Annotated in this window: 97 protein-coding genes, 1 pseudogene and 1 riboswitch (2 of these 99 running past the window's edge); of the genes and pseudogenes, 47 read left to right on the top strand and 51 right to left on the bottom strand. The window is 67.3% G+C overall.

Going from position 1 to position 113,276, the window contains the following annotated elements; translation table 11 throughout:
• The 10 genes from BO996_RS11285 to BO996_RS11240 form a co-directional block, all read right to left on the bottom strand.
• Positions 1-215, bottom strand: the 5' end (the start) of a protein-coding gene (locus BO996_RS11285; RefSeq protein ID WP_071954777.1) for an amino acid ABC transporter ATP-binding/permease protein. It extends 1,471 nt beyond the left edge of the window; 215 of the gene's 1,686 nt are visible here — the first part of the coding sequence; it begins with the start codon at positions 213-215; its stop codon lies off the left edge, out of view.
• The gene (gene cydD / locus BO996_RS11280) at positions 212-1,852 is read right to left on the bottom strand and encodes a thiol reductant ABC exporter subunit CydD (protein ID WP_071954776.1); all 1,641 of its coding nucleotides are present in this window, start codon (positions 1,850-1,852) and stop codon (positions 212-214) included. The genes BO996_RS11285 and cydD overlap by 4 nt, the downstream gene beginning before the upstream one ends.
• 291 nt (positions 1,853-2,143) lie before the next feature.
• Entirely contained in the window at positions 2,144-3,103 is a 960-nt protein-coding gene (locus BO996_RS11275; RefSeq protein WP_012204314.1) for an NAD(P)H-dependent flavin oxidoreductase, read from the bottom strand.
• Positions 3,104-3,163: 60 nt separating this feature from the next.
• The gene (locus tag BO996_RS11270) at positions 3,164-4,954 is read right to left on the bottom strand and encodes an acyl-CoA dehydrogenase (RefSeq protein WP_013803457.1); all 1,791 of its coding nucleotides are present in this window, start codon (positions 4,952-4,954) and stop codon (positions 3,164-3,166) included.
• Positions 4,955-5,051: 97 nt separating this feature from the next.
• Positions 5,052-6,194 carry an ABC transporter substrate-binding protein gene (locus tag BO996_RS11265; RefSeq protein ID WP_071954775.1) on the bottom strand — a complete coding sequence of 381 codons (1,143 nt, stop codon included), beginning with the start codon at positions 6,192-6,194 and terminating at the stop codon, positions 5,052-5,054.
• 154 nt (positions 6,195-6,348) lie between these two features.
• Complete coding sequence (locus tag BO996_RS11260) at positions 6,349-7,281, bottom strand: electron transfer flavoprotein subunit alpha/FixB family protein (RefSeq protein WP_034391467.1); 933 nt, start codon at positions 7,279-7,281, stop codon at positions 6,349-6,351.
• Between the two features lie 14 nt (positions 7,282-7,295).
• Positions 7,296-8,045 carry an electron transfer flavoprotein subunit beta/FixA family protein gene (locus tag BO996_RS11255; RefSeq protein ID WP_012204310.1) on the bottom strand — a complete coding sequence of 250 codons (750 nt, stop codon included), beginning with the start codon at positions 8,043-8,045 and terminating at the stop codon, positions 7,296-7,298.
• Positions 8,046-8,254: 209 nt separating this feature from the next.
• Positions 8,255-9,544, bottom strand: coding sequence for a mechanosensitive ion channel family protein (locus BO996_RS11250; protein ID WP_071954774.1), 1,290 nt, complete (start codon positions 9,542-9,544; stop codon positions 8,255-8,257).
• 92 nt (positions 9,545-9,636) lie between these two features.
• Complete coding sequence (locus tag BO996_RS11245) at positions 9,637-10,446, bottom strand: enoyl-CoA hydratase (RefSeq protein WP_071954773.1); 810 nt, start codon at positions 10,444-10,446, stop codon at positions 9,637-9,639.
• A gap of 17 nt (positions 10,447-10,463) precedes the next feature.
• A complete protein-coding gene (locus BO996_RS11240; protein WP_071954772.1) occupies positions 10,464-11,369 on the bottom strand; it encodes a histone deacetylase family protein in 906 nt (301 codons plus the stop codon).
• Positions 11,370-11,459: 90 nt separating this feature from the next.
• Here BO996_RS11240 and BO996_RS11235 point away from each other — a divergent pair, with 90 nt between their 5' ends.
• From BO996_RS11235 to mltB, 4 genes and pseudogenes are all read left to right on the top strand, one after another.
• Positions 11,460-12,380 carry an AAA family ATPase gene (locus BO996_RS11235; RefSeq protein ID WP_013803463.1) on the top strand — a complete coding sequence of 307 codons (921 nt, stop codon included), beginning with the start codon at positions 11,460-11,462 and terminating at the stop codon, positions 12,378-12,380.
• Positions 12,380-13,414, top strand: a complete 1,035-nt coding sequence (locus BO996_RS11230) for a DUF58 domain-containing protein (protein ID WP_071954771.1) — start codon at positions 12,380-12,382, stop codon at positions 13,412-13,414. Before BO996_RS11235 ends, BO996_RS11230 begins: the two co-directional genes overlap by 1 nt.
• Positions 13,411-15,554, top strand: a pseudogene (locus tag BO996_RS11225) (transglutaminase family protein). Before BO996_RS11230 ends, BO996_RS11225 begins: the two are co-directional and overlap by 4 nt.
• On the top strand, positions 15,551-16,729 hold the full coding sequence (gene mltB / locus BO996_RS11220) for a lytic murein transglycosylase B (RefSeq protein WP_071957074.1): 1,179 nt from the start codon (positions 15,551-15,553) through the stop codon (positions 16,727-16,729). The pseudogene BO996_RS11225 and the gene mltB overlap by 4 nt, the downstream one beginning before the upstream one ends.
• A 27-nt stretch (positions 16,730-16,756) precedes the next feature.
• On the opposite strand, the gene BO996_RS11215 is transcribed toward mltB, so the two are convergent.
• Positions 16,757-18,067 carry a branched-chain amino acid ABC transporter substrate-binding protein gene (locus BO996_RS11215; RefSeq protein ID WP_071954770.1) on the bottom strand — a complete coding sequence of 437 codons (1,311 nt, stop codon included), beginning with the start codon at positions 18,065-18,067 and terminating at the stop codon, positions 16,757-16,759.
• A 98-nt stretch (positions 18,068-18,165) separates the two neighbouring features.
• Here BO996_RS11215 and BO996_RS11210 point away from each other — a divergent pair, with 98 nt between their 5' ends.
• On the top strand, positions 18,166-18,546 hold the full coding sequence (locus tag BO996_RS11210; protein WP_012204301.1) for an Hsp20/alpha crystallin family protein: 381 nt from the start codon (positions 18,166-18,168) through the stop codon (positions 18,544-18,546).
• A gap of 182 nt (positions 18,547-18,728) precedes the next feature.
• Here BO996_RS11210 and tsaD read toward each other — a convergent pair whose 3' ends face one another.
• A complete protein-coding gene (tsaD, locus tag BO996_RS11205) occupies positions 18,729-19,769 on the bottom strand; it encodes a tRNA (adenosine(37)-N6)-threonylcarbamoyltransferase complex transferase subunit TsaD (RefSeq protein WP_071954769.1) in 1,041 nt (346 codons plus the stop codon).
• A gap of 90 nt (positions 19,770-19,859) precedes the next feature.
• Positions 19,860-21,557, bottom strand: coding sequence for a putative bifunctional diguanylate cyclase/phosphodiesterase (locus BO996_RS11200; protein ID WP_071954768.1), 1,698 nt, complete (start codon positions 21,555-21,557; stop codon positions 19,860-19,862).
• A 331-nt stretch (positions 21,558-21,888) separates the two neighbouring features.
• Here BO996_RS11200 and BO996_RS11195 point away from each other — a divergent pair, with 331 nt between their 5' ends.
• The 4 genes from BO996_RS11195 (at position 21,889) to BO996_RS11180 (ending at position 26,524) form a co-directional block, all read left to right on the top strand.
• Entirely contained in the window at positions 21,889-23,154 is a 1,266-nt protein-coding gene (locus BO996_RS11195) for a nitrate regulatory protein (protein WP_071954767.1), read from the top strand.
• Between the two features lie 310 nt (positions 23,155-23,464).
• Complete coding sequence (locus BO996_RS11190; protein WP_071954766.1) at positions 23,465-24,745, top strand: CmpA/NrtA family ABC transporter substrate-binding protein; 1,281 nt, start codon at positions 23,465-23,467, stop codon at positions 24,743-24,745.
• Between the two features lie 40 nt (positions 24,746-24,785).
• On the top strand, positions 24,786-25,721 hold the full coding sequence (gene ntrB / locus BO996_RS11185; RefSeq protein WP_071954765.1) for a nitrate ABC transporter permease: 936 nt from the start codon (positions 24,786-24,788) through the stop codon (positions 25,719-25,721).
• Positions 25,718-26,524, top strand: coding sequence for an ABC transporter ATP-binding protein (locus tag BO996_RS11180; RefSeq protein WP_013803472.1), 807 nt, complete (start codon positions 25,718-25,720; stop codon positions 26,522-26,524). The genes ntrB and BO996_RS11180 overlap by 4 nt, the downstream gene beginning before the upstream one ends.
• Before the next feature lie 60 nt (positions 26,525-26,584).
• Here the strand turns inward: BO996_RS11180 and BO996_RS11175 are convergent, their stop codons facing one another.
• The 3 genes from BO996_RS11175 to BO996_RS11165 all read right to left on the bottom strand — a co-directional run bounded on the left by BO996_RS11175 (position 26,585) and on the right by BO996_RS11165 (position 29,847).
• Positions 26,585-27,025 carry a CBS domain-containing protein gene (locus BO996_RS11175; RefSeq protein WP_012204294.1) on the bottom strand — a complete coding sequence of 147 codons (441 nt, stop codon included), beginning with the start codon at positions 27,023-27,025 and terminating at the stop codon, positions 26,585-26,587.
• A 310-nt stretch (positions 27,026-27,335) separates the two neighbouring features.
• Positions 27,336-27,989, bottom strand: coding sequence for a DUF937 domain-containing protein (locus tag BO996_RS11170; protein ID WP_071954764.1), 654 nt, complete (start codon positions 27,987-27,989; stop codon positions 27,336-27,338).
• 130 nt (positions 27,990-28,119) lie between these two features.
• The gene (locus tag BO996_RS11165) at positions 28,120-29,847 is read right to left on the bottom strand and encodes a methyl-accepting chemotaxis protein (RefSeq protein WP_071954763.1); all 1,728 of its coding nucleotides are present in this window, start codon (positions 29,845-29,847) and stop codon (positions 28,120-28,122) included.
• 414 nt (positions 29,848-30,261) lie between these two features.
• Between BO996_RS11165 and BO996_RS11160 the strand changes: the two genes are divergently transcribed.
• From BO996_RS11160 to BO996_RS11140, 5 genes are all read left to right on the top strand, one after another.
• Positions 30,262-31,533, top strand: coding sequence for an NAD(P)/FAD-dependent oxidoreductase (locus BO996_RS11160; protein ID WP_083571140.1), 1,272 nt, complete (start codon positions 30,262-30,264; stop codon positions 31,531-31,533).
• A 44-nt stretch (positions 31,534-31,577) separates the two neighbouring features.
• Positions 31,578-34,415 carry a nitrate reductase gene (locus BO996_RS11155; RefSeq protein ID WP_071954762.1) on the top strand — a complete coding sequence of 946 codons (2,838 nt, stop codon included), beginning with the start codon at positions 31,578-31,580 and terminating at the stop codon, positions 34,413-34,415.
• 98 nt (positions 34,416-34,513) lie between these two features.
• On the top strand, positions 34,514-35,428 hold the full coding sequence (ybiB, locus tag BO996_RS11150) for a DNA-binding protein YbiB (protein ID WP_047218711.1): 915 nt from the start codon (positions 34,514-34,516) through the stop codon (positions 35,426-35,428).
• Positions 35,429-35,455: 27 nt separating this feature from the next.
• On the top strand, positions 35,456-36,268 hold the full coding sequence (gene cobA / locus BO996_RS11145) for a uroporphyrinogen-III C-methyltransferase (RefSeq protein WP_013803477.1): 813 nt from the start codon (positions 35,456-35,458) through the stop codon (positions 36,266-36,268).
• Between the two features lie 251 nt (positions 36,269-36,519).
• Positions 36,520-39,459 carry an ATP-binding protein gene (locus BO996_RS11140; RefSeq protein ID WP_071954761.1) on the top strand — a complete coding sequence of 980 codons (2,940 nt, stop codon included), beginning with the start codon at positions 36,520-36,522 and terminating at the stop codon, positions 39,457-39,459.
• On the opposite strand, the gene BO996_RS11135 is transcribed toward BO996_RS11140, so the two are convergent.
• Positions 39,446-39,949, bottom strand: coding sequence for an acyl-CoA thioesterase (locus tag BO996_RS11135; RefSeq protein WP_013803479.1), 504 nt, complete (start codon positions 39,947-39,949; stop codon positions 39,446-39,448). The genes BO996_RS11140 and BO996_RS11135 overlap by 14 nt on opposite strands.
• A gap of 69 nt (positions 39,950-40,018) precedes the next feature.
• On the opposite strand from BO996_RS11135, the gene BO996_RS11130 reads away from it, so the two are divergent.
• The 3 genes from BO996_RS11130 to BO996_RS11120 all read left to right on the top strand — a co-directional run bounded on the left by BO996_RS11130 (position 40,019) and on the right by BO996_RS11120 (position 42,186).
• Positions 40,019-41,239, top strand: a complete 1,221-nt coding sequence (locus BO996_RS11130; RefSeq protein WP_013803480.1) for an NAD(P)/FAD-dependent oxidoreductase — start codon at positions 40,019-40,021, stop codon at positions 41,237-41,239.
• A gap of 165 nt (positions 41,240-41,404) precedes the next feature.
• Positions 41,405-41,617 (top strand): 30S ribosomal protein S21, encoded by a 213-nt coding sequence (gene rpsU / locus BO996_RS11125; RefSeq protein ID WP_012204283.1) that lies wholly within the window; start codon positions 41,405-41,407, stop codon positions 41,615-41,617.
• A 122-nt stretch (positions 41,618-41,739) separates the two neighbouring features.
• Positions 41,740-42,186 (top strand): GatB/YqeY domain-containing protein, encoded by a 447-nt coding sequence (locus BO996_RS11120; protein WP_012204282.1) that lies wholly within the window; start codon positions 41,740-41,742, stop codon positions 42,184-42,186.
• Between the two features lie 25 nt (positions 42,187-42,211).
• On the opposite strand, the gene BO996_RS11115 is transcribed toward BO996_RS11120, so the two are convergent.
• Positions 42,212-43,126 (bottom strand): LysR substrate-binding domain-containing protein, encoded by a 915-nt coding sequence (locus tag BO996_RS11115; protein WP_170962064.1) that lies wholly within the window; start codon positions 43,124-43,126, stop codon positions 42,212-42,214.
• A 130-nt stretch (positions 43,127-43,256) separates the two neighbouring features.
• On the opposite strand from BO996_RS11115, the gene BO996_RS11110 reads away from it, so the two are divergent.
• A complete protein-coding gene (locus tag BO996_RS11110) occupies positions 43,257-44,345 on the top strand; it encodes a tartrate dehydrogenase (RefSeq protein WP_071954760.1) in 1,089 nt (362 codons plus the stop codon).
• Positions 44,346-44,348: 3 nt separating this feature from the next.
• Here BO996_RS11110 and BO996_RS11105 read toward each other — a convergent pair whose 3' ends face one another.
• A complete protein-coding gene (locus tag BO996_RS11105) occupies positions 44,349-45,005 on the bottom strand; it encodes a Vgb family protein (RefSeq protein WP_071954759.1) in 657 nt (218 codons plus the stop codon).
• Positions 45,006-45,037: 32 nt separating this feature from the next.
• The gene (locus BO996_RS11100) at positions 45,038-46,282 is read right to left on the bottom strand and encodes a helix-turn-helix domain-containing protein (RefSeq protein ID WP_071957073.1); all 1,245 of its coding nucleotides are present in this window, start codon (positions 46,280-46,282) and stop codon (positions 45,038-45,040) included.
• Between the two features lie 167 nt (positions 46,283-46,449).
• Here BO996_RS11100 and BO996_RS11095 point away from each other — a divergent pair, with 167 nt between their 5' ends.
• Entirely contained in the window at positions 46,450-48,036 is a 1,587-nt protein-coding gene (locus BO996_RS11095) for an alkaline phosphatase D family protein (RefSeq protein ID WP_071954758.1), read from the top strand.
• A gap of 112 nt (positions 48,037-48,148) precedes the next feature.
• The gene (gene gorA / locus BO996_RS11090; protein ID WP_071954757.1) at positions 48,149-49,498 is read left to right on the top strand and encodes a glutathione-disulfide reductase; all 1,350 of its coding nucleotides are present in this window, start codon (positions 48,149-48,151) and stop codon (positions 49,496-49,498) included.
• A 19-nt stretch (positions 49,499-49,517) separates the two neighbouring features.
• On the opposite strand, the gene BO996_RS11085 is transcribed toward gorA, so the two are convergent.
• The gene (locus BO996_RS11085; RefSeq protein WP_442856956.1) at positions 49,518-50,852 is read right to left on the bottom strand and encodes an MFS transporter; all 1,335 of its coding nucleotides are present in this window, start codon (positions 50,850-50,852) and stop codon (positions 49,518-49,520) included.
• Positions 50,853-51,194: 342 nt separating this feature from the next.
• Here BO996_RS11085 and BO996_RS11080 point away from each other — a divergent pair, with 342 nt between their 5' ends.
• On the top strand, positions 51,195-52,274 hold the full coding sequence (locus tag BO996_RS11080) for a porin (protein ID WP_071954755.1): 1,080 nt from the start codon (positions 51,195-51,197) through the stop codon (positions 52,272-52,274).
• Here the strand turns inward: BO996_RS11080 and BO996_RS11075 are convergent.
• The gene (locus BO996_RS11075; protein WP_071954754.1) at positions 52,265-53,053 is read right to left on the bottom strand and encodes a TetR/AcrR family transcriptional regulator; all 789 of its coding nucleotides are present in this window, start codon (positions 53,051-53,053) and stop codon (positions 52,265-52,267) included. The two genes, BO996_RS11080 and BO996_RS11075, sit on opposite strands and share 10 nt — an antisense overlap.
• Before the next feature lie 116 nt (positions 53,054-53,169).
• Between BO996_RS11075 and BO996_RS11070 the strand changes: the two genes are divergently transcribed.
• From BO996_RS11070 to BO996_RS11055, 4 genes are read left to right on the top strand one after another with little or no spacing between them, the layout of a single operon-like run.
• On the top strand, positions 53,170-54,198 hold the full coding sequence (locus BO996_RS11070; protein WP_071954753.1) for an aromatic ring-hydroxylating dioxygenase subunit alpha: 1,029 nt from the start codon (positions 53,170-53,172) through the stop codon (positions 54,196-54,198).
• Between the two features lie 10 nt (positions 54,199-54,208).
• A complete protein-coding gene (locus BO996_RS11065) occupies positions 54,209-55,261 on the top strand; it encodes a xylose isomerase (protein ID WP_071954752.1) in 1,053 nt (350 codons plus the stop codon).
• Positions 55,258-56,493, top strand: a complete 1,236-nt coding sequence (locus BO996_RS11060) for an NAD(P)/FAD-dependent oxidoreductase (RefSeq protein WP_071954751.1) — start codon at positions 55,258-55,260, stop codon at positions 56,491-56,493. The genes BO996_RS11065 and BO996_RS11060 overlap by 4 nt, the downstream gene beginning before the upstream one ends.
• Positions 56,490-56,810, top strand: coding sequence for a 2Fe-2S iron-sulfur cluster-binding protein (locus BO996_RS11055; protein WP_071954750.1), 321 nt, complete (start codon positions 56,490-56,492; stop codon positions 56,808-56,810). The genes BO996_RS11060 and BO996_RS11055 overlap by 4 nt, the downstream gene beginning before the upstream one ends.
• Before the next feature lie 176 nt (positions 56,811-56,986).
• Here the strand turns inward: BO996_RS11055 and BO996_RS28960 are convergent, their stop codons facing one another.
• The 5 genes from BO996_RS28960 to BO996_RS11040 are packed head-to-tail and all read right to left on the bottom strand — an operon-like array spanning position 56,987 to position 59,590.
• Complete coding sequence (locus BO996_RS28960; RefSeq protein ID WP_156897935.1) at positions 56,987-57,454, bottom strand: hypothetical protein; 468 nt, start codon at positions 57,452-57,454, stop codon at positions 56,987-56,989.
• A 4-nt stretch (positions 57,455-57,458) separates the two neighbouring features.
• Positions 57,459-57,866 (bottom strand): hypothetical protein, encoded by a 408-nt coding sequence (locus BO996_RS28955; RefSeq protein WP_156897934.1) that lies wholly within the window; start codon positions 57,864-57,866, stop codon positions 57,459-57,461.
• 18 nt (positions 57,867-57,884) lie between these two features.
• A complete protein-coding gene (locus BO996_RS11045) occupies positions 57,885-58,283 on the bottom strand; it encodes a hypothetical protein (RefSeq protein WP_156897933.1) in 399 nt (132 codons plus the stop codon).
• Positions 58,284-58,291: 8 nt separating this feature from the next.
• Positions 58,292-58,606, bottom strand: a complete 315-nt coding sequence (locus BO996_RS28950; RefSeq protein WP_156897932.1) for a hypothetical protein — start codon at positions 58,604-58,606, stop codon at positions 58,292-58,294.
• A 12-nt stretch (positions 58,607-58,618) separates the two neighbouring features.
• Positions 58,619-59,590, bottom strand: coding sequence for a LysR substrate-binding domain-containing protein (locus BO996_RS11040; RefSeq protein WP_071954747.1), 972 nt, complete (start codon positions 59,588-59,590; stop codon positions 58,619-58,621).
• Between the two features lie 137 nt (positions 59,591-59,727).
• On the opposite strand from BO996_RS11040, the gene BO996_RS11035 reads away from it, so the two are divergent.
• From BO996_RS11035 to hpaI, 4 genes are read left to right on the top strand one after another with little or no spacing between them, the layout of a single operon-like run.
• Entirely contained in the window at positions 59,728-60,723 is a 996-nt protein-coding gene (locus BO996_RS11035; protein ID WP_071954746.1) for a Bug family tripartite tricarboxylate transporter substrate binding protein, read from the top strand.
• Between the two features lie 33 nt (positions 60,724-60,756).
• Positions 60,757-62,286 carry a UxaA family hydrolase gene (locus BO996_RS11030; protein WP_034398286.1) on the top strand — a complete coding sequence of 510 codons (1,530 nt, stop codon included), beginning with the start codon at positions 60,757-60,759 and terminating at the stop codon, positions 62,284-62,286.
• A 34-nt stretch (positions 62,287-62,320) separates the two neighbouring features.
• Entirely contained in the window at positions 62,321-63,808 is a 1,488-nt protein-coding gene (locus tag BO996_RS11025) for an NAD-dependent succinate-semialdehyde dehydrogenase (protein ID WP_071954745.1), read from the top strand.
• Positions 63,809-63,838: 30 nt separating this feature from the next.
• The gene (hpaI, locus tag BO996_RS11020) at positions 63,839-64,645 is read left to right on the top strand and encodes a 4-hydroxy-2-oxoheptanedioate aldolase (protein ID WP_071954744.1); all 807 of its coding nucleotides are present in this window, start codon (positions 63,839-63,841) and stop codon (positions 64,643-64,645) included.
• Position 64,646: 1 nt separating this feature from the next.
• On the opposite strand, the gene BO996_RS11015 is transcribed toward hpaI, so the two are convergent.
• From BO996_RS11015 to BO996_RS10985, 7 genes are all read right to left on the bottom strand, one after another.
• Complete coding sequence (locus BO996_RS11015) at positions 64,647-64,979, bottom strand: DUF3325 domain-containing protein (protein ID WP_071954743.1); 333 nt, start codon at positions 64,977-64,979, stop codon at positions 64,647-64,649.
• Positions 64,976-66,628, bottom strand: coding sequence for a PepSY-associated TM helix domain-containing protein (locus tag BO996_RS11010; RefSeq protein WP_071954742.1), 1,653 nt, complete (start codon positions 66,626-66,628; stop codon positions 64,976-64,978). Before BO996_RS11010 ends, BO996_RS11015 begins: the two co-directional genes overlap by 4 nt.
• Complete coding sequence (locus BO996_RS11005) at positions 66,625-66,951, bottom strand: DUF3649 domain-containing protein (protein WP_012204261.1); 327 nt, start codon at positions 66,949-66,951, stop codon at positions 66,625-66,627. Before BO996_RS11005 ends, BO996_RS11010 begins: the two co-directional genes overlap by 4 nt.
• A 244-nt stretch (positions 66,952-67,195) precedes the next feature.
• Positions 67,196-68,107, bottom strand: coding sequence for an O-acetylserine/cysteine exporter (locus BO996_RS11000; RefSeq protein ID WP_012204260.1), 912 nt, complete (start codon positions 68,105-68,107; stop codon positions 67,196-67,198).
• A gap of 184 nt (positions 68,108-68,291) precedes the next feature.
• Positions 68,292-68,720, bottom strand: coding sequence for a DUF1641 domain-containing protein (locus BO996_RS10995; protein WP_071954741.1), 429 nt, complete (start codon positions 68,718-68,720; stop codon positions 68,292-68,294).
• A 51-nt stretch (positions 68,721-68,771) separates the two neighbouring features.
• Complete coding sequence (locus BO996_RS10990; protein ID WP_071954740.1) at positions 68,772-69,962, bottom strand: NAD(P)/FAD-dependent oxidoreductase; 1,191 nt, start codon at positions 69,960-69,962, stop codon at positions 68,772-68,774.
• 78 nt (positions 69,963-70,040) lie between these two features.
• Positions 70,041-70,640 carry a TetR/AcrR family transcriptional regulator gene (locus BO996_RS10985; RefSeq protein WP_012204257.1) on the bottom strand — a complete coding sequence of 200 codons (600 nt, stop codon included), beginning with the start codon at positions 70,638-70,640 and terminating at the stop codon, positions 70,041-70,043.
• Positions 70,641-70,858: 218 nt separating this feature from the next.
• On the opposite strand from BO996_RS10985, the gene BO996_RS10980 reads away from it, so the two are divergent.
• Positions 70,859-71,662, top strand: a complete 804-nt coding sequence (locus BO996_RS10980) for a PhzF family phenazine biosynthesis protein (RefSeq protein ID WP_071954739.1) — start codon at positions 70,859-70,861, stop codon at positions 71,660-71,662.
• Between the two features lie 39 nt (positions 71,663-71,701).
• On the opposite strand, the gene BO996_RS10975 is transcribed toward BO996_RS10980, so the two are convergent.
• Positions 71,702-72,037, bottom strand: a complete 336-nt coding sequence (locus BO996_RS10975) for a hypothetical protein (RefSeq protein ID WP_232240513.1) — start codon at positions 72,035-72,037, stop codon at positions 71,702-71,704.
• A gap of 204 nt (positions 72,038-72,241) precedes the next feature.
• Between BO996_RS10975 and BO996_RS10970 the strand changes: the two genes are divergently transcribed.
• A complete protein-coding gene (locus BO996_RS10970) occupies positions 72,242-72,982 on the top strand; it encodes an SOS response-associated peptidase (RefSeq protein ID WP_013803506.1) in 741 nt (246 codons plus the stop codon).
• A 54-nt stretch (positions 72,983-73,036) separates the two neighbouring features.
• Here the strand turns inward: BO996_RS10970 and blaOXA are convergent, their stop codons facing one another.
• Positions 73,037-73,837, bottom strand: a complete 801-nt coding sequence (gene blaOXA, locus BO996_RS10965) for a class D beta-lactamase (protein ID WP_071954737.1) — start codon at positions 73,835-73,837, stop codon at positions 73,037-73,039.
• A gap of 229 nt (positions 73,838-74,066) precedes the next feature.
• On the opposite strand from blaOXA, the gene BO996_RS10960 reads away from it, so the two are divergent.
• Positions 74,067-75,398: an ammonium transporter gene (locus tag BO996_RS10960; protein WP_071954736.1), complete on the top strand. Its 1,332-nt coding sequence runs from the start codon at positions 74,067-74,069 to the stop codon at positions 75,396-75,398.
• A 61-nt stretch (positions 75,399-75,459) separates the two neighbouring features.
• Positions 75,460-75,768, top strand: coding sequence for a hypothetical protein (locus BO996_RS10955; RefSeq protein ID WP_012204250.1), 309 nt, complete (start codon positions 75,460-75,462; stop codon positions 75,766-75,768).
• 12 nt (positions 75,769-75,780) lie between these two features.
• Here BO996_RS10955 and BO996_RS10950 read toward each other — a convergent pair whose 3' ends face one another.
• The 3 genes from BO996_RS10950 to BO996_RS10940 are packed head-to-tail and all read right to left on the bottom strand — an operon-like array spanning position 75,781 to position 80,643.
• Complete coding sequence (locus BO996_RS10950; protein ID WP_013803510.1) at positions 75,781-77,409, bottom strand: SpoVR family protein; 1,629 nt, start codon at positions 77,407-77,409, stop codon at positions 75,781-75,783.
• A complete protein-coding gene (locus BO996_RS10945; RefSeq protein WP_012204248.1) occupies positions 77,406-78,674 on the bottom strand; it encodes a YeaH/YhbH family protein in 1,269 nt (422 codons plus the stop codon). Before BO996_RS10945 ends, BO996_RS10950 begins: the two co-directional genes overlap by 4 nt.
• A gap of 46 nt (positions 78,675-78,720) precedes the next feature.
• On the bottom strand, positions 78,721-80,643 hold the full coding sequence (locus tag BO996_RS10940) for a PrkA family serine protein kinase (protein WP_012204247.1): 1,923 nt from the start codon (positions 80,641-80,643) through the stop codon (positions 78,721-78,723).
• 372 nt (positions 80,644-81,015) lie between these two features.
• On the opposite strand from BO996_RS10940, the gene BO996_RS10935 reads away from it, so the two are divergent.
• On the top strand, positions 81,016-84,399 hold the full coding sequence (locus BO996_RS10935) for a mechanosensitive ion channel domain-containing protein (protein ID WP_071954735.1): 3,384 nt from the start codon (positions 81,016-81,018) through the stop codon (positions 84,397-84,399).
• 54 nt (positions 84,400-84,453) lie between these two features.
• Here BO996_RS10935 and BO996_RS10930 read toward each other — a convergent pair whose 3' ends face one another.
• Both BO996_RS10930 and BO996_RS10925 read right to left on the bottom strand, forming a co-directional pair.
• Positions 84,454-86,199, bottom strand: a complete 1,746-nt coding sequence (locus BO996_RS10930; protein ID WP_071954734.1) for a methyl-accepting chemotaxis protein — start codon at positions 86,197-86,199, stop codon at positions 84,454-84,456.
• 191 nt (positions 86,200-86,390) lie between these two features.
• Positions 86,391-87,308 (bottom strand): LysR substrate-binding domain-containing protein, encoded by a 918-nt coding sequence (locus tag BO996_RS10925; RefSeq protein WP_052155357.1) that lies wholly within the window; start codon positions 87,306-87,308, stop codon positions 86,391-86,393.
• 164 nt (positions 87,309-87,472) lie between these two features.
• On the opposite strand from BO996_RS10925, the gene BO996_RS10920 reads away from it, so the two are divergent.
• The 4 genes from BO996_RS10920 to BO996_RS10905 are packed head-to-tail and all read left to right on the top strand — an operon-like array spanning position 87,473 to position 91,345.
• Positions 87,473-88,267 carry an HpcH/HpaI aldolase/citrate lyase family protein gene (locus BO996_RS10920; protein ID WP_197942808.1) on the top strand — a complete coding sequence of 265 codons (795 nt, stop codon included), beginning with the start codon at positions 87,473-87,475 and terminating at the stop codon, positions 88,265-88,267.
• A complete protein-coding gene (locus BO996_RS10915) occupies positions 88,264-89,445 on the top strand; it encodes a CaiB/BaiF CoA transferase family protein (protein ID WP_052155355.1) in 1,182 nt (393 codons plus the stop codon). Before BO996_RS10920 ends, BO996_RS10915 begins: the two co-directional genes overlap by 4 nt.
• A 32-nt stretch (positions 89,446-89,477) precedes the next feature.
• Positions 89,478-90,458, top strand: coding sequence for a Bug family tripartite tricarboxylate transporter substrate binding protein (locus BO996_RS10910; RefSeq protein ID WP_071954731.1), 981 nt, complete (start codon positions 89,478-89,480; stop codon positions 90,456-90,458).
• 47 nt (positions 90,459-90,505) lie between these two features.
• Positions 90,506-91,345, top strand: a complete 840-nt coding sequence (locus BO996_RS10905; RefSeq protein WP_071954730.1) for a fumarylacetoacetate hydrolase family protein — start codon at positions 90,506-90,508, stop codon at positions 91,343-91,345.
• Positions 91,346-91,399: 54 nt separating this feature from the next.
• Here BO996_RS10905 and pmbA read toward each other — a convergent pair whose 3' ends face one another.
• Positions 91,400-92,809 carry a metalloprotease PmbA gene (gene pmbA, locus BO996_RS10900; protein ID WP_012204243.1) on the bottom strand — a complete coding sequence of 470 codons (1,410 nt, stop codon included), beginning with the start codon at positions 92,807-92,809 and terminating at the stop codon, positions 91,400-91,402.
• Positions 92,810-92,875: 66 nt separating this feature from the next.
• On the opposite strand from pmbA, the gene yjgA reads away from it, so the two are divergent.
• A complete protein-coding gene (gene yjgA / locus BO996_RS10895) occupies positions 92,876-93,553 on the top strand; it encodes a ribosome biogenesis factor YjgA (RefSeq protein ID WP_034391380.1) in 678 nt (225 codons plus the stop codon).
• Positions 93,546-94,151: a molybdopterin adenylyltransferase gene (gene mog / locus BO996_RS10890; protein WP_071954729.1), complete on the top strand. Its 606-nt coding sequence runs from the start codon at positions 93,546-93,548 to the stop codon at positions 94,149-94,151. Before yjgA ends, mog begins: the two co-directional genes overlap by 8 nt.
• Positions 94,152-94,194: 43 nt before the next feature.
• Here the strand turns inward: mog and BO996_RS10885 are convergent, their stop codons facing one another.
• A complete protein-coding gene (locus BO996_RS10885) occupies positions 94,195-94,731 on the bottom strand; it encodes a DUF6036 family nucleotidyltransferase (protein ID WP_071954728.1) in 537 nt (178 codons plus the stop codon).
• Positions 94,712-95,398 carry a helix-turn-helix transcriptional regulator gene (locus tag BO996_RS10880; RefSeq protein WP_071954727.1) on the bottom strand — a complete coding sequence of 229 codons (687 nt, stop codon included), beginning with the start codon at positions 95,396-95,398 and terminating at the stop codon, positions 94,712-94,714. Before BO996_RS10880 ends, BO996_RS10885 begins: the two co-directional genes overlap by 20 nt.
• Positions 95,399-95,720: 322 nt before the next feature.
• On the opposite strand from BO996_RS10880, the gene BO996_RS10875 reads away from it, so the two are divergent.
• From BO996_RS10875 to BO996_RS10860, 4 genes are all read left to right on the top strand, one after another.
• Positions 95,721-96,932, top strand: a complete 1,212-nt coding sequence (locus BO996_RS10875) for an ABC transporter substrate-binding protein (RefSeq protein WP_012204238.1) — start codon at positions 95,721-95,723, stop codon at positions 96,930-96,932.
• A gap of 191 nt (positions 96,933-97,123) precedes the next feature.
• Positions 97,124-98,305, top strand: a complete 1,182-nt coding sequence (locus BO996_RS10870) for an efflux RND transporter periplasmic adaptor subunit (protein ID WP_071954726.1) — start codon at positions 97,124-97,126, stop codon at positions 98,303-98,305.
• 2 nt (positions 98,306-98,307) lie between these two features.
• Positions 98,308-100,254, top strand: a complete 1,947-nt coding sequence (locus tag BO996_RS10865) for a MacB family efflux pump subunit (protein WP_043822875.1) — start codon at positions 98,308-98,310, stop codon at positions 100,252-100,254.
• Between the two features lies 1 nt (position 100,255).
• Entirely contained in the window at positions 100,256-101,641 is a 1,386-nt protein-coding gene (locus BO996_RS10860; RefSeq protein ID WP_071954725.1) for an efflux transporter outer membrane subunit, read from the top strand.
• Between the two features lie 25 nt (positions 101,642-101,666).
• On the opposite strand, the gene BO996_RS10855 is transcribed toward BO996_RS10860, so the two are convergent.
• The 5 genes from BO996_RS10855 to BO996_RS10835 form a co-directional block, all read right to left on the bottom strand.
• Positions 101,667-102,719 carry a porin gene (locus BO996_RS10855; protein WP_071954724.1) on the bottom strand — a complete coding sequence of 351 codons (1,053 nt, stop codon included), beginning with the start codon at positions 102,717-102,719 and terminating at the stop codon, positions 101,667-101,669.
• Positions 102,720-103,053: 334 nt separating this feature from the next.
• A complete protein-coding gene (thiC, locus tag BO996_RS10850; protein ID WP_034368871.1) occupies positions 103,054-104,997 on the bottom strand; it encodes a phosphomethylpyrimidine synthase ThiC in 1,944 nt (647 codons plus the stop codon).
• Between the two features lie 265 nt (positions 104,998-105,262).
• Positions 105,263-105,388: riboswitch (TPP riboswitch) on the bottom strand.
• Positions 105,389-105,451: 63 nt separating this feature from the next.
• On the bottom strand, positions 105,452-106,114 hold the full coding sequence (locus BO996_RS10845) for a nitroreductase (protein WP_071954723.1): 663 nt from the start codon (positions 106,112-106,114) through the stop codon (positions 105,452-105,454).
• Between the two features lie 62 nt (positions 106,115-106,176).
• Positions 106,177-107,001 (bottom strand): serine O-acetyltransferase, encoded by an 825-nt coding sequence (cysE, locus tag BO996_RS10840; RefSeq protein ID WP_013803521.1) that lies wholly within the window; start codon positions 106,999-107,001, stop codon positions 106,177-106,179.
• A 35-nt stretch (positions 107,002-107,036) separates the two neighbouring features.
• A complete protein-coding gene (locus BO996_RS10835) occupies positions 107,037-107,864 on the bottom strand; it encodes an RNA methyltransferase (protein ID WP_071954722.1) in 828 nt (275 codons plus the stop codon).
• A 216-nt stretch (positions 107,865-108,080) separates the two neighbouring features.
• On the opposite strand from BO996_RS10835, the gene BO996_RS10830 reads away from it, so the two are divergent.
• The gene (locus BO996_RS10830) at positions 108,081-108,995 is read left to right on the top strand and encodes an inositol monophosphatase family protein (RefSeq protein WP_016449664.1); all 915 of its coding nucleotides are present in this window, start codon (positions 108,081-108,083) and stop codon (positions 108,993-108,995) included.
• A 439-nt stretch (positions 108,996-109,434) separates the two neighbouring features.
• Here BO996_RS10830 and fusA read toward each other — a convergent pair whose 3' ends face one another.
• Positions 109,435-111,537 carry an elongation factor G gene (fusA, locus tag BO996_RS10825; protein ID WP_013803524.1) on the bottom strand — a complete coding sequence of 701 codons (2,103 nt, stop codon included), beginning with the start codon at positions 111,535-111,537 and terminating at the stop codon, positions 109,435-109,437.
• 263 nt (positions 111,538-111,800) lie between these two features.
• Between fusA and BO996_RS10820 the strand changes: the two genes are divergently transcribed.
• The gene (locus tag BO996_RS10820) at positions 111,801-112,151 is read left to right on the top strand and encodes an ArsR/SmtB family transcription factor (protein ID WP_012204227.1); all 351 of its coding nucleotides are present in this window, start codon (positions 111,801-111,803) and stop codon (positions 112,149-112,151) included.
• Between the two features lie 37 nt (positions 112,152-112,188).
• Here the strand turns inward: BO996_RS10820 and BO996_RS10815 are convergent, their stop codons facing one another.
• The gene (locus BO996_RS10815) at positions 112,189-112,557 is read right to left on the bottom strand and encodes a hypothetical protein (protein WP_071954721.1); all 369 of its coding nucleotides are present in this window, start codon (positions 112,555-112,557) and stop codon (positions 112,189-112,191) included.
• A gap of 587 nt (positions 112,558-113,144) precedes the next feature.
• Between BO996_RS10815 and BO996_RS10810 the strand changes: the two genes are divergently transcribed.
• Positions 113,145-113,276 carry the 5' portion of a hypothetical protein gene (locus tag BO996_RS10810; RefSeq protein WP_071954720.1) on the top strand. Its footprint extends 183 nt past the window's final position, so the window shows 132 of its 315 coding nt (coding positions 1-132); it begins with the start codon at positions 113,145-113,147; its stop codon lies beyond the right edge, outside the window.

Below are 113,276 nucleotides of genomic sequence, written 5' to 3'. Positions count from 1 at the left end.
CCGGCCGAGGGCATGAAGACGTCGAAAACGATGGCCGTGGCCGGCAGCAGCCCGGCCAGCGCCGTGGCCGTGATGAACCAGCCCGACAGGCCCAGCAGTGCCATGCCCATGAGCACCGTGAGCAGGGCCAGCAGCGCGCCGCCCAGCCACAGGCGCCGGGGCGCCATGCGCGCCAGGGCGGCAAGCACGGGCCGGAGGGTGGAGCGGGGCTTCATGCGGCCAGCTCCTGTGGGGCGGCATGGCCCGCCAGTTCCACCACGCGGTGCATGGCGGCGGCCAGTTCGGCATCGTGGGTGGCGACGATCAGCGTGCGCCCGCGTGCCAGCTGCAGCAGGGTATCGGTGACCTGGGCGGCCGTGGCCGGGTCCAGGTGGGCCGTGGGTTCATCGACCAGCAGCAGGCCTGCATCGCGCGACAAGGCCAGGCGCGCCAGTGCCAGGCGCACGATTTCGCCGCCCGACAGGCCGGCTCCGCCCTCGCCCAGCGTGGCGCCGGGCCGGGTCTCGGCCAGCTTGCCCAGCCCGGCCAGCCGCAGGGCCTGGCGCAGTTCGCCGAAGGTGAATCCCGGGCGGCTCAGCCGGAGGTTTTCGGCCACCGAGCCGGCGAACACATGGGGGCTCTGCCCCATCCAGGCCATGCGCGCGCGCAGCCGACCGGCCGATTCGCCGTCGAGCAGCTGGCCGTCGATATGGATGCGCCCAGGCTCGGCCACCGGCAGCAGGCCTGCAATCTGCGCCAGCAGCAGCGACTTTCCGCTGCCGCTGGGGCTCCACAGCGCCACATGCTCGCCAGGCCGCACGTCCACCGTGAGCGCCGGCAGCGTGACCGCGCCGCCTGGCGCCTGGGGCCGCACCTGCTCCAGGTGCAGGGCGCAGGCCTGGCCGGCCGCCCTGCCGGGCGCAGCCAGCGCGCCGGGCAGCGGCTGCGCATCGCGGCCCAGCTCGCCCAGGGCCTGCAGGGCGGCCTCGCCGCTGGCGCGGTCGTGCCAGACGGCAGACAGCTCACGCAGGGGATCGAAAAAGCTGGGCGCCAGCAGCAGCACGAACAGCGCCTGGCCCAGGCTCAGTGTCTGGCCCCAGCTGCCAAACGGCAGATGGCCCAGCAGGTGAAAGCCCACGTAGACGGCCACCATGGCCACGCCCAGGGCCGAGAACAGTTCCAGCACCGCAGAGGACAGAAAGGCGATGCGCAGCACGCGCATGCTGCGTTCGCGCAGGGATTCGGCATTGGCGCGCAGCCGCTGCGCCGTGGCATCCACCGCGCCCAGGGCGCGCAGGGTGGACAGGCCGCGCAGCCGGTCGAGCAGGAAGGCGTTCATGCCGCCCAGCTCCACCATCTGCGCCTGGCTGGCCGCCTTGGCGCGCCAGCCGACGATGGCCATGAACAGCGGGATCAGCGGTGCGGCCACCACCAGGATCAGCGCCACCACCCAGCTCTGGCTGGCCACGGCCAGCGCAATCACCAGCGGCACGGTGCGCACGCGCCACATGGCGGTCTGGTAGCGCGACAGCCAGGGCACGATGGCCTCGGCCTGCTCGGCCATGGCGCTGGCCGCCTGGCCCGAGGCCGCGCGCTGGCGGTCCAGCGGCGAGGTGCCCGCCAGCGTGCGCAGCACCTGCGCGCGCAGCGCACTCACCAGGCTGCGCGCCTGCAGATTGGCGCGGCGCGTGCCGCTGGCATCGCACCAGGCGCGCAACCCGCCCAGCAGTGCCACGCCGGCCGCAAGCTGCCACAGTGGCCACAGCGGCTCCACGTCCGCGCCATCGGCCATGGACTGCACGGCCAGCGCCAGCAGCAGCGCCTGGGGCAGCCACAGCAGCGAGGCCAGCACCAGGCGCCCCGTACCCGCCATCGGACGACGCGCCAGCTGGTGGAACTCAGGCAATGACGGGGTACAAGGTTTGTTCATTTATTCTGTAATTTCAGTATTTACTGAAATTACGCAAAGAATTCTAAACAAACTTGCTCCAGGCAAGTCGCTCGTAGGGGGAAGCCGAGTGAAGCAGTCAAGCGTGCGCAAGGGGTTTTGCGCAAACAACTTCGAGAACCGGTCCCGCACAGCGTGGGTAATACCCAAAGAAAACGGCGCCCGAAGGCGCCGTCTGGCAGGGTAGGAGAAGAGCCCGTCCTGGACTCCCCGACCTTACGGGGTGGACAGCAGGCGGTCGCGCGCCTGGTTGTATTCGCGCTTGAGACGCTCCACCAGCTCGCCCGCACCCGTGACTTCGCGGATGGCACCGATGCCCTGGCCGCAGCCCCAGATGTCCTTCCAGGCCTTCTTGGCGTCGCCGCCGAAGTTCATCTTGCTGGGGTCCGACTCGGGCAGGTTGTCGGGGTCCAGGCCTGCCGCACGGATGGACGGCGCCAGGTAGTTGCCGTGCACGCCCGTGAACAGGTTGCTGTAGACGATGTCGTCGGAGGTGCCGTCCACGATGGCCTGCTTGTAGGCGTCGTGCGCACGCGCTTCATGCGTGGCAATGAAGGCCGAGCCGATATAGGCGAAGTCCGCTCCCATGGCCTGGGCCGCGAGGATGGCACCGCCCGAGGCGATGGAGCCCGACAGCGCCACGGGGCCGTCGAACCATTCACGGATTTCCTGGATCAGCGCGAACGGGCTCTTGACACCCGCATGGCCGCCCGCGCCCGCCGCCACGGCGATCAGGCCGTCGGCCCCCTTTTCGATGGCCTTGTGCGCGAACTTGTTGTTGATGATGTCGTGCAGCACCACGCCGCCCCAGCTGTGCACAGCCTGGTTCACGTCCTCGCGCGCGCCCAGGCTGGTGATGACGATGGGCACCTTGTACTTGGCGCACATCTGCATGTCGTGCTCGAGCCGGTCATTGCTCTTGTGCACGATCTGGTTGATGGCGAACGGCGCCGAGGGCCGGTCCGGATGGGCCTTGTCCCAGGCGGCCAGGGTCTCGGTGATCTCGGCCAGCCAGTCTTCGAGCTGCTCGGCCGGGCGCGCGTTGAGCGCGGGCATGGAGCCCACGATGCCGGCCTGGCACTGGGCGATCACGAGCTTGGGGTTGCTGATGATGAACAGCGGCGAGCCGATCACTGGCAGGGCCAGTTTCTTCAGCGCCGGGGGAAGCTTGGACATGCGTTGTCTCCGTTGGTTCTCGGTGTCTCTGTCTGCGTTGTGCCGTGCGCAAGCGCCGGGTCAGAAGGCGTCCATGGGCAGTGCCATCACGCTGTCGCCGCCGTGCACGATGGCATCGCGCAGGCCCGCCGCCTTGACGAGGATGTGCTCGGCATAAAAGCGCGCCGTCGCAATCTTCGCGCGCATGAAGGCCTCGTCCTGTCCCTTGTGCAACAGCTGCTCGGCCACCAGCAGGGCGCGGCCCATCTGCCAGCCTGCCACCAGGTTGCCCGCCAGCATCAGGTAGGGAACGCTGCCGGCGTACACGGCATTGGGCTCGGCCTTGGCCTGGCCCGAGACGAAGTGCACCGCCTCCACGAAGGCCTGGCGCGCAGCGGCCAGCTGGCGGGCCACGGCCAGTGCCTCGGGCGTGCCGCTGGCGGCCAGCTCGGCCTCGGTCTTCTCGATCTGGCCCGCAATGGCCAGCGCGGTCTGGCCGCCATCGCGCGCCGTCTTGCGGCCCACCAGGTCATTGGCCTGGATGGCGGTCGTGCCTTCGTAGATGGTCAGGATCTTGGCGTCGCGGTAGTACTGGGCGGCGCCCGTCTCCTCGATGAAGCCCATGCCGCCGTGCACCTGCACGCCCAGGCTGGTGACTTCCAGGCTCATCTCGGTGCTGTAGCCCTTGACCAGGGGCACCATGAATTCATAGAAGGCCGCATTGGCCTCGCGCACCTGGGCGTCGGCATGGTGATGGGATGCGTCGTAGGCCGCGGCGGCCGTGGCCGCCATGGCGCGGCAGCCCTCGGTGTAGGCACGCATGGTCATGAGCATGCGGCGCACATCGGGGTGGTGGATGATGGTGGCGCTGGCCTTGACGCTGCCGTCCACGGGACGGCTTTGCACGCGCTCGCGGGCATAGGCCACGGCGTGCTGGTAGGCGCGCTCGGCCACGGCAATGCCCTGCACGCCCACGGCGTAGCGGGCCGCGTTCATCATGATGAACATGTATTCGAGGCCGCGGTTCTCCTCGCCCACCAGGTAACCGATGGCCCCGCCGTTGTCGCCGTACTGCAGCACGGCCGTGGGCGAGGCCTTGATCCCCATCTTGTGCTCGATGCTCACGCAGTGCACATCGTTGCGCGCGCCCAGCGAGCCATCCTTGTTGACCAGGAACTTGGGCACCACGAACAGGCTGATGCCCTTGACGCCCTCGGGCGCCCCGGCCACGCGGGCCAGCACCAGATGGACGATGTTCTCGGCCATGTCGTGCTCGCCATAGGTGATGAAGATCTTGGTGCCGAAGACCTTGTAGCTGCCATCGGGCTGCGGATCGGCCTTGGTGCGCACCAGGGCCAGGTCGGAGCCGGCCTGGGGCTCGGTCAGGTTCATGGTGCCGGTCCACTCGCCGGTCACCAGCTTCTCGAGATAGGTGGCCTTGAGCTCATCGCTGCCGGCCGTCAGCAGGGCCTCGATGGCGCCATCGGTCAGCAGCGGGCACAGCGCAAAGCTCAGGTTGGCGCTGTTGAGCATTTCCACACAGGCCGCGCCAATCGTCTTGGGCAGGCCCTGGCCGCCAAAATCCTGCGGATGCTGCAGCCCCTGCCAGCCGCCTTCGGCGTACTGGCGAAAGGCCTGCTTGAAGCCCGCCGTGGTGGTGACCACGCCATCCTTGAGGCTGGAAGGCGCCACGTCGCCCGGCAGGTTCAGAGGTGCCACCACGCCTTCGCACAGCTTGGCGCATTCCTCCAGCACGGCCTGGGCCGTCTCCAGGCCAGCCTCCTCGAAACCGGGCAACTGCGCCACCTGGTCGATCTGCGCCAGATGCTCCATGGCGAACAGCATGTCTTTGAGGGGAGCCGAGTAAGTCATTGTTGAACCTTCCTGAACAGAGCCTGGACCGCCGGCGCGCAGCGCGCGGCGACCTGGGACAGCGGGCACGCCGCCACGGCACTACTGCATTGCAGCGTTATTGCGTGACGCGGCCCGATGCGTTGACGATGGACAAATCCACGAATTTCGAGCCCGCCTGCGAGCCCGGACGATAGGTAACCCAGTAGCCGCCCAGATCGAAGGCGTCCAGGCCGCGCAGCGAAGCGGCCAGCTTGTCGCGCGTCAGCGGCTGGGTGCGGCGCATGGCCTCCACGATGACGCGGGCGTTCACATAGCCTTCCATCATGGCGTAGCTGACCGGCACGGTCAGCGACTTGCCGGCAGCGGTGGCCGCGTCCCTGAACTCCTTGTTCAGGCGCATGGTCACCTTGTAGGGACTGGGCACGACCTGGGCAATGGACAGGCCGCTCATGAACTCCACGGGCAGGCGCTTGGCCAGTTGCTCGATATCGGCTTCGGACGTGGCGTAGATCGGGGCCGTGCCACCCGCCATGCGGTACGCCTCGACAAAGGCCGAGGTCACGGGGCTGGAGGCCACCACCATCACGGCCTGCGCCGAAGGCTGGGCCTTTTGCAACTGGGACACGGCCTTGTCCATGGCACCCTTGCCCGTGCTCAGCGAGGCGCTGACCACCAGCTTGGCCTTGGAAGGCGCAATCGCCTTGTCCACGAGTTCCGCCACGGCCTTGGCATCCGGGCGTTCGTCATGCAGCAGGGCCAGGCGCGTGATGCCCACGGTGGCCAGGTGCGAGGCGATCTTGGCCATTTCCTCGGGCAGGTTGGCGCGCGTGCTGAAGATCTGGGGATTGCTCAGCACCCGCGTGTCCGTGCTCTGGTAACCCACCAGGGAGATCTGCGACTGGTCGAGCAGCTTGCTGTCCAGCAGCGCCGCCATGTTGCGGTTGCCGAAGTAGCCGGCCAGCACCACGGGCTTGGACTCGTCCAGCAGCTTGCGGGTCTTGTCCACGGTTTCCTCGGGGTGGCCCACATCGTCCACGGTGACCAGTTGCACGGGCTGACCCTGCACGCCGCCGGCCTTGTTGATCTGGTCGAAGTACAGGCGCATGCCCTGGGCATAGGCACGGCCCTGCGTCGCACCGGCTCCCGACATGGGTGCCACCTGCCCTACCACCCAGGCATTGGCCTCGGCGGCCAGCGCCATGGCGCCACAGACAAAGGCCACGGCCGTGCGGGCCAGGCGCAAGCGCATCATCTTCATTTCAATCTCCCTCTCGGTTCATGCCATCGCCAGCACCGGCTGGCGGCCAAGTCCGTTGTTGTAGTCGGTGGTGCGCGCCGTGACCAGCGGACCATCCCGGAATCCATGACGGAAAAAGAGGGGCCTATGCCCCTCATTTTTCAGCTTCAGCCGCTTACAGCGCCTGCACCAGTTCCGGCACGGCCTGGAACAGGTCGGCCTCCAGGCCGTAGTCGGCCACCGAGAAGATCGGTGCCTCGGGGTCCTTGTTGATCGCCACGATCACCTTGGAGTCCTTCATGCCGGCCAAATGCTGGATGGCGCCCGAGATGCCCAGGGCGATGTACAGCTGCGGCGCGACGATCTTGCCGGTCTGGCCGACCTGCAGGTCATTGGGCGCATAGCCTGCGTCCACCGCTGCGCGCGAAGCACCGATGGCGGCACCCAGCTTGTCGGCCAGGGGGGTGATGACTTCCTGGAACTTCTCGCTGCTGCCCAGCGCGCGGCCACCGGAGACGATGATCTTGGCGGCCGTCAGTTCCGGGCGGTCGTTCTTGGTGACCTCGCGGCCCACGAAGCTGCTCTTGCCGTTGTCGCCAGCGGCTGCCAGCTGCTCCACCTGGGCGCTGCCGCCCGTGGTGGCCGCTGCGTCAAAGCCCGTGCCGCGCACGGTGATGACCTTGATCTTGTCGCTGCTTTGCACCGTGGCAATGGCGTTGCCGGCGTAGATGGGACGCTCGAAGGTATCGGCGCTGTCCACCTTGGTGATGTCGCTGATCTGGGCCACGTCCAGCTTGGCGGCCACGCGCGGCGCGGCGTTCTTGCCGCTGGCGGTGGCGGGGAACAGGATGTGGCTGTAGTTCGAAGCAATTGCCAGCACTTGCGCTGCGATGTTCTCGGCCAGGCCGTCCTTCAGGCTGGCGCCGTCGGCGTGGATGACCTTGGACACGCCAGCGATCTGGGCAGCGGCCTGCGCGGCGGCGCTGGCATTCTCGCCCGCCACCAGCACATGCACGTCGCCGCCGCAGGCCAGGGCCGCAGTGACGGTGTTGAGCGTGGCGCTCTTGATGGAAGCGTTGTCGTGTTCTGCAATAACGAGGGATGTCATGTCTGCGAATTCCTTTAGATGACCTTGGCTTCGTTCTTGAGCTTGCTGACCAGGGTCGCCACATCGGGCACCTTCACGCCAGCGCCGCGCTTGGCGGGCTCGGCCACCTTGAGCGTCTTCAGGCGCGGGGCCACATCCACGCCCAGCTCTTCAGGCTTGACCGTGTCCAGCTGCTTTTTCTTGGCCTTCATGATGTTGGGCAGCGTGACGTAGCGCGGCTCGTTCAGGCGCAGGTCGGTGGTGATGACGGCGGGCAGGCTCAGGGCCAGGGTTTCCAGGCCGCCGTCCACTTCACGCGTGACATTCACCTTGTCGCCAGCGACTTCAACTTTGGAGGCGAAGGTGGCCTGGGGCAGGTCGGCCAGGGCCGCCAGCATCTGGCCGGTCTGGTTGGCGTCGTCGTCGATGGCCTGCTTGCCCAGGATGATCAGGCCAGGCTGCTCCTTGTCCACCAGCGCCTTGAGCAGCTTGGCGACGGCCAGGGGCTGCAGCTCCTCGGTGGTCTCCACCAGGATGCCGCGGTCGGCACCGATGGCCATGGCCGTGCGCAGGGTTTCCTGGCACTGGGCCACGCCGCAGGAGACGGCGATGACTTCGGTGGCCACGCCCTTTTCCTTGAGGCGAACGGCTTCTTCGACGGCGATTTCGTCAAAGGGGTTCATGCTCATCTTGACGTTGGCGATGTCCACGCCCGTGCCGTCCGACTTCACGCGGACCTTCACGTTGTAGTCCACCACGCGCTTGACCGGGACCAAAACCTTCATTGCAGCGGCTCCTGATTGATTGATAGATTGACGTTTACGTAAACCGAAATCATTGTATGCGGCGCTGCAGCAGCTGCGGCAGGTTTCCCTGACGGCCGAGGGCCGCATGCGCGCTCACAAAAAAGAACGATCGTGCCATTTTAAGCACGACCATTGAGATTTCCTGCGGGGGAACAGCCTGAACTCAGGGTATGCACCTAGGAATAATCCTAGCTGCTTTTCTCTGCTGCCTGAGCCACCACGCCCCCGCGTTCGGTGATCTGTACCACCTGCTTGGGAACTGGCAGGCTCACGCCCGCCGCACGCAGGCCGCGCAGCACGGCGAGGTTCACCTCGGAGCGCACATTGCCCTGGCCATTTTGCGGGTCGTTGATGTAGTAGCTGAGACTGAACTGCAGACCCTGCTCGACGAAGTCGACCAGAGCCACCGAAGGCGCCGGCGTCTTGAGCACGCGCGGCTGCGCGGCTGCTGCTTCGAGTAGGATGCCGCGCACCTGCTCCACATCGCTGTCCATGCCCACGACGATGTTGGTGGACAGGCCGAACTTGACGTCGAATCCGGTGAGGTTCTCCACACGCTGGGTGATCAGCGTCTCGTTGGGCACGATGGATTCGCGGCCGTTGAGCGCGCGGATGATGGTGTAGCGCGTGCGGATGTCGGTGATGCGGCCCTCGAAGCCATCCACGCGCACGTTGTCGCCGATGCGCAGCGCGCGCTCGATCAGCACCAGAAAGCCGCTGACGTAGTTGGAGGCGATCTTCTGCATGCCGAAACCCAGGCCCACGCCGATGGCGCCGCCCATGACGGACAGCGCCGTCAGGTCCACGCCCACCATGGACAGCGACACCAGCAGGCCCACCAGGATCAGCACGCTGCGCGTGATGTTCATGGCCACCTTGCGCATGGACAGGTCGCTGACCCACTGGTTGATGACCTTCTGCTCGAACAGCGTTGCCACCCACAGCACGGCCACCATCATCAGGCCCGCCGACAGCGTGCCCTCGATCAGGTTGAGCAGGCTGACCGGCGTCTTGCCGATGTTGAACTGCAGGGCCTCCAGCTCCTCCATGACCTGCGGCAGCAGGCCGATGCTGTGCAGCACTGCCGCGCCCCAGGCCAGCCAGGAAAAAATGCGCTCGATCAGGCGCACCACGGTGGAATTGGGGAAGGTCCGGCTGAGCACCCGCGCCACGAAGCGGATCACCGACAGGGACACCAGCAGCGACACGGCCACGCGCAACCAGAACACCGTGGAAAACCGCGCCAGGATCTCCTGGCTGGTGAAGACCAGCACCAGCGCCAGCAGCGGGAACAGGGCGCCATCGAGCGCATGGCGGCCTATCCATACGGAGGGCTTTCCATCGTTGAGATGGCCGTAGCGCGCATGCAGGCCGCGCATGGCGCCGTAGGCCAGCAGCAGGCAGGCGATGAGCACGGAGAACTCCAGCCAGGCGCTGGAGCTTTGGAAGTCGTTGATGAGCTTGTCGAAGATGTCCATGGGTCAGGGCCGTTCCGCCGCAAGGGCGCAGGCCGCCATCATCGCGCAGATCCAGGACAGGCCGACCGGACCGGGACCTACATGCAGGTCGGTCAGCGGCCCGTCTTCCAGGCCGGTTCGCGCTTGGCGGCGAAGGCCTGGGCGCCCTCCTGGGCGTCGGCATCCATCATGTTGGCGGCCATGGTCTGGCCGGCCAGCTGGTAGGCCGCCTCGATGCCCATCTCGCGCTGCCGGTGGACCAGGGCCTTGCCCATGGCCACGGCCACACGGGGCTTGCTGACGATGGACTGCACGAAGTGCTCGACGGCATCGTCCAGCGCCTCCTCGGTCACCACGCGGTTGACCAGGCCCTGCTCCAGCGCCTGCTGCGCGTCGATGAAGTCACCCGTGAGCAGCATCTCCATGGCCTGCTTGGCCGGCACGTTGCGCACCAGCGGCACGCTGGGGGTGGCGCAGAACAGGCCATAGTGGATGCCGCTGGTGGCAAAGCGTGCCGCCTGCGCAGCAACGGCCAGATCGCACTGGGCCACGAGCTGGCAGCCTGCCGCCGTGGCAATGCCGTGCACGCGCGCGATCACGGGAACGGGCAGCCGGTGGATGGACAGCATCATGCGGCTGCACTGGGCAAACAGCTTCTGGTAGTAGTCCAGCTGCGGATGGGCGGCCATGTCCTTGAGGTTGTGCCCCGCGCAAAAGGCCTTTCCGGCCGCAGACAGCACGACCACGCGCACAGACTCGTCGCGCGCCACGTCATCCAGCGCCTGCTGCAGCTGCGTGAGCATCTGCTCTCCCAGGGCATTGAAGCGCTGCGGGTCGTTAAGCGTGAGGCGCACGACGCCGCGCGCGTCGCGCTGCACGTCGAGCAGGGGGCTGGCTTCAGAAGGATGGGGGCTCGCGTTCATGGTGCTCCAGATCCGGTTCAGAGGTCGGCCAGCACGCGCACGTGCGCTTCCACGCTGCGCGCAAGCGGCCCCATCACATAGCCGCCTTCCAGGCAGGAGACGATGCGCCCCTTGGAAAAGCGCCGCGCGATGTCCTTGATGCGCGAGGTGATCCAGGTGAAGTCCTGCTCGGTCATGCCCAGCTGGCCCATGTCGTCCTCGCGGTGGGCGTCGAAGCCGGCGCTGATGAAGATCAGCTCGGGCTTGAAGGCCTCCAGGCGCGGGATCCACATCATCTCGACGATTTCGCGGATGTCCATGCCCTTGGTATAGGCGGCCACCGGCACGTTGACCATGTTGGAGGCCGGATGCTGGTCGCCGCTGAAGGGGTAGAACGGGTGCTGGAAGATGCCGCACATGAGCACGCGGTCGTCGCCGGAGAGGATGTCCTCCGTGCCGTTGCCGTGGTGCACGTCGAAATCGATCACGGCCACGCGCTTGAGGTGGTGGCGGCTGAGCGCGTACTTCACGCCCACGGCCACGTTGTTGAAGAAGCAAAAGCCCATGGCCTGGTGGCGCGTGGCATGGTGGCCCGGAGGGCGCACGGCGCAAAAGGCGTTCTCCAGCTCGCCGGCCATCACCGCATCGGTGGCCGCCAGCGCGGCGCCGGCCGCATGCAGGGCGGCCGAGAAGGTGTGGCTGTTGATGGAGGTGTCGGTGTCGATCTGGGAGTACTCGGGGCCGCCGGCCTGCTGCTCCTCGACCAGGCGCTGTGTCAGGCCCTGCAGCGCGGCCACATGCATGCGGTCATGGGCCAGTTCGATGTCGGCCAGCGAGGCCTGGGGGGCCTCGTGCCGCTCCAGCGCATCGGCCACGCCGGTCACCAGCAGCCGGTCCTCGATGGCGTCGAGCCGGGCCGGGCATTCCGGGTGCCCCGGCCCCATCTCATGCCGCCAGCACTCCCTATGGGTGAAATAACCCGTCTTGCCCACAGTGATGTCTCCGCGATGTTTTTTTTAGGATAACGTCGCGCCATGCAAGCAACACACAAGATCAAGGCGCTTCTGGATCAGCTTAACACGGTGGTTGTAGGGAAACCGGCTCAGGTCCGCGACAGTGTGGCCTGCCTGCTGGCCGGGGGACACCTGCTGCTGGAAGACGTTCCCGGCGTGGGCAAGACCACGCTGGCGCATGCGCTGGCACACAGCTTCGGGCTGCAGTTCTCGCGCGTGCAGTTCACGGCCGACCTCATGCCCAGCGACCTCACCGGCGTGTCCATCTACGAGCGCGCCAGCGAGACCTTTGTCTTCCACCCGGGCCCCGTTTTCGCCCAGGTGCTGCTGGCCGACGAGATCAACCGCGCCAGCCCCAAGACGCAAAGCGCCCTGCTCGAAGCCATGGAGGAGCGACAGGTCTCGGCCGAGGGCCGCACGCACCGCCTGCCCGAGCCCTTCTTCGTGATCGCCACCCAGAACCCGCAGGAACAGCTGGGCACCTTCCCGCTGCCCGAAAGCCAGCTGGACCGCTTCCTGATGCGCATCAGCCTGGGCTATCCCGACCGCGCGGCCGAGCGATCCCTGCTGTCCGGCAATGGCCGGCGCGCCCAGGCCGACGCGCTGGCACCGCTGCTGACCACGCAGGAGCTGCAGGATCTGCAGGCAGCCGTGCTCCAGGTGCATGCCAGCGATGCCCTGCTCGACTATGTGCAGGACCTGCTGGAAGCCACGCGCTCGGGCCAGTGGTTCGTGCAGGGCCTGTCGCCTCGCGCGGGCATTGCGCTGCTGCGCGCGGCCCGGGCCGTGGCCCTGATGGAAGGGCGCGACTACGTGGCGCCCGACGATGTGCAGGCCATCCTGCCGCAGACGGCGGCCCACCGCCTGGTACCCATAGGCTCGTCAGGCCGGGGCGCCGTGGAGCAGGTGCGCGCCATGCTGGACGCCGTGGCGCTGCGCTGATGCCGGCCGCCCCCGCGTCTTCGCCCGGCGCCCCCCAGCCGGGGGCATCGCTGCGCCAGCGCTGGTCTCCCGCGCGGCGCGTGCGCCAGTGGTGGCATGCCCGCCTGCCCCGCACGGACAGCCTGAAGCTGACCCAGCGCAATGTCTACATCATGCCGTCGCGTGCAGGCTGGGCCCTGGCGCTGACGTTGTGCGTGCTGCTGGTGGCTGCCATCAACTACCAGCTCAACCTGGGCTATCTGCTGACGTTCCTGCTGGCCGGCAGCGCGGCAGCGGGCATGGTGGTCGGCCACGGCAATCTGCGCGGCCTGGCGTTGCACCTGCTGCCGCCGGTCGGCAACTTTGCCGGCCAGCCCTGCCGCTTCGACGTGGTGCTGCACAACACGCGCCGCAGCACGCGTTGGGGCATAGGCCTTGCCGTGCAAGCCGATACGGCGGCCACCGACTGGACCTGGATCGATGTCCCGGCACAGGGCAGCACCACGGCGCAACTGGCTTTCACGCCACTGCGCCGGGGCCTGCAATCGCTGCCCACGATCACGGCGGCCACACGCTACCCGCTGGGCACCTTCCGCGTCTGGGCGCTGTGGCGCGCGCAGACCCAGGCCTGGATCTACCCGGCGCCCGAACACAATCCCCCGCCCCTGCCTGCGGCCAGTGCCGATGCCGGCGGCCGCAGCGCGGCCTCCACGCGCCACGGCGACGAGTTCGATGGCGTGCGTGCCTACCGGCGCGGTGATGCGCTCAAGCTGGTGGTCTGGAAAAAGGCCGCCCAGGCCTTTGCCACGGGCAGTGACCAGCTGGTGAGCCGCGACCGCCCGCTGTCCCAGCAGCACCGCCTGTGGCTGGACGCCAAGGCCACCGGCCTGGCCGACCCCGAGGCCCGCCTCAGCCGCCTGACCGCCTGGGTGCTGGTCGCACGCCAGCAGGACCTGACCTGGGGCCTGCGCCTGCCCGACGGCCGCGAGATCGCCCCCGACCAGGGCGCGGCCCACGCCACGCTCTGCCTGGAAGCCCTGGCGGCCTGCCCATGAATTGCACGTCCATGCCCTCCTCCTTCCAAGCCATTGCGCAGCCCGCGGCCACCTGGCGCCAGCGCCTGGCCGCCCTGCCGCGCGATGCGCGCGACACCCTGTTCCTGCTGGCCGTGGTCGCCTGGGTGCTGATGCCCCAGGCCGCCCACACGCCCTGGTGGACCATGGTCTTCGTGGCCGGCCTGCTGCTGTGGCGCGGCCTGCTGGCCTGGCGCGGCCAGCCCCTGCCCGGCCGCTGGGTGCTGGGTGGATTGCTGCTGCTGGCCGTGGGCGCCACCTGGGTCTCGCACGGCACCTTTATCGGGCGCGATGCGGGCGTGACCCTGATCGTGCTGCTGCTGGCGCTCAAGACGCTGGAGCTGCGCGCCCGGCGCGATGCCATGGTGGTGTTCTTCCTGGGCTTCTTCGCGCTGCTGGCCAACTTCTTCTACTCGCAGTCCCTGCTGCTGGCCCTGGCCATGGTGCTGGGCCTGCTGGGCCTGCTCACGGCCCTGGTCAATGCCCACATGACTGCCGGCCGCCCCCGCTGACACAGGCGCTGCGCACGGCAGCCCTGCTGGCGCTGTGGGGTACGCCGGTCATGGTGGCGCTGTTCCTGTTCTTCCCGCGCATGGCGCCGCTGTGGGGTGTGCCTGGCAACGACCTGGCCGGCCGCAGCGGCCTGTCGGAAAACATGCGCGTGGGCTCCATGGCCTCGCTGGTGCTGGATGAAAACGTGGCCCTGCGCCTGCGTTTCGATACGCCCGATGGTGCTCCTCCGCCTGCCAACACCCTGTATTTCCGGGGGCCCGTTCTGTCGCGCTTTGACGGACAGGAATGGCAGATGGACACGGAGGCCGTTCTGGAGGACGCGCAGTTGCGCGTCTCCGGCAAGGGCGTGAGCTACCAGATGACCATCGAGCCCAGCCGCCGCCCCTGGCTGCCCCTGCTGGACGCCGCGGCCAGGGCTCCCGAGCTGCCCCCCGGCATGGGCAGCGCCCGCATGACGCCCCAGCTGCAATGGCTGACCTGGCGCCCCATCACCGACGTGGTGCGCATCAGCGCCCAAAGCCATGTGCAGTTCAGCTACGGGCCGCTGCAGCCCACCCGCGCCCTGCGCCGGTACACCCAGCTGCCGCAGGGCAGCAACCCGCGCACGCTGGAGCTGGCCCGGCAGATGCGCGCCGACCCGCAACTGGCCGACGCCCCGCCCCGCGCCTGGGTACAGGCCGCGCTGGCGCGCCTGCGCACGGGCGGCTACACCTACACGCTGGACCCCGGCGTGGTGGACAGCGTGCACACGGCCGATGACTTCTGGTTCGACAGCAAAGAGGGCTTCTGCGAGCACATCGCCTCGGCCTTCGCCGTGCTGATGCGCGGCATGGGCGTGCCTGCCCGCATCGTCACCGGCTACCAGGGCGGCGAGCGCAACCCTGTCGATGGCTACTGGACCGTGCGCAACGCCGACGCCCACGCCTGGACCGAGGTCTGGCTGGAGGACGAGGGCTGGGTGCGCATCGACCCCACCGGCGCCGTGGCCCCGTCGCGCGTGGGCGAGTTCCAGCGCCTGCGCGCCCCCCAGGGTGCCATTGCAGGCGCCGTGGGCAACTTCGTGGGCGTGGGCATGCTGCAGCAGATGCGCGCCGTGTGGGAGGCCGTCAACAACGGCTGGAACCAGTGGGTGCTGAACTACACGCAAAGCCGCCAGCTGGACCTGCTCAAGAACCTGGGCGTGCAGTCACCATCGTGGGTGGACATGCTGCGCCTGCTGGGCGCACTGGCCGGCGTGGCCGCACTGGCCTGGCTGGCCTGGATGGCCCGCGCCCAGCGCAACAGCCGCGATGAATGGCTGCGCCTGATGGACAGGACCCGCGCCCGGCTGCGGCGCATCGGCCTGGACGCCGACGCCAGCCTGCCCCCGCGTGCGCTGGCAGCCCAGGTCATGGACCGCTGGGGCCAGGACGATGCCAAAGCGGCCCAGGCCCTTCACGACTGGCTCCTGGGCATGGAGCGCCAGCGCTACGCACGCGCCCCCCAATCCGCACCCGATACCCCCGGCCTGCCCGCCCTGCGACGCCAATGGCGGGTGCTGGACTGGCCACGCAATCCGCAGCCACGGCCACAAGCCGCCGCTGCCGGCCCCACGACAAGCACACCATGACCAAGCAACGACTGATCCCCTCCGCCCTGCTGCTGCTTGCGGCCGCCGCCCTGCCCTGCGGCGCGCTGGCCAGCAAGCCGGCGCCCGCCCAGACCGGCGCAGCCAAGACTGCCGCCAAGTCCACGGCCAAACCTTCCACGAAAAAGCGCACGGCCGCTGCTGCCGCCGCCACGGCGGCAGGCGGCGCCGCCGTGGCCAGGACCGTGCAGGGCAGCACGCCCTACGGCGAACGGCCTGATGCCATGCAAATGGCCGCCGACATTGCGATGCGCCACGACCTGCCGGTGGACTGGGTGCGCGACACCATCGCCCAGGCGCGCTTTCTGCCCCAGGTGCCCCGCCTGATGACGCCCGCTGCCCAGGGCACGGCCAAGAACTGGGGCGTCTACCGCAGCCGCTTTGTCGAGCCCGTGCGCATACGCGCCGGAACCCGCTTTTGGCAGGCCAATGCCGCCGCGCTGGCGCGTGCCGAAAAGCAGTACGGCGTGCCGGCCGAAATCATCGTCGGCATCATCGGCGTGGAGACCATCTACGGCCAGCAGATGGGCAATTTCCGCGTGATCGACGCCCTGACCACGCTGAGCTTCGACTTCCCCGCAGCCCACCCCCGCGCGCAGGCACGCACCGAGTACTTCCGCGGCGAGCTGGAGCAGTTCCTGCGCTTCACGCACCGCGCCGCAACGGACCCGTTCTCGCTGCGCGGCAGCTACGCGGGCGCCATGGGCATGGGCCAGTTCATGCCCAGCAGCTGGGTGAAGTGGGCGGTGGACTTCGACGGCGACGACCGCATCGACCTGTTCGGCAGCGCGGCCGACGCCATCGGCTCGGTGGCCAACTACTTTGTCGCGCATGGCTGGAAAAGCGGCATGCCCACCCACTACCCTGTGATCATGCAGGCCCAGGGCGCCGACCTGGCCGCCCTGCTGGCGCCCGACATCCTGCCCCAGTTCACGGCCGACGAGATGGCTGCGCGCGGCGTACAGCTGCCGGGCAGCGGCGCGGCGCATCAAGGGCCGCTGGCCCTGGTCAAGCTGGAAAACGGCGCGCAGGGCCAGCCGCTGTACATCGCGGGCACGGAGAACTTCTATGCCATCACGCGCTACAACTGGTCCAGCTACTACGCGCTGTCCGTGATCGAACTGGGCCAGGAAGTCGCTGCGGCCATGGGCCGCTGATCCGGGCCATCCAAACCGTCGAGGCGGTCAGGGCCGGCGCATGCGGCACATCGCAGGCTGCTCGGCATGCGCCGCCTCGATCTCTCGCACCACACGGAAGCCGTAGCCCGAGCCCTCCACATCGAAGGGCACGCCGGGCGCGCCCTGCCTGTCCATGACGCCGACCACCAGCGCCTGCTGGAACTGGTGGTCGGCCGCGCGCATGCGGCCCTTGCGCCCGGCCAGCGCCACCTCGGCGCCTTCCAGCGCCTGCGCCACGGCCACCGTGTCGGTGCTGCCCGCACGCGCCATGGACTGGGCCAGGGCCTCGATCATCAGCTGCATGCGCATGTGCACATAGTCATCGGCAGGCCTGGGAAAGCGCTCGCGGAATGCCTTGTAGAAGGCCTGGCTGTCGGGGCCCGGCACGTTGGGCAGCCAGTCGGCCACGGCCAGCACCTTGCCCACGCCTGCCTCGCCTAAAGCGGCGGGTGCACCCAGCGCATTGCCGTAGAAGGTGTAGAAGCGGCCGTCAAAACCCGCCTCCCGCGCGGCCTTGACCAGCAGCATCAGATCGTTGCCCCAGTTGCCCGTGATCACGGCCTGGGCGCCGCTGGCCTTGATCTTGGCGGCATAGGGCGCAAAGTCCTTGACGCGGCCCACGGGGTGCAGCTCGTCGCCCACGATGGCCACATCGGGCCGCTGCGCGGCCAGCTGGTGCCGTGCCTCGCGCAGCACGGCCTGGCCAAAGCTGTAGTCCTGCCCGATCAGGTAGGCGCTGCGCACGGCCGCGTCCTCGCGCAGCACTTGCATCAGCGCGGCCATGCGCATGTCGGCATGGGCGTCGAAGCGAAAGTGCCAGAAGTTGCAGCGCTCGTTGGTGAGCGCAGGATCGACGGCCGAGTAGTTCAGGTACAGCACGCGCCGGGCCGGATCGCGCTCGTTGTGCTTGGCAATGGCATCGACCAGCACGGCGGCCACGGCCGAAGAATTGCCCTGCATGACCACGCGCGCACCGCCGTCGATGGCTGCGCGCAGCGCGGACAGCGCCTCCTCGTTCTGGCCCTTGCTGTCATGGCGTTCGATGGCCAGGGGCCGGGCGCCGCCCTGCGCGGCCGGCAGTGGCACACCGCCGCGCGCATTCACGCGCTCGGTGGCCCACAGCAGGTTGCGGAACACGGCCTCGCCCGTATTGGCAAAGGGGCCGGACAGGCTTTCGATCAGCGCCAGCCGTATGGGCTCGCCGCGCGGCGGGGGCACGGGCTGTCCGCGTTCGTTTGCGGCCTGGGCCGCCAGCGCGGGCGCCGCAAATAGCGCCATGGCACCGCTTTTCAAGACCTTGCGGCGCAATTTATTCATGGCTTTTTCCCTCTTGAAATGCGTTCAACGCCGCTCAACTACGCTCCATGCGGCGACAACTTCGATGAAGCCGCGCAGTTTATAGGAGCCACTTCACCATGATCTTCTCGCCTGTTCTCCGCCGCAACGCCTTCAACCCCCAAGCCGCCGATCTGGCCCTGCAGCGCTTCCTGCAAGGCACCCTGGGCAACGCCGCCCCCTCCCCCTCGTCGGTGCAGGTGCAGCGCGATGAAAAGGCCACGACGCTGCAGCTGGATGTGCCCGGCCTGTCCCGCGAGCAGCTGCAGCTGAGCATCGAGGGCGCCGTGGTCCGTCTGTCCAGCGTCGAGGGTGCGCCCCGCCAGGTGCAGCGCGCCTGGGAGCTGGACCATGAGATCGACACTGCCGCCAGCAGCGCAAAGCTGGAAAACGGCGTGCTCACGCTGTCCCTGGCCCGCCTGGAACCGCAGAGCAAGGCCACCACGCTGAGCATCCAGTAAATCCGGTCATCGAGTTTGTGCACCCGGGCTGTCAACCAATCCTTTCTTCCCTCCTCTTAGCAAGGTGACAGCCCGTTTTCAAAGCCCGGCACATGCCGGGCTTTTTTTGTGCTGCACAGGCTGCGCATCGAGGTGGCCCGCCGCACAGCGCGGCGATGGGGAAGGCAGAGGCGGCCGAAGAATCAGGCCAGCGAATCGAGCGGCCAGCGCGGCTTGACGTCGAAGGCGTAGTGCCTGTTGGCCACTTCCCGGCCCGCCTGCAGGCGCATGGCGGCGGCCATGGCGATCATGGCGCCGTTGTCGGTGCACAGGTGCAGCTCGGGGTAGTGCACGCGCAGCTTGCGCTTGGCGCAGGCCGCATCCAGCTGGGAGCGCAGCAGCCGGTTGGCACCCACGCCGCCGGCCACGACCACGCGCTTCATGCCGGTCTGCTGCAGCGCGGCCAGGGTCTTCTTGACCAGCACCTCGACGATGGCGGCCTGCGTGCTGGCGGCCAGGTCGGCCTTGCGCGCCTCCAGGTCTTCGCCCAGCTTCTTCGCCTGGGTCAGCACGGCCGTCTTCAGGCCGGCGAAGGAGAAGTCCAGGTCGCCCGAATGCAGCAGCGGCCGGGGCAGCTTGAAGGCCTGGGCATCGCCGCCTTCGGCCAGGCGCGAGAGCACGGGACCGCCCGGATAGGGCAGGCCCATGAGCTTGGCCGATTTGTCGAAGGCCTCGCCGGCCGCGTCATCGATGGTCTCGCCCAGGATGGCGTAGCTGCCCACGCCGTCCACGCGCATCAGCTGCGTGTGGCCGCCCGAGACCAGCAGGGCCACGAAGGGGAATTCGGGGGGATCGGCACTCAGGAAGGGCGACAGCAGATGGCCTTCCAGGTGGTGCACGCCCAGCACGGGCTTGTTCAATGCCGCAGCCATGGCGCAGGCCACGCCCGCACCCACCAGCAGCGCGCCGGCCAGGCCGGGGCCGCGCGTGAAGGCGATCACATCGACCTGGTCCAGCGAGCGGCCGGACTCGCCCAGCACGTTTTCGGTCAGCGGCAGCACGCGGCGGATGTGGTCGCGGCTGGCCAGCTCGGGCACCACGCCGCCGTAGGCGCGGTGCATGTCGATCTGGCTGTGCAGCGCATGGGACAGCAGCGTGGGCACGCCCGTGCCATCGGGGGCCTCGACCAGGGCCACGCCGGTTTCATCGCAGGAGGATTCGATCCCCAGAATCAGCAAACTCATGGGGCTGAAGTGTAGAACCTGCGGGCGCGGCGCACGGCCACCGGCATCAATGGCCCCTGGCAGGCGGGCAGTTGCACGGCCGGCGCTCCGCTACAGGTTGTCTATGTAGGAAGAGCGCGAGAACCGCACGGGCTCGAAGCCGTCGGAGGTCCAGATTTCGCTGGCGATCAGTGCCTGGGCATCCATGGGGCGGGCAAAGTAAAAGCCCTGCAGCTCGTCGCAGCCCAGGGCCTGCAGCACTTCGCGCTGCTGCTGGTTGGTCACGCCTTCGGCCACCACGCGCAGCTCCAGCGCATGGGCCAGGCGCACGATGGCATCGACCACCGCCCGCGCATCGCTCTTGAGGGCCACGTCGCGCACAAAGCTGCGGTCGATCTTCACCTCGTCGGCGCACAGCTGGCGCAGCAGGGCCAGGCTGGAGTAGCCGGTGCCGAAGTCGTCGATGGAAATCTGCACGCCCATGCCCGTGAGTTCGGCAATCACGGCCATGGTGGTCTTGTCGTCCTCCATGGCCACGGACTCGGTGATCTCGAAGACCAGTTGCTCGGGCCGGATGTGGTGCCTTGCGATCGCCTCGGCGATGAACTGCGCCAGCCGCGTCTGAAAGAGCTGGTAGCCCGAGATATTGATGGACACCCGCATGAAGCGCCGCTCGCGCGCCCATTGCGCGGTCTGGCGGCAGGCCTCGTCGATGACCCAGTCGCCGATCTCGCTGATCAGGCCGAAGCGCTCGGCCAGCGGGATGAACACGCGGGGACTGATCAGGCCGAACTGCGGGTGGTTCCAGCGCGCCAGCGCCTCCACGCTGCGGATGCGGCCCGTGCGGGTATCGATCTTGGGCTGATAGAACAGCACCAGCTGCTGGCTGGCCACGGCGCGGCGCAGGGCCTGCTGCAGGTCGAACTGCGCGGCCACGCCCTGGCGCATGCTTTCCTTGAAGATGGCGTAGGTGTTCCCGCCGGCACGCTTGGCCGTGTACATGGCGGCATCGGCCGCCGCCATGAGCTTTTCCTTCTTGCCATGGTCGGGATAGATGGCCACGCCGATGGAGCTGCTGATGGAGACCGCTTTTCCTGGCAGGTCGAACGGCTGGCTCAAGGCCTTCTGCACACGGCCTGCCATGGCCACGGCGTCGTCCACCGAAGCCAGGCAGCCCAGCAGCAGCACGAACTCGTCGCCACCCACGCGCGCCAGCGTGTCCGATTTGCGCGTCATATGGCCCAGGCGCACGGCCACCTGGCACAGCAGCGCGTCGCCTGCGGCATGGCCTTCCACATCGTTGATGGGCTTGAATCCATCCAGGTCGATGTACAGCAGGCCCACGCGCACCGGGCCGCAGGGCCCCGGCTGCTCCACCGAGCTGTCGGCGCGCGCAATCGTGCGGCCCAGCCGGTACTCGAACAGCGCCCGGTTGGCCGTACCGGTCAACGGGTCCCGGAAGGCGATGCGCTTGAGCTTCACATTGGCGCGCAGCAATTTCTCATTGCTCTGCTTGAGCGACTGCGTCAGGCGCTGCGCCTTGCAGCGCATGCGGATGTAGAGCACCGAGCACACCAGCAGGAAGGCCACGAACGCACCGGCACCCCACGGGCCGAGGGCATGCCATCCAGCGAACCAGACGCCCTCATCGGCCAATTGCGCCGACGCGACGCCATCCGGGGCAGCCGCAGGCACCTGACCCTGCACCATGCAGGGCAGCAGCGAAGCCAGCCAGCACGCAAATGCCGGGCCGCGCCAGCGCGCAGGTATCCACCGGGACACCCCATCGGTCATGAACAGCGAATGCATGGGGAAAAACCGATCTTCTCGTGATATTTCAAACTCATGCCGATTCAGCCTCACTGCCGCATTGCGCAGCCCAATGCCGTGGTCTGCGTTGCCATGTGCGCTGGATGAACGGGGCTTTTCTTGAAAAACCGCCCCATTCGCTTTGCAAACATTCGACACGCTTACACGTCAGTTTGTGTATCGAAAATTTCAAATCATTAAAAAAATTCTATCAAATCATCGATACCGTGCCCATGCAAGCACCGCGCGACGCCCCGGCATGGGAATTGCATCCAGGCCCCTTGCACCAAGGCAAACTGCATCAAGGCAGGCAGACAGGACCAAGCCCCCCATGAAAACCGCTCTCAACTTTCTTGTGGCCGCGCGGCAGTGCGAAATCGGCGAGCTGGAGCAACTGCAGCGCACCAGCGCCCTGGTGGATCTGCTCAGCCGCCTCATCCATGCGCTGCAAAAGGAGCGCGGCCTGTCCAACGTGTTTCTGGCCAGCGCAGGCGCGCGCGGCGGCCCCGCCAGGCTGGCGCAGATGGCCGAGTGCGACCGCATGGCCGCTGCGGCGCGCGACGGCTTCGAGCTGGTGGACATGCAGCCCGGCGGTGCGGGACTCACCGGCCACCCCGGCCATGGCGCGCGGCTGTTCAGCCGCATCGCCCATGTGCTGCAGTGCCTGGACGCCTTGCCCGCGCTGCGCGAGCGCGTCGCCAGCCGCACGCTGTCGCCGGAGGCGGCCACGGCCCTCTATATCGATCTGGTGGCCGGCCTGCTGGCCGTGGTCTTCGAGGCGGCGGACAGCGCGCCCGAGCCCGGCATCTCGCGCCTGCTGGTGGCCTTGTTCAACTTCATGCAGGGCAAGGAGTTCGCGGGCCAGGAGCGCGCCACGGGCGTGGCTGCGTTCGGCGCGGGCGTGAGCGATGCGCCGCGCCAGCAGCACTGGCTGCACCTGATCGCCTCGCAGGAGCGCTGCTTTCAGGTCTTTGCGGAGTTCGCGCCGCCCCATTCCCTGGCCGTGTGGCAAGAAAGCAGCGCGGCCGACGCCACGCTGGCCGTGATCGAGCGGCTGCGCCGCGTGGGCTGCACGGCCACGGCGGGCGCGCCTTTGTCCGTGGAGATGGCCGAGCCCTGGTTCGACAGCTGCTCGCAGCGCATGGACGCGCTGCAGACCGTCGAGGCCCGCCTGACGGCCGAGCTGCAGCAGCAATGCCAGCACCGCATTGCCGATGCCCGCACCGCCCTGCAGACGCTGCTGCAGGCGCCTCAGGCCTTGGCGACCACGCCGGTCTCGGCCACGCTGGCGCCGGGCGAGCTGCAGCCCCCGGCTGCACGGCTGGGGCCGCAATTGGACCGTTCCGTGATGGACCTGGTGCAGGACCAGTCGCAGCGCCTGCAGGCCATGCAGGCCGAGCTGGAGACCGTGCGCGCCACGCTCACGGAGCGCAAGCTGCTGGAACGCGCCAAGGGCCTGCTGATGGCGCGGCGCCAGCTCAGCGAAGGCGAGGCCCACAAGCTGCTGCGCCAGACCGCCATGAACCAGAACCGCCGCCTGGCCGATGTGGCGCAGGCCGTGCTTTCCATGGCCGATCTCCTGCCACCCGCGCCTTGAACGCCGGGCCGGTGCGAGCCATGCTGCAGTGCAGCACCGACTTGGTGCCATGGAACGCACCAGAAGGTGGCCCGGCGAGGACTGCAAGGCCGATGGACGGCATGGCCCCCCTGTGAACACGGCCTGGCACGCTTTCTGCATTGACTCTGGCAACTCCCGGCCAAAGGCGGCCGGGACCCCGGTCTTGATTCAAGGCCCCAGGACAACGGCGTCACTCTCCCCGCGCAGCGCGGCTGGAGAGGACGCCGTTTTGCTTGGAGCAGGGCCCGTTTGCAAGTGTTCCATTCCCGACGATCGAAGGAGTTCCGCCATGGCGTCAAGCCCCAAGCCCACCACAGGCCCTCTCACCGCCGGCCCGGCCCTGCCCCGGCGCGACTTTCTGCGCCAGGCCGGCACGCTGGCAGGCGGTGTGGCGCTCTACACCCAGCTGGGCCACCATGGCGCCTGGGCGGCCGGCTCGGATGCGCCAGAGAAGAAAGAGGTGCGCATCGGCTTCATCCCGCTGACCGACTGCGCCAGCGTGGTCATGGCCTCGGTGCTGGGGATCGATCAGAAGTACGGCGTCAAGATCATTCCCTCCAAGGAAGCGAGCTGGGCCAGCGTGCGCGACAAGCTGGTCAACGGCGAGCTGGACTTTGCCCACGTGCTCTACGGCCTGGTCTACGGCGTGCACCTGGGCGTGGGCGGCGCCAGGAAGGACATGGCCGTGCTGATGACGCTCAACCACAACGGCCAGGCCATATCGCTGTCGAAGAAGCTGGCCGACAAGGGTGCCGTCAATGGCGCGGGCCTGGCCAAGCTGATGGCCAGCGAAAAGCGCGAATACACCTTTGCCCAGACCTTTCCCACGGGCACGCATGCCATGTGGCTGTACTACTGGCTGGCGGCCAACGGCATCCACCCGCTCAAGGATGCCAAGGTCATCACCGTGCCGCCGCCGCAGATGGTGGCCAATATGCGCGTGGGCAACATGGACGGCTTTTGCGTGGGCGAGCCCTGGAACCACCGCGCCATCATGGACGGCATCGGCGTCACGGCCGCCACCACCCAGTCCATCTGGCAGGACCACCCCGAAAAGGTGCTGGGCACCACGGCCGAGTTCGCACGCCAGAACCCCAACACGGCACGTGCCGTGACGGCGGCCATCATCGAGGCCAGCCGCTGGATCGACGAGAGCCTGGCCAACAAGACCCGCATGGCCGAGACCATCGCCGGCAAGGCCTATGTGAACACGGGCGTGGATGCCATCAACCAGCGCATCCTGGGCCGCTACCAGGACGGCATGGGCAAGACCTGGGACGACCCCAACCACATGAAGTTCTACGGCGACGGCAGCGTGGGCTACCCCTACCTGTCCGACGGCATGTGGTTCCTGACCCAGCACAAGCGCTGGGGCCTGCTCAAGGACCACCCCGACTACCTGGGCGTGGCCCGCTCCATCAACCGCCTGGACATCTACCAGCAGGCCGCCACCGCCGCCAAGGCCCCGCTGCCAAAGGCGGAGATGCGCAGCAGCAAGCTCATGGATGGCACGGTCTGGGACGGCAAGGATCCGCGCAAGTACGCAGACAGCTTTGCCATCAAGGCCTGAGAGATCCCCTTTGAAGCCCCACCCCACAGAGGAACACACCATGGTCAGCGCCGTCTTCCACTTCCCGGCCGAATCCGCTTCCGCGCCGGCAGCCGCTTCCACACCGATCTCCGCGCAGGTCTCAGGGCCCGCCGCTCCAGCCGCGCCGGCCCCCCAGGCCCGGGCACCCGCCGCCCCGCGCGACTGGGCAGCGCTCTCGCGTGCCTTCTGGCTGGCCGTGCTGCCGCCGCTGTGCGGCCTCGGTTTGCTGGTGGGCGTGTGGTCCCTGGTGGCTGCAGGCTCGGGCCAGAGCATTCCGGGGCCACTGGCGACCTGGCACCAGGCGGTGGAGATTTTCAGCGACCCGTTCTACCGCAACGGCCCCAATGACCAGGGCGTGGGCTGGAATGTGCTCGCTTCGCTGCAGCGCGTGGCCGTGGGCTTTGGCCTGGCGGCGCTGGTCGGCATTCCGGCCGGCTTCGTGATCGGGCGCTTCAATTTCCTGTCGCGCATGTTCAACCCACTGATCAGCCTGCTGCGCCCGGTGTCGCCGCTGGCCTGGCTGCCCATCGGCCTGCTGGTCTTCAAGGGCGCCAACCCGGCGGCCATCTGGACCATCTTCATCTGCTCCATCTGGCCCATGCTCATCAACACCGCCGTGGGCGTGCAGCGCGTGCCCCAGGACTACATGAACGTGGCGCGCGTGCTCAACCTCAGCGAATGGAAGATCGCCACCACCATCCTGTTCCCCGCCGTGCTGCCCTACATGCTGACCGGCGTGCGCCTGGCCGTGGGCACGGCCTGGCTGGTCATCGTCGCGGCCGAGATGCTCACCGGCGGCGTGGGCATCGGCTTCTGGGTCTGGGACGAGTGGAACAACCTCAACGTCAAGAACATCATCATCGCGATCTTCGTGATCGGCATCGTGGGCCTGCTGCTGGAGATGGCCCTGGTCAAGCTGGCAACGGCATTTACGTTCGAAGAGGTGAAGGCATGAATGCATCGTCCAAGTTCATCGAGGTCCAGGGCGTGGAGCAGAGCTTCAAGACCGCCAAGGGCCTGTTTCCGGCGCTGCGCAATATCGACCTGACCATTGCGCGGGGCGAATTCGTCTCACTGATCGGCCACTCGGGCTGCGGCAAGTCCACCCTGCTGAACCTGATCGCGGGCCTGACCACGCCCACCACGGGCGTGCTGCTGTGCGCCAACAAGGAGATCAAGGGCCCCGGGCCCGAGCGCGCCGTGGTCTTCCAGAACCACTCGCTGCTGCCCTGGCTGACCTGCGAGGGCAACATCCACCTGGCCGTGGAGCGCGTCTATGGCCGCACGGAAAGCCGCGCCCAGCTCAAGGCACGCACCCTGGCCGCGCTGGAGCTGGTGGGCCTGGCCCATGCCGCGCACAAGCGGCCCGGTGAAATCTCGGGCGGCATGAAGCAGCGCGTGGGCATTGCGCGCGCGCTGTCGATGGAGCCGCAGGTGCTGCTGATGGACGAGCCCTTCGGCGCGCTCGATGCGCTCACGCGCGCCAAGCTGCAGGACGAGCTGCTGGAGATCGTGGCGCGCACGCAAAGCACCGTGGTCATGGTCACCCACGATGTGGACGAGGCTGTGCTGCTGTCCGACAAGATCGTGATGATGACCAACGGCCCGGCAGCCACCATCGGCGAGGTGCTGGAAGTCGGCATCGCCCGGCCGCGCAACCGCGTGGCGCTGGCCGAGGACGACCGCTACCGCGAGTGCCGCAAGGCGGTGATCGATTTCCTCTACACGCGCCAGGGGCATGTGGAAAAGGCGGCCTGAACCTTCGCCGGTCCTGCCGCCTTCCAGGCCCTGCACATTGCGGGCTGGCCGGGCCCCGGCTCAGTGCCGGCCCGAGATGTAGTGCTCCAGCTGCTCGATGATGAACTTCTGCTCGGAGATGATGTCCTTGACCAGGTCTCCGATGGAGATCAGGCCCAGCAGCTTGCCGCCCTCGTCCACCACGGGCAGGTGGCGCAGCCGGTTCTCGGTCATCACCGCCATGCATTCCTGCGTGGTCTGGGTGGGGCCGACGAAGAGCACGTCGCGCGTCATCACGTCGCGCACCAGGGTGGCGCCCGAAGTGCGCCCCAGCAGCGCGATCTTGCGCGCGTAGTCGCGCTCGGTGACGATGCCTGCGATCTCGCTGCCCTCCATCACGAGCAGGGCGCCAATGCCCTTGTCGGCCATGAGCCGCAGCGCGTCGAGCACGGAATCGGTAGGCGCGATGCTGTACACCGCGCCGCTGGCCTTGGACTTGAGAATGTCTGCAACTGCTGTCATGGGTGCCTTTCAGTCGTTCGCCAATTCGGTTCTAGTGTCATCCGAACTGCGCCCAAAAAGCAACAGGGCCAGCGCGTGTATGCACACGCACCGGCCCTGCCCGTTACCCTGATCCCAACCTATCCGTTAGTCCTGCAATAGAGCCGCCTGCAGCGCATACGACTGGCGCTACCTAAGCCAGGGACGCCGAGCAAGAGCCGCCTCGCGGCGGGGGCGCCTAGCCGACGGCGTCGTCCCCCTCCCGCGAAGCGAGAGAGGGGGCGCCGTGCAACGGGAAGCCGCGAAGCGGCTCAGGGGGTGTTGCATCATTTCAGCGGCGGCCGCCCAGCAGGCTGCCACCAATCTTCATCAGATCGCTGAGACCTACCTGGCCGTCGCCATCCTGATCGAGCAGGCTGCCCAGCAAACCACCACCCAGGCCGCCCTGCTGCTGGGCCTGCGCATGCTCGCGGCCCAGCACCTGGCCCAGGCCGCCGGCATCCATGCCGCCTGCGCTCACGCGCTGTGCAAGAAAGGACATGACGATGGGGGCCAGCAGCTGCAGCAGCTGGGCCGCGCCGCCGCTGCCCAGGCCCGTGGCCTGGCCCAGTCCGTCCTGCGCGCGCTGCTGGTTGCCGCCCAGGATGTGGCCCAGGATGGCCGCGCCATCGAGCCCGCCACCTGCATTGCCGCCCGCGCCTGCGCCGCCACCCAGCAGCGAGCCCAGCAGGCCGCCGAGGTCCAGGCCGTCACCGGCGCCGCCGCTGGCCGCGCCATGGTCGCGCTGCAGCGCGCCGAAGAGATTGGCCGCGCCCTGCGGATCGGCCGCATTGCGGCCCAGCGAGGCCAGCAGCACGGGCAGGGCCGCGCCCACCGCGCTTTCGGTCTGGGCGGGGCTGGCGCCGATCTGGTCCGCCATCTGCTGCATGGGCGCGCCCTGCAGTTGGGCCATCAGTTCGGCGGCCAGGGAAGAGCTGGAGTTCATGGTCGTTCCTTCATCCGGTCGCCCGGTCAACACAAAACCACATGGTATGCGCAAGCCTGCGCAGCGCACATGACGGCGCCACGTCCAAGTGTCAACGATGTTTTCCAGCGGCCGCAGGAACCCGCAGGGGTCAGGTCGTGGTCAGCACCCTCTGCGGCTGCGCGCGCGCCTGCCGCATCTGTGGCGGGCTCTGCACCTGGCTACGTGCCTGGCCGCCTGCCGGGCTCTGTGCCTGGGCCTTCATGGACCGGCGCAGGGCCACGGCATCGCCCGCTGCGGCAGGCGAGCGGCCCGTGGCGTCCAGCCGGAAAACCTGCACGGTTTCCGACACGGTCTGCGCCTGGGCCTGCAAGGCCATGGCCGATGCCGCGTTCTGCTCGACCAGGGCCGCATTCTGCTGCGTGATGCTGTCCAGATGCGCCACGGCCGCATTGACCTGCGAGATGCCGCTGAGCTGCTCGCTGGAGGCGCTGTGGATCTCACCGATCAGCAGGCTCACGCGCCGCACCAGATCCAGCGATTCGATCATGGTCTTCTGCGCCACCTCGGTCCTCTGGTTGCCGTCCAGCACCTTGGCGGCGGAGTCGTCGATGAGCTCGCGGATCTCCTTGGCCGCCGCCAGCGTGCGCTGCGAGAGGCTGCGTACCTCGGCCGCCACGACCGCAAAGCCCCGGCCCTGGTCGCCTGCGCGCGCGGCCTCCACGGCAGCGTTCAGCGCCAGGATATTGGTCTGGAAGGCGATGGAGTCGATGAGCTGCGTGATCTCGCCGATGCGCCCCGACGCGGCCTGGATCTGCTTCATGGTGGCGGCCACCCCATCGACGGCGCCGCTGCTGCGTTCGGCCACCTCGCTGGCCTGGGCGGCCAGGTCCGTGGCCTGGCGGGCCGAGTCGGCCGTGTGCTTGACGGTGCCCGTGATCTCCTCCATGGAGGCCGCCGTCTGCTGCAGGTTGCCCGCCTGGGTTTCGGTGCGCGCGGACAGGTCATGGTTGCCCTGCGCGATTTCCCGGCTGGAGATCTGCATCTTGTCGCTTTCCTCGCGCGCATCGCGCACGATGGACAGCAGGTTCACGTTGAGCTGGCTCAACGCCTTCTGCAGATCGCCCACCACGTCCTTGCGCGTGATGCGTATGGTCTGCGTCAGGTCGCCGGCCGCCAGGCGGTTGGCCAGCAGCACCATCTGCGCCAGCGGCGCCACGGTCAGCCGGTAGGCCCAGGCCCCGGCCAGGCCCGTGAAGATGCAGACCCCCAGCCAGGCCAGCGCAGACCATGCGTCCAGCGTATGCCCACCGGCCAGCGCCGCGCCAAAGGCCGCCGCCACCACCATGAAGAAGATCAGCACCAGCTTGCCGGCCAGGCCCAGGCTCAATGCGTTGGCCAGGCGGCCGCGCAGGTTGTTGCGCAGCAGGTGGCCGGCACGCAGCACGTGCACCCGGCGCCCGGCGTCCTTTTCGGCGCGCATGGTGGCGTAGAGGCGCTCGGCCGCATCCGTCTGCTCGCGCGTGGCCTCGGTGCGCACCGACATGTAGCCCGAGGGCCGGTCGCCCTCCATCAGCGGGGTGACATTGGCCATGACCCAGTAGAAGTCGCCGTTCTTGCGCCGGTTCTTCACGGGGGCGGACCAGGGCAGGCCCGCCGAGATGGTCTCCCACATGTCGCGGAAGGCTTCCTCGGGCATGTCGGGGTGGCGGATCATGTTGTGGGGCTGGCCCAGCAGGTCTTCGCGCTCGTAGCCGCTGACCTCGATGAACATCGGGTTGCAGTAGAGGATGCGGCCCTTCAGGTCCGTGGTGGAGACCAGGGTCTGGCCCTTGGGAAACGAGTACTCGCGCGTACTGACCGGCAGATTAACTCTCATAGGCATCCCTCCCTTGAAGAAGAAAAATCCTGCGTGCCCCATCCGGCCCAGCGAGCCGCTGGCCGGAGTTCAAAGTTTTTACCCCGAACCGCCCCATTTGAAACAAATAAAAACAAAACCTCCATTGGATTCAGACATCTGATAGGACCGTATCGATAGCACGCGCACCGCTTTGATGCATGCGGCGCACCAGCCTGGCACGGCCGCGCGGGCTCGCGTCCCCGGGCGATCAGTCGCCACAGGGCAGCAGGCCTGGCACGCAGCTTGCTAAATCCCGGGCGTGGCCATGAAGGGCCGCAGGGCCAGGCGCAACGACGTGCCATGGCCCGGGACAAAGGCGTCACCCCGCGCGCAGCCATCGGCCGCGCAGCGTGGGGACGCTTTTTTTGTTTTCCGAACCGCAACGGGGGCACGATGAAAAAATCCAGGCTGGTGATGGTGGGCAACGGCATGGCCGGCGTGCGCACGCTGGAGGAGCTGCTCAAGATCGCGCCCGACCTGTACGAGATCACGGTATTCGGGGCCGAGCCCCACCCCAACTACAACCGCATCATGCTGTCGCCCGTGCTGGCGGGCGAGCAGCAGCTGGACGAGATCATCCTCAACGACTGGTCCTGGTATGCGCAGCACGGCATTACCCTGCATGCGGGCTGCCGCGTGCACGCAGTCGACCGGGCGCGCCGCGTGGTGCACGCCGTGGACGCGGCCGGACAGCCGGTGAGCGCCGAGTACGACCGGCTGATCCTGGCCACGGGCTCGCGCCCCTTCATGCTGCCCGTGCCCGGGCGCGAGCTGGAAGGCGTGCTGGGCTACCGCGACATTGCCGACACCCAGGCCATGATCGCGGCGGCCGCCAGCCACCGCCATGCCGTGGTCATCGGCGGCGGCCTGCTGGGCCTGGAGGCCGCCAACGGACTCATGAAGCGCGGCATGGACGTTACCGTGGTGCATGCGGGCGAGCGCCTGCTGGACCGCCAGCTCGACGAGACCGCCGCCGCCATGCTGCAGGCCTCGCTGGCCGAGCGCGGCATGCGCTTTCTGATGCAAGCCCAGACCCGGGCGCTGACGGGCGACGGCCAGGGCCGCGTGGCCTGCGTGCACCTGCAGGACGGGCGCGAGGCACCGGCCTCGCTGGTGGTCATGGCCGTGGGCATCCGGCCCGAGACCACGCTGGCCGAGCAGATGCACCTGCACGTGCAGCGCGGCATCGTGGTTAGCGACACGCTGCAGACCGTGACCGACCCGCGCATCTACGCCGTGGGCGAGTGCGCAGCGCACCGGGGCGTGGCCTACGGGCTGGTGGCGCCGCTGTTCGAGCAGGGCAAGGTGCTGGCCAACCACCTGGCGGAGATGGGCATCGGCCGCTATCCGGGCTCGCAGACCTCGGCCAAGCTCAAGGTCACGGGCATCCATCTGTTCAGCGCGGGCGACTTCCGCGGCGACGAGGGCACGGAGGAAATCGTGCTCAGCGACCCCGGCGCGGGCGTGTACCGCAAGCTTGTGCTGCGCGGTGACAGGCTGGTCGGCGCCTGCCTGTATGGCGACACCGAGGACGGTGGCTGGTACTTCCGCCTGTTGCGCGATGGCGTGGCAGTGCAGGAACTGCGCGACCGCCTCATGTTCGGCGAAAGTCAAGCAGGCCAGGCCAGCAAGGCCAATCAGACCGACCCGGCCAGCGGCGCGTGACGGCGCCCGTGCCCTGCCCCTCCCTCATCCACCCCAGGCCCACCATGCAAGAAACCCGATCCACCTGCCCCTATTGCGGCGTAGGCTGCGGCGTCCTCATCGAAAGCGATGGTGCGCGCATCACGGGCGTGCGTGGCGATCCGGCGCACCCCGCCAACCACGGCCGCCTGTGCACCAAGGGCAGCACCCTGCACCTGACGGCCTCGCCTGCCCTGGCACAGCAGACGCGGCTGCTGCAGCCCGCGCTGCGCGCCACGCGCGGCGCGGCGCCCCAGGATGTGGGCTGGGATGCCGCACTGGACCTGGCCGCCGGCAGGCTGGCCTCCATCGTGCAGGAGCACGGCCCCGACGCCGTGGGCCTGTATGTGAGCGGCCAGTTGCTGACCGAGGACTACTACGTCTTCAACAAGCTGGCCAAGGGCCTGATCGGCACCAACAACATCGACACCAATTCGCGCCTGTGCATGAGCAGCGCCGTGGCCGGCTACAAGCTCACGCTGGGCGCCGACGCGCCACCGGCCTGCTACGAGGATGTGGACCATGCGGACTGCCTTTTCATCGCGGGCAGCAACGCGGCCTGGGCGCATCCCGTGCTCACGCGACGCATCGAGCAGGCGCGTGCCGCGCGGCCGCAGATGAAGATCATCGTGGCCGACCCGCGCCGCACCGACACGGCCGGCATGGCCGACCTCTTCCTGCCGCTGCGCCCCGGCAGCGACACCCTGCTGTTCCACGGCATGCTGCACATCATGGAACTGGAAGGCTGGCTGGACCAGGCCTACATCGCACGCCACACCAGCGGCTTTGCCGACCTGCAGGCCCTGGTGCGGGAGGCCACGCCCGAGCGCGTGGGCGATCTCTGCGGCCTGCCCCGGCACGATCTGTTCCAGGCCGCGCAATGGTTTGCGCTGGGCGGGGATGCACGCGACGGCGCCGCCCGTGGCGCAACGCTCAGCCTGTACTGCCAGGGCCTGAACCAGAGCAGCAACGGCACGGCCAAGAACGCCGCGCTGATCGGCCTGCACCTGGCCACGGGCCAGATCGGGCGCGCGGGCGCGGGGCCGTTTTCGCTCACGGGCCAGCCCAATGCCATGGGCGGGCGCGAGGTGGGCGGGCTGGCCAACCTGCTGTCGGCCCACCGCGACCTGGCCAACCCGGCCCACCGCGCCGAAGTGGCCGCACTGTGGGGCGTGGACGCCGTGCCGCCCCGCCCCGGCAAGACCGCCGTGGAGATGTTCGAGGCCGCCGCCGAGGGCGAGATCCGCGCGCTGTGGATAGCCTGCACCAACCCTGCGCAAAGCATGCCCGACCAGGCCCTGGTGCGGCGCGCGCTGCAGCGGGCCGAATTCGTCATCGTGCAGGAGGCCTTTGCCACCACCGCCACCTGCGCCTACGCCGACCTGCTGCTGCCCGCCACCACCTGGGGCGAGAAGATCGGCACGGTGACCAACAGCGAAAGGCGCATCTCGCGCGTGCGCCCCGCCGTGGCCGCACCCGGTGCCGCGCGCCATGACTGGCGCATTGCCGTGGACTGCGCGCGGCGCATGGAGGCACGGCTGCGCCCGGGCCGGCCCAGCCTCTTCCCCTACGACACCGAAGACGCCGCTGCCGGCGCCCAGGCCATCTGGAACGAGCACCGCGAGAGCACGCGCGGGCGTGACCTGGACATCACCGGCCTGTCCTGGGATCTGCTGGACGCGCAAGGCCCCCAGCAATGGCCGCTGCCCGAAGGCGCAGCCCAGGGCCGCGCACGGCTCTACGAAGACGGCCGCTTTCCCACGCCCGATGGCCGCGCACGCTTTGCCCTGCTGCCCTGGCATCCGCTGGCCGAGCCGCCCGATGCGCACTACCCCTTCAGCCTGACCACGGGCCGGCTGCGCGACCAGTGGCACGGCATGAGCCGCACGGGCCAGCTGGGCCGTTTGTTCGGCCATGCGGCCGAGCCCTGCCTGCAAATGCACCCGCGGGACATGGCCGAGCGCGGCCTGCGCGCGGGCGACCTGGTGCAGATGAGCAGCCGGCGCGGCGCCCTGCTGGTGCCGGTGCAGCCCGATGACACGCTGACGCCCTCCCAGCTCTTCATGGCCATGCACTGGGGCGGCGAGTACCTGGGCGGCACTTCAATGGGCGGCATCAACGCCCTGACCACACCGGCCTTCTGCCCCGGCTCCAAGCAGCCCGAACTCAAGCACACGGCCGTGAAGCTGCAAAAGGCCGAACTGCCCTGGACCCTGCTGGCCATGGCCTGGCTGCCCGAGGACCGGGTGCTGGCCGTGCGCGAGCAGTTGTCCGCCCTCATGCCGCACTTCGGCTTTGCCAGCTGCGTGCCCTTCGGCAATGCCGTCCCGCTGCAGGACGCCGCCCGGGCCCGGCACGGCGTGCTGCTGCGCGCCGCCGCGCATGAGGCGCCGGGCGAGGCCGTCCTCGCACGGATCGAATCCCTGTTGGGCCTGGATGCCGCCGACACCCTGCGCTACACCGACCGCCGCCGCCAGCACAGCCGCGCGCTGCGACTGGACCGCCACAGCCTGTCCACCACGGTCGAGGCCCTGCTGCTGGCGGGCGACACGCGCGCGGGCAGCTGGCTGTCCACCCTGCTGCAGGACCAGATGCCGGCACAGGACTATGGCCGCCTGCTGCTCATGCCCTCGGGCTCGGCGCCGCTGGCCATCCAGCCGCGTGCGCGCCAGGTCTGTACCTGCTTCGATGTGGACGAGACCACCATCGCAGGCGCGCTTGCGCGCTGCGAGGGCAGCGACGACGCGCGCCTGGCAGCGCTGCAGGGCCAGTTGCGCTGCGGCACCAATTGCGGCTCCTGCCTGCCCGAGCTCAAGCGCCTGGTGCGCCACATACCCCTGGCGGAGAGCCAGGAGTCCGCATGAAAGAGGCGATTGAACAACGGGTTTGCATATATAGCGAAAAGTAATGAAACCTGCGGGAAAATATGCCCCCACAGGATTCCACCCACGATTGCAACGCCATGGGCATCAGCCAATACATCAAGGAAATAGGCCGCGGCGCACGCGGAGCCAAGGCGCTGGAGCGCCCGCAGGCGGCCGACCTGTTCGGCCAGGTGCTGGACGGCGGCGTCAGCGACCTGGAGATCGGGGCCTTTTGCATCGCCATGCGCATCAAGGGCGAGACCGTCGAGGAGATGAGCGGCTTCCTGGACGCCGTGCATGCGCGCGTCGCCCGTTTTCCCGCCTCGGCCAATGGCCGCCCCGTGATCGTGCTGCCCAGCTACAACGGCGCGCGCCGCCTGCCCGTGCTCACCCCCCTGCTGGCCCTGCTGCTGTCACGCGAAGGCCTGCCCGTGCTGCTGCACGGCATGCGCACCGAGGCGCGCCGCATCCTGGCCAGCGATGTGCTGCAGGCCCTGGGCATTGCGCCGCTGCCATCTCCCCAGGCCCTGGCCGGCGGCCAGGTGGCCCATATCCATACCGAACATCTGCACCCGGCCCTGGCGCGCCTGCTGTCCGTGCGCGAGGTCATCGGCCTGCGCAACCCGGGCCACAGCGTGGTCAAGCTGCTGGCGCCCTGCGACGGCCCCTCCCTGCTGGTGACGGCCTACACCCATCCCGAGTACCTGCCCATGCTGCACGGCACCTTCGGGACACTGGGCATGAATGTCCTGCTCTCGCGCGGGCTGGAAGGCGAGGTCGCGGCCGACCCGCGCCGGCTGCCGCGCTACGACGGCTTTGTGGCAGGCGCCCACCAGCTGCTGGCCGAGCAGCAAAGCGGCACCGCCTCCGACGTGCCGGGCCTGCCCGCCGAGATCGACGTGGACACCACGGCGCGCTACACCGAAGACGTGCTCGCGGGCCGGCTGCCCGTGCCGCCCGCGCTCACACGCCAGGTGGAACACATCGTCCACCTTGCCGATCAGATTCGCTGAATACCCCAGAAAAAACGGAGCCCCGCCATGACGACCCCGTCCCACACCCCCGCGAACACCGCCCGGCGCGGCACCTGCACCCTGGTCGGCGCCGGCCCCGGCGACCCGGAGCTGCTGACCATCAAGGCCCTCAAGGCCATACAGGCTGCCACCGTGCTGCTGGTCGATGACCTGGTCAGCGACGCCATCGTGGCCCATGCCGCGCCCACGGCGCGCATCGTCTACGTGGGCAAGCGCGGCGGCTGCAAGAGCACGCCCCAGGCCTTCATCGAAAAGCTCATGCTGAGCGCCGTGCAGGAGGGCGAGACCGTGGTGCGCCTGAAGGGCGGCGATCCCTTCATCTTCGGGCGCGGCGGCGAAGAGGTGGAGCACCTGCGCGAAGCGGGCGTCGAGGTCCAGGTCATCAACGGCATCACCGCTGGCCTGGCCGGGCTCACCAGCCTGGGCGCCCCGCTCACGCACCGCGACCGCGCGCACGGCGTGGTCTTCATCACGGGCCACGCCAAGCCCGGCGACAGCGGCACCGACTGGCGCCAGCTGGCCGCCACCGCACGCGATGCGCGGCTCACCCTGGTGATCTACATGGGCGTGAGCAGCGTGGAGCACATCCGCGCCGAGCTGCTCAATGGCCTGCCCGCAGCCACGCCCGTGGCCGTGATCCAGCACGCCAGCCTGCCACAACAGCGCCACGCGCTGACCACGCTGGGCGCGCTGGTGGAGTGCATTGCCGACACGGGGCTGGGCAGCCCCAGCGTCATCGTCGTTGGCGATGTGGTCCATGGCGTACGGGCAATGGCCGAACCTCAGACGCAGCTCACCGCTGCGGTTGCAGCCGCCTGAGTGCGAGATTGCTGCAATCAAAAATCTATCGATTCATAAAAGTCATTAGTTTTCATTAAAAATCCCCTGTTGGCTGCCGAAACGGCGTTTAGACCGTTTTGGCAGACCGTCAGCTCCGCCAGGCGGCGGTAGCGCCATCGGGGGATTCCATGAAAACACCAGGCCTTACTTTCACTTCCACAGCTGCGCAGATACGGCTGTCCGCATGGCGGCGCACGTGGTCGCCGCTGCTGGCCGGCTGCGCGCTTGGCATGGCCCTGCTCATGCCCGGCCTGGCTGCAGGCGCCGAAATGGTGCTGGCCACGCGCGTCACGGCCGCTGCAAAGCCCTGGCTCACACCCGCGCACCGCCAGTGGCTGCAGGCGCGCGGGCCGCTGACCGTGGGCATTTCCCTGCCCGACCATCCTCCCCTGGAAATGATCGATGGCGAGCGCTTCCAGGGCATCACGGCCGACCACCTGGGACTGCTGTTTCCCGCACCGGTGCGCTTCAAGACCTATGGATCGCGCGTGGCCGTGCTCGATGCGCTGCGGCGCGGCGAGATCGACCTGGCCTGCGAGGGCACCGAGCTGGAGGCCGAACGCGCCGACCTGGCCCTGAGCGTGCCCTACCTGCCCAGCCAGCCCGTGCTGGTGTCGCTCTCGCATGCGCCCTTCGACGCGGAGCGCCGGGGCGCGCGGCTGGCCATGACGCCCAACCAGCTGCTGCGCTCCCAGGTTGCGGCCGCCTATCCTCTCAGCGAGCTGCTGACCTATGAAACACCCCGCCGCGCGCTGGAGGCGCTGAGCCTGGGCGAGATCGACGGCTTCGTCGGCGACACGGTCACGGTGCACTACCTGATCCAGGCCAACTACCTGCTCAACCTGCGCGTGCAGGGCTTTGCCCCCATAGAGAGCCGAGGCTTCGGCATGCTGGTGCGGCATGACGATACGCAGTTGAAGGCCTATCTGGACCAGGCCCTGCCCACCATCACCTTGCAGCATGGCGACGACATTCTGCACAGCTGGACCGGCAGCCGCCGTCCGCTGCTGGGAAGCGACCGCGTGGCCCTGACACCCTCGGAAAAGCAGTGGCTGGATGCCCATCCCCGCATTCCCGTGGTGCTCAACAGCTCGCTGGGATCGCTGGGAAAGCTGAATGCCGACCGCCAGGCCGAGGGCATAGGACCCGACTACCTGGACCTGATCAGCCACCGCTCCGGCCTGCAGTTCGACTACGTGACCGCACGCAACTACAACGAACTCGAGGCCATTCTGGGCTCGGGCAAGGCCCTGCTCACCCCCGTCTACACCTCGCCGCCGATTGCATCGCCCGATATCAAGCTTCTGCCGCCCTACCTGCGCAGCGCGGTGGTGGTGCTGGCCCGGCCCGAGGCGAACGCGGGCACACAGCGCGACAAGGGCATACACCACCTGCAGGGACTGGAGGGCAAGCGCGTGGCCATGGTGGCTGGCTTCTTCCTGGAGGACACGGTGCGCCGCGAGCATCCGCGCATACGGCTGCAGCTGTATCCCGACCTGGCGCAGGCCCTGGCCAGCGTGGCGGCCGATGACAGCGATGCCTTCGTCGGCAACGACTACGCAGCGCGCTATGCCAACGCCCAGCAATTGGGCAACCAGTTGCAGCTCACCGGCATCCTGGAGGACTACACCCGCCCCGTGAGCCTGGCCGTGCATGCCGCCGAGCCCGAGCTTCTGAGCATTCTGGAGAAGGCCCAGCTGTCCATCTCACCCGAAGAAATGGCCGAAATCGTGCGCCTGTGGGCGCCGCGCGATAGCGGCAGCGGCACGCGCTTTTGGCGCGAGCACCGCCAGCGCCTGCTGCTGCTGCTGGCAGCGCTGGCGCTGGCCACGGCCACCTCCCTGGTCTGGGGCTTTTACCTGAGCCGCCAGATGCGCAGGACGCGCCGTGCCGAGCGGCGCGCCGAGGCCGCCAACCGGGCCAAAAGCCTGTTCCTGTCCACCACCAGCCACGAGATACGCACGCCGCTGAGCGCCATCATCGGCCTGCTGGAGCTGGCGCAGGACCGCGAAAAACTCGGCCTGCCCCACCGCGATACGCTGGCCGCGGCCCACAAGGCCTCCCAGGGCATGCTGCTGCTGCTGGGCAATGTGCTGGACCTGCACCGCATCGAGTCGGGCCACATCGACTCCACGCCCCAGCCCGTGGCGCTGCGGCCGCTGATCGAAGACATGGCCCCGCTGCTGCAGGGCCTGGCGCACGGCAAGCGGCTGTCGCTGCGCACCCAGGTTGGCAAGGGCGTGGACCACAGCGTGACGGCCGACCCGCTGCACCTCAAGCAGGTGCTGTTCAACCTGCTGAGCAATGCCATCAAATTCACCGAACGCGGCAGCGTCACCCTGCGCGCGCAGGGCACCCGCCGCCATGACCGCCTGCTGCTGCAGATGGAGGTGGAGGACACCGGCATCGGCATTGCGCCGCAGGACCAGGCCCGGCTGTTCAAGCCCTTTTCGCAGGTGCCGGGCACCCATCAGGACCAGGCCTTCGGCAGCGGCCTGGGCCTGAGCATCACGCGCCGCCTGCTGGAGCACATGGGGGGGACCATCACCCTGGAGAGCGTGCCGGGCCGGGGCTCACGCTTCACGGTCAGGTTGAGCCTGCCCCTGGTGGAGCCGGACGACAGGCCGTCGGCCGAAGAAGTATTGCCCCGGCTCATGCCCGCGCCCCTGGAGCTGCGTGCAAAGGCCGATACAGGCACCGAGCCCCTGCCCGAAGTCCCGGCCGAGCCCGAACTCAGAATCCTGGCCGTGGAAGACTATATGTTCAATCGCGAGCTGCTCAAGAGCCAGCTCACCGCGCTGGGCCACGGCATCTCGCTGGCCGGCGATGGGCAGGAGGCCTGGGCGCGTTGCCTGGTCGAGTCCTTTGATCTCATCATCACCGACGGCCGCATGCCGATCATGGACGGCTTCGAGTTCATCCGGCGCCTGCGTCGGCGGGAAGCCGAAAACCAGCTGCGCCGCTGCCGCGTGATTGCGCTGACCGCCAGCCCCGAGGCCTCCGAAGCCCTGCGCTACCTGCAGGCCGGTGCCGACGAGGTGCTGTCCAAGCCGGCCTCCATGGAAGACCTCAGGCGCGTCATCGAGCAGGTGCGGGACGAGTTGCAGGGCAGCGCGCCCGGCACCTGGCATCGGCCACCGGCCGCACCCTCCACGCTCAGCCCGGCTTGACCGAGCTGCTGGCCGTCACGCGGCTTTGCTCGAAGCGCTGGGCCAGCTCGCGGCGCAGGTCCTTGCGGATCAGCGCGGCCTGCCAGCGGCGCTTTTCCTCGTCGGTGGCCGGCACCAGCGTGGGCACGGGCGCAGGCTGCTTGTTCTCGTCCACCGCCACCATGGTGAAAAAGCAGCTGTTGACATGGCGCACCACCTGGGTGCGGATGTCCTCGGCCACCACCTTGATGCCGATCTCCATCGACGACTTGCCCGTGTGGTTGACGCTGGCCAGGAAGGTCACCAGCTCGCCCACGTGGATGGGCTGCAGGAACATCACCTGGTCCACGCTCAGCGTGACCACATAGCGGCCCGCGTAGCGGCTGGCGCAGGCATAGGCCACCTGGTCGAGCTGCTTGAGAACGGCGCCGCCATGGACGTTGCCCGAAAAGTTCGCCATGTCGGGCGACATGAGCACGGTCATGCTCAGCTGGTGCGATGGGAAATTCATCATTGGATTTTAGGAAAAAGCGCCATTGCGCGAGAATGGGCGCCCTTTTGCCCCCCGAGTGACGTTTTTGTGACCTCTTCCCTCTCTTTCGACGCCATCGTCATCGGCGCCGGCGCGGCCGGTCTGTTCTGTGCGGCCCAGGCCGGACAGCGGGGCCTGTCGGTGCTGCTCCTGGACCACGCGGAGAAGGTGGCCGAGAAGATCCGCATCTCGGGCGGCGGCCGTTGCAACTTCACCAACCGCGACCTGGACGTGCGTGCGCCGCACAAGCACTTCGTGGGCGGCAACCCGCAGTTCTGCCGCTCGGCCCTGTCGCGCTACACGCCGGCCGACTTCATCGCGCTGATGGACAGGCACGGCATTGCCCACCATGAAAAGCACAAGGGCCAGCTGTTCGCCGACCGCTCGGCCGAGGACATCATCGCCATGCTGCTGGCCGAATGCCAGGCCGGCGGCGTGCAGCGCTGGCAGCCCTGCAAGGTCGATTCCGTCGCGCATGCGGATGGCCAGTACCGCCTGCAGACCAGCCGTGGCGCCGTGCAGGCGCCCAGCCTGGTCATCGCCACGGGCGGGCTGTCCATTCCCAAGATCGGCGCCACCGACTTCGGCTACCGCCTGGCCCAGCAGTTCGACCTGCCCCTGGTCGAGCGCACTCCGGGCCTGGTGCCGCTGACCTTCGATGGCGATGCCTGGGCACCCTACGCCCAGCTCGCCGGCCTGGCCCTTCCGGTCGAGATCAGCACCGGCAGCAAGAAGGAACGCATGGCCTTCATGGAAGACCTGCTGTTCACGCACCGCGGCCTGTCCGGCCCCGCCGTGCTGCAGATCTCGAGCTACTGGAAGCCCGGCACGCCCCTGTGCATCAACCTCGCCCCCGAGGTGGACCTGCAGGACGAATTGCTCAAGGCCAAGTCGCGCTCGCGCAAGCTCATCGCCAACGAACTGGCGCAGTGGCTGCCCTCGCGCCTGGCCGATGCCTGGGTGCAGCAGGACGCGGCCTGGCAGCGCCCCATTGCCGAAGCCTCGGACAAGGCCCTGAACCAGCTGGCCGAGCGCCTGTCGCGCTGGGAGATCGTGCCCACCGGCACCGAAGGCTACAAGAAGGCCGAAGTGACGCTGGGCGGCGTGGACACGCGTGCGCTTTCGCAACAGACCATGGAATGCAAGACCCAGCCCGGCCTGTACTGCATCGGCGAAGTGGTGGACATCACCGGCTGGCTGGGCGGATACAACTTCCAATGGGCCTGGGCCAGCGGGTATGCGTGCGCGCAGGCCTTGCCTTGTGCGTGATTTGTCAGATCGCTTTCGTCTCGCGTATAATCGCCCGCTTTGCTGGCAATTGCCCCGTCGGCCAATACTAGTTAACTATTGACGGGGACCAACCGCTGCACATGGCTCTCAGGCCCGATCTTCCCGAGAACCCGCTGTCAGCACAGATATCTGGAAATCTAGCTAATGACCACCATCCGCGTAAAAGAAAACGAGCCCTATGAAGTTGCCCTGCGCCGCTTCAAGCGCACCATCGAAAAGCTCGGCCTGCTGACCGACCTGCGCGCTCGCGAGTTCTACGAGAAGCCCACATCCGAGCGCAAGCGCAAGAAGGCTGCCGCCGTCAAGCGTCACTACAAGCGCGTTCGCAGCATGCAGCTGCCCAAGAAGCTGTACTGATCAGCTCTTGACCAGCCGGCTCTCGTCAGCCGCAAAACCCGCGCTCGGGACGCCAGGCGCGGGTTTTTTGTTTTTGTTTTTTGGTTTTTGTTTTCCGACGCCACTACCTCAGGAGAAATGCCATGAGCCTCAAGGCCCAGATCACCGAAGACATGAAGACCGCCATGCGCGCCAAGGACAGCGAACGCCTGGGCACCATCCGCCTGCTGCTGGCCGCGATGAAGCAAAAGGAAGTCGATGAGCGCGTCGAGCTCGACGACGCCGCCGTCATCGCCATCGTGGACAAGCTGATCAAGCAGCGCAAGGACAGCATTGCCGCCTTCGAGGGCGCGGGCCGCCAGGACCTGGCCGACAAGGAAAAGGCCGAAATGGCCGTGCTGACCGCCTACCTGCCCGCACGCATGTCGGCCGAGGAAGTGGCCACCGCCGTGAAGGCCATCGTGGCCGAGCTGGGCGCCTCCGGCCCCGGCGACATGGGCAAGGTCATGGGCGCGGTCAAGGCGCAACTGGCTGGCAAGGCCGACATGGGCCAGGTGTCCGCTGCCGTCAAGGCCGCCCTGGCAGGTTGAGCCTGCTGCGGCAGCCGCGCCCTTTTCAGGACGCTGCTGCCGCCCATTCCTGCTGAAAGTGCTCCTGCAGGAATTCGACACAGACACGCACCTTGGCCGACAGCTGCAGCCGCGTCGGATAGACCGCCCAGACATTGGCCTCCTGCCGCCATTCGGGCAGCAGCTGCACCAGGCGCCCGGCCTGCAGATGGGCGCCCACATCCCACAACGAGCGCAGCGCAATGCCGCGCCCGTCCACGGCCCACTGCACCACCATCTCCCCGTTGTTGGCCGACAGCGGCCCCGTGACCTTCACCGATTGCTCGGCGGCGCCCGCGCGCAGCCGCCACACGCCAAAGGCCTGGTCGCGCTCCTTGATGGCCAGGCAGTCGTGGGCCGACAGCTCGGCCGGCGTGCGCGGCGTGCCACGGCGCGCCAGGTAAGCAGGCGCCGCGCACAGCACGCGGTGGTTGTCGGCCAGCCGCCGCGCAATCAGGTGGGGCGCAATCTCGTCGCCCACGCGCACATCCAGATCGAAGCCCTCCCCCGCCACATCCACCAGCCGGTCGAACACATCCAGCCGCACCTGCAGCCCCGGATGGCGCTCCACCAGTCGGGACAGCGCCGGCGCGATCACATGCCGCCCGAAGCCGAAGCTGCTGCTCACGCGCAGCAGGCCGCGCGGCTCGCTGCGCGTAATGGCCACCTCCTGCATCAGTTGGTCCATGTCGTCGAGGATGCGCTGCGCCCAGTGGAATACGCGCTCGCCCTCCTCGGTCACGGCCACGCGGCGCGTGGTGCGGTGCAGCAGCTTCACGCCCAACTCCTGCTCCAGCAGGCGGATGCGCTTGCTCACATAGGCGGGCGATGCACCCAATTCCTCGGCCGCAGCGGCAAAGCCGGATTTGCGGGCCACCACGGTGAAGACACGCAGGTCTTCGGGAGCCGGTTGTTTATTCACGATCTGTAAACAATGGAACCACAGTTGGCCGATTGTATTTAGCCCTGGCGCAGCCAACAATGCCATGCATGCGGCCAGGCTGTCAGCGGCGCCGCTTCATATCCATCCATTCGATCCAAGGACAGACACCATGCAAGACACATTCAAGATCGCCGTCATCGCCGGTGACGGCATTGGCAAGGAAGTCATGCCCGAAGGCCTGCGCACGCTGGAGGCCGCCGCCAGCCGCTTTGCGATCAAGCTCGAATTCCACCATTTCGACTGGGCCCACTGCGACTACTACCTGGCCCACGGAAAAATGATGCCCGACGACTGGAAGGCGCAGCTCTGCGGCATGGACGCCATCTTCTTCGGTGCGGTGGGCTGGCCCGCCACCGTGCCCGACCATGTCTCGCTGTGGGGCTCGCTGCTCAAGTTCCGCCGCGAGTTCGACCAGTACATCAACCTGCGCCCCGTGCGCCTGTTCGAGGGCGTGCCCTGCCCGCTGGCCGGCCGCAAGCCCGGCGACATCGACTACTACGTGGTGCGCGAGAACACCGAAGGCGAATACACCTCGCTGGGCGGCATCATGTACGAGGGCACGGACCGCGAGATCGTGATCCAGGAATCGGTCTACTCGCGCAAGGGTGCCGAGCGCCTGCTCAAGTACGCCTTCGACCTGGCCCAAAGCCGCGAGCGCAAGCACGTCACCCTGGCCACCAAGAGCAACGGCATCGCCATCAGCATGCCCTGGTGGGACCAGCGCGCCGAGGACGTGGCCAAGGCCTACCCGGACGTCACGCTGGACAAGCAGCACATCGACATCCTGACCGCGCGCTTCGTGCTGCAGCCGGGCCGCTTCGACGTGGTGGCCGCCACCAACCTGTTCGGCGACATCCTCAGCGACCTGGGCCCGGCCACCACGGGCACCATCGGCCTGGCCCCCTCGGCCAACCTCAACCCCGACCGCAGCTTCCCCAGCCTGTTCGAGCCCGTGCACGGCTCGGCCCCCGACATCTATGGCAAGAACATCGCCAACCCCATCGCCATGGTCTGGTCGGCAGCGCTGATGCTGGACTTCCTGACCCACGGCCAGGGCGCAGGCCGCGCGGCGCACGACGCCATCGTCTCGGCCATCGAGGAAGTCATCAGGAGCGGCCCCCGCACGCCCGACCTGGGCGGCACGGCCAGCACCACCGAAGTGGGCCAGGCCATCGCGGCGCAGATCGCGGGCAAGTAGGCCTCAGGGCTGCTGCGCCTGCCGGGGCCGGCGCACGGCCCTGATGCGGCCGCTTTCTCCGCCGCCGCAGAAGAAGCGGTCGCCGCCGTCGGATTCCAGCCCCGACACGCCGGTGCCCGCCGGCATCTCCAGTCGCTGCAGCACGGCACCGCTGTCCGGGTCCAGGCGCCGCAGATCGCTCTGGCCCTCTTCCCAGGTGCCGTGCCACAACTGGCCGTCCACCCAGGAGACGCCGGTGACGAAGCGGTTGGACTGCAGGGTGCGCAGCACCGCCCCGGTGTCGGGATCGATCTGATGGATCTTGCGGCCGTGGTACTGGCCCACCCACAGCGAGCCTTCGGCCCAGGCCATTCCCGAATCGCCGGCATCACCACCGCCCCCGGGTGCAGGAATGGTGGCCAGCACGTGGCCGGTGGACAGGTCGATCTTCTGGATACGGTCATTGGCGATCTGGAACAGATGCCGGCCATCGAAGGCCGTGCCGGCATCGCCCGGCACAGGGATGCTGCGCACGATCCGGCCGCTGTCGGGGTCCAGCGCCTGCAATTGGGTGCCGGTGGCGAACCAGACCTGGCTGCCGTCGTAGGACACCCCGTGCACGCAATCGATGCCGGGAAAGGGACCGTACTCGCGGATGATTTCTGCAGCTTCTGTCTTCATGCGGAACTCCTGGTTGCGTTGGTCGGCCCATGCTAGCCAGCCGGCAGCACAGCGGGGAGTAACAAAGTCGTCGTGAATCCCGGCGCAGGCCGGGCCACCCAGCGGCGGGCGCGCCCCCGGCCCACGGGCTGCGCCAGCGCGTCGCGCTCCAGCGCCTCCAGGGTCCTCTGGACGCTGCGCTGGCTCGCGCCCAGTGCCAGGGCCAGCGCCGAACTGGCCCAGGCCTCGCCATCGGAGAGCAGCGCCAGCACCGGCCCGCACAGCACGCCCGGCGCACCTTCCACGGGCCGTGCCAGCACGGCCACCCGTGCCTGCCGGGGCGCCAGCACAAATCCCAGGGGCGTGGCGTGAACTTCGGCCAGCGGCCGCAGCAGGCGGCGCAGGCGGCCGATCTCGACACGCAGACGCGCACGGTACGAATCATCGGCCTGCCGGGCGCGAAATACCTGCGCCACCAGCGCCTCGCGTGAGACATCGCCGGGCCAGGCCTCGCCCAGCGCGCGCGCCAGCGCAAACAGCACCGGGCGCCCCGCCAGCGAGACCGCCACCGCTCCGGCGCGCACCGCATGGCGGCAGGCATCCACCACCAGCGCGCCCGAGGCCAGCAGGGTCCCGGCCTCATCCAGCGACAGCAGCTTCTGAGCCTGCGGTCCGGCCGGCTCCCGCTCCAGCAGCACTGCAGCAGGCGCGTGCAGGGCCTGGGCGGCCTGCCCCACCTCGGCGGCCAGTGCTGCAATGCCGGCGGCGCCGGCCGCCTGCGCGGCATCGGCCAGCGCACTGTGCGCCGCACGGATGTCCAATCGGCGCATGGCGATACCCGCCAGGGCCAGGGCATGGAACGCCTGCAAGGCGGCAGGCAGCAGCGCGGGCCGCAGTCCGCCCAGCAGACCCTCGGCCTCGCCCAGCCGGCCCAGCAGCAGGCACCGGCGTATTTCCAGATAGCCAGCATGCGCGGCGTTCACAGGATCGCCATGCGCCTGCAGCACCGCCCGCGCCGCAACCAACCTGCGGGCCGGCCATGCCAGCTCGCGCAGGGCCAGTGCAATCTCGGCCTCGGCCACTACGCAGCGGGCGCGGGCCACGGCCTCATGGGTGCCGAAGGCGCGCGCAGCGCTGCGCAGCAAGGCCCTGGCCCGCACCAGATCGCCCAGCTGCGCCATGGCGATGCCACGCAGTGCCAGCGCGGGCGCATCGTCGCGCAGCGCCACCCGGTTCAGCGCACCAAGGGGGTCGCCAACCGCGAGCGCACGGGCCGCCGCCGTGATCAGAGAATCCATGCCCATCCCATCCATCGTGTGCGGCACGGCTGTGCCTGCAATTCATCCCGGGCCAACGCACGGTCACGGCCCGGTCATCGGTGGGCGCTAGGCTGGGTCGCCAAGCCCCCTGCAAAACGCTCTGCCAAACGCTCTTCCAAACGCTTTTCCACGCCCACTCCCCCGCCATGATGCTCCGCCGCCATCTTCTGCTGTCCGCCGCTGGCGGCTCGCTGCTGCCCTCCATCCTCCAGGCCCAGGTGGCCCCCGCCGCCATCACGCGCGACGCGGCGCGGCCGCTGCTGCCCTCGGGCCTGCAAAGCGGCGATGTGCTGGCTGACCGCGCCATCGTCTGGGCGCGCGCCAGCCGCGATGCGCGCATGTGGATCGAATGGTCCACCACCTCCGGCTTTGCCAACCCCACGCGCGTGCGCGGGCCTGATCTGCTGATGGACAGCAGCGACGGCACGGGCCGCATCGACCTGCAGGGCCTGCCTGCGGGCCAGGACATCTTCTACCGCGTGGTGCTGGAGGACTTTGCCAGCGCCAATGTGCGCTCGCCCGCCGTGCAGGGGCACTTTCGCACGCCGCTGGCGGCGGGCATGCCCGCCACGCGGCCGCTGCGCCTGGTGTGGAGCGGCGACACCGCAGGCCAGGGCTTCGGCATCAACGAGGCCTTTGGCGGCATGCGCATCTACGAGGCCATGCGCAGGACCGACCCCGACGTGTTCCTGCACAGCGGCGACACCATCTATGCCGACGGCCCCATCGCCGCGCAGATGAAGCTGCGCGACGGCACGCTGTGGAAGAACCTGGTCACGCCCGAGGTCGCCAAGGTGGCCGAGACGCTGGACGAATTCCGGGGCCGCCACCGCTACAACCTCATGGACGCCAACGTGCGCGCCCTGGGCAGCGAGGTCGCCCAGATCTGGCAGTGGGACGACCACGAGGTCACCAACAACTACTCGGACAGCAAGAGCGTGGCCAACGACGCGCGCTACACCGAAAAGAACGTGCAGCTGCTGGCGGCGCGCGGCCAGCGCGCCTTCATGGAATACGCGCCCATGCGTCCCTTCGGCGCGGCCATGCACCAGCGCCTGTACCGCCGCCTGCCCCAGGGCCCGCTGGCCGACATCTTCGTGATCGACATGCGCAGCCACCGCGGCCCCAACAGCCACAACCTGCAGGCGGCCGAAGGCCCGGACACCGACATGCTGGGCCGCCCCCAGGTGCAGTGGCTGCTGGACGGCCTCAAGCGCAGCCGCGCCACCTGGAAGCTGATCGCCAGCGACATGCCCATCAGCCTCTTCGTGCCCGATGGCAAGGATGCCGAGGGCCGCGCCCAATGGGAGGCCGTGGCCAATGGCGAGCATGGCGCACCCCGGGGCCGCGAGCTGGAGATGGCGCGCCTGCTCAAGGGCATCAAGGACGCGGGCATCCACAACGTGGTCTGGCTCACGGCCGACGTGCACTACACGGCGGCCCACCATTTCAGCCCCGAGCGCGCCAGCTTCCAGGACTTCGACCCGTTCTGGGAATTCGTCTCCGGTCCGCTGAATGCGGGCGGCTTCGGCCCCAACGAGATGGACAAGACCTTTGGCGGCGAAGTCGTGTTCCAGAAAAGCGCGGGCCACGCCAACTCCGCGCCCAGCGAAGGCTTCCAGTTCTTCGGCCAGCTCGACATAGACCACCGCAGCCAGGCGCTGACCGTGGTGCTCAAGGACCTGGACGGCAAGGCGCTGTACACGAAGACGCTGGAGCCGCAGCGCAGCTGAGCCTGCCGCCTGGAGATCACGGCATTGCCCCCGCCGCAGGCCCCTGGCCGGCGAACAGGGCAAGATGGCCGGCTGCGGCATTCGGGCCGCTCAGACACAGCACGGAATCTCCATGAAGCACTACGACTACATCGTCATCGGCGGCGGCAGCGGCGGCATTGCATCGGCCAACCGCGCCGCCATGCACGGGCGCCACTGCGCGCTGATCGAAGCCGGCGAGATCGGCGGCACCTGCGTCAACGTGGGCTGCGTGCCCAAGAAGGTCATGTGGCATGCGGCCCAGATCGGCGAAGCCATGCACCGCTACGGCCCCGACTACGGCTGGGATGCCACCGTCAACCGCCTGGACTGGCAGCGCCTGCTGGACAGCCGCAGCGCCTACATCGACCGCATCCATGCCTCGTATGAAAGCGGCCTGGCGCGCAACAAGGTCGAGCTGATCCAGGGCTTTGGCCGCTTCGTGGATGCACGCACCGTGGAGGTGGGCGGCCAGCGGCTCAGTGCCGATCACATCCTCATTGCCACGGGCACGCGCCCGGCACGGCCCGACATTCCGGGCGCCGAGCTGGGCATCGACTCCGACGGCTTCTTCGCCCTCAAGGCCCTGCCTGCGCGCACGGCCGTGGTGGGTGCCGGCTATATCGCCGTGGAGATTGCCGGCGTGCTGCACGCGCTGGGCTCGCAGACCCATCTGTTCCTGCGCCAGAACTCGGCACTGCGCGGGTTCGATCCGCTGCTGAGCCAGACCCTGATGGAGATCATGGAGGCCGAAGGCCCCGCCGTGCACCGCCAGGCCACCCCGAAGGCCGTGGTCCGCAACGCAGACGGCAGCCTTGATCTGCAACTGCAGGACGGCAGCAGCCACACCGTGGACTGCGTGGTCTGGGCCGTGGGCCGCAGGCCCGACACCTCGGGCCTGAACCTGGAGGCCGCGGGCGTGGCGCTGCAGGACAGCGGCCACATCGCGGTGGACAAGTTCCAGGACACCAATGTGCCCGGCATCCACGCCGTGGGCGACATCACGGGCCGCATCGAACTCACGCCCGTGGCCGTGGCCGCAGGCCGGCGGCTGTCCGAGCGCCTGTTCAACGGCAAGACGGGCGAGCACCTGGACTACGACAACGTACCCACCGTGGTCTTCAGCCACCCACCCATCGGCACCGTGGGCCTGACCGAGCCGCAGGCACGCGAGCGCTTTGGCGACGATCAGGTCAAGGTCTACCAATCGGCCTTCACCGCCATGTACACGGCGGTCACGCGCCACCGCCAGCCCGCGCGCATGAAGCTGGTCTGCGTGGGCCCCGAGGAACGCATCGTGGGCATACACGGCATAGGCCTGGGGATGGACGAGATGCTGCAGGGCTTTGCAGTGGCGCTCAAGATGGGTGCCACCAAGCGCGACTTCGACGACACCGTGGCCATCCACCCCACGGCGGCCGAGGAGTTCGTGACCATGCGCTGAACAGGCGCACAGCCTGACCTCAGCGGTTGACCACGGCCTTGGGCAGGGCCAGCGTCAAGAGGCTGCCGGCCACCAGGCAAGCGGCGAACAGCAGCAGGCCTGCGCTCGACGAGTGCGTGAGATCCTTGAGCCAGCCCAGCAAATAGGTGGCCGCAAAGCCTCCCAGGTTGGCAATGGAGGCGATCAGCGCAATGCCTGCGGCCGCCGCCGGCCCCGTCAGGAACGTGGCGGGCAAGCACCAGAACACGGGAAAGGCGGCCATGATGCCCGCCGTCGCCAGAGAGAACAGCAGCACGGTGGCGAACACATGGCCGGTGTACAGCGTGCTCAGCGCCATGGCGGCCGCGCCCGCCAGTGCCGGCAGCACGATGTGCCAGCGCCGCTCGCGGCGCCGGTCGGAGCTGATGCCGTTGAGCAGCAGCGCAGCGATGGCAAAGGCATTGGGAACGGCCGTGAGCAGGCCGATCTCGGCCGTGCTCCTGACCCCGGCCTCGCGGATGATGGTGGGCAGCCAGAAGCTGATGGCATAGGTGGACATCATCAGGCTCAGGTCGATCAGGCCCAGCAGCCAGACCCGGCCGCTGGACAGCGCCGCCCACAGCGAATGGTGGGACTCGGCCAGCCTGTCGCTGTCGAGGTTGGCGCGCAGCACGCCCTTGTCGCGCGGCGACAGCCATTTGGCCGACTCGATGCTGTTGGGCAGGAAGACGAAGACCAGCAGGCCCAGCACCACCGAGGGAATCGCCTCCAGGAAGAACAGCCACTGCCAGCCCGCATGGCCACGCACGCCGGCAAAGGCCGTCATGATCCAGCCCGACAGCGGCGCCCCGACCAGGCTGGCCAGCGGCAGGCCGATCAGGAACAGCGCCATGATCTTGCTGCGCATGCGCGTGGGATACCAGTAGGTCAGGTACAGCATGACGCCGGGAAAGAACCCCGCTTCGGCCACACCCAGCAGAAAGCGCAGCACATAGAACTGCATGGGCGTGCTCACGAACATGGTCGCGCCCGAGATCAGGCCCCAGGTGATCATGATCCGCGCGATCCACAGCCGCGCGCCCATGCGCGCCAGCACCAGGTTGCTGGGCACCTCGAAGAGGATGTAGCCCACGAAGAACAGGCCCGCACCCAGGCCGTAGACCGTCTCGCTGAAGCCCAGGTCCTGCTGCATCTGCAGCTTCGCCAGCCCCACGTTGATGCGGTCCAGATAGGCGGCCAGGTAGCACAGGCAGAAGAAGGGCACGAGCCGCCACGTCACGCGCCCGTACAGCTGCCGCCGCTCCTTCTCCTGCTCCCGCAAATGGACCCCCTGCCCCTGCATACCGCCAATGCCTGCATTGCTGTGAACTGACATTTCAGCTCCTTGCTGTGTTGACCATTGCCACCGTTCATGGCCCTGCGTCGCCGCGTTGGCGCACTGCAGCCGGATCCGGCGGAAACATCTGTCTGCAGTGGAAATTTCAAGTGCCTACGCTCAATGCTACGCACGATAGTCAAAAACAAATCAAGTAGTTTCCCGATAGTCATCATCCATTAATTGGCACAAAAATCCCTGTACGCAAAGGAAACAAGGGGCATCAACTCACGCAATGCCTTGGTGTTCCTTTGTAGTGAACCCGACTCAATTCAAGTGCATACGCTTCAAAACCCCGAACCCGCGGAATGAAATCCGTGATCAGAACCAAGGAGACACCCCATGTCCAGACTGCATTCAAGGACAGGACACGCCATTGCCCTGGCCGCCCCGGCACTTGCCCTGCTCCATGCCATCGCACCGCTGCCGGCGGGCGCGCAGGTCACGCTGCAGGGTCAGATCGATGCCTTCGCGGGGTTCTCGCGCCCGCTGGGCGCGGACAAGGGCACGGGCGTGCTCGCGCCAGGCGGCATGCAGACGAATTTCTGGGCCTTGCGCGGAACGGAGGACCTGGGTTCTGGATTGAAGGCCGTGTTTGCACTGGAGGCCTTCTACCGCGCGGACAGCGGCGCCGAAGGGCGTTTTGCCAATGACGCCTTCTTTGCGCGCAGCGCCTATGTGGGCCTGAGCAGCGGCTGGGGCACGCTGCAACTGGGGCGCAACACCACGCCCTACTGGCTGGCCACCATCGCCTTCAACCCGTATGCAGGGTCCTTTTCGTTCTCACCCGCGGTGCTGCACAGCTTCGGGCCCAACGGCACGGCCGCCGCGCCGCTGCGGGGCGACTCGGGCTGGAGCGACAGCCTGCTCTACACCAGCCCGTCCTGGGGCGGATTCACGGCACGGCTGCAGTATTCGTTCGAGCCGCCTGCCGGCACGCCCGCATCCCAGCGCCGCGATGCGGACAAGCACGGCGCCAGCCTCAGCTATGCGGGCGGCGCATTCGCCGCCGCCCTCGCCTACCAGAGCGTGGCCTATCCCAATGTCGCCACCACCGCTACCGCCACCGGCTTTGACCGCCAGAGCGCCTGGCTGCTGGGCGGCTCCTACGATCTGGGCATGGTCAAGCTGTTCACCCAATACCAGCGGCTGGCCGACACCGTGGCCGGCGCGGACCGCCGCAGGAACAGCGGCCAGTTCGGCCTGTCCATTCCCGCAGGCCCGGGCGCCGTGCTGGCCTCATATGGCCATGCGCGCACCTCGGGCGCCGAAGACGCCAGGCGCAACACCTGGGCCGTGGGCTATGACTACCCCCTGTCCAAGCGCACGGACATCTACCTCAACAGCCTGCACGACCGCATCACGGGCACGGGCGCCGGCAGCGGCCAGACCTGGGGCCTGGGCCTGCGCCACTATTTCTGAGCCCTGGGCTGGGGCTGGGGCTGGGCCGGTGGCTGCTGCACCACGCGCAACACCGTCTCCACCATGTGGTCGCCCCAGCGCTGCAGCTCGGCCTGCTGCAGCAGCTCCTTGTCGAAGAAGGCGCTCAGCGTGTGGCGATTGGAGAGGTAGAAGTAGCCCAGTCCCATGACCGTGATGTAGAGATCGTCGATGTGCACATCGGGACGGAACAGGCCCTGAGCCATTCCCGATTCCACGGCCTTGCGCAGCAGCGTGATGGCGTTGGGAAAGAAGTCGCGTATGCCCGAGGCCTTCTTCAGGTGCTTGCCCTTGAGCAGGTTTTCGGTGTTGAGCAGGAAGATCAGCTCCGGGTGCTCCTGGTAGTAGCGCCACATGAAGCGCACCACGGCCTCCAGCGCAGCGCGCGGATCGTCGAAGTCCACCAGCAGCTTCGCCTCGGCCTCCACCAGCTTGCGGTAGGCGTTCTCCAGCACGGCGGCGAACAGCTTGTCCTTGCTGCCGTAGTGGTAGTAGAGAAGGCTCTCGTAGCACTTGGCCTGCTTGCCGATGCGCTGCACGCTGGCGCCGTCGTAGCCACTTCTGGCGAACTCGATCTCGGCCGCCAGCAAGATGGCCTCCTTGGTCGTCTTGCCGGTCTTGGCAGTCCGCTTGCGCCCCGCAGACGCCTTGGCAGGGGCCTTGGAAGGGGCCTTGGAAGGGGTCGACTTCGCAGCGGCTTTCCTGGCGGGCGCAGCCTTGCGCTTCGGGGTGGCGGGAACTTCCTCGGGATCAGTGGTCATGGGCACGGCGTCAGGTGAAGGGGGCGTTGCGTCGGCCATTCTAGGGAAAAACGCCATATTGAAATTGAGTGTTCACTCAAACAAAATTGAGCGAACACTCAACAAGGAGAGCCCCCATGCAAACCTATGTACTCGATACCTGGTACCCGCTGACCTGGTCGCGCAACGTGGGCCGCCAGCTGTCGGCGCACCGCATCGTCGAACGCGACGTGGTGCTCTACCGCACCGAGGCCGGCGCCGTCGTGGCCATGGAGGACGCCTGCCCCCACCGCCTGCTGCCGCTGTCCATGGGCAAGCTCAAGGGCGATGCCATCGAATGCGGCTACCACGGCCTGACCTTCGACTGCAGCGGCCGCTGCACGCGCGTGCCGGGCCAGGACATGATCCCGGGCAACGCCGTGGTGACCACCTATCCGGTCAAGGAGAACATGGGCCTGGTCTGGATCTGGATGGGCGATCCCTCGCGCGCCGACAGCGTGCCGGTGTTCGACCTGCCCCAGTACCACGACCCGGCGTGGAGCGCCGTCGAAGGCGATGCGCTGCGCATAGAGGCCAACTACCTGAACCTGGCCGACAACCTCTGCGACCCCGCCCATGTGAGCTTCGTGCACCTGAGCACGCTGGGCAACGCGGCCAGCGAGGACATCCCCGTGCACCACGAGGAGCTGGACGGCCGCATCGTCACCTGGCGCTGGATCATCGATGCGCCGGCCATTCCGCTGTTCGCCAAGTACGGCAATTTCAGCGGCAACGTGGACCGCTGGCATTACTACCACTACCACGCGCCCAGCATCGCCATCATCGACTTCGGCAGTGCCGCCACGGGCACGGGCGCACCCGAGGGCCGGCGCGACAACTGCATGCAGATCTATGCCTGCCACTTCATGACGCCCGTGGACCGGAACACCTCCATCGACCACTGGCTGCACGTCAAGAACTTCACGGCCGATGCCGACACCAATGCGGCCCTCTCCGCCGACTTCCGCGTCGCCTTCGCCGAGGACAAGGCCATCCTCGAAGCCATAGAGCGCAACGAAAAGCGCTTTGCCACGCGCAAGACCATCAAGATCGCCATCGATGCAGCCCCCCGGCGCATGCGCCGCATGGTGGACCGCATGATCGAGGGCGCACCCACGGGCGGCTGAGGAGCGGGCTATGCACGACGATACCCACCCCACCCTCCCGCCCATCGGCTGCAACGGCCGTGGCGTGCAGCGCTCCTCGCGCCACCAGCCCATCGGCCTTCAGGAGCTGCCCATACGCGAGCAGTTCCGCCTGGTCAGTGAAACCGGCGCCTTCGACTGCTTCGACCGCCTGCCTCTGCGCACGCAAATGGCCGAGTACGAGGCCGCCATCGCCGAGTTCAACCTGCCCGTGCACACGGCCAGCTGGTTCTACCGCCTGGGCGAGGACGAGGCCCTGCTGGCCCACAACCTGCGCATCTGCCAGGCCATAGGCGCGCGCTGCCACAACATCATGACCTTCAAGCACCACCGCGACGGCCATGTGCTGGACGATGCCGAGATCACCGACCACTACCTGCGCGTCTACGACGACGCCATGTCTCTGGGCGTGGAGCCCAGCTTCGAGCTGCACGTCAACATGTGGACCGAGGACTTCCTGCGCGTACGCGAGGTGGCCCGGCGCGTGCAGGCGCATGGCGTGCCCTTCCACTTCACGCTGGACTACAGCCATGTGAACTTCAAGATCGGCAACCCGGCCGAGCAGAAACTGTCGGGCGTGCGCGAACTGGTCGAGAGCGGCGAACTGGTGCTGGACCCCTTCGAGCCCGGCTCGCTGTGCGAACAATGGCTGGACATGGGCATCGTGCGCTGGGCCCAGCTGCGCGCAGCCGGCCCCAACCAGCCTCTGAACCTGTGGCACCGCAACGAGGACGGCAGCCCGGGCCGGGGCATCCAGTACCCCATGCTGCGGCCCGGCCCCGGCGAATGGCATTCGCCCTGGCACGCCTATCTGCTGGAGCCCTCCAAAGAGGCCATCCGCAAGGTGCTGGCCTACCACCACGCGCACCCGCACAGCCCGCTGCGCCACCTCACCACCGAATTCATCAACCTGCCCGACTACGGCCTGGGCGCACGCTATGACCTGCTGGCGCAGAACGTGGCGGCCGCACGCTTCATGCGGCAAGCCTGGGACGAGATCTGCGCCCGCCCCGCAGTCCAGGCCTCGTGCAAAGGTGCATCATGACCCCCGCACAACACGCCCAAGGCCACGCCGTCATCATCGGCGCCGGGCATGCCGGCGGCACCCTGGCCGCCCTGCTGCGCCAGTACGGCCACCCGGGCCCCATCACCCTGGTCGGCGGCGAAGACCTGCCGCCCTACCAGCGCCCGCCGCTGTCCAAGGCCTGGCTGCAGCAGCCCATGGGCCCGGACGATCTGCTGCTGCGGCCCGCCAGCGCCTATGCCGACCAGGCCATTGCCCTGCGCCTGGGCGTGCGCGCCATGGCCATAGAGCCGGGCTCGCGGCAGGTAGCGCTGAACGACGGGTCGGCACTGCACTACGACCAACTGGTCATTGCCACAGGCGCCGCACCGCGCTGGCTGGCCCTGCCCGGGGGTGAGCGGCCCGGCGTGACCTACCTGCGCACCATGGAAGACGCGCAGGCGCTGCGGGGCCACCTGCAGACCGCCCGTTGCCTGGCCATCATCGGCGGCGGCTATGTGGGTCTCGAAGTCGCGTCCACGGCCCGCAAGCTGGGGGTGCAGGTCCGGGTCATCGAGCGCGAAGGCAGGCTGCTGTCGCGCAGCGCCTCGCCCCAGATGGCCGCAAATCTGCACGGCCTGCATGCAGGCCAGGGCGTGGAGGTGCATTTCAACGCTTCGGTCACCGCCATCCAGGGCGACAGCCCCACCGGCATCACGGGCCTGAGGATGGCCGATGGCTCCCGCCTGGAGTGCGATGCCGTGCTCATCGGCGTGGGCGCAGCGCCCAGCGTGGAGCTGGCACAGTCCCTCGGCCTGGACTGCGCGGGCGGCATTGCCGTGGACGGCGAAGGCCGTACCGCCATGGCCGGCATCTACGCCATAGGCGATGCCACGCGCCGCCCCCTGGCCGGCTACCCCGGGCTGCACCGGCTCGAAAGCGTGCCCAGCGCGCTCGAACAGGCCCGGCGCGCAGCCTGCTCCATCACGGGCCGCGCACTGCCCGCCCATGAAGCGCCCTGGTTCTGGTCAGATCAGTACGACACCAAGCTGCAGATCGCCGGCCTGCCCGGCCATGGCGACCAGACCGTGCTGCGCGGCGACCCGGCCAGCGGCAGGTTCGCCGTCCTGCACCTGCGCGGTGGCCAGCTGTGCGCCGCCGAATGCGTGAACTCACCGGGCGAATTCATGGCAGCGCGCAAGGCCATCGCCGCCACGCACTGCGCCGACCCCGGTTTCCCGCCCCTCCCCCCAAAAGCCCCACCCACGCCATGACCACCATCACCTTCATAGAACACAGCGGCCGCAAGCACGTGGTGCAGGCCACCGACGGCCAGAGCCTCATGCGCGCCGCCGTCTCCAACGGCGTGCCGGGCATCGATGCCGAATGCGGTGGCGCCTGTGCCTGCGCCACCTGCCATGTCTACATACAACCGGAGTGGCTGGACCGCGTGGGCCCGGCCCAGGGCGGCGAAAGGGAGATGCTGGACTTCGCCCTCGACGTGCGCGGAGACTCGCGGCTGGCCTGCCAGATCACGGTCTCGCCGCAGCTCGACGGGCTGGTGGTGGGCATGCCGGTGGCGCAGAGCTGAGGGCTGTGCCGATGGGGATGCAACCCCGGGCAGCCCGCCCTGCAATCGCGCACCACCCATGTCACCTAACGCAAGGCCGTGGGTTCCGGAACGCGTCAAGCGGCACCGCAAGCCATTGCCTGGAATCGAGAGGGCGAAGGGCTATCTCAGCCCACTACATTGGGTAATCAAATATCTCAAGAGAACCTGAGATCGTGGTCGGTAAATAGCACCTTGTATACCGGAGCAAAATCATCGTCTGAATTTATCAGCGTGAAATCCATATTCATCAAAAGAACACTCTTTTCCAGAATGACAAATCCAGCCGATACTATCTTTTCAATTATTTGATTCAACAAATGATCGCACCCTGCCCCTGAAATCACCTGCCTGCCAGATTTATCAGAATTTTCCAGGATGACCACATAATTTCCGACCCAGGAAATAAAAATCTCATAACAACCAATACTGCCATTGATGTCAAGGCGATAGCACACATCATCGTTCACATCTGAATAGTCTTGTGCCTCAGCGATATGCTCAATCGATTCTTTCAGCGCACTGGCATCACAGGATGGAGCAGATAATTTAAAGTAATTGGGTTCACGCAATGAACCATATTTCACCAGAACCTGTTTAGAAATATCCTGGATAATTGTACTCATTGAGTCAAATCCCCTGAAGGGTGACTTTCTTCATTCCACCCGTTTTATCCAGCAAAACAAGATCACGATAATATCCGGAATCTTCGTCAGGCAAATAAATATCAATCTTGAAATTCCTTGCCATAAAAGCAAAGATTGAATTCTCCACCACAACATCCTCTTCAAGATATACAGTGACCATTTTCATCCCTTGGAATTCATGAGAATCTTCAATCAGCAAAACAATTTTTGCCTTTTGCTCCACGATCTGCTCGACTGAATCTATTGCACAAACATCACCAGGAGAAAGTTCCAAGGAACTCGCAAGATAACCGATCAGTGCTGCAGCCTCATGAACGCCGTCTACAAGAAAATTATTCCAGATCATGAATTGAATCTCATCCAGATGGATTCTTAAATCATCTTCAGCCAACAGAAACCCAAGACATTCCTACAGATTCAACTCCTTTTCAAACAGAGATATCGCTTTCAACATCAGACTCTCTGGTGCATCTTGGCAAATCAGCAATACAAACCTCACGCAATTGAGACCGGGAAATGCCCCATGAGCGAAGAATTCAACGGCATCCTCCAAGCTCTCGCTCAGGGAGATAGTGACAGCATCCATATCGCCGGTGTCCAGAATCAAGTCATCAATGATCTCTTCCGCGCCAGAGTAGTCTCCCCATGTCGCAAAGAATTCACACCCGATCTCCAGCAACCTCGTTATTGCAAGATTGAATCCGGGGTCCTTACCCTTCCCCGTCACAACGAAACAGCCATGCGGAAGCGGACTGGATTGAATTCCACCCGCATCGCAGGTTTTCGATACTACAAGCATGTTCTTCATGGGCGCATCTACATGTCCGATTGAACCCACTTCACCTCAGATGGGTGAATGGAAAAATTCGCCATCAGCTTGTTGATGGCAAAAACCGTCTCAACACCTCTGTCCACATAGATCGCTGTGCCTTTGGCTGGCGAATTCACGTAGAAATGAAAGAGGATGGTACCAACATCCTTATCCAAGGCATAGCAATAATGGCAGACATCCAGATCGTCAACATCTCTCACAAAATGCAGTCCGTGCTTTCTGGACAGCTCCGAAGGCCCATCAGACAACAGGATGACCGGCTTTGATTCGCCGCTGGGCCATGGATTATCTTCAGACATTGCTGCGTTTCCTTATCTGCCATGTTGCAATTGCTCGCCGTGGCGTGCTGTGGCCAACGACTTGCCCACCACTCCCCGCAAACACTCCACCAGCAACCGCGTCGTCGCCGTCATCGGCTGGCCGCGCAGGGTGATCAGGCCCACGGGCGGCAGGTCGATGGGCACGGGCAGGTCCAGCACGGCGACCAGCCCCTGCTGCGCGAAATGCTCGGCCACGCCGCGCGCCATGAAGGCCACGGCGCCGCGCTGGTGCAGGAAGCTGATCTGCGACAGGAATGAGGCGGACTCCACCAGGTCGGCGGGCGGATGCAGGCCGTGGGCGAAGAACTGCTGCTCCAGCTTCACGCGCAGCGATGCCCAGGGCGGGGGCATGACGCAGGGCATGTCGGCCAGCGCCTGCCAGCTCGCAGGCTGCGCCAGCAACGCATGGCCGGGGCGCACGACGGCGACCATGGGCTCGTCGTACAGGGCTTCGGTTTCCAGGTCGGGCGAGGCGTAGCCGGGTTCCAGCCGGCCCACGAACAGGTCCAGCTCGCCCATGCGCAGCTTGGGCAGCAGCCGCGTGAGATCGCCCTCCTCGACCAGCACCGTGGTCTGGGCCGATCGCGCCTTCAACTGCTCGACGGCCCGGGCCAGCAGCACGGGCGTGGCCACGACCATGGCGCCCACGCTGGTGCGCCCGCGTGTGCCGCTGGCCTCGGCCGCCATTTCATCGCGCGTGCGTTCGAAGCCCGCCAGCACCGAGCGCGCAAAGCGCACCATGCTGACGCCGGCCGCCGTGGGCTCGGTGCCTCGCGTGGAGCGCTCGAACAGCGTCATGTCCAGCATGCGCTCTATCTCGGCCAGGGTCTTGGAGACGGCGGGCTGGGTCACGGCCAGGAACTCGGCGGCGCGGCCCAGGTGGCGGAACTGGTCCAGCGCCACCAGCAGCTGCAGGTGGCGCAGCTTGAGGTTGGAGCGCAGCACGCGGTCTATCTTGCTCATAGGGTCTTCATAGCTTTGAGGTTATGAAGCCAGTCTATCTTTTCATTGGATTGTCATGATCAGGCGCTGAACAATCGCGCCAGTCAGCCCAAGGCCCGGATCACAGGGCTGCAAAAAGCCAATACAGGAGACAAGCGATGAACACCCCACGCACACGCCATGCAAGCCGGCGCGAATTCGTGCTCGCCACGCTCGGCGCCAGCGCACTGGCCGCCACCGGCCCCCTCTTCGCCCAGAACTGGCCCGAACGCCCCATCACCTTCATCTGCCCCTGGCCTGCGGGCGGCACGGCCGACCAGTCCATGCGCGCGCTGTGCACGGTGGCCGGCAAGCTGCTGGGCCAGCCGATCGCGGTGGAGAACCGTGCGGGCGCGTCGGGAATGATCGGCGCCAAGGCGCTGGCCTCGGCCAGGGCGGACGGCTACACCATCGGCCAGGTTCCCATCTCGGTCACGCGCTTTTCGCAGCTGGGCAGCCTGCAGGCCGATCCGCGCAAGGACTACACCTACATCGCGCGCACCTCGGGCCAGACCTTCGGCATTGCCGTGCCCGCCAATTCGCCGTTCAAGACGCTCAAGGACTTCGTGGCCGCCGCCAAGGCCCGGCCTGGCCAGGTGACCTATGCCCATGCAGGCGTGGGCGGTGCCACGCATGTGGGCATGGAGGAATTTGCGGGCGTGGCCGGCATACAGCTCAACCATGTGCCCTACAAGGGCGGCGCCGAGGCACTGCAGGGCGTGCTGGGCGGCCACGTGGATGCGCTGGCCGACTCCAGCTCCTGGGCTCCCCATGTGGAGGCCGGCAAGCTGCGCTTGCTGGCCACCTGGGGCGAGCAGCGCACGGCGCGCTTCAAGGACGTGCCCACGCTGCGCGAATGCGGCTACGACGTGGTGGTCGATGCGCCCAACGGCATTGGCGCGCCGCGTGGCCTGGACCCGGCCGTGGCGGCCAGGCTGCGCGAGGCCTTCCGCGCCGCCGTGGCCAGCCCCGAGTTCAAGTCCGTGGCCGAGAAGCTGGATGCGCCGCTGCTCTACCTGGACGGCCCGGACTACGAGAAATACGTGAACACGGTCTATCAAAAAGAGACCGTTTTGATCGACAAGCTCAAGCTGCGCGAATTGATGAAGGGCTGACAGCCCGCGAACCCACACCGATGAAAGCCCCGCATGTCCCGCACCGATAGCCCCCTGCTGCACCTGCATCCCAACGACAACGTGCTGGTCGCCAAGACCGCTCTGTCGCTGGGCCAGGAGATTCCCGAACTGGGCGTGCGCGCCCGCGCCCAGGTGCCTGCGGGCCACAAGATCGCCGCGCGCCGCATCGCAGAGGGCGAGCAGGTGAAGAAGTACGACACCGTGATCGGCGTGGCCATGCGCGAGCTGGAGGCCGGCGACTATGTGCACAGCCACAACCTGCGCATCGTGGACTACTACCGCGACCCGGCCTTCGGCGCCGACGTGCGGCCCGTGGACTATGTGCCCGAGGCGCAGCGCGCCAGCTTCCAGGGCTTTGTGCGCGCCGGCGGCGGCGTGGGCACGCGCAATTTCATCGGCATCCTGTCGTCGGTGAACTGCTCGGCCACGGTGATCAAGCGCATTGCCGCGCATTTCACGGCCGAGCGCATGGCGGCCTTCCCCAACGTGGACGGCGTGGTGGCCTTCGCCCAGACCAGCGGCTGCGGCATGTCCTCGCCCAGCGAGCATTTCGACGTGCTGCGCCGCACGCTGGCCGGCTATGCACGCCACCCGAACCTGGCCGGCGTGCTCATCGTGGGCCTGGGCTGCGAGCGCAACCAGGTCGATGCCCTGGTAGAGTCGCAGGGCCTGAGCGAAGGCCGGCTGATGCGGACGCTGGTGATGCAGGAAGTGGGCGGCACGCGCGTGACCATAGAGGCCGGCATCCGCGCCATCGAAGAGATGCTGCCCGAAGCCGACGCCGCGCGGCGCAGCACGGTCAGCGCCAGCCACCTGAAGATCGGGCTGGAGTGCGGCGGCTCGGACGGGTTTTCGGGCATCACGGCCAACCCGGCCCTGGGCGCGGCCATGGACATCCTGGTGCGCCACGGCGGCACGGCCATCCTGTCGGAAACGCCCGAGATCCATGGCGTGGAATTCATGCTCACGCGCCGCGCCATCACGCCTGCCGTGGGGCAGAAGCTGCTGGACCGCCTGGCCTGGTGGGAGCGCTACGCGGCCGGCCAGAACGCGCAGTTCAACGGCGTGGTCGGCCACGGCAACCAGGCCGGCGGCCTGGCCAACATCTTCGAGAAATCGCTGGGATCGGCCATGAAGGGCGGCACCACGCCGCTGCGCGCCGTCTACGAATACGCCGAGCCCATCACCGAGCCGGGCTTTGTGTTCATGGATTCGCCGGGCTACGACCCCGTGGCCTCCACGGGCCAGATTGCCAGCGGCGCGCACCTGATCTGCTTCACCACCGGGCGCGGCTCCATGTTCGGCAGCAAGCCCGCGCCCACCATCAAGCTGGCCAGCAACACGCCCATGTACCGCCGTCTGGAAGAGGACATGGACATCAACTGCGGCCTGATCGTGGACGGCGAATGCGGCGTGCCCGAGATGGGGCAGCGCATCTTCGCGCAGATCCTGCGCCACGCCAGCGGCGAGCCCACCAAGAGCGAGGCCCTGGGCCTGGGCGACCATGAGTTCGTGCCCTGGCACCTGGGCATCGTGAGCTGAGCCGCCCCCTCCAACCCTTGCATCCAACGATCCCATGCCACTGACCCTGACCCGCCCCGAGCTGCTGCGCAGCGCCAACTTCATCGCCGGCCAATGGACGACCGCGACGGCCACGCCCGCCGCACCCGCCCTGCACCTGGCCGTGACCGACCCCGCCACGGGCGAACTGATCACCGAGGTGCCCGACTCCGGCGCCGCCGAGGCTCGCGCCGCGCTGGACGCCGCGCATGCCGCCTTCCCCGCCTGGCGCAGGACGCCTGCCAAACAGCGCGCCGCCATCATCAAGCGCTGGAACGACCTGGTGCTGGCCCACCAGGACGACCTGGGCCGCCTCATCAGCCGCGAGCAGGGCAAGCCCCTGGCTGAGGGCAAGGGCGAGGTCGCCTACGCGGCCAGCTACATCGAATGGTTCGCCGAAGAGGCCACGCGCATGAACGGCGAGATCATTCCCGCGCCCGTGCCGGGCCGGCGCATGTTTGCGCTGCGCGAGCCCGTGGGCGTGGTGGCTGCCATCACGCCCTGGAACTTTCCGGCCGCCATGATCGCCCGCAAGATCGCGCCCGCGCTGGCCGCCGGCTGCACCGTGGTCTGCAAGCCCGCGGAAGACACGCCGCTGACCTCGCTGGCCCTGGTGCTGCTGGCCCAGGAGGCGGGCGTGCCTGCGGGCGTACTCAACATCGTCACGGCCTCGCGCGAGAAGACGCCCGAGGTGGTGGATGTCTGGCTGGACGACGCGCGCGTGCGCAAGATCACCTTCACGGGCTCCACGCCCGTGGGCAAGCACCTGGCGCGGCGCAGCGCCGACACGCTCAAGAAGCTCTCGCTGGAGCTGGGCGGCAATGCGCCCTTCATCGTCTTCGAGGACGCCGACATCGATGCCGCCGTCGATGGCTTCATGGCCGCCAAGTTCCGCAATGGCGGCCAGACCTGCGTCTGCCCCAACCGCGTCTTCGTGCACCGCAGCGTGCACGACACGTTCGCACAGAAGCTGGCCGCGCGCGTGGCCGCGCTGCACGTGGGCCCGGCCAGCGACCCGGCCTCGCAGATCGGCCCCATGATCAATGCGCGCGCCGTGGAAAAGATAGAGCGCCATGTGCAGGACGCCGTGGCGCGCGGCGCCAGGGTGCTCACGGGCGGCAGGCGCCTGGATGCCCTGGGCGCCAACTACTACGCGCCCACCGTGCTCACGGGCGCCGATGCCTCCATGGCCTGCGCCTGCGAGGAAACCTTCGGCCCCGTGGCGCCGCTCACCGTCTTCGACAGCGAGGACGAGGTCATCGCCGCCGCCAACGACACGCCCTTCGGCCTGGCCGCCTACTTCTACAGCAACGACGCACGCCGCATCTGGCGCATGGCCGATGCGTTGGAGACCGGCATCGTCGGCATCAACGAAGGCGCACTGGCCGCCGAGGCAGCGCCCTTCGGCGGCGTCAAGGAATCCGGCTACGGCCGCGAGGGCTCCACCCACGGCCTGGACGACTACCTGCACACCAAGTACGTCTGCCAGGGCCTGCTGGACTGAATCTTTCACTCAACGAAATCACCGGACACCATGCCAGCCCATAACCCCTTCAAGACCGCCCTGGCCGCAGGCCAGCCCCGCATCGGCCTGTGGCTGTCCATGGCCGACCCCTACCTGGCCGAGGCGGCCGCCACCTGCGGCTACGACTGGCTGCTGATCGACGGCGAGCACGCGCCCAACGACGTGCGCAGCACCCTGGCCGCGCTACAGGCCGTGGCCCCGCACCCGGCCCAGGCCGTGGTGCGTGTGGTCGAAGGCAGCACGGCCCTGATCAAGCAGATGCTGGACATAGGCGCCACCACCTTGCTCGTGCCCATGGTGGACACGGCCGAACAGGCGCGCGCCGTGGTGTCCGCCACGCGCTACCCGCCGCTGGGCGTGCGCGGCGTGGGCAGCGCCGTGGGCCGCGCATCGCAGTGGAGCGCACGCGCCGACTACCTGCAGGTGGCCGACGACGAGGTCTGCCTGCTGGTCCAGGCCGAGACCGTGACCGCCCTGCAGAACCTGGCGGCCATCTGCGCGGTGGACGGCGTGCACGGCGTCTTCATCGGCCCCGCCGACCTGGCCGCCTCCATGGGCCACCGCGGCAACCCGGGCCACCCCGAAGTGCAGGCCGCCATCGAAGCCGCGATGAAGACCATCATCGCCAGCGGCAAGGCGGCCGGCACCCTGACCTCGGACCCCGCCCTGGCCCGACGCTACCTGGATCTGGGCTGCAGCTTCGTGGCCGTGGGCGTGGATGTGCTGCTGTTTGCGAATGCGGCGCGCAGGCTGCGGGGGCAGTTCGGGGATTCGCTGGTGGCCGCGCCTGCACAGCAGGCAGCTGCCGCCTATTGAATCAGCCAGCCACCAGCCAGGCCAGCAGCCCCGCCGCCGCTGCAGCGGCGGCCACACGCCGCGCGAACTGCGGTGCATAGGTCAGCAGCAGGCCCAGGGCCAGGGCCGCAAAGGTCAGCAGGCCCAGCCAGGCGGCCACGGCCACCGAGGCATTCCAGCGCAGCAGGCAAGGCGCCAGCGACACGGCCAGCAGCGCGTAGCCAGCCAGCCGCCAGGCCTTCAGGCGTGCGGGTGCCAGGCCTTCGGTGCCCAGCTGGTCCTGGTGCCGGTCCATGGAAGCGGCGATGACGGCAAAGCCTGCAAAGGCCAGAAAAAAGGCGGCAAGAATCATCATGACGCGCGCTCCAGCGTGGGGGCATGGCTGGCGGCACGGGCTTGCGTGCGGGCGGCTGCAGACACTGCAGCGGCTGCCGGCTTGCCGCGCAGCAGCCACCAGGCCACCACGCCGTGGATGGCGGCCAGGCCCAGCATCAGCAGCTCGAAACTGGCGATGCTCCACTGCCCGTTGGCCAGGGTCTGCACCAGCGATGCGCCGCCCGTCAGCAGGTTGAGCAGGGGCAGCAGCGCGTACAGCACGGCGGCCAGCGCCATCTGCTGCAGCCAGGCATTGCGGTGCGAGACCAGCAGCGGATGCAGCAGGCACAGCAGCCAGATGATGAAGAAGCCGTTGATTTCCCAATCACTGCGCCCCTGCATGGGCACGGGCAGCAGGCGGTTGAGCCAGAAGAAGCCGGCCACGGCCACCGACAGGCCCGCGATGGAGCCCACGTTGAGCACCTCCACCAGACGGTGGCTGAAGGGCGTGCGGCCCAGCTTGCGGCGCTCGGGCATGCGCTTGACCACCCACAGCACCATGCCCGACGCGGCCATGAAGGTGCCGACCACGCCGCTGAGCAGCAGCAGCCAGCGCGTGGCGGGCTCTGCAAAGCGGCCCAGGTGCACGCCGGTGATCACGTTGCTGGTGGCGCGCACCCAGGAGATGGCGGGCGCCTCGGGGCTGGCCTGCAACTGGCCGGTCACGCCGTCGAAGCGCAGCGTCTCGGACTGGCCCCGGTTGATGAGGCTCATGCCGCCGCCTTCGCGCAGTTCGACCACCGCGCGCGAGGTGCCGGGCGCGTTGACCGTGATGCTGCCCACGCCGTGCTCGGGCCAGCGGCGCGCGCCCTCGGCCATCATGGGCGCGATATCGGCCAGCGCGGCGGCCTGGCGCTCTTGCTTGCCACCGCGCGCGCCCGGGCCCTGGTTGGCCGCCTGCCCGCGCGCACCCCGCACATCGGCGAAGTAGGCATTGGTGTCGCCGTTGTAGGCCGCCTGTATGCCCCAGGGCATGAGCATGAACATCAGCAGCACCAGGCCGCTGAAGGTGATGACGATGTGAAACGGCAATGCCAGCACGGCCGTGGCGTTGTGCGCATCCAGCCAGGAGCGCTGGCCCTTGCGCGGGCGGAAGGTGAAGAAGTCCGTGAAGATCTTCTTGTGCGTGATCACGCCCGTGATGATGGCCACGAACATCAGCATGGTGGCGAAGCCCACGATCCAGCGGCCCCAGATGCGCGGCATGGCGTGCAGCTCGAAGTGGAAGCGGTAGAAGAAGTTGCCGGCGCGTGTCTCGCGCGGCTCCAGCTTCTCGCCCGTGGCGGCGTCGATCTCGGCGCGCTTGGTGCCTGCGCGGCCCGCGGCGGCGCCGGGCTCGCGCCAGGATGCGGCCACCGCCACCTGGCGCGGGCCGGGCAGGCCCAGCGTCCAGGTCGTGGCCTCCGGCGCGATGCGCTGCATGGCGTTCAGTGCGCGCTGCGCGGTGTCGGCGTCCTGCACCGAGCCGTGCAGCTCGGGCCGCATCCAGTCGTTGATCTCGTCGCGGAAATAGCTCAGGGTGCCCGTGAAGAACACCGCGTAGAGCAGCCAGCCCAGCAGCAGGCCGCTCCAGGTGTGCAGCCAGGACATGGACTGGCGCAGTCCCTCGGGTTTGCCGTCTGCCCTCATGCGGCGGCTCCGTTCGACAGCATCCAGGCCAGAAGTCCCAGGCCCGCGCCCGGCAGGCCGATCACGGCCCAGGCGCGCCAGGCGCTGGCGCAGCCAAAGGCCCACATGGCCGCCACGGCGTAGATGATGAAGGCCAGCAGCGTCGAGCCCAGCGCCGCATCGGCCCGTTCCACGCCCAGCCAGACCATGGCGCGCGCGCCCGTGGCGGCGCAGGCGGCCGACAGCAGATAGCCGCCGCCGATCGCCGCCAAAGCGCGCGAGGCCACGGCCACGCGGTAACGCAGCAAGGATGGAGAGGACCCTCCCGGGGTCGAGGCTTGCATGGGGATGACCTTTCTTGCGGATCGTTGCCCGTCATGGACGCCGCGGCCGCAGCGCAGGCCCGGACGGACAAAGGCGCCACAACAGTTCAAGGTCTGTGCGGCGCCGGGGGCTGGCCGCGCGCCTGGAGCACGCCGCCTGTCAAAGAGCGGGAATGATAATGATTTTTATTACCCGAGTCATTTAAAGAAATGCAAAGCCGGCCTGCTGCCACCGGCCCCGGCCATCTCCCTGGCGCCTTTTCCCCTATCGCGCCCGCCCCGCCAGCCAGCGCCCGCCGAACTGGTTGATCACCATGCCCGCCAGCACGGCCAGCGTGCCCATCCACTGCATCAGGGTAGGCCGCTCGCCCAGCAGCAGCATGGCCGAGACCAGGCCCACCACGGGCACCATCAGCGACAGCGGCGCCACCGTGCCGGCCGCATAGCGCTGCAGCAGGCGCGTCCACAGGCCGTAGCCCAGCAGCGTGGCCAGCAGCGCCAGGTACAGGATGGAGGCCACGGCGGTCAGGTCGATCCCCGCCAGTTGCTGCACGACCGTATCCGCGCCATCGGTCCAGACGGCCAGGGCCATCAGCGGCGCAATGGGAAAGATGCTGCTCCAGACGATGAAGGGGAAGGGCTCGTAGGGGCCGCTGCGCGCCGCATAGCGCGTGATCATGTTGGACACGGCCCACATGCAGGCTGCGCCCACGGTCAGCAAAAAGCCGGCCAGCGTCATGGCGTTGTCGCCTTCGCCATGGGCGCTGCCAATGGCAACCAGCCCGCCCAGCGACACCACCAGGCCCAGCCAATGCCACAGGCGCGCGGGCTCGCCCAGCAGGAAGGCGGCCAGCAGCAGCGTGACGAAGGCCTGCGTCTGCAGCACCACCGAGGCCATGCCGGCCGGCATGCCCAGCTTCAGGCCCAGGAACAGCATGCCGAACTGGCCCACGCCCTGCACCAGCCCATAGGCGGCCAGATAGCGCCAGCCCACCGACTTGGGCGGGCGCACGAACAGCAAAAAGGGCAGCGACGCCACCACGAAGCGCAGCGCGCTCAGCAGCATGGGCGACAGCGTCAACAGGCCGAACTTCATGGCCACGAAGTTGGTGCCCCAGATCAGGATGACCAGCAGCGCACGCGCCCAGTCGCCACGGCTCAGGTGCTGCGCGGTCATGCCCTGCCCTCGGTGCAGCGGGGCCTGCAATGGTCAGGAACAGCGGCCGGCAGCACCGGCAAGGAACAGGAAGAAGGCATGGCGGGCAATGGGCAAAAAGAAAAGGGGCGGATCACATCCGCCCCCGGCGTTTGTACCACCGCAGCCCGTGCGCTGCCGGGCGGCTGTGGCTCGGCCCTGCGTTTCAGTCCGCCGCGTAGTCGATGGGATCGTGGGCATGCTGGCGCCCCAGCGCGCCGGCCATGGCCAGGATGAAGGCCAGGCCGCGCCGCACATCGGGCTCGCGTGCCATGCGCATCAGGCCGATCAGGGTGGGCGTTTCCTCCATGGCCTGCACCTGGGCCGCCGCCATGCGTGCGGCATTGACCGCGGCCCAGGCCCCGCCCACGCCATCCTCGAAGGCCTTGGCGACCTTCTCGACCATGTAGTCGTCTGCCATGTCCACCAGGTCCGCCGTGGCCGACAGCAGATCAACCACGCGGTTCAGGCGCCGGCCCGCCAGTAGCGGCTCCAGCTTGCCCATCAGCTCGGCCAGCCCCTGCAGCGCGGCGTCGTCCTGCAGCAGGCCGCCAGCGGCGGGCTGCGCCACGGGAATGTCGGAAGCGATGTTCATCTCGGTGCTCCTTGTCTTCGTGCTTGGAATGACAATGCAAAGGCCCTGGCCTCAGACCAGGGCGCGGGCCACGGCCCAGTACATGCCGCGGTTGAAGCCCTTGCGCATCATCGAGCCGACCTTGGTCGGCGGCGTGGGCTTGACGTCGACCTGGTAGTCGTACCAAAGCGGCATGCCGCCGTCCAGGCCCATCTGGGCGATGGCCACCACGCGCCCGTCGTAGGCATCGCTGGTGCGGCCGAAGCGGATCTGCGAGGCGATGTTGTTCACCACCACGGGCGACTGGTTGTGGCAGGCGCCGCCGGCCTTGCTCACCGGCAGGTCCACCGTATCGCCCAGCACATAGACATGGCTCTGGCCCAGCACCTGCATGGTCTCGTGGTCGGTGGGCAGCCAGCCCTCGCCGTCCTGCGCCTGCGACAGGCCGCAGTCGCGCACGGCCTGCACGGCGCGTATGGGCGGCGTGGCCATGAGGATGTCGAAGTCCTCGGCCTGCCCCTCTTCCGAGTGGGCCACCCGGGCCTCGGGGTCCACGCGCGCCAGCGTGAAGCCGCGCTGGTGGCGAATGCCGCGCTGCTCGAACACCGTGGGCAGGATCTCGCAGGTGTCCTTCTGCAGGAACAGGCAGTTGCGCAGCAGCTGCGAGACCGTGGGATAGGTGTAGACGATCTCCACCTTGTCGCGCACGCCGCGCCGGCGCAGCAGGTCGTCCAGCATCAGCGTGGTCTCTATGGGCGCGATGCCGCACTGGTGCGGCACATTGGGCGTCTTGGGAAAGGTGACGGTGACGAAGATGCGGCCCCTTTCTATGCGCGCCAGCTTGTCGGCCAGCTGCCGCGCGGGCGCGTGCTGGTAGAAGTGGTCGCCGGCCTCGGCCAGGCCTTCGATGCGCTCGGGCGAGGGCACGCAGCCCGTGGAGATCACCAGATGGTCGTAGCCGAAGCGCTTGCCGCTCTTGCAGTGCACGGCCTGCAGCGCGAAGTCGAAGCGCTCGACCTCTTCCACCTGGAAGTCGATCTCGGGCCGCAGCAGGCCGCGCTGCCTGCGCCGCAGTTCGTCGCGGAAGAAGGCATTGAAGGCCACGTACATGAAGGCCGGCTTGTAGTAATGCCAGGGCGAGTTCGACAGCATGGTGATGCGCACCTTGCCTGTGACCACCTCCGGATACAGCTTGCTGACCAGGTGGTTGGCGGTCATGGTGCCGCCAATGCCACCGCCGATGATCAATATGTGATGCGCCATCCCTGCTACTCCTTGTGCTTTCGCCTCAGTGGAACAACCGCTGGCGCCGCACGGCGCCAGCGCCGGAAAATGCGCCGCTCAGTCAGGCTTGAGCGATCGCCACACCCCGTCCCAGAGCGCGTCGAACAGGGGCTCTATGGGCGTGTCGATGATGCCGTCCAGCCGCAGGCAGATCATGCGGATCGCGCTGCCGTACATCAGGCTGGCCGCCACCATGGGCTCCATCTGGCGGATCTCGCCATCGGTCATGCCGGCGAACACGAAGCCGCGCATGCGCACGAAGGCCGAGGCCGAGCAGATGGCCTGCTCGTCGGGCAGAAACTCGCGGTGGCGCGCATTGACCACGAAGCCCATGGCCTCGGGCTCGGCCTCGGCCAGCCCGAACAGCATGCGCAGCACCTCGCGGCAGCGCTGGGCGCTGCCCGCGTGCCGCTCCTCGATATCGTCGAGCAGCACATTCATGCGCGCCAGCAAATGCCGGTACAGCTCGCGCGCAATGCCTTCCTTGTCGGCAAAGTGGTTGTAGAAGAAACCGATGGACACGCCGGCCTCGGCGCACAGGTCCTGTATCGAGGTATTGAAGAAGCCCCGCTCCACGAACAGCCTGAGCGCCACGCGCAGCGTCTGCACATGGCGCGATCCCGCGTGCGGGAAGAAGGTCCAGGCCTCGTCTTGCATGAGAACCGATAGTAGAACGAATCTTCATTCTATTTTTCACAAGCACTTGCAAACTACACCAGGGTTTTCCAGAAAAGACGGTACCCAGTGCATCAGCCGCAATGCCTCGCCCATTCCCGGCCATTGCCCTGCGGGACCGTAGAATCCGCGCGCAGCCATTGGAGACAGAGACAACAATGACGGGCTGCACACGAATCCGACCCAAAGGCTTTTTGCAAATGCAACTCCCCATCCACGTCATCGACGCATTCACATCGGAACGATTCAAGGGCAATCAGGCCGCCGTCATTCCCCTGGATGCATGGCTTGCCGATTCCACGCTGCAGGCCATTGCCGCAGAGAACAATCTCTCGGAAACCTCGTTCCTGGTCTGGAGTGCCGAGCGCGCCGCCTTCGAGATCCGCTGGTTCTCCCCGCTCACGGAGATCGCGTTCTGCGGCCATGCCACGCTGGCAAGCGCCTTCGTGCTGTTCGAGGCCGACCCGGCGCTGCGCAGCATCACGTTCTGGGCCGCTGCCGTGGGCAAGGTCACCGCCACGCAGGAGGATGGCGGACGCATCGTCATGACCTTCCCGCGCCGCGATGCCAAGCCGCTGGATGAGGTGCCGGCCGCGCTGCGCGAAGGCCTGACGCCCGCACCCAAGGCCTATCTTGTGAACCAGCAGGCCTACGTGGCGGTCTACGCCGCCGAGGCCGATGTGCTCGCCGTCAAGCCGGATCTGGAACGCCTCAAATCGCTGGGCCCGCTGGACGTGGTGGTGACGGCGCCTGCGGATGCGGGCGCCTCGTATGACTTCGTCAGCCGCTATTTCTGGCCCGCCAATGGCGGCGAGGAAGATCCCGTCACGGGCTCCATCCATGCGGCGCTTGCGCCTTACTGGGCCGGCAGGCTGGGCAAGAACCGTCTGATCGGCCACCAGGCCTCGCGCCGCACGGGCACGCTGTTTTGCGAATTGACCGATGCCAGCGTCGAGGTGGCTGGCCACTGCGCGCGTTACCTGACCGGGACGATCACCGTCTGACTCCGGGCCCGTCCCGATGGAGCCGACGCGGAAGGCACATCAGCGCCGAAGGCAGCGGCCGGCGCCATCGATCAGGCGGGCCATTTCCCTGTCCACGCCCAGGTCGGCGCAATAGGCGCCAGCCCCGCGCAGTGACAGATCCAGAGTGGCAGGCTTGCTCCTGGACACCTCGGCCCTCAGCCGAAAGCCCGCCACGTTGGGCGCGCCGTAGTCGGCCGTCTCCAGCACGCCCGCCCGGGTGTCGCGGACGGAATGGCCGTTGCCAAGGTTGTAGGCGCCCTCGTTGCCGGCCATGGCTTCGTCAAGGCAGGCAAAGGCCTGCTCGGCCGAGGCGCCTTGGGGCAGGACCAGCGACGCGGTTGTGCTGGGGCCCATGGCATCGCACATGCCTGCAGAGATTGCGCAGCCGCTCAACAGGCCTGCAAGGCCCAGTACCCATATCCGCATTCACGCTTCCTTTCCAGAGGCCATGGAATCCGCGGCAGTGTATCGACCCGGCGGCGGCGCCGGGCTCGCAATGCGCAGGGAATAGTCTCTCGCCTTGCCGATACCCCCGAGACACGCAGGTACCATCCGCGCATGAGTACCCACTACGAATCCCTGTCGCAAGCCGACGCCTACCGCGACGCCTTCGACGTGGAAGCGCCCGCGGCCAGCGAGCGCAACATGACGCCGCGCAAGTCCGGCTTTTTCATCCGCAGCGTCGCCGTGGCTGCAGAGGCAGCCGCTGAGCAGGCAGAACCTGCAGCTCCCGACACACCGCCGGCAGCACCCACCACTCCCGCACGCGAGCTGGTTGCCGCCCAATGGGGCCTGGTGCCGCACTGGGTGAAGTCGGCCTCCGACGGCCGGCTGCGCGCGCTCAAGCTGGTGAATGCGCGCTCCGAAACGGTGTCCACGGCCCAGGCCTTCCGCGATGCCTGGCTCAATGGCCAGCGCTGCATCGTGCCCATGGCCGCCTTTTTCGAGGATGACTACCGCAACGGCAAGGCCCTGCCCACGCGCATCTCGCGCATCGACGGCAAGCCCATGGGCGTGGCCGGCGTGTGGGCGCAGTGGACGGGCCCGGACGGCGAGGTGCTGCTGAGCTACGCCCTGCTCACGGTCAACGCCAACAGCCATGCGCTGCTGCACCGCTACCAGCAGCCCGGCGCGGAAAAGCGCATGCCGGCGATTCTCAACGAAGGCGCCTACGACGCCTGGCTCAACGCGCGCGTGGAAAAGGCCCGCGAGTTCATGCGCCAGTACCCGTCCAACTGGCTCACCGCCAATCCGGTGGAGCGCAAGGCCGACAAGCGGCCTCCAGGCCTGATGGGCTGATGGGCTGACGGGCTGACGGGCTGACGGGCTCGCGCATGGCCCTTGTCCCGCGCGCTACGGCGCCTTGGGCAACGCGTTGATGGTGCGCAGGATGTCGCGCGTGATGCCCTGGCGCTTGGGCAGGTCGGCCAGCCGGTGGGGCGTGTCCATGTTCATGGCGAAGAACACGGGACCGGCCGGCCATTCCACCCAGCCCACCCACCAGCCGATACGGCCCGTCCAGCCGGTTTTGGCGCGCAGTATCCAGTCCGGGCCGGCCTCGTTGATCATCACGTCCTTCACCAGCCGCTGGTGCTCCACCGGCAATGGCAGCCGATTGCGGTACAGCCGCTGCAGGAAGGCCACCTGCTCCAGCGCCGAGATGGCCAGGTCGCCTTCCACCCAGAAAGGCGCCTCGCCCGTGGCCAGCGCATTGCCGTAGTCGATCTTGCGCATGTAGGCAGCCTCACGCGCGCTGCCAAGCTCCCTGGCAAAGCCTTCGTACACCCAGACGGTGGAGTTGCGCATGGCCGAGCGCAGGTCCTGATCGGCATTCCAGGCCGGCAACTGGCGCTTCACGCCATCCCAGGGAATGCGCTGGAATTCATCGCGCAGCAGCCCGGCGTCCAGCGCGAACAGGCTGTGCGGGATCTTGAAGGTGGAAGCGGGCGAGTAGCGCCGCGCCGCGCGGTCACGGTTGTGGACGTAGACGGCTTCGGCCTGGCCTCTGGCATCGACCACGACGATGCTGCCATCGACCTTGGCATCGGCAAAGAAGCGGTCCCATTCGGGCTTGTCCTGCAGTTCGGCAGCCGCCAGCGCCGCCTGTGACAGACAGGCGAGCAACGCGGCGCACATCAGATTTCTTCGATTCATGCAGGCAGTTTAAGAGCTGCACCACCGCACGGCGATGGTGCACCGCCCGCCCGGCTGCCCTGTTTTGACTCGCGGTTTTCCCGTTTTGGTGTTCCGGCTGCATCGCGCGGGCCCCAAGGGCCCCGTGTGCGCTGGCACGACTTGTGCAAGGCCGCTGCAGGCCGGCCAATGCAGCCATGGCGGCAACGGCAGACGGCCCCATGACCACAACAAACAAGGGAGTCATTGCATGCACAGGTGCGCACGGGCATTGAGAACATTGGTGGCGGGAGGATGGGTCGCGGTCCTTGGTGCGGCGCAGGCGGCCGAGCAGGCGATCACGCGGCCGTCGCTGGTGGCGGTGGAATCCATCAGCGCCGTGGACACGGTCTGGCTGATGACGGCCACGGTGCTGGTGCTGCTGATGACGCTGCCCGGCATTGCGCTGTTCTATGCGGGCATGGTGCGCCGCAAGAACGTGCTCAACACCATGGCCAGCGTGGTGGCGATTGCCTGCCTGGTGAGCATTCTGTGGTTTGCACTCGGCTACTCGCTGGCGTTCACGCCCGGCAATGCGTGGATAGGCGGTGATTCGCGCGCCTGGTTCGCGGGGCTGGATTTCAACGCCGCCAAGGGCCTGGTGGCCGTGAGCCACCTGGCGCCGCATGTGCCTGAAGCAGCCTACGCCATGTTCCAGCTGGCCTTTGCCGTGATCACCGCCGCCTTGCTGGTGGGCGCCTGGGTGGAGCGCATGCGCTTCGGTGCCATGCTGATCTTCGTGGGGCTGTGGAGCCTGCTGGTGTATGCGCCGGTGGCGCACTGGGTGTGGGAGCCCGGGGGCTGGCTGGCGCGCATGGGCGCGCTGGACTTTGCCGGAGGCACCGTGGTGCATGTGAACGCGGGCGTGGCCGGCCTGGTCTGCGCCTGGTTCCTGCGGCCGCGCCGCGGCTATGGGCACGAGCCCTTCGAGCCCTACAACCTGGCCCTGACCATGATGGGCGCAGCCCTGCTGTGGATGGGCTGGTTCGGCTTCAACGCAGGCTCATCGCTGGCCGGGGACAGCCGCGCGGCGCTGGCGCTGGCCGTCACCCACATTGCCGCCAGCGCGGGCGCGCTGGCCTGGTCGCTGGCCGAGTATGTGGTGCGAGGCAAGGCCACGCTGCTGGGGCTGTGCTCGGGGCTGGTCGGCGGCCTGGTGGCGATCACGCCGGCAGCGGGTTTCGTGACACCGCTGTCGGCGCTGTGCATCGGCCTGATCGCCGGTGTCGCCTGCTACTGGGGCGCCACGGGCCTCAAGCGGCTGCTGGGCGCGGACGATTCGCTGGATGTGTTTGGCGTGCATGGTGTGGGCGGCATCGTGGGATCGCTGCTGACAGGCGTGTTTGCCAGCCCCCAGATCGGCGGCGTACAGGGCAGCGTGCTCACCCAGGCCGTGAGCGTGCTGGCCGTGGCCTTGTTCACGCTGGTGGCCACGGCCGTGCTGCTGTGGCTGCTGGACATGCTGATCGGCCTGCGCGTGGACGAGGAAAGCGAGCTGCAGGGCCTGGACCTGGCGCTGCACCGCGAGCGCCTGAGTGGATGAACGGCCGAGCCGCAAAGCGGCCCGGCGCCCGATGATCGTCAAACCGAAGGAGTGCCCCTACATGCCCGAAAGCGAACTCCTGGCCATCGCCGCGCACCTGCATGTGCTGCTGCGCAGAAGCTGCGGCCGCGTGACCGATACCGAATGGCTGGCGGCCAATGCCGAGTACGCCGCCGAAATCATCCGCTTCGCCCGGGAGCAGGAAGGGACGCGCAGCACGCCCGAACTGGTGGACTGGACCCATCGCTTCGAAGCGGCCTGGAATGCCGCGCTGGCCGGGCCCGCCGAGCGCTCGCCGCTCATGCAGCGAGCCGGCGAGCTGATGCGCCAGCGCGCGGAAAACCGCAAGTACGTGGGCACGCTGCGCTAGCGTCTTGCCTGATCAGGCCGGTGGCGCGGGCACGGAGTGCAGCAGCACGGGCGCGTCGCCATCGCCGTTGACGCTTTCCATCTGCACGCCAAAGCCCCACAGGCGCGCTGCGTGCTTGAGCACTTCCAGCGCATCGTCGGACAGGGGCCGGCCCTGGTAGCGCGTGTGGCGCAGGGTCAGGCAGCGGTCGCCGCGCAGGTTCACGTTCCAGACCTGGATATTGGGCTCGCGCGCGCCCAGGTCGTACTGCTGCGACAGGGTCTGGCGCAGGGTGCGGTAGCCGTCGTCGTCGTGGATGGCGCTGACCAGCAGTTCGCGCTCGCTGGCATCGTCATGGATGGAGAACAGGCGCATGTCGCGCATCAGCTGCGGGCTCAGGTACTGGCCGACAAAGCTCTCGTCCTTGAAGTTCTGCATGGCATGGTGCAGCGCCGGCAGCCAGGGCGTGCCGGCCAGGTCGGGGAACCAGCGGCGGTCTTCCTCGGTCGGGTCCTGGCAGATGCGGCGGATGTCGCGGTACATGGCAAAGCCCAGCGCATAGGGATTGATGCCGCTGTAGGCACGGTGGCCAGCCGGGGGCTGGTAGATCACGTTGGTGTGGGAGGACAGCCATTCGATCATCACGCCGTCGGTCAGCCAGCCTTCGTCGTACAGGGTGTTGAGCAGGGTGTAGTGCCAGAACGTGGCCCAGCCCTCGTTCATCACCTGGGTCTGGCGCTGCGGATAGAAGTACTGGGCGATCTTGCGCACGATGCGCACGATCTCGCGCTGCCAGGGCTCCAGCAGCGGGGCGTTCTTCTCGATGAAGTACAGCAGGTTTTCCTCGGGCTCCTTGGGAAAGCGCTCGCTGTGCTGCGCCGCGCTGTCCTTGCCGGGGCGCGCCGGCAGGGTGCGCCACAGCTCGTTGACCTGCTGCTGGGCATAGGCCTCGCGCTGCTCGCGCTCGGCCCGCTCGCGCGCCAGGCTTTTCTTGGAGGGGCGGCGGTAACGGTCCACGCCCAGGTTGGACAGCGCGTGGCAGGAGTCCAGCCATTGCTCCACCGTCGTCAGGCCATGGCGCTCCTCGCACTGGGAGATGAAGTCGCGCGCATAGACCAGGTAGTCGATGATGCTGCCCGCATCCGTCCACATGCCGAACAGGTAGTTGTTCTTGAAGAAGCTGTTGTGGCCGTACGCCGCATGGGCGATCACCAGGGCCTGCATGGCGGTGGTGTTCTCCTCCATCAGATAGCTGATGCAGGGATTGGAGTTGATGACGATCTCGTAGGCCAGGCCCATGTGGCCGCGCCGGTAGCGCCGCTCCGTCGCCATGTATTCCTTGCCATAGCTCCAGTGGCGGTAGCCCACGGGCATGCCCACGCTGGCGTAGGCGTCCATCATCTGCTCGGCCGAGATCACTTCCAGCTGGTTGGGATAGGTGTCCAGGCCGTAGCGTTCGGCGGCGGCCGCAATCGCTGCGTGATAGCGCTCGATGAGCTCGAAGGTCCAGTCGCTGGGATCGGGCAGAGGCTCGGCCGGCCGCGCCCCCGCCGGCAGCGGCGCGGAGGGCACGATGCGCTGGGCCCGGTCGCTGGCCAGATGGGATTTCCACTGCGGCGTGGCATGGCGGGGCGCCAGCACGGGATAGTGAGAGAGGTTCATACCGATACCCCCTCTTTCTTGAACAGGTCGCGGAACACGGGATAGATCTCGCTGGCGTCCGACACCTTGCGCATGGCGAAATGCGAGAACAGCGGCAGCACCTGGCTGTACTCCTGCCACAGGCTCTGCTCTTCCTGCACCACCTGCACATAGGCGAAGTAGCGCACCAGCGGCAGGATTTTCTCGACCAGCAGGTTGCGGCAGTTGGAGCCGTCGTCGCCGAAGTTGTCGCCATCGCTGGCCTGGGCCACGTAGATGTTCCAGTCCCCGGACGGATAGCGCGCGCGGATGATCTGGTCCAGCAGCACCAGCGCACTGCTGACCACCGTGCCGCCGCTTTCCTGGGAGTGGAAGAACTCGTCCTCGCTGACCTCGGCCGCCTGCGTGTGGTGGCGGATGAAGACGATGTCGATCTTCTCGTAGTGCCGCGTCAGGAACAGGTACAGCAGGATGAAGAAGCGCTTGGCCAGGTCCTTGCGGTCCTGGTCCATGGAGCCGGACACATCCATCACGCAGAACATCACGGCCTGGCTGATGGGCGCAGGCACGCGCGTGCGGTTGCGAAACCGCAGGTCGATGGGGTCGAGAAAGGCCACCGTGCCCATGCGCAGCTTCAGCGCATCGATGCGCTGCTGCAGCTCGGCCGCCGCCTCGCTGGTGCCATCGTCCTGCGCCAGCAGCGCTTGCAGCTGCTCCTCCAGTGCCTTGAGTTCGCGGTGCGGCGCCTTGGTCAGCGCAATGCGCCGGCCCAGGGCGCCGCGCATGGTGCGCAGCAGGGCCAGGTTGTGCGGCGTGCCGTCGTGGCTGTAGCCGGCGCGGCGCGTCTTGTACTGCATGGTGTTGCCGATGTGGGTGCGCAGCAGCCGCGGCAGGGCCAGGTCTTCAAAGAACAGTTCCATGAACTCTTCCTTGGTCAGGGTGAAGGTGAAGTCGTCCTCGCCCTCGCCGCTGTCGCTGGCCTGGGAGCCGCCACCGCCTGCGCCGCCCTGCGGCCGGGCAATGCGGTCGCCGCGCACATGCTCGGTGTTGCCCGGGTGCACCGTGTCATGGACGCCGCCCTGCCCGTGGTGGAACACGGGCTCGCGGATGTCCTTGCGCGGGATGGAGACGCTCTCGGACTCCTCCATGTGGCGGATGCCGCGCTTGTCCACCGCGCGGCGCACCGCCTCGGCGATCTGCGCCTTGTAGCGGCGCACGAAGCGCTCGCGGTTGCCCACCGACTTGTTCTTGCCGGCCAGCCTGCGATCGATGATTTGCAATGCCATCTGTTCCCCCCAGCCCGGGCGCGCCGAAGGGCGGCGCACCCACCCGTCAGTTGCTCTTGCGAACGCGCAGGTACCACTCGCACAGCAGGCGCACCTGCTTGGACGTATAGCCCTTGGCCTCCATCCGGGTGACGAAGTCCTCGTGCTTGCGCGCGTCCTCGGCACTGGCCTTGGCGTTGAAGCTGATCACGGGCAGCAGCTCCTCGGTATTGGAGAACATCTTCTTCTCTATCACCACGCGCAGCTTCTCGTAGCTGGTCCAGCTGGGGTTCTTGCCCTGGTTGTTGGCCCGCGCGCGCAGCACGAAGTTGACGATCTCGTTGCGGAAGTCCTTGGCATTGGCAATGCCCGCGGGCTTCTCGACCTTCTCCATCTCGGCATTGAGCGCGTTGCGGTCGAAGGCCTCGCCGGTATCGTTGTCGCGGTATTCGCTGTCCTGTATCCAGTAGTCGGCATAGGTGACGTAGCGGTCGAAGATGTTCTGGCCGTACTCGCTGTAGCTCTCCAGATAGGCGGTCTGGATTTCCTTGCCGATGAACTCGGCATAGTGCGGCGACAGGTACTCCTTGATGTAGCTGGTGTACTTGGTCTCCAGCTCGGCAGGGAACTGCTCGCGCTCGATCTGCTGCTCCAGCACATACATCAGGTGCACCGGGTTGGCCGCCACTTCGGTGCTGTCGTAGTTGAAGACCTTGGACAGGATCTTGAACGCGAAGCGCGTGGAGATGCCCGACATGCCCTCGTCCACGCCCGCATAGTCGCGGTACTCCTGGAAGCTCTTGGCGCGCGGGTCCGTGTCCTTGAGGCTCTCGCCGTCATAGACCTGCATCTTGCTGAAGATGCTGGAGTTCTCGGGCTCCTTCAGCCGCGTGAGCACGGCGAACTGGGCCATCATCTTGAGCGTGCCGGGCGCGCACACGGCGCTGGCCAGGGACGACTCGCGGATCAGCTTCTCGTAGATGCGCACCTCCTCGGAAACACGCAGGCAGTACGGCACCTTGACGATGTAGACGCGGTCCAGGAAGGCCTCGTTGTTGCGGTTGTTGCGGAAGGCCTTCCACTCGCTCTCGTTGCTGTGGGCCAGCACCATGCCGTCGAAGGGAATGGCGCCAAAGCCTTCCGTTCCCTTGTAGTTGCTCTCCTGCGTGGCCGTCAGCAGCGGGTGCAGCACCTTGATGGGCGCCTTGAACATTTCCACGAACTCCAGCAGGCCCTGGTTGGCCAGGCACAGGCCGCCCGAGTAGCTGTAGGCGTCGGTGTCGTCCTGGGCAAAGTTCTCCAGCTTGCGGATGTCCACCTTGCCCACCAGGCTGGAGATGTCCTGGTTGTTCTCGTCGCCGGGCTCGGTCTTGGCAATGCCCACCTGCCTGGAGATGCTGGGATAGCGCTTGACCACGCGGAACTGGCGGATATCGCCGCCCAGCTCCTCCAGGCGCTTGACGGCCCAGGGCGACAACACATGGTTGAGGCAGCGCCGGGGAATGCCGAACTGCTCCTCCAGCAGCGGCCCGTCCTCCACGGGGTCGAACAGGCCCAGCGGCGACTCGTTCACGGGCGAGCCCTTGAGCGCGTAGAACGGCACCTTCTGCATCAGGTATTTGAGGCGCTCGGCGATGGAGCTCTTGCCACCGCCCACGGGACCCAGCAGATAGAGGATCTGCTTGCGCTCTTCCAGGCCCTGGGCCGCATGGCGGAAGAAGCTCACCACCTGCTCGATGGAGTCTTCCATGCCGTAGAACTCGGCGAAGGCCGGATAGCGCCGGATGACCTTGTTGGCAAACAGCCGCGACTGGCGTGGATCATTGCGCGTGTCCACCATTTCAGGTTCGCCGATGGCTGCCAGCATGCGCTGGGCAGCACCTTCGTAAGCCATGGGATCGCGCTGGCACAGGGCGAGAAATTCGTCCAGCGACATCTCTTCTTCGCGAAGGCGAACGTAACGTGCAGCCGAGTTGCTGATGACATCCATACGACCTCTCCCGGCGGCACCCGAGGGCGAACAGTGCCGCGAAGTTGCAAGGCATTCGCTACCGTGTGGAACTGTTGTAGCACCTTGCATCGGCTTTGAATAGCTCATACGTCCCACATGTCTGCATTGCGCGCGAGGTCACAATGTCAGGTTCCTGGACTACCCCGCTTTTTGCGGCGCCGGGACAGGGGCTTGAGCCAGCCGGGCCTGCAGCAAGGCCCGTGAATACAGCGCCTGACGCTCCCACTTTTGACAAATGATAGTCCGCACTCACACAGCGGCACAGGCCCGAATTCAGAACCGATGTCTCCTGCCGACAACCCCCTACTTGCCGCCGGTCGCCCATCGCGCAAACTGGCTGCCGTGACGCCGATGCACCTGCTGTGGGCCATGTGCCTGGTGCTCGGCCTGCTGCTCGCCCTGCTGGCACCGGGCCTGGCCAAGGCCGCACCGGCAGCAGGCCCTTTGGGTGCCTTGCAGGGCACGCTGGGCGGTGGCTCCGCGTCCGACAAGGAACGAAGCAACGCCATTCAGGCCCAACTGGATGCCGCCGCATCGGCGACAAAGGAAGCCGATGCGCTGGCGCAGGAACTGGACCGCCTGCGCGCCAGGGCACGCACGCCCGTGCCTGCCCTGCCCGCGCCGCTGAGCGACGAGCAGCTGGGCAGCCTGTTCGATCGCTGGAAGGAACGCGTTCCCGCCAACGCCAGCCAGGAAGTGCTGGAACGCCTGCTGGCCGATGAACGCGATGCCATCGCCGCACTCAAGGTGGGCATCGAAAAATCCGCGGCCGACCAGGCCAACCTGGTCTCGCAGCCCGGCCCGGGACGCATCGATCTGTCCATCCTCCAGCAACGCGCGCAGGAAAACGCCGAGCCCGTGACCGCCGAGCCCGGCGAAGCCCCCGACCTCACCCAGGCCCGCCAGGCACGGCGCAGCGCAGAGCACCGCCGCGCCCTGCTGGAGCTGGCGCTGCGCCAGGAAGAGCAGTCCACCATCGAAGCCCGCCAGCGCCTGCTGGCCGCCCAGCTGCAGGCCCAGCGCCGCGAGCTGCTCGAGCGCATGCCGCGCGCCGCCTGGCTGACCCAGCGCATTGCCGAGCGCAGCCGCCAGCAACTGGAGCAGCAGGTGCAGGAGATGGAGCTGGCCGCCCAGCACGCTTCCGCCGCCGATCCCGCCATACGCGACCTGGCCCAGCGCAATGCGGCGCTGGCCGCGCAGATCCTCAAGAACTCCAATGAACTGGCGCAGGAGCGCAAGACCCTGGCCAATGACGAATATGTCCGCGACCAATTGAGCGCCACGCTGCGCGACACCCAGGCACGCCTGCGGCTGGGCGGTGGCAGCGCGGCCGTGGGCCAGTGGCTGTGGCAGCAGCGCGTGGAGCTGTCCTCCGGCAACACCTTGCAGTCCAGGCACCGCGCCGTGCAGCGCCAGCTGGCCGAGCTGCGGCTGATGCTGTTCAACTCCAGCAAATGGCGCCAGAACCCCGGCGCGGACACGGCGGCACAGGCCCCGGCCGACGCTGCGGATGCAGGCGGCGTGGCGGCACCTGAACCTGCCGCCAGCGTCACCACGGCCATCAATGCCTCCACCTCGGCACAGCAGACCGCCCTGCTGGCCCGGCAGGTGGCGCTCACCGATCAATTGCAGCCCGTTTTGCTGCGCCGCATTGCCGTGCTGGAGCAGACCGATGAAGCCCTGCGCGCCGCCCTGCGCAGCGGCAACGAACTGCGCCAGGTGCTGGACAAGGAGCTGCTGTGGTTCCCCAGCCACCGCCCCATGGACCGTACCTGGCTCAGCGAGTGGCAGGCGCTGGAGCAGGACATCGAAGGCAGCAGCTCCCCCTGGAAAACCGCGCGCGCCCTGGCCGCCAGCATCTGGAACGATCCCTGGGCCTTTGGCGCCGTCGGCCTGATCGTGGCCCTGCTGCTGGGCCTGCGCCGCTATGCGCTGCGCCAGCTGCAGTCCATCGCCGTGCGCGTGGGCGACTTCATGCGCGACAACTTCGGGCTGAGCCTGCTCGCGCTGGGCTGGAGCCTGCTCTACACCCTGCCCTGGAGCTTTGCGGCCGCGGCGCTGGGCAGCCTGCTGCAAGGCCCCGAAACCGTGGGCACGGCGCTGGAGCCGCTGGGCGCCACCCTGGTCCAGCTCAGCGATTTCATCTTCGTGGCCACCTTGCTCAACGCCCTGTTCTGCCCGGGCGGGCTGGCACTGGCCCACTTCGGCTGGCCGGCCGCCCGCGTGCAGATGCTGCGCCAGATGGTGCGCCGCGCCGCCTGGCTGATCGTGCCCGCCGAACTGCTGGGCGGCCTGGCCTTCTACAGCCATGACAACCACGCCATCAGCACCTGGGGGCGCATCTCCATCCTCATGCTGTCGCTGGGACTGGCCTGGATGGCCTGGCTGTACTTTCGCCGTGTCATGCAGCAAAAGCGGCCCGGCATCCACTGGGGCCAGATCGTCAGCGTGGTGCTGATGCTCATGCTCAGCGCGCTGGCCGTGGGCATCGTGCTCGGCTATGTCTACACGGCCACTGAATTCATCCAGGCCCTGATGGCCAGCTTTGTGTTCCTGGGCGCGGTCGAGGTCGTGGTCAACCTGCTGCGGCGCTGGCTGCTGCTGGGCGAGCGGCGCCTGGCGCTGAACCGGCTGCGCGAAGCCGCCAGGCTGGCCCAGAGCGGCTCGGGGGTCGATACCGGCAAGGCCCCCACCGACGAAGCCACCCAGATGGCCCTGGTCACCGTGGGCGCCCAGGCGCACAGGCTGCTGGGCCTGCTGCAGCAGGTGCTGGTCGTGCTGACCCTGGTCTACGCCTGGCTGCCCGTGCTGCCTGCGCTGCTGCGCTCGGAAGGCGTGGTGCTCTGGTACACCACCAACACCGGCGCCGACGGCATCGCGCATGCCGCCCCCGTGAGCCTGATGGACGCGCTGCTGGGCGTGATGATCCTGCTGCTCACCTTCAGCTTTGCGCGCAACCTGCCGGGCCTGCTGGAAGTGACGCTGTCGGCCTCCAACCGCATCAGCAGCTCCGCGCGCTACACCCTGGCCACGCTGGCGCGCTACGCCATCACCATCGCGGGCACGGTCAGCGCCTTCACGCTGCTGGGCCTGCGCTGGGGACAGCTGCAGTGGATGGTGGCGGCGCTCACCGTGGGCCTGGGCTTTGGCCTGCAGGAGATCTTCGCCAACTTCGTCTCCGGCCTGATCCTGCTGGTGGAGCGGCCCTTCCGCGTGGGCGATGTCATCACCATCGACACCCTCACCGGCACCGTAACGCGCATCCGCACGCGGGCCACCACGGTGCTGGACTTCGACAACAAGGAAATCGTCATCCCCAACAAGACCTTCATCACCGGCCAGGTGACGAACTGGACCTTGAGCGACGACGTGACCCGCCTGGTGATCGACGTGCCCGTGGCCCACGGCAATGACCCCGAGCGAGTGCGCGACATGCTGCTGGCGATTGCCAGGGAACACCCCCAGGTGCTGCGCGAACCCGAGCCCAACTGCTGGTTCATGGCGCTGGAAGGCAACGGCCAGCGCTTCGAGCTGCGCGCCTACGTGGGCAAGGTCGAAGACCGCCTGCCCGTGCGCCACGACCTCAACCGCCGCGTCAACGACCGGCTCAAGGACGCTGGCATTGCCGTGGCCTTCCCGCAGCTGGACCTGCATGTGCGCAACATGCCGGCCCATGCACCGGCGCAGGCACCGGGGCAAGCACCGGGGCAGACCCCACCCCATCCGACGGCATGAGGCCGGCAAGTTCCCCGGTTCCACGCGCACAGCGCGGCATTGCCCCGCTCGCGGTCAGAACACTTCCCAGTTCTCGTCCACACGCTCGCCCGCATTGCGCAGCGGGGTGACCTTGGCAGGCGCTGCAGCAACCCTGGGTGCCGCTGCGGACGCCATCGTCCGATGGCCGCCCTTGCTGCCTGCGGCGGCCGGCGCTGGCGCCTGGGCCGGCGCTGGCGCCTGGGCCGGTGAGGACGCGGGCAGGGACACGGACGAGGACACCCCATCCAGCTTGAACAGACTGACCAGATCGACCAGCCTGGCAGCCTGCGCGTTCAAGCTTGCGGCAGCCGCCGCCGATTCCTCGACCAGGGCCGCATTCTGCTGCGTGACCTGGTCAAGCTGTACGACGGCATCGCCCACCTGCGCCACACCGTCGGCCTGCTCGGCCGTGGCCGCGCCTATTTCGCCGATCAGGTCGGCAACGCGCTGAGCCTGCTGGACGATGTCCTTCATCGCGGAGCCCGTCTCGCTCACCAGGCCCGAGCCCTCGTCCACCTTGGACACGCTCTCGCCTATCAGGGCCTTGATCTCCTTGGCTGCCCCCGCGCTGCGCTGGGCCAGGCTGCGCACTTCGGATGCCACCACCGCAAAGCCTCGCCCCTGCTCGCCGGCCCGCGCCGCCTCCACGGCGGCATTGAGCGCCAGGATGTTGGTCTGGAAGGCAATGGAGTCGATCACGCCGATGATGTCCTCGATCTTCCGGGAACTCGCGGTGATCTGCTCCATGGTGGCCACAACGCGGTCCACGATCTTGCCGCCGCCGGTGGCGGCCTGGCTCGACGAAGCGGCCAGCTGGGTGGCGGTACGCACCGTATCGGCATTGAGCTTGACGGTGGCGTTCATCTCCTCCATGGAGGCGGCGGTCTGCTCCAGGTTGCTGGCCTGCTCTTCCGTGCGCTGGCTCAGGTCCGCATTGCCCGAGGCAATCTGGCTGGCGCCGGTCGCAATGGATTCGCTGCTTTGCCGCACATCGGCGACCACGCGCGCCAGGCCGGCCCGCATGTCCTCCATGGCGCGCAGCAGGCTGGAGGTGTCGCCGGGCGCCAATTGCACTTGCACGGACAAATCGCCCTGCGCGATCTGGCGTGCCACCCCGGCGGCATAGGAGGGCTCGCCGCCCAGTTGCTGCCTGACCGTCCTGGTGATCATCCAGGCCACCAGACCGCCCAGCGCGGCGGCCAGCAGCGTCAGCACCAGCATGGCCACGCCGTCTTCGGCCACGCGGCGCAGCGAGCCGTCCACGGTGGCCTGCGTCTGTGCCTTCTGGTAATCGACCAGCGCCTCGACCGCATCGAAATAGGTCGTCTGCAAGGAGCGCAGGCGCCCCATGATCAGATCCCTGGCGGCATCGCCCTGGTTGGCCAGGCCCAGGTCACCGGCCTGGCGCATGGTCTCCACGAAAGGCTGGCGCGCCTGCCGTATGTCGGCAAAGAGCCGGCGCGCCTGCTCGGTCTGCAGGCGCTGGTCCAACTCCTTCATGACCAGGCCGTTCCTGGCAACCACCTCATCCAGCCGGCGGCTCTCCTCGGCCATCTGCGCCGGGTCGGTGATCAGCGCCAGATTGCGCACCACCCGCGCCGACACATTGGCGTTGTCCTTGAGCGATTGCAGCCGGGCCAGATTGCCCATGCGGTCCTCGGCCAGCACGCGCAGCTGCTCGCCCTGGTCACGCAACTTCATCCAGCCGAAGGCCGCCACGCATACGCAAACCACGATCACAGCGAAAAAACCCATGCCCAGCATGGTTCCCAACTTCATACGCCTCAGAAAACCCACGTCGCTCTCCCTCGAACCACCTACGCAAACCGGCCAGACTGCTGGCACGGAAGAAACACATTCAGGAACAAATTTGACAATTTGAATCAGTCGTGTCGCCTTCCCAAACCCTGCACATCCAGTAGGACAGCGCCTTGCCGACATGCAGGCATCGGGCTGCCAGCGGTCTGCAGTCAGCGATGGGAAGCCAGGGGCGCGTAGATATCCCGCAGCAGGTGCTCCAGCTGCGCCAGCACCATGGCGCTGGCCCGGCTGCGGACGGCCTGCGGCTTCGTGGCCGTGAGCACGTCGCGGTAGAGGTGCTCGACGTCGAGGGGGCGGATCACCGTGGAGCGCCGTGGCCGCAGCATGCGCAGGCTGATCCACGGCAGCACACTGGCGCCCAGCCCTGCGCGCACCGCACCGATCTGGGTGGCAGTGGAGTTCACCTCGCCTGCCACCTGGTAGCCGGTGTCCAGCGCCGCAAAGGCCCGGTCCAGCGCACCGCGCGTGGCATTGGGCAGGCTGGGCAGCAGCAGTGGATGCCGTGCCAGATCCTGCAGCGACATGGGCTTGCCATCCGCCTCGGGCGCCAGGGCGCGGGCGCAGCCGAAGAAGAAAGGCTCGCGTACCACGGGCCGCGTCTCCAGCTTGGCCGTGGCCTCCGAGGCATAGAGCACGCCCATGTCGAAGCGGCCACTGTGCACGCCCTCCACCAGATGGCCGCTCAGCCCTTCGTGGATGGACAGGATGACGGCCGGCCAGCGCTCACGGCAGGCGGCCAGCAGGGGAACGGCCAGCACCTGGGCGATGCTGCCCGCAATGGCCACCGATACAGAACCGGCCACCTGCGATTCCTCGACCTGAACGCAGGCCCGCGCATCGGCCACCTGCCGCAGGATGGCCTGTGCCTGGCCGTACAGCAGCCGGCCCGTGGCCGTGGGCTGCACGCCCAGCGCGCCACGCACCAGCAGCGTGCTTTGCAGTTCCTGCTCCAGCAGCTTGAGCTGGTGGCTCACGGCGGATGGCACCACGTGCAGCACATCACAGGCGCGGGTGATGCTCTGGGCATCGATCACGGCAATCAGGTATCTGAGCTGGCGCAATTCCATGTCAGGTCCGAAGAGGGGTTCGATTTGCACGAAGGCCGGTTCTGAATTCCTCAGCCATGCGCTGCGAGGTGCTGCCTACATTGTGCTTACCGCCACTCCGCTACCCAAGCCCCATGCCGTTCCACCCCCGATCCCTGCTATATGTTCCTGCAACCTCCGCACGCATGCTGGCCAGCGCAGGGCGGCGCGGTGCCGATGCCCTCGTGCTGGACCTGGAAGACGCCATTGCCCCCGCGCAGAAGGAGCAGGCCCGCGCCATGCTGCAACCGGCCATCGCCAGCCTGCGCGGGCCGTGCCCCGTGCTGGTGCGCATCAACGCGGACAGGGCATTGGCACAGGCCGATACCGAGGCCGCCTTGCAGGCTGGTTGCGATGGCCTGGTCATCCCCAAGGTGGAATCTGCCGCCGATGTGCAGCGCATCGCAGCCCTGGCCGATAACCACGGCAGCCCGCCGGTGCTGCTGCAGGCCATCGTGGAGACGCCCACCGGGCTGATGCGCCTGCAGGACATTGCCCGGGCCTCGCCCCGGCTGGTGTCGCTGGCCTTTGGCGGCGAGGACTTCGCCACTGCATTGGGCGTGGCGCCCACACCCCAGGCCCTTGCCATGCCGGCACAGGCCGTGGTCATCGCAGCCGTGTCAGCCGGGCTGCATCCCATGGGGCTGGCAGGCAGCATCGGCGGCTATGCGGATCTTGCGCAGTTCGGCGAACTGGCCCGGATCTCCCGCGCACTGGGCATGCAAGGTGCCGCCTGCATCCACCCGGCCCAGTTGGCGGCCGTGCACGCAGCCTTCGGAGCCAGCCAAGAGGATCTGCGCCAGGCGCGCGACACCGTGCTGGCCTATGAACAGGCGCTGGCGCAGGGACAGGGCGCCGCGGCCGTTGACGGCCGCATGGTCGATGCACCCATTGCAGAGCGCGCACGCCAGTTGCTGCGCAGCACCGGGGAAGCCGCATGAACGCCACGGACAACACAGGCGCCCTGCCCCTGCGCGGCATCCGCGTGCTCGACCTGTCGCGCCTGGCTGCAGGCAACATGCTCACGCTGCAGTTGGCCGACTTCGGCGCCGAAGTGATCAAGGTCGAGGCGCCAAGCGGCGACACCCTGCGCGACTGGAAGAACGACGGCCAGCCGCTGTGGTGGCAGATCTACGCGCGCAACAAGAAAAGCATTTGCCTGGACCTGCATGACGGGGCCGATGTGCAAAGTCTTCTGCAGCTGGCCGAATCGGCACAGGTCCTGGTGGAGAGCTTTCGCCATGGCGCACTGGAAAAGTTCGGACTGGGACCCGATGTCCTGCTGCAGCGCAATCCCCGCCTGGTGATCGTGCGCATCTCAGGCTGGGGCCAGACCGGTCCCTATGCGCAACGGCCCGGCTTTGGCACCCTGGTCGAAGCCTTCTCGGGCTTTGCCCAGAAGAATGGCTTTCCCGACAAGCCGCCCGCCCTGCCCAACCTCGGACTGGCCGACATGATCGCGGGCCTGGCGGGCGTGGGCGCCACCATGTTCGCACTGCGCGAAGTGGAAACCAATGGTGGCCGCGGCCAGGTGGTGGACCTGTCGCTGCTGGAACCCATGTTGGCCGTGCTCGGCCCCGACCCCGCCATCTTCCAGCGCACCGGCCAGCGGCCACGGCGCATGGGCAACCGTGCCGACATCGCCGCACCGCGCAATGCCTACCAGTGCGCCGACGGGCGCTGGCTGGTGATGTCGGGCTCCACCCAGCGCATGGCCGAACGGATTTTCGAGGCCATGGGCCGCAAGGACCTGTGCAGCGATCCCCGCTTCGCCACCAACGCGGCACGGCTGCGACATGTCGATGCGCTGGACGCGCTGATCGCCGGCTTTGTGGCACAGCGCAGCCTGCAGGACAACCTGCTGCACTTCGGCCAATGGGAGGTGACCGTGGGGCCGGTGCTTGACGTGGAGCAGTTGCTGGCCGACGAGCATGTGCGCGCCAGGGCCTGCATCACCTGCATCCCCGATGCCGACGGCCAGCCGCTGCCCATGCACAACGTCTTTCCGCGCCTGTCGCGCACACCCGGGTCCATCCGCAGCCTGGGCCCTGCGCTGGGAGAGCACCAGCACCTGGTGCCACCGGGCGCCTGGAGCGATCACCCTGCCCCGACCGAATGAACCCTCAGCCCATACAACGAAGGAGACATACCATGGCCTTTCTCAGGACTTTGCTCACCAGGGTCGCCACGGCGGCAGCCCTGGGTCACGCCGCCCTGCTCTCTTTGCCAGTCCACGCGGCCCCTGCGCAACTGGTCACCCTGGTGGTGCCTGCCGCGCCGGGCGGCTCCAACGACATCGTGGCGCGCGTCATGGAGCCGCTGCTACGCGGCGAACTCGACCGGCCCGTGGTGGTCGAGAACCGGGGCGGCGGCGGGGGCAATGTCGGCGCAGCCTACGTGGCACGCGCCGAAGCCGGCAGCAACATCTGGCTGCTGACATCAGCCAGCATCGTCACCATGAACCCCGGCTTGTTCGCCAACCCGGGCTTCGACACGCTGCGCGACTTCGTGCCCGTGGCCGGCATTGCCAGCGTGCCCCATGTGCTGTTGGTCAACAAGGACTTTGCGCCGTCCACCCTGCCCGAGCTGCTGGCCTTGCTGCGCAGGGAGCCGGGCAGGTACTTCTTCGGCTCTGCCGGTAACGGCACCTACTCGCACATCCTCATGGAATTCCTCAAGCGCGCCGAAAAGGTGGATGCCTCCCATGTCCCCTTCCGTGGCGTGGCCCCGGCCATGACCGAACTGATGGCCGGGCGCATACAGATGCTGATCAGCACCCTGCCTTCGGCCATGCCCTACCTGCAAAGCCGCGACGTCAAAGCCCTGGCCGTGTTCTCCGACCAGCGCAGCGAGTTCCTGCCCGACCTGCCCCTGGCCCGCGACACCGTTGCCGGCCTGGTTGGCGACCTGTGGATTGCGCTGTACGCGCCCAAGGACACACCCTCGCAGGAAGTGCAGCGCATGCGCCAGGCCGTGGACAAGGCCCAGGCATCACCCGGACTGCGCGAGAAATTCCGCAAAATGGGCGCCAGCGTCTACGCCCCCACCGCTGCAGAACTGCGGCTGCAGACGGCAGCCGACCTGGCACGCTGGAGCCAGTTGATCCGGCAGGCAGGCATCCAGGTGGACTAAGCAGCCGGCCCATTTCAAGACATTCCAGAGCATTCCAAGGAGACTCCATGAAACTGCTGAGATTCGGCCCCGAGGGCCAGGAAAAGCCGGGCCTGCTGGATGCCGAAGGCCAAATCCGCGATCTGTCCGCCCTGTTGGACGACTACACGCCCCGCCTGCTGGGCCGCGAGGCGCTGCGGGCCCTGGCCGCCATCGACCCTGCCAGGCTGCCCCTGGTGCAAGGCCCGGTGCGCATCGGCATGCCGTGGAGCGGCATGTCCAAGTTCGTCGCCATCGGCCTGAACTACCGCGACCATGCCGAGGAAGCCGGCATGCCCATCCCCAAGGAGCCCATCCTCTTCGCCAAATGGCCCAGCTGCGCCTGCGGCCCCGACGACGACATCCCCCTGCCCGAAGGCAGCACACGCATGGACTGGGAGGTGGAACTGGGCATCGTCATCGGCGAGCGCGCGCGCAATGTGTCCGTGGCCGATGCGCTGGAGCATGTGGCCGGCTACTGCCTTGCCAACGATGTGTCCGAGCGCGAATACCAGATCGAGCGCAGCGGTGGCCAGTGGAGCAAGGGCAAGGGCTTCGACCGCTTCGGCCCCATCGGCCCCTGGCTGGTCACGCGCGACGAAGTGCCCGATCCGCAGGCCCTGCAGCTATGGCTGGATGTGAACGGGGAGCGCCGCCAGAGCGGCAGCACGCGCACCATGATCTTTGGCTGCGCCGAACTCATCAGCCACTGCAGCCGCGTGATGACGCTGGAGCCCGGCGACCTCATCATCACCGGCACGCCCCCGGGAGTCGGGATGGGCATGAAGCCGCCGCGCTATCTGAAGGCTGGCGATGTGATGGAGCTGGGGATCGAGGGGCTGGGCGTGCAGAGGCAGCGAGTGGTGTAGATCCACAAAAAAGCGGCTTCAAAAAGCCGCTTTATTTTTGAGCTGAACCAGCGCTCAGCTGCCCGCCACCTTCATGCGGTTGATCAGGATCGAGCCCACGGTCTTGGCGCCGTAGTTGTAGGCATCTGCGCCCACGGCCTCGATGCCCTTGAGCATGTCCTTGAGGTTGCCGGCGATGGTGATCTCATGCACGGGGAAGGCGATTTCGCCGTTTTCCACCCAGAAGCCGCTGACGCCGCGCGAGTAGTCGCCGGTCACGTAGTTCACGCCCTGGCCCATGAGCTCGATCACGAACAGGCCCGTGCCCAGCTTCTTGAGCATGGCGGGCAGGTCGTCGCCGGCCTTGGTGCGGCGCGAGGTCATGACCAGGTTGTGCGATCCGCCAGCATTGCCGGTGGTCTTCATGCCCAGCTTGCGGGCCGAGTAGCTGGACAGGAAGTAGCCCTCGACGCGGCCGGCATCCACCACCTTGCGGGCCTGCACGCGCACACCTTCCTCGTCGAAGGGCGAGCTGCCCTTGCCGCCGAGGATGAAGGGGTCTTCCGTGATGTCGATGTGCTTGGGGAAGACGGGCTTGCCCAGCGAGTCGAGCAGGAAGGTGCTGCGGCGGTACAGCGCGCCGCCGCTGACGGCCTGCACGAAGCTGCCCAGCAGGCCTGCGGCCAGCGTGGACTCGAACAGCACCGGGCATTCGGTGGTCGGGATCTTGCGGCTGCCCAGGCGGCTCAGGGCGCGCTGGGCGGCGTAGCGGCCCACGGCTTCGGGCGAGGCCAGGTCGGCCGCGTTGCGCATGGAGCTGTACCAGGCATCGCGCTGCATCTCGCCATTGCGCCCGGGCAGCGATGCGATGGGCGCCACCGACAGGCTGTGGCGCGAGCTGGCGTAGCCGCCACGGAAACCATTGGTGTGGGCGCTGAAGAAATGGCTTTGCTGGGCCGAAACGCCCGCGCCTTCGCTGTTGGTGATGCGCTTGTGCGTGCGCAGCGCGGCTTCCTCGCATTGCAGCGCCAGTTCGGCCGCAGCCTCGCTGGTGAGATCCCAGGGGTGGAACAGCTGCAGGTCGCGGTGGGTGCCGGGCTGGGCGATGTCGGCCGCATCGGGCAGGCCGGCCATGGGGTCCTCGGCGGTGAAGCGTGCGATGTCGTAGGCGGCCTGCACGGTCTGCTGGATGGCGGCATCCGAGAAGTCCGAGGTGCTGGCGTTGCCACGGCGGTTGCCCAGGTAGACGGTCACGCCCAGCGACTTGTCGCGGTTGCGCTCCACGGTCTCCAAAGCCCCCTTGCGCACGCTCACGCTCAGGCCGCAGCCCTCGGAAGCCTCGGCCCCGGCGTTGGTGGCGCCGAGCTTCTTGGCGTGGACCAGGGCACGGTCCACCAAGTCTTCAAAAAACGGTTGGCTGTAGCTGAAGCCGGAATCAGCCTGCGGTTTGGCGGTGCTTGCCGAGCGGGGACGGGGTTTTTTCATAGCGGCGGCTATGATAGCCGCCACTGCAGCGCTCTCCGCGCCGCCACTGCATTTGTCCCCTACCCCATGTCACGCAAACCCAAAAAAGGCTACTACGTCAAAGGTCACTTCGTTGCCGAAGGCAGCGAACTCGACCTGCAGCTCAAGGCCGAACTCAAAGGCACCCCCGACTCCAGCAAGACGGATCTCAAGCGCGAGTCCGACGCCTTGCAGGACCTCGGCAAGGATTTGCTGACGCTGCGCTCCGACCTGTTCAAGCGCCTGCAATTGCCCGACCAGTTGGCCGATGCCCTGGCCGAGGCCAAGCGCATCACCAATTTCGAAGGCAAGCGCCGCCAGATGCAATTCGTCGGCAAGCTCATGCGCAAGCTGGACGAGACCGAGATCGCCGCCGTGCGCGCGGCACTGGACGAGCAGCACAACGGCTCGGCCGCCGAGAAGATGGCCTTGCACGCCGCCGAGCAATGGCGCGACCGCCTGATTGCCGAGGAATCGGCCCTGTCCATCTGGCTGGACCATTTCCCCGACACCGACACCCAGCAGCTGCGCGCCCTGATCCGCCAGGCCCGCAAGGACATGCCGGGCGCCCATGAGGCCAATGTGCAGGAATCCACCGGCCTGGCCCAGCGCAAGGGCCGCGCCTACCGCGACCTGTTCCAGCTGGTTCGCCAGCAGTTGGGCGGCACGGGCCGCGAGGCTGCCGAGGACGGTGACGGCGCTGGCGAGGAAGCTGACGATGAGTGAACCCGTCCATGACGCTGTGCGCATCGGCATCGTCTCGATCAGCGACCGTGCCAGCAGCGGCGTCTATGAGGACAAGGGCCTGCCGGCCCTGCAGGACTGGCTCACCCGCGCGCTCAGGAACCCCATCACGTTCGAGCCGCGCCTGATCCCCGACGAGCAGGCCGGCATCAGCGCCACGCTGATCGAACTGGTCGATGCGGGCTGCTCCCTGGTGCTGACCACGGGCGGCACCGGCCCCGCGCCGCGCGATGTCACGCCCGAAGCCACGCTGGCCGTGGCCGACAAGGAAATGCCGGGCTTTGGCGAGCAGATGCGCCAGATCAGCCTGGCCTTTGTGCCCACGGCGATTCTGTCGCGCCAGGTGGCGGTGATCCGTGGCAAGAGCCTGATCATCAACCTGCCGGGCCAGCCAAAGGCCATTGCCGAAACCCTGGAAGGCCTGAAGAACCCCGATGGCACGCAAAAGGTCAACGGCATCTTCGCGGCCGTGCCCTATTGCGTGGACCTGATCGGCGGGCCCTATCTGGAAACGGACGACAGCGTCTGCAAGGCGTTCCGCCCCAAGAGCGCAGTGCGCACCGCGCGACCTGCGGCCTGAGCGCGCGGACACGGCAAACGACAAGCAGCCTGCGGGCTGCTTTTTATTTTTTCAGCCCTTTGAACCACCGCTGAATCCGGGCCCGCAATTGCCGTTTGCCGTCATCACCCAACGGCATGCTGCTTGCCAGTTTCAGTGCCGCATCGACCTGTACATGGCCATGCTCCATCAGTGCCATGCAAAACAGCCGGTCCTTGTCTCGCCCCGCCTGGGCCTTGGAGAGAAAGAGATCCAGCACATCAAGGCAATAGCCGACGCGATCGTTGGTATTGCCGTTCTGGATACGGTGCAGCCGGTTTTGCCAGCCTGAGGCAAGCACTGCCGTGTCCGGGCCCACGCCCTGTGCGTAGTAGCCATTGGACTCGTGGAAGCGAGAGCCTTCGCCAATGGATCCATCGATCCGGTCGGCCAGATCCGGAGCGTTGAGCGGATAGATGTCCGCCTCTGCGGACATCTTGAAAACCGGCTCGGGATACGGGATGGAGCCCAGGATTGCCTGGCTTCCCACGATGACGAATTCATACTCATTCGTCACATCCCCGCTGGCACGAATGATGTGCTCAAGATCCTCTCGGTTCATAGGCCCGCCCTGTATCTCCCAATGCAACGCCCCGCTTGAGATCCCCCACCTGCGCCAGTACCTGCTGGCGCACCTGTTCGGGCAGCACCGATGTCAGGGGCGAGGCCTGGCGCAGTTCCTGGGCCCTTCGCGTGCGGGCCAGGATGGTGCGCCAGCGGCCATTTTGCAAGACATCCTGCCACTGCCTCCACAGGCTGGCGGAATGCGAATCCCCCTGGCTCAACCACCGCTCCAACGTGTCCTGTGCCTGCTGCAGCAATGCCGGGTCTGATCGCACAATGCGCACGGCTTCTTCATGCAATGCCAGGCTTTGCAGATCCTGCACTTCATGGCGCGCATCCTGCGCACGCACCAGAACCTGTACGACGGGCCTGGCATGGCGCGAACGGGCTGCGGCAGTTCCTGCGGGCGCGGGCTGCAGGGCGTCGCCCGCCAGCAATGCCAATTCTCCCCCTATGCCCAGTTCCGACATGACCCGCAGGTACGTGCCCATGGATGGCCCGGGATCGCCGGACTCGACTGCAGCGAGCGTGCTGCGGGATATGCCTACGCGCGAGGCCATCTCGACCGTGCCCAGCCCCTGCTCCTTGCGCAGACGCTTGAGCCGGTCACCGAACTGCAAAAGCAGTTGGCGCTGAAGAAGGGTGGACTTTTCTGGCGTTTTCATTTGTCCATTATTCTAAGCAAAACCTAAATTTTTGATTGTTTTTCTAGACAAACTAATTTAAGACCAGTGCTTTTGCATCTCCAAGTCAAGGAACGGAAAAGCAGGTCCTGACGCGCGCACAAGCCACGGCCGGGATGCGCAGCGCATGGCGATCAATCAACGGGCCAGCCACGTTGCAAGAATGAGCGGCTGGACTGTCGCACCGGGGCCACCAAGCCCGTGCTTGCCCCAATGCGGCAGGCCCCTGTCCCTGCCAGCATGGAATCACCCCGGCCCCTGCGCAACAGCAGCGGGCTTTTTCCATCCAAAGCAAGGAGACTTCATGCAGCAACGCCCCAAGACATCGCTGATGACACCGCTGGCCCTGGCACTGTGCGCCGCCGCACTGGCAACGCCGGCCCTGGCGCAGCAGGACAAGGTTCGGATCGGCTTCATCACCGACATGTCCAGTCTCTATGCCGATGTCGAGGGCAAGAACGGCGCCGTGGCCATTCAGATGGCCATTGACGACTACGGCGGCAAGCTGCTTGGCAAGCCCATCGAGCTGCTGACGGCCGACCACCAGAACAAGGCCGACATTGCCGCCAGCAAGGCACGCGAGTGGATAGACACGCAGGGCATCAGCCTGGTGTTTGGCGGCACGAACTCGGCCACGGCCCTGTCCATGGCCAAGGTGGCGCAGGAGAAAAAGCGGGTCTTCATCGACAACGGCGCGGGCAGCTCGGCGCTGACCAACGAGCAGTGCAGCCCCTACACCGTGCACTACGCCTTCGACACCGTGGCCCTGGCCAAGGGCACGGGCGCGGCCGTGGTGGAGGCCGGCGGCAAGAGCTGGTACTTCGTGACGGCCGACTATGCCTTCGGCCATGCGCTGGAGGCCGATACCACCAAGATCATCGAGGCGCGCGGCGGCAAGGTGCTGGGCTCGGTCAAGACGCCGCTGAACGCCAGCGACTTCTCCAGCTTCATGCTGCAGGCGCAGAACTCCAAGGCCCAGATCCTGGGCCTGGCCAATGCGGGTGGCGACACCATCAACTCCATCAAGGCCGCGCGCGAGTTCGGCGTGACCAAGGACATGAAGCTGGCCGGCCTGCTGGTGTTCTTCACCGACGTGCACAGCCTGGGCCTGAAGAACACCCAGGGCATGCAGTTCACCACCAGCTGGTACTGGGACATGAACGATGCCTCGCGCAAGTTCGCCGATGCCTTCATGGCCAAGACCCAGCGCCGCCCCAGCGAGATCCAGGCAGCCGACTACTCGGCCACCATGAATTGGCTCAAGGCCGTGGAGAAGGCCGGCACGCTGGACGCCGACAAGGTCATGGCCACCTGGCGCGGCATGAAGATGGATGACTTCTTCGGCAGCGGCTACCTGCGAGAGGACGGCCGCTACGTGCACGACATGTACCTGATGGAAGTGAAATCCCCCGCCGAATCCAAGGGCACCTGGGACTACTACAAGCTGGTCAAGAAGCTGCCGGCCGAGCAGGTCTGGACCACCAAGGCCGAGAGCAAGTGCCAATATTGGCGCTGAACTGGCGCTGAACTTGCGGTGAGCCGGGAGGGGCAGCCCGGCTGCTCCCGCCCCTCGCTTTTCTCCACTGAATCTCCATGCCTTGGTCAATGCCGGGACATCGAACCGCGCCAGACTGGTAAGTTCGAGCATTGGGCGCGGCGCCGGGCAGGGACTTCTTCCCCTGCGGCCGACCGCGCGGCAGGGGAAGAATGAAGTTCAATCGCAAGTGGACCATTGGCGCCGTGGTGGGTGCCTGCATCATCGCCGGGGGCGCACTGTGGAAGGCCAGCGCCAAGCCCGCCACCCGGTACGCGACGGCCGCCGTCACCGTGGGCAACCTGGAGCAGACCGTGCTGGCCGTAGGCCGGCTGCATGCCAAGGAGCTGGTTGCCGTGGGCGCCCAGGTCTCCGGACAGGTCAAGCGCCTGCATGTGGAACTGGGGCAGCAAGTCAAGGCCGGCGACCTGATCGCCGAAGTCGATGCCCAGCCGCAGCGCATCAAGCTGCGCAATGCCGAGGCGTCCGTCACCGCCTTGCAGGCACAGCTCGCCGCGCGGCGCGCGGCCCTCGTCCAGGCCCGGCTCACCTTCCAGCGCCAGCAGGAACTGCTGCAGGCCGACGCCACCTCGCGCGCCGACCATGAGGCCGCCAAGGCGGCGCTGGACACGGCCCAGGCCGAGGTCGGCGCCCTGCAGGCCCAGATCGAGCAGGCACGCACCCAGGTGGAGACCGAGCGCATCAACCTGGGCTACACCCGCATCGTTGCGCCCATGGACGGCGTGATCGTGGCCGTGGTCACCAAGCAGGGCCAGACCCTGAACTCCTTCCAGACCACACCCACCATCGTCATGCTGGCCAAGCTCGACGTGATGACCGTGCGTGCCGAGATTGCCGAGGCCGACGTGGACAAGATCCAGCTCGGCCAGACCGCATGGTTCACCACGCTGGGCAGCAACCGCCAAAAACACATGGCGAAGATAGAGCGCATCGAGCCCGCACCCACCTCCATCGTCAATGACGCGGGCGGCGGTGCCTCGCCCGCTGCGGCCACGCCCGCCGCCAAGGCCATCTACTACAACGCCCAGTTCGACGTGCCCAACCCGGACGGCAAGCTGCGCCCTTCCATGACCGCCCAGGTCACCGTGCGCGTGGCCCAGGCCGACAAGGCCGTGCTGGTGCCGGCCGCCGCACTGGGCAGCCGGGCAGAGGACGACAGCTACACCGTGCGCGTGCGCGACGGCGAAGGCAAGGTCGCCGAGCGCAAGGTGCGCATCGGCCTGCGCACCAATGCCCAGGCCCAGGTGCTGTCGGGCCTGGAGGCAGGCGAGCAGGTGGTGATCGGCGAGGCGGGCCCGAGCAACGCCCCCGCCGCCGACCCCATGGGAATGTGAGCATGGACCAGCCATTGCTGCAAATGCGGGGACTGCGCAGGGAGTTCCCCGCCGGTGACACCACGGTCGCCGTGCTCAAGGACATCGACCTGACCATCGAGGCCGGCGAGATGGTGGCCATCGTCGGCGCCTCGGGCTCGGGCAAGTCCACGCTGATGAACATCCTCGGCTGCCTGGACCATCCGACCTCGGGCAGCTACCGCATCGCCGGCCGCGAGACCGGCGAGCTGGGCCCCGATGCGCTGGCCGCGCTGCGGCGCGAGCATTTCGGCTTCATCTTCCAGCGCTACCACCTGCTGGCCGACCTCACGGCCCAGGGCAATGTGGAGCTGCCATCGGTCTACGCCGGCACGGCGCCCACGGACCGCCATGCGCGCTCGGCCGCCCTGCTCGAACGCCTGGGCCTGGCCGACCGCATGCAGCACCGGCCGGGCCAGCTGTCGGGCGGGCAGCAGCAGCGCGTGTCCATCGCCCGCGCGCTGATGAACGGCGGCGCCGTCATCCTGGCCGACGAGCCCACGGGCGCGCTGGACAAGGCCAGCGGCGAGCAGGTCATGCGCATCCTGCAGGAGCTGCATGCCGACGGCCACACCATCATCCTGGTCACGCACGACATGGCCGTGGCGGCCCACGCCTCGCGCGTGATCGAGATCAGCGACGGCGCCATCATCGCGGACCGGCGCAGCGCCCCGCATGAAAGCAAGCCCCCGCTGGAGGCCACAGCCGCCCCGCGCGCCGCCTCCTGGCGCATGTTCGGCGACCGCTTCGGCGAAGCGCTGCGCATGGCGCTGCGGGCCATGAACGCGCACCGCCTGCGCACCTTCCTGACCATGCTGGGCATCATCATCGGCATCTCTGCCGTGGTCTCGGTGGTGGCGCTGGGGCGCGGTGCGCAGCAGCAGGTGATGAACCAGATCAGCGAGCTGGGCACGAACACGCTGGACATCTTCCCGGGCAAGGACTTCGGAGACACGCGCGCCGCCGCCATCGAGACCCTGGTCGCCGCCGATGCCCAGGCCCTGGCCGAGCAGCCCTACGTGGACAGCGCCACGCCCAACGTATCGGTCAGCGTCACGGCGCTGTACCGCGAGAACGCGGCCATGGCCCAGGTGACGGGCGTGGGCTTCGAGCATTTCCGCGTGAAGGGCCTGCGCCTGGCGTCAGGGCGGTTCTTCGACCAGCGCGACGTGGACCTGCACGCCCAGGTCGCGGTCATCGACCAGAAGGCCGCCACCGCGCTCTTCCCCGGCAACCCCAGCCCGCTGGGCGAGGTGGTGATGCTGGGCGAGATGCCCGTGGAGATCGTGGGCGTGCTGCGCCCCGCGCAAAACAGCTTCGGTGGCTCCACGCCCACCTTCTTCGTGCCCTACACGGCAGCCGCCACGCGCCTGGTCGGCAAGTACCACCTGGACAGCATCACGCTGCGCATCAAGGACGAGGTGCCGGCCGAGATCGCGCTGAAGGCGGCCACCAGCCTGCTCACGGAACGCCACGGCACCAAGGACTTCTTCGTCTGGAACTCCGACCAGATCCGCCAGGCCATCACGCGCACCAGCACCACGCTGACGCTGCTGGTCTCGGCCATCGCCATGATCGCGCTGCTGGTGGGCGGCATCGGCGTGATGAACATCATGCTGGTGTCGGTCACCGAGCGCACGCGCGAGATCGGCGTGCGCATGGCCATCGGCGCGCGCCAGTCGGACATCCTTCAGCAGTTCCTGATCGAGGCCGTGCTGGTCTGCATCGTGGGCGGCATCCTGGGTGTCTCTCTGGCGCTGGGCCTGGGCCTGGCAGTGAGCCTGTCGGGCTCCAGCTTCCAGCTGTCGTTCTCGGCCGCCTCCATCGTGCTGGCCGTCGCCTGCTCCTCGCTCATAGGCATCACCTTCGGCTTCCTGCCCGCGCGCAGCGCGGCGCGCCTGGACCCCGTCCAGGCCCTCTCCAGAGATTGACATGCATATGCTCAAGACCAGCGCGCTGGCATGCGCCGTGGCCCTTGCGGGCTGCGGCGCCATCACGCGCACCCCCTACGAAGCGCCACAGGTGGCGCTGCCCGCGCAGTTCGAACATGTGCAGGCATCGTCCCCGACAGCCACGCCCACGCCCATGACCGATGCCTGGTGGCGCGGCTTCGGCGATCCACGGCTCGATGCCTGGATTGACCTGGCGCTGGCGCGCAACCCTGACATGGCCACGGCCGGCATCCGCGTGCGGCGTGCCGCGCTGCAGGCGCAACTGGCAGGCCATGCGCTGCTGCCCCAGCCCAGCGGCAGCGTAGGCACGGGCGCCAGCCGCCCGCTGTCGGGCAGCCAGCGCAGCACCCTGGAGAACGCCAGCGCCACACTGGGCGTGGCCTGGGAGCTGGACCTGTTCGACCGGCTGGGCGCGCAGCGCGATGCCGCCGTCTTCGAAGCACAGGCCAGCGTGCAGGACAAGGATGCCGTGGCGCTGTCGCTGACCACCACCACGGCCAGCCTGTACTGGCAGCTGGCGCTGGCCAACGAGCGCCTGGACATGTCACGCCAGAGCCTGGAGTACGTGCGCCGCACCATCGACCTGGTGCAGGCCCAGTACCGCAGCGGCGCAGTGTCCGGCCTGGAGCTGCGCGAGGCCCGGCAGGCCCTGGCCGAGCAGCAGGCCCTGCTGAGCCAATACACCCAGGCCCGCGCCGAACTGCGCCAGGCATTGGCCGAATTGCTGCAGGGCGCCGAGCCGCCCGGTGGCGAGCCCCAGGCGCTGCCCGTGGCCGACCTGCCCGCCGTGCAGCCAAGCCTGCCCGCCGACCTGCTGGGACGCCGCCCCGACCTGCGCGCCGCCGAACTGCGGCTGCGCGGCGCCCTGGCCGGCAGCGATGCCACGGCCGCCAGCTACTACCCGCGGCTGTCGCTCACGGGCAGCCTGGGCACATCCAGCAGCACCCTGCTCGATGTGCTGGCCAATCCCGTGGCGGCCCTGGGCGCCAACCTGGCCCTGCCGTTTCTCAATGTGCGCGAGATGCGGCTGAACACCGCCATTGCACGCAGCCAGTACGAAGAGGCGGTGGTCAACTTCCGCAAAACGCTGTACGCCGCGTTGGCCGAAACGGAAAAATCCCTGTCCGCCCGCACCGAACTGGCCCTCCAGGAAGAGGCCCAGCAGCGCGCCACGCAGGAATCCGTGGAAATCACGCGGCTGTACGAGGCGCGCTACCGCGCCGGCCAGGTGCCGCTGCGCACCTGGCTGGACGCCCAGGAGCGCCGCCGCGCAGCGCAGCTGGCCCTGTCCGCGCTGCACCTGGCACGCCTGCAGAACCAGCTCACGCTGCACAAGGCGCTAGGCGGAGGGTGGCCGGCTTCCTGAAGCCACCACCCAGGGTCCGCCAGAGTCAGAACGAATGCGCCATGCCCACGTAGAAGCCGGTCTGGCTGCCGCCCGGCGCCGGGTTGTTGTTGGTGGTCTCCACCGAGAAGTTCGCATTGCCGCCATTGCGCACATTGCCCACGCTGGCGTACAGCAGCGTGCGCTTGGACAGCGCGTAGTCGGCGCCCGCCATGAACAGGTTGGCGCTGCCGCCGCCGTTGTTGACCGTGGTGCGGTAGCCCGCCCCGATCAAAGTCAGCGGGCCTGACACCTTGTAGCGCGCGCCCATCCAGTACTGCCGCGCCTTGTTGGGCACGCCAGCCGCGCTGTCGGGCGCAGACAGCTGCTCATAGCCCGCGAACAGCTTGAGCGCGGACAGCGTCACCGTGCCGCCCAGCGTCAGGTTGCGGGAGGTGGTGTAGAGATCGCTGAAGCGGCCATTGGCATCGCGGGCCACATCGTAGATGGCGCGCAACTCGAACGTGGGCGCGGTATAGGACACGGACAGCGCATCCTTGCGCAGCCGCGATGCGCCCTGCGGCTGCTCGCCCAGGCCGGTCAGCGCGAGCACGCGCAGGCCGCCCCAGTTCGGCGTCTCATAGGAAATCATGTTGTCATGCCCGCCCCAGTTGCGCCCCCGCACCAGCGTGGCCGAGCCGATGAACTGCTGGCCCGTGGGGTCCAGCGCCCAGTGCGCATCCGAGATCGACAGGTCCTTGCCCAGCTTCAGCGTGCCCCAGCCGCTGCGCAGGCCCACGAAGGTGCGGCGGTTGAAGAAACCTGCGCCGTTGAACTTGGCATCGTCGATGCTGAAGCCCGACTCCAGCGTGAACAGCGCATGCAGCCCGCCGCCCAGGTCCTCCTCCCCCTTGAAACCCAGCATGCTCGTGCCCCACTGGTTGCCCACGGCCCGCCACAGATTGCCAGAGCCCCCCGTGGCCGGGTCGTACACATTGCTCTGGTAGTCCACCCCCGCGACCACACGCCCATAGAGCGTGACCGAACTCTGGGCCTGGGCCACCAGGGCCGTCCCAAATGCAAGCGCCGTGCCCAGCCATTGAATGGTTCTTCTAGCCATGTCGTCTCCTCCTCCCGATTGCCAGTTGGCGAAAGCCCTCGCCACGAGGGCCAGGGCGTACTGAAATCCTTGCCGGCCACGCGTGAAAACTGCGGCCGTGCAGTCAGCGCGTTCTTGTTCTTGTGCCTGCGAAGCCTGCGGGGCAACGCCGGTAACGGCTGGCCATGGAATTCTCGGTGGGAGAAGGTGGCTGGAGATAAACGATTCGGCGACGGACTGATCCTCAGCCATCACGGACCGCTAGGTGTTTTCCCAAGGAAAGGCCGCCGCGCCATCCACGGCGGCCACCGGGCCGCGCATTGCACGCAGCCCGGATCGGCTCAATGCCGCGCGATCAACGCGCCGTCGTATCGCTGCTGGCCGCCACGATGGGGATATAGAACTCCCCGCCCGCGCGGTTGAATTCCTCGGCCTTGGCCTGCATTCCGGCGGCAATGCCTTCCTGCTCCGCCACGCCCTTGGCGGCGGCGAATTCGCGCACTTCCTGGGTGATCTTCATGGAGCAGAACTTGGGGCCGCACATGGAGCAGAAGTGCGCCACCTTGGCGCTGTCCTTGGGCAGGGTTTCGTCGTGGTAGGCCTGGGCGGTGTCGGGGTCCAGGCCCAGGTTGAACTGGTCCTGCCAGCGGAAGTCGAAGCGGGCCTGGCTCAGCGCGTCGTCGCGGGCGCGGGCGCCGGGGTGGCCCTTGGCGACGTCGGCGGCGTGGGCGGCGATCTTGTACGCGATGATGCCCTGCTTGACGTCGTCGCGGTCGGGCAGGCCCAGGTGTTCCTTGGGCGTGACGTAGCACAGCATGGCGGTGCCGAACCAGCCGATCATGGCCGCGCCGATGGCGCTGGCGATGTGGTCGTAGCCGGGGGCGATGTCGATGGTCAGCGGGCCCAGGGTGTAGAACGGCGCCTCGTGGCAGTGCTTGAGTTGCTCGGTCATGTTGGCCTGGATCATGTGCATGGGCACGTGGCCGGGGCCTTCGATCATGGTCTGCACGTCGTGCTTCCAGGCCAGCTGGGTCAGCTCGCCCAGGGTCTGCAGTTCGGCGAACTGGGCTTCGTCATTGGCATCCGAGGCGCTGCCGGGGCGCAGGCCGTCGCCCAGCGAGAAGCTGACGTCGTACTGCTTCATGATGTCGCAGATGTCCTCGAAGTGCTCGTACAGGAAGCTCTCGCGGTGGTGGGCCATGCACCACTTGGCCATGATGGAGCCGCCGCGCGAGACGATGCCCGTGCGGCGCTGGGCCGTGAGGTGGATGTAGGCCAGGCGCACGCCGGCGTGGATGGTGAAGTAGTCCACGCCCTGCTCGGCCTGCTCGATCAGCGTGTCGCGGAAGATGGGCCAGGTCAGGTCCTCGGCAATGCCGCCCACTTTCTCCAGCGCCTGGTAGATGGGCACGGTGCCGATGGGCACGGGCGAGTTGCGGATGATCCAGTCGCGCGTGGTGTGGATGTTCTTGCCGGTGGACAGGTCCATCACGTTGTCCGCGCCCCAGCGGATGGCCCAGACCAGCTTCTCGACCTCTTCCTCGATGCTGGAGGTGACGGCCGAGTTGCCGATGTTGGCGTTGATCTTGACCTTGAAGTTGCGCCCGATGGCCATGGGCTCGATCTCGGGGTGGTTGATGTTGGCCGGGATGATGGCTCGACCGCGCGCCACTTCGTCGCGCACGAATTCGGGCGTGATGATCTTGGGGATGGCCGCGCCCAGGCCGTTGCCGGCCAGGCGCGCCTCGCGCGCGGCGTCCTGCTGGTACTCGGCCATCCATTCGCGGCGGCCGTTCTCGCGCAGGGCCACGTATTCCATCTCGGGCGTGATGATGCCCTTGCGCGCGTAGTGCATCTGGGTGACGTTGCCACCGCTCTTGGCGCGGCGCGGCTGGCGCTGCAGCGATGCGGCCTCGGCCCGCAGGCGGGCCACGCGCTCGTCTTCCTCGCCGCGCTTGCCGCCGTCGTCCAGTGCCTGGCGCAGGCGGCCGGCGTAGTACTCGCTGTCGCCGCGCGACTCGATCCAGGCATTGCGCACGCCCGGCAGGCCGCTGCGCACGTCGATGGCCACGGCCGGATCGGTGTAGGGGCCCGAGGTGTCATAGACGCTGACCTGCTCGCCATTGGTCAACTGGATATCGCGCACGGGCACGCTCAGGCCGGCATGCAGGCTGCCTTGCAGATAGCTCTTGGTGGAGGCCGGGAACGGCTTGCGCGACTGCGCCAGCAGGTCGGAAAAACGCTGTGCGTCTGGAGCTTCGCCGGCTGCGGGGGTGAAGATGGAATCGGGAGCGTTCATGTCGGGTTCCTTGCGTTCAAAGCGTCGATCAACAACGCTCCGGGAACCGGACACTCCTTGGGCTGTGCCAAAGGCCGCGCACCGGGCTATGCCAGTGTGGGCCTGCCAGGGCCGTATGGCCTTGGCCCCTGGTTGCCACGCACGCCAAGGCGCACGAGCAGCCTTGGTTGGCAAGGGCCGATGTGCGTTGGATGGTGGCCTGCCTGGCCGTTGCGGCCCTGCGTGTATCCGCCGTGGCGGACTTCCATCCTCTGACTTCGGCCCCGCTTCAGGGTCCCGCTCTTCTTCCGCCGGTATCAACCGGATCAAGTTCGTCGGGTTCGCCGCCTGGCCCATGCAGCGCATGGACCGGTTGGCATCTCAGTGCATCAGCACACCCCGGAGCAGAGCGCAGTATAGGGGATGGCAAGGCGCCCTTGCCCTGCGGGTTTGCCCAGGGGCCTGAAGGCCCTGCTCAGTCGAAGCCGCGCATCTGTGCCCATTCGGCCACCGGTGCGCGCGTGGCGCGCCAGCCGTTGATGGGGGCATCCTTGTCCTCGTAGCCCAGCGCAATGCCGAAGGCCACGTGGTAGCCCTCGGGCAGCGCCAGCGCCTGGGTCACGGCGTCGTTGTAGCGGCGCCAGAAGCCCTGGGCGCAGGTGGCCAGGCCATTGGCGCAGGCCAGCAGCATGAAGGACTGCAGGTAGATGCCCAGGTCCACCCATTGCGGCAGGCCCATGCGCTCGTCCACCGCCACGATCAGGCCCACGGGCGCGCCGAAGAACTGGCCGTTGCGGGCCAGCTGCTCCAGCCGCGCGGGCTTGTCGTCGCGCGGAATGCCCAGCGACTGGTACAGCTCTTCGCCATTGGCAAAGCGCCGGCTGCGGTAGGGCTCCCAGAGATTGGGCGGGTAGGACAGGCCGGGCTGGGCGTCCTGGGGCTCGGCTTCGGCAACGGCGGTGAGCAGCTGCTGCAGCGGCTCACCCGCCAGCGCCAGCACGCGCCAGGGCTGCAGGTTGCCGCCCGAGGCCGCTTGTGCCGACTGTTCCATCAGGGAGCGCACCAGGGCCGCATCGGGCGACTGGGGCAGGAAGGCGCGCACGGAGCGGCGCGCATGCAAGGCCTGTTCAACGTTCATGCTGGTCGGAGTCTCCGGTCTTCTTGGGGGATCTTGGGGATCTTTGGTGATCTTCTGCAGGCCTACTTGCCCATGATCTGGTCGATCTTGTCCTTCTGGAAGGCCTGCGGGCGCTCGGACTCGCAGGGCACGCAGTCGCCCACCTTGCTGCCGGCCGAGAGCTTGGCAATGGCCTCCCACAGCAGCGCGATCTGCTGCTCATGCGCGGCCGCGCCATCGCTCAGGCCGCGCATGGCCTGGGCCACGGGGTCCATTTCCTGGGTGATGCCGTAGGCCGTGAACGGCTGGGGCGCGGCAGAGGCCGGGACCTTGATGGACTCGGCCTTGGCCGATGCCAGGTCGTGCTCGGTCACGTCGGCGCTGTGGCCGTTCTTGCTGGCGATGATGCGCGCCGGAATGCCCACGGCCGTGGCGCCTGCGGGCACGGGCTTGATGACCACGGCATTGCTGCCGATCTTGGCACCGTCGCCCACCTCGAAGCCGCCCAGCACCTTGGCGCCCGCGCTGACCACCACATCGCGGCCCAGCGTGGGATGGCGCTTGGCGCCCTTGTACAGCGAGGTGCCGCCCAGGGTCACGCCGTGGTAGATGGTGCAGCCGTCGCCGACCACGGCCGTCTCGCCGATGACGACGCCCATGCCGTGGTCTATGAAGACGCGCTCGCCGATGACGGCGCCGGGGTGGATCTCGATGCCGGTGAGCCAGCGGCCGATGTGCGAGATGAAGCGCCCCAGCCACTTGAGGCCATGGTTCCAGCACCAGTGCGCCGGGCGCTGCAGCCAGATCGCATGCAGACCCGGATAACAGGTGATGACCTCCCAGGTGCTGCGTGCCGCAGGGTCGCGGTCGAGGATGCACTGGATATCGGAGCGCAGGCGGTCAAGCATCTAGGGGCTGGTTATTGTTGACAAGACCGCTCAGTCTAGCGTTTCGGTGGGGTGCTCTGCAGCATGGCCTTCGCAACACCGCGCAGGATGTGGATTTCCTCTGCGGTCAGTTGCGAGCGGTTGAAAAGCTGGTTGAGGCGCGGCATCAGCTTCTTGGGTGCGGCCGGATCGAGAAAGCCGATATGCGCCAGCGCCTGCTCCCAGTGACCCAGCATGCCGGCCACCTGGGCCGCGTCGGCACGCTGCGGCGCGGGCGTGTGCTCCACCACGGGAAAGCCGCCCAGCGCCTGGCGCCATTCGTAGGCCACCACCTGGATGGCTGCCCCCAGGTTCAGCGAGCCAAACTGCGGATTGGACGGAATCGACAGCGCCACATCGCTGCGGTAGACATCGTCGTTGCTCATGCCGAAGCGCTCGCAGCCGAAGAGGAAGGCCACGCCCGACTGGTTGCAGCGCGGCGCGGGAACCGGTGCGGACACGGATGCATCGGTGGGCAGCGCCGCTTCATCGGGCGCATCGGCCTCATCGGGCGCATCCAGCACATCCAGCGCCCCGCTGAGCAGCAGCTCGAAATGCTGGCGCGGCGTGCGCGTGGGCGGGCCGAAGTCGCGCGGCGTCATGGCCGTGGCGCACAGGTGGCTGATGCCGTCCAGCGCCTCCTCCAGCGTCTCGACCACGCGCGCATTGCCCAGCACGTCCAGCGCGCCGCTGGCCCGCTGGATGGTCTCTTCCTTGCGCAGCACGTTGGGCCAGCGCGGGCGCACCAGCACCAGGTCGTCAAAGCCCATGGTCTTCAAGGCACGGGCGGCGGCGCCCACATTGCCGGCGTGGCTGGTTTCTATCAGTACGAATCGGGTTTTCATGGCGTCGCTGGCCTGCCGGCGCCGGCAGAGCCCCCAAGACGGGACAGGTTGCGCAGCACAAAACGGACAAGGCGGGTAAAATTGCGCGCTATTGTCGCCGCCCCGCATCGCCGGACGCGGCTTTTTCCGTTCTTACCCGCGTCAAACAGCCTGCTTTTGCCAGAGAGGACCGTCCTCTCCTTGCACAGCCGCTGCTCCGCCAACGCCTCACAATCTATGTCGACCAACCTGCATCCCATGCTCAACGTGGCCATCAAGGCCGCACGCGCCGCCGGCGCCATCATCAACCGCGCGGCTCTTGACGTGGAATCCGTGCGTGTCGCACAAAAGCAGGTCAACGACTTTGTGACCGAGGTGGACAAGGCGGCCGAGCAGGCCATCATCGAAACCTTGCTGGGCGCCTACCCGGGCCACGGCATCCTGGCCGAGGAATCGGGCAACGAGTTCGGCGCCAAGAACTCCGACTACGTCTGGATCATCGATCCGCTGGACGGCACCACCAACTTCATCCACGGCTTCCCCGTGTACTGCGTGAGCATTGCCCTGTCCTTCAAGGGCAAGGTCGAGCATGCCGTGGTGTACGACCCCTCGCGCAACGACCTGTTCACCGCCACGCGCGGCCGCGGCGCCTACCTGAATGACCGCCGCATCCGCGTGTCCAAGCGCATCCAGCTCAAGGACAGCCTGATCTCCACCGGCTTCCCCTTCCGCCGTGGCGACAACTTCAAGCAGTACATGAACATGCTGGGCGACGTGATGCAGGAAACCGCAGGCGTGCGCCGCCCCGGCGCCGCCGCGCTGGACCTGGCCTACGTGGCAGCCGGCTTTGCCGATGGCTTCTTCGAAAGCGGCCTGCAGATCTGGGACGTGGCCGCCGGCAGCCTGCTGGTGACCGAGGCCGGTGGCCTGGTCGGCAACTTCACGGGCGAGGCTGATTTCCTGGAGCAGAAGGAATGCCTGGCGGGCAATCCGCGCATCTATGGTGCGCTGGTCGGCATCGTTGGCAAGTACAGCAAGTTTGCTTCGGCTGGTGAGAAGGCGGGTGTGCGGCAGGCGCTGTCTGATTCTGGAGAGGCGGCTCCCGTCGCTGATGCTGAAACTGCTGAGTCTGAGCAGCAGCCTGAGGCTTGATTCCGGCTTCTCCTGGCTCTCTTTAAAACAGCTCCTTCTAGGGGCTGTTTTTCATTGGGCCTTTGGATTTGGGACGGGGCGCTTGTTTTTGTCCCTGCCGGGGGGTTGCTTTTCGGGGCCGGGTCTCGGCCCGGCGGCCGACTGCCCTTTCTTGATTCGCCAAGAAAGGTCAGATCAAAGAAGGCGACCCGAATGCCCACGTCCCTTCGCTTCGCTGCGGGCAACCTGCGTCGGGCCGCCTGCGGGGTTCGCCGTGAAACTCGTTGCGCGCTGCGCGCTTCACTCAAACATCACGGCGAGTCAGATGACGAGGCAGTCCTGTCCTGCGGCAGGACTGCAACCCCGCAGGCAGCCCGACGCAGGCGTGGGCATACGGGAGGGGTGAGAGCGGGACACGGTCAGGGGCAGCATGCTGCCCACTGCACGTTTACCGCCTCTTTTACCTCGCGCGTGCGTTGATCACAGCCTCGGCCACGTTGCGCGGTGCTTCGGCGTAGTGCTTGAACTCCATGGAGTAGGTGGCACGGCCTTGCGTTTGCGAGCGCAGGGAGGTGGCGTAGCCGAACATTTCGGACAGGGGCACTTCGGCCTTGATGGACTTGCCGCCGCCGGCCATGTCGTCCATGCCCTGCACCATGCCGCGCCGCGAGGACAGGTCGCCCATGACGGTGCCGGCGTAGTCCTCAGGCGTCTCGACTTCCACGGCCATCATGGGTTCGAGGATGACGGGGCTGGCCTTTCTCGCCGCTTCCTTGAAGCCGAAGATGGCCGCCATCTTGAAGGCCATTTCGTTGGAGTCCACGTCGTGATAGGAGCCGAAGGTCAGCGTGACCTTGACGTCCACCACGGGGTAGCCGGCCAGCACGCCGCTGGTCAAGGCCTCGACCACGCCCTTTTCCACCGCAGGGATGTACTCGCGCGGCACCACGCCGCCCTTGATGGCGTCGACGAACTCGAAGCCCTTGCCGGGTTCCTGGGGCTCCACCGTGAAGACCACGTGGCCGTACTGGCCCTTGCCGCCGGACTGGCGCACGAACTTGCCGTCCACATCGGTGACTTTCTTGCGGATGGTCTCGCGGTAGGCCACCTGGGGCTTGCCCACGTTGGCTTCCACGTTGAACTCGCGCTTCATGCGGTCCACGATGATTTCCAGGTGCAGCTCGCCCATGCCGGCAATGATGGTCTGCCCCGATTCCTCATCGGTGCGCACGCGGAACGACGGGTCTTCGGCCGCCAGGCGCGACAGGGCAATGCCCATCTTTTCCTGGTCGGCCTTGGACTTGGGCTCCACGGCCTGGGCGATGACGGGCTCGGGGAAGACCATCTTCTCCAGCACGATGGGCGCGGACGGGTCGCACAGGGTCTCGCCCGTGGTCACGTCCTTCAGGCCCACGCAGGCGGCAATGTCGCCGGCGTGGATTTCATCGACCTCCAGGCGTTCATTGGCATGCATCTGCACGATGCGGCCGATGCGCTCCTTCTTGTCCTTGACGGAGTTGAGCACGCTGTCGCCCTTGTTGAGCACGCCCGAGTAGACGCGCACAAAGGTGAGCTGGCCCACAAAGGGGTCGGTCATCAGCTTGAAGGCCAGGGCAGAGAATTTCTCGCTGTCATCGGCATGGCGCACGATGATGGAGCCGTCTTCCGCATGGCCTTCCACGGGTGGCACCTCCAGCGGCGAAGGCATGAGCTCGACCACGGCATCCAGCAGGCGCTGCACACCCTTGTTCTTGAAGGCCGAGCCGCACAGCATGGGCTGGATCTCGCCCGCAATGGTGCGCAGGCGCAGGCCGCGCAGGATGTCGGCCTCGGGCAGGTCGCCCTCTTCCAGGTAGCGGTTCATCAGGTCTTCGCTGGCCTCGGCAGCCGCCTCCACCATGGACTCGCGCCACTTCTTGGCGTCTGCCACCATGGCTGCGGGAATCTCCTGGTACTCGAACTTCATGCCCTGCGTGGCCTCGTCCCAGATGATGGCCTTCATCTTGAGCAGGTCCACCACGCCGGTGAACTGCTGCTCCGCGCCAATGGGCAGCACGATGGGCACGGGGTTGGCCTTGAGGCGGTCGATCATCATCTGCCGCACGCGCAGAAAATCCGCGCCCGTGCGGTCCATCTTGTTGACGAAGGCCAGGCGCGGCACCTTGTACTTGTTGGCCTGGCGCCAGACCGTCTCTGACTGCGGCTGCACGCCGCCCACGGCGTCATAGACCATGACGGCGCCGTCGAGCACGCGCATGGAGCGCTCCACCTCGATGGTGAAGTCCACGTGGCCCGGGGTGTCGATGATGTTGATGCGGTGCTGGTCAAAGCGGCCGTCCATGCCCTTCCAGAAGCAGGTCGTGGCCGCCGAGGTGATGGTGATGCCGCGCTCCTGCTCCTGCTCCATCCAGTCCATGATGGCGGCGCCCTCGTGCACCTCGCCCAGTTTGTGGCTCACCCCGGTGTAGAACAGGATGCGCTCGGTCGTGGTGGTCTTGCCGGCATCGATGTGCGCGGAGATACCAATGTTGCGATAGCGTTCTATGGGGGTATGGCGGGCCATGAAAGGACTCCTGGGTGCTGCGAAAGCGTAAGTGCGTGATCTGCCGGTTCGAAGGGTCGGATTCTCGCGGGGGTTGAATGAGGGTTGATGACAATTGGAATGTACGAAGACAATCGTACTATCTTCCGCAACTTCTTGCAGAACGATCCATGTTTTCACCACGCCATGACCCTGTCTGCCAGATAACTGCCCGCGCCACGCCGCATCAGCGACGTGCGGCATTGCTTCCATGGCACAGTGGCGCCCCATCGACTGGACGATTCATGCTTGCCAACCACCCCGACCGCGAACAGATACGCCTGGAAAACCTGCTCAACGCCTTGGGCAACCCCCTGCGCCTGGCCGTGGTGCGCGCGCTGGCCGCAGGCCATGAGCGCGCCTGCGGCTCGCTGCTTCAGGGCCAGTCCAAATCCACCATGACCCACCACTGGCGCGTGCTGCGCGACAGCGGCGTGATCTGGCAGCGCCCCGATGGCCGGGAAAACCTGCTCTCCCTGCGCCGCGAAGATCTGGATGCGCGCTTTCCCGGCCTGCTGGACGCGCTGCTGCAGGCCCTGGCCGAAGACCCGCTCACCGAGCAGGCAACGGCAGCGCACCTCAAACCCTGCCCTTGAAGCCCCGCCCCTGCAACGCAGGCGGCAGCCCTGCGCCCTACCCCTTCACGGCAAGCCCCGCAGCAACGCCCTCGTCCGCAAACCGCTTGGCCGCCTTGAGCAGATAGCTCACGGCATAGAGGATGGGGTCATCGGCCTCGTCGCCATTGAGATGGTCCACCACCTCGACGGCATAGCCCAGGTCCACCGCCGTGTCGTGCAGCAGGCCCAGCAGTTCCTTGTCCTGCGGCTCCAGCGACTGCGCCTGATCGGCCTTGGCGTAGTAGATGCGCAGCAGGTCGCGGCAGACGCAATTAATGGCCGTGACCTTGTGGCTGGCGTGCAGCTCCAGCACTTCGAGGGCAGCGCCCAGGTGCAGGACGGCGTCGATGGCTAGGTCTTCAAGTTTGGGGAGAGAGAGGTCCATCGGATCTTGCTGTTCGTGAATGATGTTGCGCAAGTCTTGCCTCAGGTCAGCAGTTAAGCGACGTTTTTTTAAACCCATGATGCTTTGAGCGCCATGCCAAACCCTCTGCACAACGCAGCCAGCCTGTTTGCAAACACGATACCTTCAACTCGCCTGAGAGGCTTGCGGAGGTCAATCTCGAATACGAACAAGTGCATCGCAATGCTAATTAACACTCAGTGCATCTTTTCGTGATCTCTGGCACTGCATAGTGCAGCGCCTTGATGGCGACAGATTGATCAAGAAAATTACTGAAGAATCAAAGATGTCGTAGCTGGGAGCTAGCAAGGAGTACAGCCTAAGAAGATGTCTCAACCGGGATTACCCGAGTAGCGCTCGTTGGCAACATCGCAGACAGTAATAGTCTTATAGGCATAATTTATACATCACCAGGAATATTCATTTCAAAAACTTGGATTTCATAATAGGTTTCAATTAGCACACTCTAATCCACTTATATACGTCACAACAAAATCTACCAAAAGATATTTACAAAGAAATAATCTTGTGGTAAGATATTCTTACTTGTGGTAAGAACGGAGAAACAAATGGATGCTTCGCAGGTTAAAAAAGCGCTAGAAGAGGTCTTGAAATTTATTCAAAAGACCAGTGGATTGGACTGCCCACCATTGACTGGAAAAACCAAACCAATTGAAGAGATTCCTGAGTTTGACAGTAAA

This window comes from Delftia sp. HK171 (assembly GCF_001886655.1).
Lineage (GTDB): Bacteria > Pseudomonadota > Gammaproteobacteria > Burkholderiales > Burkholderiaceae_C > Comamonas > Comamonas acidovorans.
Note: the sequence above shows the minus strand (reverse complement) of the source record. Positions and strands in the feature narration are given on the sequence as shown.

Excerpts from the sequence above, each read along its gene's own strand:
- BO996_RS11255 (WP_012204310.1), bottom strand. The coding sequence starts at position 8,045 with ATGAAGGTTTTGGTCCCGGTCAAGCGCGTGGTGGACTACAACGTGAAG.
- BO996_RS11085 (WP_442856956.1), bottom strand. The coding sequence starts at position 50,852 with ATGTCAGTTCACAGCAATGCAGGCATTGGCGGTATGCAGGGGCAGGGG.
- BO996_RS11025 (WP_071954745.1), top strand. The coding sequence starts at position 62,321 with ATGCCACTGACCCTGACCCGCCCCGAGCTGCTGCGCAGCGCCAACTTC.
- BO996_RS11140 (WP_071954761.1), top strand. The coding sequence starts at position 36,520 with ATGGCCCTGCTCATGCCCGGCCTGGCTGCAGGCGCCGAAATGGTGCTG.
- BO996_RS11275 (WP_012204314.1), bottom strand. The coding sequence starts at position 3,103 with ATGTCCAAGCTTCCCCCGGCGCTGAAGAAACTGGCCCTGCCAGTGATC.
- BO996_RS10990 (WP_071954740.1), bottom strand. The coding sequence starts at position 69,962 with ATGGCGCATCACATATTGATCATCGGCGGTGGCATTGGCGGCACCATG.
- BO996_RS10915 (WP_052155355.1), top strand. The coding sequence starts at position 88,264 with ATGAACGCCACGGACAACACAGGCGCCCTGCCCCTGCGCGGCATCCGC.
- BO996_RS11035 (WP_071954746.1), top strand. The coding sequence starts at position 59,728 with ATGAACACCCCACGCACACGCCATGCAAGCCGGCGCGAATTCGTGCTC.
- BO996_RS11105 (WP_071954759.1), bottom strand. The coding sequence starts at position 45,005 with ATGAAGACAGAAGCTGCAGAAATCATCCGCGAGTACGGTCCCTTTCCC.
- BO996_RS11000 (WP_012204260.1), bottom strand. The coding sequence starts at position 68,107 with ATGACCGCGCAGCACCTGAGCCGTGGCGACTGGGCGCGTGCGCTGCTG.
- BO996_RS10920 (WP_197942808.1), top strand. The coding sequence starts at position 87,473 with ATGCTGGCCAGCGCAGGGCGGCGCGGTGCCGATGCCCTCGTGCTGGAC.
- BO996_RS11180 (WP_013803472.1), top strand. The coding sequence starts at position 25,718 with ATGAATGCATCGTCCAAGTTCATCGAGGTCCAGGGCGTGGAGCAGAGC.
- BO996_RS10925 (WP_052155357.1), bottom strand. The coding sequence starts at position 87,308 with ATGGAATTGCGCCAGCTCAGATACCTGATTGCCGTGATCGATGCCCAG.
- BO996_RS11075 (WP_071954754.1), bottom strand. The coding sequence starts at position 53,053 with ATGACCACTGATCCCGAGGAAGTTCCCGCCACCCCGAAGCGCAAGGCT.
- BO996_RS11010 (WP_071954742.1), bottom strand. The coding sequence starts at position 66,628 with ATGAGGGCAGACGGCAAACCCGAGGGACTGCGCCAGTCCATGTCCTGG.
- BO996_RS10865 (WP_043822875.1), top strand. The coding sequence starts at position 98,308 with ATGGACCAGCCATTGCTGCAAATGCGGGGACTGCGCAGGGAGTTCCCC.
- BO996_RS10940 (WP_012204247.1), bottom strand. The coding sequence starts at position 80,643 with ATGGATGTCATCAGCAACTCGGCTGCACGTTACGTTCGCCTTCGCGAA.
- BO996_RS10950 (WP_013803510.1), bottom strand. The coding sequence starts at position 77,409 with ATGAACCTCTCTCACTATCCCGTGCTGGCGCCCCGCCATGCCACGCCG.
- BO996_RS10845 (WP_071954723.1), bottom strand. The coding sequence starts at position 106,114 with ATGAACGTTGAACAGGCCTTGCATGCGCGCCGCTCCGTGCGCGCCTTC.
- BO996_RS11210 (WP_012204301.1), top strand. The coding sequence starts at position 18,166 with ATGATCTTCTCGCCTGTTCTCCGCCGCAACGCCTTCAACCCCCAAGCC.
- ntrB (WP_071954765.1), top strand. The coding sequence starts at position 24,786 with ATGGTCAGCGCCGTCTTCCACTTCCCGGCCGAATCCGCTTCCGCGCCG.
- BO996_RS11095 (WP_071954758.1), top strand. The coding sequence starts at position 46,450 with ATGATGCTCCGCCGCCATCTTCTGCTGTCCGCCGCTGGCGGCTCGCTG.
- BO996_RS11040 (WP_071954747.1), bottom strand. The coding sequence starts at position 59,590 with ATGAGCAAGATAGACCGCGTGCTGCGCTCCAACCTCAAGCTGCGCCAC.
- BO996_RS11260 (WP_034391467.1), bottom strand. The coding sequence starts at position 7,281 with ATGACATCCCTCGTTATTGCAGAACACGACAACGCTTCCATCAAGAGC.
- mltB (WP_071957074.1), top strand. The coding sequence starts at position 15,551 with ATGACCAAGCAACGACTGATCCCCTCCGCCCTGCTGCTGCTTGCGGCC.
- BO996_RS11170 (WP_071954764.1), bottom strand. The coding sequence starts at position 27,989 with ATGAACTCCAGCTCTTCCCTGGCCGCCGAACTGATGGCCCAACTGCAG.
- BO996_RS28950 (WP_156897932.1), bottom strand. The coding sequence starts at position 58,606 with ATGTCTGAAGATAATCCATGGCCCAGCGGCGAATCAAAGCCGGTCATC.
- BO996_RS11155 (WP_071954762.1), top strand. The coding sequence starts at position 31,578 with ATGCAAGAAACCCGATCCACCTGCCCCTATTGCGGCGTAGGCTGCGGC.
- BO996_RS11215 (WP_071954770.1), bottom strand. The coding sequence starts at position 18,067 with ATGAATAAATTGCGCCGCAAGGTCTTGAAAAGCGGTGCCATGGCGCTA.
- BO996_RS11015 (WP_071954743.1), bottom strand. The coding sequence starts at position 64,979 with ATGATGATTCTTGCCGCCTTTTTTCTGGCCTTTGCAGGCTTTGCCGTC.
- BO996_RS11230 (WP_071954771.1), top strand. The coding sequence starts at position 12,380 with ATGCCGGCCGCCCCCGCGTCTTCGCCCGGCGCCCCCCAGCCGGGGGCA.
- BO996_RS11200 (WP_071954768.1), bottom strand. The coding sequence starts at position 21,557 with ATGCATTCGCTGTTCATGACCGATGGGGTGTCCCGGTGGATACCTGCG.
- BO996_RS11065 (WP_071954752.1), top strand. The coding sequence starts at position 54,209 with ATGCACGACGATACCCACCCCACCCTCCCGCCCATCGGCTGCAACGGC.
- BO996_RS11195 (WP_071954767.1), top strand. The coding sequence starts at position 21,889 with ATGAAAACCGCTCTCAACTTTCTTGTGGCCGCGCGGCAGTGCGAAATC.
- BO996_RS11270 (WP_013803457.1), bottom strand. The coding sequence starts at position 4,954 with ATGACTTACTCGGCTCCCCTCAAAGACATGCTGTTCGCCATGGAGCAT.
- ybiB (WP_047218711.1), top strand. The coding sequence starts at position 34,514 with ATGGGCATCAGCCAATACATCAAGGAAATAGGCCGCGGCGCACGCGGA.
- BO996_RS10880 (WP_071954727.1), bottom strand. The coding sequence starts at position 95,398 with ATGAAAACGCCAGAAAAGTCCACCCTTCTTCAGCGCCAACTGCTTTTG.
- fusA (WP_013803524.1), bottom strand. The coding sequence starts at position 111,537 with ATGGCCCGCCATACCCCCATAGAACGCTATCGCAACATTGGTATCTCC.
- BO996_RS10960 (WP_071954736.1), top strand. The coding sequence starts at position 74,067 with ATGCACAGGTGCGCACGGGCATTGAGAACATTGGTGGCGGGAGGATGG.
- BO996_RS11245 (WP_071954773.1), bottom strand. The coding sequence starts at position 10,446 with ATGAACGCGAGCCCCCATCCTTCTGAAGCCAGCCCCCTGCTCGACGTG.
- BO996_RS10910 (WP_071954731.1), top strand. The coding sequence starts at position 89,478 with ATGGCCTTTCTCAGGACTTTGCTCACCAGGGTCGCCACGGCGGCAGCC.
- BO996_RS11110 (WP_071954760.1), top strand. The coding sequence starts at position 43,257 with ATGCAAGACACATTCAAGATCGCCGTCATCGCCGGTGACGGCATTGGC.
- BO996_RS10885 (WP_071954728.1), bottom strand. The coding sequence starts at position 94,731 with ATGAACCGAGAGGATCTTGAGCACATCATTCGTGCCAGCGGGGATGTG.
- BO996_RS11030 (WP_034398286.1), top strand. The coding sequence starts at position 60,757 with ATGTCCCGCACCGATAGCCCCCTGCTGCACCTGCATCCCAACGACAAC.
- BO996_RS10860 (WP_071954725.1), top strand. The coding sequence starts at position 100,256 with ATGCATATGCTCAAGACCAGCGCGCTGGCATGCGCCGTGGCCCTTGCG.
- BO996_RS10815 (WP_071954721.1), bottom strand. The coding sequence starts at position 112,557 with ATGGACCTCTCTCTCCCCAAACTTGAAGACCTAGCCATCGACGCCGTC.
- BO996_RS11060 (WP_071954751.1), top strand. The coding sequence starts at position 55,258 with ATGACCCCCGCACAACACGCCCAAGGCCACGCCGTCATCATCGGCGCC.
- cobA (WP_013803477.1), top strand. The coding sequence starts at position 35,456 with ATGACGACCCCGTCCCACACCCCCGCGAACACCGCCCGGCGCGGCACC.
- BO996_RS10930 (WP_071954734.1), bottom strand. The coding sequence starts at position 86,199 with ATGAAGTTGGGAACCATGCTGGGCATGGGTTTTTTCGCTGTGATCGTG.
- hpaI (WP_071954744.1), top strand. The coding sequence starts at position 63,839 with ATGCCAGCCCATAACCCCTTCAAGACCGCCCTGGCCGCAGGCCAGCCC.
- BO996_RS11240 (WP_071954772.1), bottom strand. The coding sequence starts at position 11,369 with ATGGGGCCGGGGCACCCGGAATGCCCGGCCCGGCTCGACGCCATCGAG.
- BO996_RS10945 (WP_012204248.1), bottom strand. The coding sequence starts at position 78,674 with ATGGCATTGCAAATCATCGATCGCAGGCTGGCCGGCAAGAACAAGTCG.
- BO996_RS28960 (WP_156897935.1), bottom strand. The coding sequence starts at position 57,454 with ATGAGTACAATTATCCAGGATATTTCTAAACAGGTTCTGGTGAAATAT.
- BO996_RS10875 (WP_012204238.1), top strand. The coding sequence starts at position 95,721 with ATGCAGCAACGCCCCAAGACATCGCTGATGACACCGCTGGCCCTGGCA.
- pmbA (WP_012204243.1), bottom strand. The coding sequence starts at position 92,809 with ATGAAAAAACCCCGTCCCCGCTCGGCAAGCACCGCCAAACCGCAGGCT.
- cydD (WP_071954776.1), bottom strand. The coding sequence starts at position 1,852 with ATGGCGGGTACGGGGCGCCTGGTGCTGGCCTCGCTGCTGTGGCTGCCC.
- blaOXA (WP_071954737.1), bottom strand. The coding sequence starts at position 73,837 with ATGAATCGAAGAAATCTGATGTGCGCCGCGTTGCTCGCCTGTCTGTCA.
- BO996_RS11175 (WP_012204294.1), bottom strand. The coding sequence starts at position 27,025 with ATGACAGCAGTTGCAGACATTCTCAAGTCCAAGGCCAGCGGCGCGGTG.
- BO996_RS11005 (WP_012204261.1), bottom strand. The coding sequence starts at position 66,951 with ATGCAAGCCTCGACCCCGGGAGGGTCCTCTCCATCCTTGCTGCGTTAC.
- BO996_RS11265 (WP_071954775.1), bottom strand. The coding sequence starts at position 6,194 with ATGAAGATGATGCGCTTGCGCCTGGCCCGCACGGCCGTGGCCTTTGTC.
- BO996_RS11160 (WP_083571140.1), top strand. The coding sequence starts at position 30,262 with ATGAAAAAATCCAGGCTGGTGATGGTGGGCAACGGCATGGCCGGCGTG.
- BO996_RS10995 (WP_071954741.1), bottom strand. The coding sequence starts at position 68,720 with ATGAACATCGCTTCCGACATTCCCGTGGCGCAGCCCGCCGCTGGCGGC.
- BO996_RS11135 (WP_013803479.1), bottom strand. The coding sequence starts at position 39,949 with ATGAATTTCCCATCGCACCAGCTGAGCATGACCGTGCTCATGTCGCCC.
- BO996_RS10855 (WP_071954724.1), bottom strand. The coding sequence starts at position 102,719 with ATGGCTAGAAGAACCATTCAATGGCTGGGCACGGCGCTTGCATTTGGG.
- BO996_RS10980 (WP_071954739.1), top strand. The coding sequence starts at position 70,859 with ATGCAACTCCCCATCCACGTCATCGACGCATTCACATCGGAACGATTC.
- BO996_RS11080 (WP_071954755.1), top strand. The coding sequence starts at position 51,195 with ATGTCCAGACTGCATTCAAGGACAGGACACGCCATTGCCCTGGCCGCC.
- BO996_RS11055 (WP_071954750.1), top strand. The coding sequence starts at position 56,490 with ATGACCACCATCACCTTCATAGAACACAGCGGCCGCAAGCACGTGGTG.
- BO996_RS10985 (WP_012204257.1), bottom strand. The coding sequence starts at position 70,640 with ATGCAAGACGAGGCCTGGACCTTCTTCCCGCACGCGGGATCGCGCCAT.
- yjgA (WP_034391380.1), top strand. The coding sequence starts at position 92,876 with ATGTCACGCAAACCCAAAAAAGGCTACTACGTCAAAGGTCACTTCGTT.
- BO996_RS10975 (WP_232240513.1), bottom strand. The coding sequence starts at position 72,037 with ATGGGCCCCAGCACAACCGCGTCGCTGGTCCTGCCCCAAGGCGCCTCG.
- BO996_RS11235 (WP_013803463.1), top strand. The coding sequence starts at position 11,460 with ATGCAAGCAACACACAAGATCAAGGCGCTTCTGGATCAGCTTAACACG.
- mog (WP_071954729.1), top strand. The coding sequence starts at position 93,546 with ATGAGTGAACCCGTCCATGACGCTGTGCGCATCGGCATCGTCTCGATC.
- BO996_RS11100 (WP_071957073.1), bottom strand. The coding sequence starts at position 46,282 with ATGGATTCTCTGATCACGGCGGCGGCCCGTGCGCTCGCGGTTGGCGAC.
- BO996_RS10955 (WP_012204250.1), top strand. The coding sequence starts at position 75,460 with ATGCCCGAAAGCGAACTCCTGGCCATCGCCGCGCACCTGCATGTGCTG.
- BO996_RS11070 (WP_071954753.1), top strand. The coding sequence starts at position 53,170 with ATGCAAACCTATGTACTCGATACCTGGTACCCGCTGACCTGGTCGCGC.
- BO996_RS10870 (WP_071954726.1), top strand. The coding sequence starts at position 97,124 with ATGAAGTTCAATCGCAAGTGGACCATTGGCGCCGTGGTGGGTGCCTGC.
- BO996_RS11250 (WP_071954774.1), bottom strand. The coding sequence starts at position 9,544 with ATGGACATCTTCGACAAGCTCATCAACGACTTCCAAAGCTCCAGCGCC.
- BO996_RS11120 (WP_012204282.1), top strand. The coding sequence starts at position 41,740 with ATGAGCCTCAAGGCCCAGATCACCGAAGACATGAAGACCGCCATGCGC.
- BO996_RS10830 (WP_016449664.1), top strand. The coding sequence starts at position 108,081 with ATGTCGACCAACCTGCATCCCATGCTCAACGTGGCCATCAAGGCCGCA.
- cysE (WP_013803521.1), bottom strand. The coding sequence starts at position 107,001 with ATGCTTGACCGCCTGCGCTCCGATATCCAGTGCATCCTCGACCGCGAC.
- BO996_RS11165 (WP_071954763.1), bottom strand. The coding sequence starts at position 29,847 with ATGAGAGTTAATCTGCCGGTCAGTACGCGCGAGTACTCGTTTCCCAAG.
- thiC (WP_034368871.1), bottom strand. The coding sequence starts at position 104,997 with ATGAACGCTCCCGATTCCATCTTCACCCCCGCAGCCGGCGAAGCTCCA.
- BO996_RS11190 (WP_071954766.1), top strand. The coding sequence starts at position 23,465 with ATGGCGTCAAGCCCCAAGCCCACCACAGGCCCTCTCACCGCCGGCCCG.
- rpsU (WP_012204283.1), top strand. The coding sequence starts at position 41,405 with ATGACCACCATCCGCGTAAAAGAAAACGAGCCCTATGAAGTTGCCCTG.
- BO996_RS10820 (WP_012204227.1), top strand. The coding sequence starts at position 111,801 with ATGCTTGCCAACCACCCCGACCGCGAACAGATACGCCTGGAAAACCTG.
- BO996_RS10905 (WP_071954730.1), top strand. The coding sequence starts at position 90,506 with ATGAAACTGCTGAGATTCGGCCCCGAGGGCCAGGAAAAGCCGGGCCTG.
- BO996_RS10835 (WP_071954722.1), bottom strand. The coding sequence starts at position 107,864 with ATGAAAACCCGATTCGTACTGATAGAAACCAGCCACGCCGGCAATGTG.
- BO996_RS10935 (WP_071954735.1), top strand. The coding sequence starts at position 81,016 with ATGCACCTGCTGTGGGCCATGTGCCTGGTGCTCGGCCTGCTGCTCGCC.
- BO996_RS11045 (WP_156897933.1), bottom strand. The coding sequence starts at position 58,283 with ATGAAGAACATGCTTGTAGTATCGAAAACCTGCGATGCGGGTGGAATT.
- BO996_RS10970 (WP_013803506.1), top strand. The coding sequence starts at position 72,242 with ATGAGTACCCACTACGAATCCCTGTCGCAAGCCGACGCCTACCGCGAC.
- gorA (WP_071954757.1), top strand. The coding sequence starts at position 48,149 with ATGAAGCACTACGACTACATCGTCATCGGCGGCGGCAGCGGCGGCATT.
- tsaD (WP_071954769.1), bottom strand. The coding sequence starts at position 19,769 with ATGAGTTTGCTGATTCTGGGGATCGAATCCTCCTGCGATGAAACCGGC.